General features: G+C 68.8%; 96 protein-coding genes, 1 tRNA gene and 2 pseudogenes (1 of these 99 cut by a window edge). 30 read left to right on the top strand and 69 right to left on the bottom strand.

The genetic code is table 11. From position 1 onward, the window contains the following. From gltX to OWC43_RS11515, 7 genes are all read right to left on the bottom strand, one after another. A protein-coding gene (gene gltX / locus OWC43_RS11545) for a glutamate--tRNA ligase (RefSeq protein ID WP_393956792.1) crosses the window boundary here: on the bottom strand, window positions 1-329 show its beginning. It extends 1,015 nt beyond the left edge of the window; 329 of the gene's 1,344 nt are visible here — the first part of the coding sequence; the start codon lies at window positions 327-329; its stop codon lies beyond the left edge, outside the window. Window positions 330-546: 217 nt separating this feature from the next. Continuing rightward, on the bottom strand, window positions 547-2,262 hold the full coding sequence (locus tag OWC43_RS11540; protein ID WP_393956791.1) for a methyl-accepting chemotaxis protein: 1,716 nt from the start codon (window positions 2,260-2,262) through the stop codon (window positions 547-549). A 185-nt stretch (window positions 2,263-2,447) separates the two neighbouring features. After that, the gene (locus OWC43_RS11535; RefSeq protein WP_393956790.1) at window positions 2,448-3,512 is read right to left on the bottom strand and encodes a biotin/lipoyl-binding protein; all 1,065 of its coding nucleotides are present in this window, start codon (window positions 3,510-3,512) and stop codon (window positions 2,448-2,450) included. Then, window positions 3,509-3,703, bottom strand: coding sequence for a DUF1656 domain-containing protein (locus OWC43_RS11530; protein ID WP_137827187.1), 195 nt, complete (start codon window positions 3,701-3,703; stop codon window positions 3,509-3,511). The genes OWC43_RS11535 and OWC43_RS11530 overlap by 4 nt, the downstream gene beginning before the upstream one ends. An 87-nt stretch (window positions 3,704-3,790) precedes the next feature. After that, window positions 3,791-5,815, bottom strand: a complete 2,025-nt coding sequence (locus OWC43_RS11525; protein ID WP_393956789.1) for an FUSC family protein — start codon at window positions 5,813-5,815, stop codon at window positions 3,791-3,793. Continuing rightward, the gene (locus tag OWC43_RS11520; protein ID WP_393956788.1) at window positions 5,812-6,234 is read right to left on the bottom strand and encodes a DUF4345 domain-containing protein; all 423 of its coding nucleotides are present in this window, start codon (window positions 6,232-6,234) and stop codon (window positions 5,812-5,814) included. Before OWC43_RS11520 ends, OWC43_RS11525 begins: the two co-directional genes overlap by 4 nt. 86 nt (window positions 6,235-6,320) lie before the next feature. After that, window positions 6,321-6,593 (bottom strand): hypothetical protein, encoded by a 273-nt coding sequence (locus OWC43_RS11515; protein WP_137827193.1) that lies wholly within the window; start codon window positions 6,591-6,593, stop codon window positions 6,321-6,323. Window positions 6,594-6,846: 253 nt separating this feature from the next. Here OWC43_RS11515 and OWC43_RS11510 point away from each other — a divergent pair, with 253 nt between their 5' ends. Both OWC43_RS11510 and OWC43_RS11505 read left to right on the top strand, forming a co-directional pair. Next, entirely contained in the window at window positions 6,847-7,482 is a 636-nt protein-coding gene (locus OWC43_RS11510; protein WP_393956787.1) for a glutathione S-transferase N-terminal domain-containing protein, read from the top strand. Window positions 7,483-7,817: 335 nt separating this feature from the next. Then, window positions 7,818-8,309 (top strand): DUF3280 domain-containing protein, encoded by a 492-nt coding sequence (locus tag OWC43_RS11505; protein WP_171015357.1) that lies wholly within the window; start codon window positions 7,818-7,820, stop codon window positions 8,307-8,309. 549 nt (window positions 8,310-8,858) lie between these two features. Here OWC43_RS11505 and tolB read toward each other — a convergent pair. The 8 genes from tolB to ruvB all read right to left on the bottom strand — a co-directional run bounded on the left by tolB (window position 8,859) and on the right by ruvB (window position 16,800). Beyond that, entirely contained in the window at window positions 8,859-10,199 is a 1,341-nt protein-coding gene (tolB, locus tag OWC43_RS11500) for a Tol-Pal system beta propeller repeat protein TolB (RefSeq protein ID WP_393956786.1), read from the bottom strand. Between the two features lie 52 nt (window positions 10,200-10,251). Next, entirely contained in the window at window positions 10,252-11,634 is a 1,383-nt protein-coding gene (tolA, locus tag OWC43_RS11495; protein ID WP_393956785.1) for a cell envelope integrity protein TolA, read from the bottom strand. Between the two features lie 16 nt (window positions 11,635-11,650). Further along, a complete protein-coding gene (locus OWC43_RS11490; RefSeq protein ID WP_393956784.1) occupies window positions 11,651-12,097 on the bottom strand; it encodes an ExbD/TolR family protein in 447 nt (148 codons plus the stop codon). Window positions 12,098-12,124: 27 nt separating this feature from the next. Further along, window positions 12,125-12,841: a protein TolQ gene (gene tolQ / locus OWC43_RS11485; protein ID WP_137827199.1), complete on the bottom strand. Its 717-nt coding sequence runs from the start codon at window positions 12,839-12,841 to the stop codon at window positions 12,125-12,127. A gap of 173 nt (window positions 12,842-13,014) precedes the next feature. Further along, the gene (ybgC, locus tag OWC43_RS11480) at window positions 13,015-13,461 is read right to left on the bottom strand and encodes a tol-pal system-associated acyl-CoA thioesterase (RefSeq protein WP_393958543.1); all 447 of its coding nucleotides are present in this window, start codon (window positions 13,459-13,461) and stop codon (window positions 13,015-13,017) included. Between the two features lie 322 nt (window positions 13,462-13,783). Continuing rightward, a complete protein-coding gene (locus OWC43_RS11475) occupies window positions 13,784-14,500 on the bottom strand; it encodes a DUF4142 domain-containing protein (RefSeq protein WP_393956783.1) in 717 nt (238 codons plus the stop codon). A gap of 301 nt (window positions 14,501-14,801) precedes the next feature. Beyond that, entirely contained in the window at window positions 14,802-15,758 is a 957-nt protein-coding gene (locus OWC43_RS11470) for a metallophosphoesterase (protein ID WP_393956782.1), read from the bottom strand. Next, complete coding sequence (ruvB, locus tag OWC43_RS11465; protein ID WP_137827202.1) at window positions 15,736-16,800, bottom strand: Holliday junction branch migration DNA helicase RuvB; 1,065 nt, start codon at window positions 16,798-16,800, stop codon at window positions 15,736-15,738. The genes OWC43_RS11470 and ruvB overlap by 23 nt, the downstream gene beginning before the upstream one ends. 190 nt (window positions 16,801-16,990) lie before the next feature. Here ruvB and OWC43_RS11460 point away from each other — a divergent pair, with 190 nt between their 5' ends. Together OWC43_RS11460 and OWC43_RS11455 are read left to right on the top strand one after the other, a co-directional pair. Next, on the top strand, window positions 16,991-18,751 hold the full coding sequence (locus tag OWC43_RS11460; RefSeq protein ID WP_393956781.1) for a murein L,D-transpeptidase: 1,761 nt from the start codon (window positions 16,991-16,993) through the stop codon (window positions 18,749-18,751). A gap of 153 nt (window positions 18,752-18,904) precedes the next feature. Further along, window positions 18,905-19,432 (top strand): Dps family protein, encoded by a 528-nt coding sequence (locus tag OWC43_RS11455; protein ID WP_393956780.1) that lies wholly within the window; start codon window positions 18,905-18,907, stop codon window positions 19,430-19,432. 374 nt (window positions 19,433-19,806) lie between these two features. On the opposite strand, the gene OWC43_RS11450 is transcribed toward OWC43_RS11455, so the two are convergent. Both OWC43_RS11450 and OWC43_RS11445 read right to left on the bottom strand, forming a co-directional pair. Then, window positions 19,807-22,518 (bottom strand): bifunctional acetate--CoA ligase family protein/GNAT family N-acetyltransferase, encoded by a 2,712-nt coding sequence (locus OWC43_RS11450; RefSeq protein ID WP_393956779.1) that lies wholly within the window; start codon window positions 22,516-22,518, stop codon window positions 19,807-19,809. Between the two features lie 87 nt (window positions 22,519-22,605). After that, the gene (locus OWC43_RS11445; RefSeq protein WP_281405151.1) at window positions 22,606-22,740 is read right to left on the bottom strand and encodes a hypothetical protein; all 135 of its coding nucleotides are present in this window, start codon (window positions 22,738-22,740) and stop codon (window positions 22,606-22,608) included. A gap of 142 nt (window positions 22,741-22,882) precedes the next feature. On the opposite strand from OWC43_RS11445, the gene OWC43_RS11440 reads away from it, so the two are divergent. The 3 genes from OWC43_RS11440 (at window position 22,883) to OWC43_RS11430 (ending at window position 25,722) form a co-directional block, all read left to right on the top strand. Continuing rightward, a complete protein-coding gene (locus tag OWC43_RS11440) occupies window positions 22,883-23,533 on the top strand; it encodes a class II aldolase/adducin family protein (protein ID WP_137827206.1) in 651 nt (216 codons plus the stop codon). 803 nt (window positions 23,534-24,336) lie between these two features. Then, window positions 24,337-24,789, top strand: a complete 453-nt coding sequence (locus tag OWC43_RS11435; protein ID WP_393956778.1) for a MucR family transcriptional regulator — start codon at window positions 24,337-24,339, stop codon at window positions 24,787-24,789. Window positions 24,790-24,933: 144 nt separating this feature from the next. After that, a complete protein-coding gene (locus OWC43_RS11430) occupies window positions 24,934-25,722 on the top strand; it encodes a restriction endonuclease (protein WP_393956776.1) in 789 nt (262 codons plus the stop codon). Between the two features lie 4 nt (window positions 25,723-25,726). Here the strand turns inward: OWC43_RS11430 and OWC43_RS11425 are convergent, their stop codons facing one another. Then, the gene (locus OWC43_RS11425; protein WP_393956775.1) at window positions 25,727-27,016 is read right to left on the bottom strand and encodes a PepSY-associated TM helix domain-containing protein; all 1,290 of its coding nucleotides are present in this window, start codon (window positions 27,014-27,016) and stop codon (window positions 25,727-25,729) included. A gap of 373 nt (window positions 27,017-27,389) precedes the next feature. Here OWC43_RS11425 and OWC43_RS11420 point away from each other — a divergent pair, with 373 nt between their 5' ends. Both OWC43_RS11420 and OWC43_RS11415 read left to right on the top strand, forming a co-directional pair. After that, window positions 27,390-29,582 (top strand): transglycosylase domain-containing protein, encoded by a 2,193-nt coding sequence (locus OWC43_RS11420; protein ID WP_393956774.1) that lies wholly within the window; start codon window positions 27,390-27,392, stop codon window positions 29,580-29,582. A gap of 271 nt (window positions 29,583-29,853) precedes the next feature. Continuing rightward, entirely contained in the window at window positions 29,854-30,927 is a 1,074-nt protein-coding gene (locus OWC43_RS11415; protein WP_393956773.1) for an adenylate/guanylate cyclase domain-containing protein, read from the top strand. A 129-nt stretch (window positions 30,928-31,056) separates the two neighbouring features. On the opposite strand, the gene OWC43_RS11410 is transcribed toward OWC43_RS11415, so the two are convergent. The 13 genes from OWC43_RS11410 to OWC43_RS11350 form a co-directional block, all read right to left on the bottom strand. Beyond that, a complete protein-coding gene (locus OWC43_RS11410; protein ID WP_393956772.1) occupies window positions 31,057-35,463 on the bottom strand; it encodes a translocation/assembly module TamB domain-containing protein in 4,407 nt (1,468 codons plus the stop codon). Next, a complete protein-coding gene (locus OWC43_RS11405; protein ID WP_393956771.1) occupies window positions 35,464-37,449 on the bottom strand; it encodes an autotransporter assembly complex family protein in 1,986 nt (661 codons plus the stop codon). A 153-nt stretch (window positions 37,450-37,602) separates the two neighbouring features. After that, window positions 37,603-38,295: an HWE histidine kinase domain-containing protein gene (locus tag OWC43_RS11400; RefSeq protein ID WP_393956770.1), complete on the bottom strand. Its 693-nt coding sequence runs from the start codon at window positions 38,293-38,295 to the stop codon at window positions 37,603-37,605. Window positions 38,296-38,344: 49 nt separating this feature from the next. Next, window positions 38,345-39,085, bottom strand: coding sequence for a Crp/Fnr family transcriptional regulator (locus tag OWC43_RS11395; protein ID WP_393956769.1), 741 nt, complete (start codon window positions 39,083-39,085; stop codon window positions 38,345-38,347). A gap of 174 nt (window positions 39,086-39,259) precedes the next feature. Next, a tRNA-Tyr gene (locus tag OWC43_RS11390) sits at window positions 39,260-39,343 on the bottom strand. Window positions 39,344-39,524: 181 nt separating this feature from the next. After that, window positions 39,525-41,348 (bottom strand): single-stranded-DNA-specific exonuclease RecJ, encoded by a 1,824-nt coding sequence (recJ, locus tag OWC43_RS11385; protein ID WP_393956768.1) that lies wholly within the window; start codon window positions 41,346-41,348, stop codon window positions 39,525-39,527. 96 nt (window positions 41,349-41,444) lie between these two features. Next, the gene (locus tag OWC43_RS11380) at window positions 41,445-42,845 is read right to left on the bottom strand and encodes an NAD(P)(+) transhydrogenase (Re/Si-specific) subunit beta (protein ID WP_137827217.1); all 1,401 of its coding nucleotides are present in this window, start codon (window positions 42,843-42,845) and stop codon (window positions 41,445-41,447) included. A 4-nt stretch (window positions 42,846-42,849) separates the two neighbouring features. Continuing rightward, window positions 42,850-43,296 carry a proton-translocating transhydrogenase family protein gene (locus tag OWC43_RS11375; RefSeq protein WP_137827218.1) on the bottom strand — a complete coding sequence of 149 codons (447 nt, stop codon included), beginning with the start codon at window positions 43,294-43,296 and terminating at the stop codon, window positions 42,850-42,852. Window positions 43,297-43,316: 20 nt separating this feature from the next. After that, window positions 43,317-44,456 (bottom strand): Re/Si-specific NAD(P)(+) transhydrogenase subunit alpha, encoded by a 1,140-nt coding sequence (locus OWC43_RS11370; RefSeq protein WP_137827219.1) that lies wholly within the window; start codon window positions 44,454-44,456, stop codon window positions 43,317-43,319. Window positions 44,457-44,574: 118 nt separating this feature from the next. Continuing rightward, window positions 44,575-44,868 carry an aa3-type cytochrome c oxidase subunit IV gene (locus OWC43_RS11365; protein WP_137827220.1) on the bottom strand — a complete coding sequence of 98 codons (294 nt, stop codon included), beginning with the start codon at window positions 44,866-44,868 and terminating at the stop codon, window positions 44,575-44,577. Window positions 44,869-44,989: 121 nt separating this feature from the next. After that, window positions 44,990-46,360 (bottom strand): ABC1 kinase family protein, encoded by a 1,371-nt coding sequence (locus OWC43_RS11360; protein WP_393956767.1) that lies wholly within the window; start codon window positions 46,358-46,360, stop codon window positions 44,990-44,992. 103 nt (window positions 46,361-46,463) lie between these two features. Continuing rightward, window positions 46,464-46,781, bottom strand: coding sequence for a hypothetical protein (locus OWC43_RS11355; protein ID WP_393956766.1), 318 nt, complete (start codon window positions 46,779-46,781; stop codon window positions 46,464-46,466). 47 nt (window positions 46,782-46,828) lie between these two features. Next, window positions 46,829-48,706, bottom strand: coding sequence for a M3 family oligoendopeptidase (locus tag OWC43_RS11350; protein ID WP_393956765.1), 1,878 nt, complete (start codon window positions 48,704-48,706; stop codon window positions 46,829-46,831). 321 nt (window positions 48,707-49,027) lie between these two features. Between OWC43_RS11350 and OWC43_RS11345 the strand changes: the two genes are divergently transcribed. From OWC43_RS11345 to OWC43_RS11335, 3 genes are all read left to right on the top strand, one after another. After that, the gene (locus tag OWC43_RS11345; protein WP_393956764.1) at window positions 49,028-50,518 is read left to right on the top strand and encodes a sigma-54-dependent transcriptional regulator; all 1,491 of its coding nucleotides are present in this window, start codon (window positions 49,028-49,030) and stop codon (window positions 50,516-50,518) included. Between the two features lie 268 nt (window positions 50,519-50,786). Beyond that, entirely contained in the window at window positions 50,787-52,787 is a 2,001-nt protein-coding gene (locus OWC43_RS11340; RefSeq protein ID WP_393956763.1) for a L,D-transpeptidase family protein, read from the top strand. Between the two features lie 290 nt (window positions 52,788-53,077). Continuing rightward, a complete protein-coding gene (locus OWC43_RS11335) occupies window positions 53,078-54,541 on the top strand; it encodes a DUF882 domain-containing protein (protein WP_393956762.1) in 1,464 nt (487 codons plus the stop codon). 15 nt (window positions 54,542-54,556) lie between these two features. Here the strand turns inward: OWC43_RS11335 and OWC43_RS11330 are convergent, their stop codons facing one another. The 4 genes from OWC43_RS11330 to OWC43_RS11315 all read right to left on the bottom strand — a co-directional run bounded on the left by OWC43_RS11330 (window position 54,557) and on the right by OWC43_RS11315 (window position 56,821). After that, entirely contained in the window at window positions 54,557-55,054 is a 498-nt protein-coding gene (locus OWC43_RS11330) for a lipocalin-like domain-containing protein (RefSeq protein WP_393956761.1), read from the bottom strand. Window positions 55,055-55,243: 189 nt separating this feature from the next. Continuing rightward, on the bottom strand, window positions 55,244-55,510 hold the full coding sequence (locus OWC43_RS11325; protein ID WP_003601858.1) for a DUF2312 domain-containing protein: 267 nt from the start codon (window positions 55,508-55,510) through the stop codon (window positions 55,244-55,246). Between the two features lie 170 nt (window positions 55,511-55,680). Continuing rightward, window positions 55,681-55,989, bottom strand: a complete 309-nt coding sequence (locus OWC43_RS11320; protein WP_137827228.1) for a DUF1244 domain-containing protein — start codon at window positions 55,987-55,989, stop codon at window positions 55,681-55,683. 58 nt (window positions 55,990-56,047) lie between these two features. Further along, window positions 56,048-56,821 carry an N-formylglutamate amidohydrolase gene (locus OWC43_RS11315; protein ID WP_393956760.1) on the bottom strand — a complete coding sequence of 258 codons (774 nt, stop codon included), beginning with the start codon at window positions 56,819-56,821 and terminating at the stop codon, window positions 56,048-56,050. A gap of 224 nt (window positions 56,822-57,045) precedes the next feature. Between OWC43_RS11315 and OWC43_RS11310 the strand changes: the two genes are divergently transcribed. Continuing rightward, entirely contained in the window at window positions 57,046-58,359 is a 1,314-nt protein-coding gene (locus OWC43_RS11310; RefSeq protein ID WP_393956759.1) for a glycerate kinase, read from the top strand. A 121-nt stretch (window positions 58,360-58,480) separates the two neighbouring features. After that, window positions 58,481-58,906 (top strand): DUF1036 domain-containing protein, encoded by a 426-nt coding sequence (locus OWC43_RS11305; RefSeq protein WP_238308205.1) that lies wholly within the window; start codon window positions 58,481-58,483, stop codon window positions 58,904-58,906. Window positions 58,907-59,035: 129 nt separating this feature from the next. Here the strand turns inward: OWC43_RS11305 and OWC43_RS11300 are convergent, their stop codons facing one another. Beyond that, window positions 59,036-59,587: a GcrA family cell cycle regulator gene (locus tag OWC43_RS11300; protein WP_393956758.1), complete on the bottom strand. Its 552-nt coding sequence runs from the start codon at window positions 59,585-59,587 to the stop codon at window positions 59,036-59,038. Window positions 59,588-60,054: 467 nt separating this feature from the next. Between OWC43_RS11300 and OWC43_RS11295 the strand changes: the two genes are divergently transcribed. Continuing rightward, complete coding sequence (locus OWC43_RS11295; RefSeq protein ID WP_393956757.1) at window positions 60,055-60,945, top strand: cell envelope integrity EipB family protein; 891 nt, start codon at window positions 60,055-60,057, stop codon at window positions 60,943-60,945. Between the two features lie 371 nt (window positions 60,946-61,316). Here OWC43_RS11295 and OWC43_RS11290 read toward each other — a convergent pair whose 3' ends face one another. After that, window positions 61,317-62,594, bottom strand: a complete 1,278-nt coding sequence (locus OWC43_RS11290) for a DNA polymerase IV (protein WP_393956756.1) — start codon at window positions 62,592-62,594, stop codon at window positions 61,317-61,319. Between the two features lie 47 nt (window positions 62,595-62,641). Between OWC43_RS11290 and OWC43_RS11285 the strand changes: the two genes are divergently transcribed. Further along, complete coding sequence (locus tag OWC43_RS11285; RefSeq protein WP_393956755.1) at window positions 62,642-63,436, top strand: cobalt-precorrin-6A reductase; 795 nt, start codon at window positions 62,642-62,644, stop codon at window positions 63,434-63,436. Between the two features lie 171 nt (window positions 63,437-63,607). Here the strand turns inward: OWC43_RS11285 and OWC43_RS11280 are convergent, their stop codons facing one another. Further along, a complete protein-coding gene (locus OWC43_RS11280; RefSeq protein ID WP_393956754.1) occupies window positions 63,608-65,077 on the bottom strand; it encodes a L,D-transpeptidase family protein in 1,470 nt (489 codons plus the stop codon). 506 nt (window positions 65,078-65,583) lie between these two features. Beyond that, entirely contained in the window at window positions 65,584-66,546 is a 963-nt protein-coding gene (locus OWC43_RS11275; RefSeq protein ID WP_137827237.1) for an acetyl-CoA carboxylase carboxyltransferase subunit alpha, read from the bottom strand. 193 nt (window positions 66,547-66,739) lie between these two features. On the opposite strand from OWC43_RS11275, the gene OWC43_RS11270 reads away from it, so the two are divergent. Continuing rightward, window positions 66,740-67,525, top strand: coding sequence for a 3-hydroxybutyrate dehydrogenase (locus OWC43_RS11270; protein WP_393956753.1), 786 nt, complete (start codon window positions 66,740-66,742; stop codon window positions 67,523-67,525). 52 nt (window positions 67,526-67,577) lie between these two features. Here the strand turns inward: OWC43_RS11270 and OWC43_RS11265 are convergent, their stop codons facing one another. Together OWC43_RS11265 and OWC43_RS11260 are read right to left on the bottom strand one after the other, a co-directional pair. Then, window positions 67,578-67,934 carry a CsbD family protein gene (locus OWC43_RS11265; protein WP_137827239.1) on the bottom strand — a complete coding sequence of 119 codons (357 nt, stop codon included), beginning with the start codon at window positions 67,932-67,934 and terminating at the stop codon, window positions 67,578-67,580. 145 nt (window positions 67,935-68,079) lie between these two features. Further along, a complete protein-coding gene (locus OWC43_RS11260) occupies window positions 68,080-69,489 on the bottom strand; it encodes a malonyl-CoA decarboxylase (RefSeq protein WP_393956752.1) in 1,410 nt (469 codons plus the stop codon). Window positions 69,490-69,867: 378 nt separating this feature from the next. On the opposite strand from OWC43_RS11260, the gene OWC43_RS11255 reads away from it, so the two are divergent. Genes OWC43_RS11255 through OWC43_RS11245 form a run of 3 tightly spaced genes read left to right on the top strand, consistent with a single transcriptional unit; the run spans window position 69,868 to window position 72,412 of the window. Beyond that, the gene (locus OWC43_RS11255) at window positions 69,868-71,181 is read left to right on the top strand and encodes a pilus assembly protein TadG-related protein (protein ID WP_393958542.1); all 1,314 of its coding nucleotides are present in this window, start codon (window positions 69,868-69,870) and stop codon (window positions 71,179-71,181) included. After that, on the top strand, window positions 71,178-71,783 hold the full coding sequence (locus OWC43_RS11250) for a TadE/TadG family type IV pilus assembly protein (RefSeq protein ID WP_393956751.1): 606 nt from the start codon (window positions 71,178-71,180) through the stop codon (window positions 71,781-71,783). The genes OWC43_RS11255 and OWC43_RS11250 overlap by 4 nt, the downstream gene beginning before the upstream one ends. Further along, window positions 71,783-72,412, top strand: coding sequence for a TadE/TadG family type IV pilus assembly protein (locus OWC43_RS11245; RefSeq protein ID WP_393956750.1), 630 nt, complete (start codon window positions 71,783-71,785; stop codon window positions 72,410-72,412). Before OWC43_RS11250 ends, OWC43_RS11245 begins: the two co-directional genes overlap by 1 nt. A gap of 32 nt (window positions 72,413-72,444) precedes the next feature. On the opposite strand, the gene OWC43_RS11240 is transcribed toward OWC43_RS11245, so the two are convergent. Next, window positions 72,445-72,645: a hypothetical protein gene (locus tag OWC43_RS11240; RefSeq protein WP_137827243.1), complete on the bottom strand. Its 201-nt coding sequence runs from the start codon at window positions 72,643-72,645 to the stop codon at window positions 72,445-72,447. Window positions 72,646-72,881: 236 nt separating this feature from the next. Between OWC43_RS11240 and OWC43_RS11235 the strand changes: the two genes are divergently transcribed. Beyond that, on the top strand, window positions 72,882-74,057 hold the full coding sequence (locus OWC43_RS11235; RefSeq protein WP_393956749.1) for an MFS transporter: 1,176 nt from the start codon (window positions 72,882-72,884) through the stop codon (window positions 74,055-74,057). A gap of 6 nt (window positions 74,058-74,063) precedes the next feature. Here the strand turns inward: OWC43_RS11235 and cobD are convergent, their stop codons facing one another. Then, the gene (gene cobD / locus OWC43_RS11230; protein WP_393956748.1) at window positions 74,064-75,041 is read right to left on the bottom strand and encodes a threonine-phosphate decarboxylase CobD; all 978 of its coding nucleotides are present in this window, start codon (window positions 75,039-75,041) and stop codon (window positions 74,064-74,066) included. Between the two features lie 29 nt (window positions 75,042-75,070). Between cobD and cbiB the strand changes: the two genes are divergently transcribed. After that, entirely contained in the window at window positions 75,071-76,066 is a 996-nt protein-coding gene (gene cbiB, locus OWC43_RS11225; RefSeq protein WP_393956747.1) for an adenosylcobinamide-phosphate synthase CbiB, read from the top strand. A gap of 72 nt (window positions 76,067-76,138) precedes the next feature. Next, entirely contained in the window at window positions 76,139-77,233 is a 1,095-nt protein-coding gene (locus tag OWC43_RS11220; RefSeq protein WP_393956746.1) for a DUF3616 domain-containing protein, read from the top strand. Here OWC43_RS11220 and OWC43_RS11215 read toward each other — a convergent pair. Then, complete coding sequence (locus OWC43_RS11215) at window positions 77,209-78,678, bottom strand: cobyric acid synthase (protein WP_393958541.1); 1,470 nt, start codon at window positions 78,676-78,678, stop codon at window positions 77,209-77,211. The genes OWC43_RS11220 and OWC43_RS11215 overlap by 25 nt on opposite strands. Window positions 78,679-78,913: 235 nt before the next feature. Here OWC43_RS11215 and ppk2 point away from each other — a divergent pair, with 235 nt between their 5' ends. Continuing rightward, window positions 78,914-79,828, top strand: a complete 915-nt coding sequence (ppk2, locus tag OWC43_RS11210; protein WP_393956745.1) for a polyphosphate kinase 2 — start codon at window positions 78,914-78,916, stop codon at window positions 79,826-79,828. Between the two features lie 150 nt (window positions 79,829-79,978). Then, window positions 79,979-81,463, top strand: a pseudogene (locus OWC43_RS11205) (ribonuclease R family protein); the annotation flags it as partial. Here OWC43_RS11205 and OWC43_RS11200 read toward each other — a convergent pair. From OWC43_RS11200 to urtA, 9 genes and pseudogenes are all read right to left on the bottom strand, one after another. Further along, window positions 81,462-81,800: pseudogene (locus OWC43_RS11200) on the bottom strand (porin); the annotation flags it as partial. The pseudogenes OWC43_RS11205 and OWC43_RS11200 overlap by 2 nt on opposite strands. Before the next feature lie 437 nt (window positions 81,801-82,237). Then, a complete protein-coding gene (locus tag OWC43_RS11195) occupies window positions 82,238-82,555 on the bottom strand; it encodes an FmdB family zinc ribbon protein (protein ID WP_393956744.1) in 318 nt (105 codons plus the stop codon). A 2-nt stretch (window positions 82,556-82,557) separates the two neighbouring features. After that, a complete protein-coding gene (gene fmdA / locus OWC43_RS11190; RefSeq protein ID WP_137831608.1) occupies window positions 82,558-83,787 on the bottom strand; it encodes a formamidase in 1,230 nt (409 codons plus the stop codon). Window positions 83,788-83,952: 165 nt separating this feature from the next. Further along, a complete protein-coding gene (locus tag OWC43_RS11185; RefSeq protein ID WP_393956743.1) occupies window positions 83,953-84,969 on the bottom strand; it encodes an alpha/beta fold hydrolase in 1,017 nt (338 codons plus the stop codon). Window positions 84,970-84,980: 11 nt separating this feature from the next. Further along, window positions 84,981-85,670: an urea ABC transporter ATP-binding subunit UrtE gene (gene urtE / locus OWC43_RS11180; RefSeq protein WP_171015605.1), complete on the bottom strand. Its 690-nt coding sequence runs from the start codon at window positions 85,668-85,670 to the stop codon at window positions 84,981-84,983. A gap of 171 nt (window positions 85,671-85,841) precedes the next feature. Further along, a complete protein-coding gene (urtD, locus tag OWC43_RS11175) occupies window positions 85,842-86,627 on the bottom strand; it encodes an urea ABC transporter ATP-binding protein UrtD (RefSeq protein ID WP_137831611.1) in 786 nt (261 codons plus the stop codon). 11 nt (window positions 86,628-86,638) lie between these two features. Then, window positions 86,639-87,835, bottom strand: coding sequence for an urea ABC transporter permease subunit UrtC (gene urtC, locus OWC43_RS11170; protein ID WP_393956742.1), 1,197 nt, complete (start codon window positions 87,833-87,835; stop codon window positions 86,639-86,641). Window positions 87,836-87,848: 13 nt separating this feature from the next. Next, window positions 87,849-88,775 (bottom strand): urea ABC transporter permease subunit UrtB, encoded by a 927-nt coding sequence (gene urtB, locus OWC43_RS11165; RefSeq protein ID WP_137831613.1) that lies wholly within the window; start codon window positions 88,773-88,775, stop codon window positions 87,849-87,851. A gap of 207 nt (window positions 88,776-88,982) precedes the next feature. Beyond that, on the bottom strand, window positions 88,983-90,248 hold the full coding sequence (urtA, locus tag OWC43_RS11160) for an urea ABC transporter substrate-binding protein (RefSeq protein WP_137831614.1): 1,266 nt from the start codon (window positions 90,246-90,248) through the stop codon (window positions 88,983-88,985). Window positions 90,249-90,590: 342 nt separating this feature from the next. Between urtA and OWC43_RS11155 the strand changes: the two genes are divergently transcribed. Together OWC43_RS11155 and OWC43_RS11150 are read left to right on the top strand one after the other, a co-directional pair. After that, window positions 90,591-94,103, top strand: coding sequence for an ATP-binding protein (locus OWC43_RS11155; protein ID WP_393956741.1), 3,513 nt, complete (start codon window positions 90,591-90,593; stop codon window positions 94,101-94,103). Beyond that, the gene (locus OWC43_RS11150) at window positions 94,096-95,013 is read left to right on the top strand and encodes a response regulator transcription factor (protein WP_137831120.1); all 918 of its coding nucleotides are present in this window, start codon (window positions 94,096-94,098) and stop codon (window positions 95,011-95,013) included. The genes OWC43_RS11155 and OWC43_RS11150 overlap by 8 nt, the downstream gene beginning before the upstream one ends. Window positions 95,014-95,058: 45 nt before the next feature. Here the strand turns inward: OWC43_RS11150 and OWC43_RS11145 are convergent, their stop codons facing one another. From OWC43_RS11145 to OWC43_RS11120, 6 genes are all read right to left on the bottom strand, one after another. Beyond that, entirely contained in the window at window positions 95,059-95,442 is a 384-nt protein-coding gene (locus tag OWC43_RS11145; RefSeq protein ID WP_238307754.1) for a hypothetical protein, read from the bottom strand. A 437-nt stretch (window positions 95,443-95,879) separates the two neighbouring features. Continuing rightward, window positions 95,880-97,637, bottom strand: a complete 1,758-nt coding sequence (locus tag OWC43_RS11140) for a gamma-glutamyltransferase family protein (protein ID WP_393956740.1) — start codon at window positions 97,635-97,637, stop codon at window positions 95,880-95,882. Between the two features lie 78 nt (window positions 97,638-97,715). Further along, window positions 97,716-98,615 (bottom strand): polysaccharide deacetylase family protein, encoded by a 900-nt coding sequence (locus OWC43_RS11135; RefSeq protein ID WP_393958540.1) that lies wholly within the window; start codon window positions 98,613-98,615, stop codon window positions 97,716-97,718. 73 nt (window positions 98,616-98,688) lie between these two features. After that, the gene (locus OWC43_RS11130; RefSeq protein WP_393956739.1) at window positions 98,689-101,172 is read right to left on the bottom strand and encodes an ATP-binding cassette domain-containing protein; all 2,484 of its coding nucleotides are present in this window, start codon (window positions 101,170-101,172) and stop codon (window positions 98,689-98,691) included. Window positions 101,173-101,176: 4 nt separating this feature from the next. Beyond that, on the bottom strand, window positions 101,177-102,046 hold the full coding sequence (locus OWC43_RS11125) for a branched-chain amino acid ABC transporter permease (RefSeq protein WP_393956738.1): 870 nt from the start codon (window positions 102,044-102,046) through the stop codon (window positions 101,177-101,179). A gap of 46 nt (window positions 102,047-102,092) precedes the next feature. Then, window positions 102,093-103,292: an ABC transporter substrate-binding protein gene (locus tag OWC43_RS11120; protein ID WP_393956737.1), complete on the bottom strand. Its 1,200-nt coding sequence runs from the start codon at window positions 103,290-103,292 to the stop codon at window positions 102,093-102,095. Between the two features lie 223 nt (window positions 103,293-103,515). Between OWC43_RS11120 and OWC43_RS11115 the strand changes: the two genes are divergently transcribed. After that, window positions 103,516-103,926, top strand: coding sequence for a nuclear transport factor 2 family protein (locus tag OWC43_RS11115; RefSeq protein WP_393956736.1), 411 nt, complete (start codon window positions 103,516-103,518; stop codon window positions 103,924-103,926). A 4-nt stretch (window positions 103,927-103,930) separates the two neighbouring features. On the opposite strand, the gene OWC43_RS11110 is transcribed toward OWC43_RS11115, so the two are convergent. The 5 genes from OWC43_RS11110 to OWC43_RS11090 form a co-directional block, all read right to left on the bottom strand. Next, window positions 103,931-104,632, bottom strand: coding sequence for a GntR family transcriptional regulator (locus OWC43_RS11110; protein ID WP_393956735.1), 702 nt, complete (start codon window positions 104,630-104,632; stop codon window positions 103,931-103,933). 220 nt (window positions 104,633-104,852) lie between these two features. Then, window positions 104,853-105,716: a VOC family protein gene (locus OWC43_RS11105; protein WP_393956734.1), complete on the bottom strand. Its 864-nt coding sequence runs from the start codon at window positions 105,714-105,716 to the stop codon at window positions 104,853-104,855. A 29-nt stretch (window positions 105,717-105,745) separates the two neighbouring features. After that, window positions 105,746-106,660 (bottom strand): SMP-30/gluconolactonase/LRE family protein, encoded by a 915-nt coding sequence (locus OWC43_RS11100; RefSeq protein WP_393956733.1) that lies wholly within the window; start codon window positions 106,658-106,660, stop codon window positions 105,746-105,748. Window positions 106,661-106,664: 4 nt separating this feature from the next. Further along, window positions 106,665-107,117: a cupin domain-containing protein gene (locus OWC43_RS11095; protein ID WP_137831111.1), complete on the bottom strand. Its 453-nt coding sequence runs from the start codon at window positions 107,115-107,117 to the stop codon at window positions 106,665-106,667. Then, on the bottom strand, window positions 107,114-107,596 hold the full coding sequence (locus OWC43_RS11090; protein ID WP_393956732.1) for a DoxX family protein: 483 nt from the start codon (window positions 107,594-107,596) through the stop codon (window positions 107,114-107,116). The genes OWC43_RS11095 and OWC43_RS11090 overlap by 4 nt, the downstream gene beginning before the upstream one ends. A 144-nt stretch (window positions 107,597-107,740) precedes the next feature. On the opposite strand from OWC43_RS11090, the gene OWC43_RS11085 reads away from it, so the two are divergent. Both OWC43_RS11085 and dinB read left to right on the top strand, forming a co-directional pair. Further along, complete coding sequence (locus OWC43_RS11085) at window positions 107,741-109,321, top strand: GMC oxidoreductase (protein ID WP_393956731.1); 1,581 nt, start codon at window positions 107,741-107,743, stop codon at window positions 109,319-109,321. A gap of 239 nt (window positions 109,322-109,560) precedes the next feature. Next, a complete protein-coding gene (dinB, locus tag OWC43_RS11080) occupies window positions 109,561-110,628 on the top strand; it encodes a DNA polymerase IV (protein ID WP_393956730.1) in 1,068 nt (355 codons plus the stop codon). A 158-nt stretch (window positions 110,629-110,786) separates the two neighbouring features. Here dinB and OWC43_RS11075 read toward each other — a convergent pair whose 3' ends face one another. The 5 genes from OWC43_RS11075 to OWC43_RS11055 all read right to left on the bottom strand — a co-directional run bounded on the left by OWC43_RS11075 (window position 110,787) and on the right by OWC43_RS11055 (window position 113,895). Next, window positions 110,787-111,194, bottom strand: coding sequence for a hypothetical protein (locus OWC43_RS11075; protein WP_393956729.1), 408 nt, complete (start codon window positions 111,192-111,194; stop codon window positions 110,787-110,789). 346 nt (window positions 111,195-111,540) lie between these two features. Next, on the bottom strand, window positions 111,541-112,404 hold the full coding sequence (locus OWC43_RS11070) for an SDR family NAD(P)-dependent oxidoreductase (protein ID WP_393956728.1): 864 nt from the start codon (window positions 112,402-112,404) through the stop codon (window positions 111,541-111,543). A 273-nt stretch (window positions 112,405-112,677) separates the two neighbouring features. Further along, window positions 112,678-112,923, bottom strand: coding sequence for a hypothetical protein (locus OWC43_RS11065; protein ID WP_137831105.1), 246 nt, complete (start codon window positions 112,921-112,923; stop codon window positions 112,678-112,680). Between the two features lie 207 nt (window positions 112,924-113,130). After that, a complete protein-coding gene (locus OWC43_RS11060) occupies window positions 113,131-113,556 on the bottom strand; it encodes a hypothetical protein (protein WP_393956727.1) in 426 nt (141 codons plus the stop codon). A 168-nt stretch (window positions 113,557-113,724) separates the two neighbouring features. After that, window positions 113,725-113,895, bottom strand: coding sequence for a hypothetical protein (locus OWC43_RS11055; protein WP_393956726.1), 171 nt, complete (start codon window positions 113,893-113,895; stop codon window positions 113,725-113,727). Window positions 113,896-114,144 lie beyond the last annotated feature (249 nt).

Here is a 114,144-nt window from a genome sequence, read left to right as displayed (position 1 = left end):
CGGCGGCGCTCCAACTCCTCGGGCGTCTCGTAGCAGGCATAGAGCCGGCCCGCCTGCTTCAGGCGCTCGGCGGCCGCGTCGTAGAGAGCGGTGCGGTCGCTCTGACGGAAAAACAGGTCTGGCACGATCCCGAGCCAGGCGAGATCCGTCTCGACGGCCTCCGCGAACTCCTGCTTCGAGCGCTCCCGGTCGGTGTCGTCGAGCCGCAGCAGGAACTTGCCGCCATGGCGCCGGGCGTAAAGAGCGTTCAGAAGCGCCGGACGGGCATTGCCGATATGCAGGAAGCCCGTCGGCGAGGGGGCGAAGCGGACGAGGGGAGCGGTGGCCATGCCGTCCGTCTACCCAAGTTTTTCGGGCGCTGCACCCGCCCTGCATCGGGGAGACGGTCGCTTCACGTGAATGGGCGTTGCAAACGATCCTGCTGCCTCAGTGTCCCCGACCCGGCACACCACCGATTGGCGCGTCGAGATCGCGGGCGCACCGAACGGCTCTCGTCGGGGCCACGAGGCATTGTCGGGTGTCTCGTGATGCGGTGACGCCCCCGCTTTACGCCGCCTGCCGGGTCGCCTGTCCGATAATTGGGAGCGGATCACGGCCGATCTCGGCCCGGTAGGTCGCGATCAGCTCCGCCGCACCGCGCAGGTGGCCCGGCTCGTCGCGGTAGCTGCCCGTGCCGGAAACCGGAGCGCCCTGCCAGCGGCGTTCGATGGCGGCGCGCTCCGGGGTCGCCATGAAGCCGTCGAGAAACGCATCGACCGCCATCAGCAGACGGCAGGATGACGGGTGGTCGGCGACGGCGGCGGCATAGGACCAGGGGGCCGGGGCGATGTTGCCGGGCACGATCTCGATCCGTCCGCGCCAGGGACTGTCCGGATGGGTCGACGCCCAGTGCATGATCGGGGCATCGACCGCGAAGGCATCGACGATGCCGTCGGCCAGCGCGTCGTGAATCCGTCCCTGATCGGTCATCGGCACGAGGCTCGCGAGCGTCGCCACCCGGCGCCCCTTGGCGGCGCATGTGTCGCCCCAGCGGATGCCGGCGGCGGTGAGCGTGGCGTAGGCGCTCGGATCGTTGATGACGCCGAGCGTCCGACCTTCGAGATCGGACAGGCTGCGGATGCGGGTATCGCATGCCCGTCGCGCCAGGACGTAGTGCAGGTAGGTGTAGGCCTTCGAATAGGCGACGCCCGGAAAGGCTTCGCTCGGCGGCAGGGCCGACCAGACGATGTCGGCCGGCGCCTCGTTCGGGCTCATCCCGGCTTCCAGCAACTCCGTGCACTGGTCCCACGGGCATTCGACGAAATCGACGGCGACGCCGAGATGGCGGGCAAAGGCCTGGACGTACTCGACATCGAGGCCGAGGAGCGGGCCGCCCTCGCGCTGGCGGAAGGACAGACCCTTGAAGGCCGGTTCGATGGCGACCCGCAGGCGCCCGCGGGCCCGCACCTCGTCGAGCCGGTCGAAGCCGGGCGTCAGGCGGGCCAGGCCGTGGCGTGTCACGTCCGGCGCCGATCCGCTGCCGGCGGCCTCCAACCCCTCGACCGAGAGGTCCAGAGCCCGCCGGACCTTGGTCTCCGTCCGCTCGATGGAGGTCTGCATCGCGCCGAGCGCCTCGCCGATCGAGGCGTTGCTGGCGCTGATCGCGGCGAGTTCGCCCCCGACCCCCCCGAGCAGGGTTTCGATCCGGTCGGCCGTGGCGCGCACGGCCGAGCCGAGGCCGTCGAGCGCCCGGTCGGTCGAGATGCGAAGCGCCTGCAACTCGGCACGGACATCGGTGAAATCGATGGTGGCGGCGACCTGTCGCGCGCTCTCGCGCGTCTGATCGGCGAGTTCGCGCACCTCCGCCGCGACCACGGCGAAGCCGCGCCCGTGCTCACCGGCACGCGCCGCTTCGATGGTGGCGTTGAGCGAGAGCATGCGGATCGTCGCGCCGATGCGGTCGATGGCAGCCGCCGCGCGGGCCGCTTCCGCCGCCTTGGCGTCGATCCGCTCACCGATCCGCCCGATCTCGGCGGTGACGGTGTGCATCGCTTCGGCCACCGCCCCGGTCAGCTCCTGGCGCAGGCGCTCGGCGGTGACGGCGGCGGTGTCGCGTCCGACATTGTCGCGCGTGGCGGCCAGCGACCGGTCGACGCCGTGGGTCTGGCGGCGAATCTCACGGGTAAAGTCTCCGGCCTGCCCGCTCGCCCGCAGGGCGTGGCGCAGCAAGAGGCCGACCCCCTCGAACGCTTCGGCGTCCGCCCCGGTCTCCACACTCCGCATCGTCGGCCGACCTCATCGGGGCGATGACTGCCCCGACAGCTATGGAAGCGCAGGCAAAGTTAAATTTCCGGAACCGACAGTAAGATTGATCGGGCATCTTTCGAAAATTCAGTCGAACACCGAGAGTTTGCAGGTAAATAGAGCATTATGCCGAAAAGCGAGGCAGCGGCGTCCGGTTGCGGCCGTCAGGGTTTCGGCACAGTCTCCGAATGCCCGTAGGCCAGCCCCAGGATCCGTTGACGCAGGGCTTCAGCCCAGACCGGGCGGCTGCCGGCGCCGTCCTCGATCACCACCGTCGCGGTCATTCCGGCCACCAGCGTGACCTCCGGCGGCACGCGGTCGATGCGGATGCGCACGGGTACGCGCTGCGCCAGCCGCACCCAGGTATAGACCGGATCGACATTCGGCAGTCCCTGCGTGCTCGGCGCGGCATTGGCCGTGGAGATGCCGAGGGTGAGGCTTTCCACGGTGCCGTGGAGGGGCACCGCATAGCCCATCAGAGCCATTTCGGCGGCGGCGCCGACGCGGATATGGGCCATCTTCGTCTCCTCGAAGTAGCCGTCGATCCAGAAGGAATCGGTGTCGATCACCCGGGCGTTGGCGGTCCCCATCGAGGCGAAGTCGCCGACCCGCAGGAGGAGGTTGGTGACGCGTCCGTTCACCGTCGAGCGGACCTGCGTGCGCTCGAGGTTCTTCTTGGCCTGGGCCAGCTGCGATTGCGCGGTCTCCAAAGCAGCCTCGGCGATCTTGGCGGTGCCGGCATATTGCTGCTTTTCCTCCACCGAGGTGGACACGGTGGAGAGCGCGGCCCGGCGGGCGGCCTGTGCCTGCTTAACCTGAAGATCGGCCTCCCGATTCTTGACCTCGGCTTCCGCCGAGGTGACCGAGACTTCGAAATCGAACGGATCGATGACGTAGAGTACGTCGCCGACCTTGACCTCCTGGTTGTCGACGACTTTCAGCGCGACGATCGACCCCGAAACCTGGGGCGCGATATTGGCCACCTGCACCCGCACCCGGCCGTCCCGCGTCCAGGGCGCGGTCACGTAGAATTGCCAGACCAGCCCGGCGGCGATCACAGCGAGGACGAGGATCGCGGCGGTGGCGGCGAGGCGCAGGACTTTGCCGAAGCGCCGACGCCGCCCGGCCCGCGGTTTCTCGGCCGAGCGCGCGGCCTCACGCGCGGCGCGGGGCTCGTCTTCGGGCGCCGCCTCCTCGACATCGGTCCGAGTCTGGTCATCGCTCTTCATAGCAGCACCACGACGAGGGCGAGGACGCACACATAGATACCGGCCTCCGCCAGCGGGGGATTGGCCACGAAACGCGCGAAGCGGATGCGGCGGAACAGGACGCGAAGCGCCACGAGAATCGCGAAGGCGACCAGCGCGTCGAGGACGAAGGGCGAGACCAGAATGCCGCCGATGGTCAAGTCGTGGTGCATCCGCACTCAAGTCTTTGTCGAGGCAGGGGTTGCCCGGGCGGGGACGAGAAAACGCTTCGAAGCCGTTAGGCCGGAACCGGTCATCACTCACGCGCTCGGCAGCGAGAGGCGCCTAAAGAAGCGCCCGTGGCGTCGGATCACGCGCGAGGCCATGGCGAGATCGGTGGCCGCGCGGGCCAGCATCAGGCGGACATCGCGGGATTGGCCGCTCGCGGCCCGGATCAGGCTCGTAGCGGCGCTGTCGAGCGCGTCGCAGCGACCGGTGGCGAGCGCTTCGCGGGCCCGGCCCACCCGTTCGGTTAAGTCGCCGACATGGCGCAACTGGCGGAGCTGCGCGTGCGCGCGGGCGGCGGCGGCCTCCAGCTGGGCCACGGCGAAGGCGTGATGCAGGCTTGCCCGGCGCACTGCGCCGCTGCCGGAGTTCCAGGCCGAGAACTGGAACAGCCGGTCGGCATTCAGGCTGGTGCGGGCGGTGGCGTCGCCCCCCTCCCCGGTCAGCGCCTCGGCGAGATCGCGCCGGGCCTCTTCGAGGGCGAAGGCCCGGTGTTGCGAGGCCGAGATCGGCAGGACGAGGCGCACCGTCAGGAACAGGATGATGGCCGCGATCACGACGAGCAGTGCATTCATCAGGAAGGTCTGCGGGTCGTAGCTCTGCGGGTTTTCCGGCGAGATCAGGACGGGGGTGAAGACCAGGGTGATGAAGCCCACCGTGAAGGTCGGCGGGTTGAGCGACAGGAAGCAGGCCAGGAACACCACCGGCGCCATGGCGATGGCGAGCAGCGGGAAGCCCTGGCTGCCGTTGAGGAAGACGAACAGGATCGTGCCGGCGCAGAGCGCGGCGAGCGGCATCCCGATCAGGACGCCGAGCGCGAATTTCCGCGGGTCGGGCGTCACCGAGGACAGCGCGCAGGTTGCCGCCACCTGCACCAGGGCGAAGGAGGTCTGGGGCAACCCGGCCAGAATGAAGAAGCCCGCCGTCACACCGAAGGCGATGGCGACGCGAAGGGCCGCGCGCAACGCCACCTGAAAGTCGCGATGCGTCGGCAGCGCCACGTTCCGCAGCGGCCGGTGCCCATCGCCGAGCGCCCGCAGGCCGTCTTCCGCGAAGGTCGCCGCGTTGGCGACATCGAGGGCCCGCTGCAGTGCCATCACCTCGTCGATGGGGCGCTCGCCGCTGCGGAGGCCTTCGTCGACGAGATCCCGCAGACGGTCGCCATCGCGTTCCAGATCGGCCGCCGAGCGTCCGTCCGAGACCGTGCGCAGGGCCAGTGCATGAGCCTCGCGCACGATCCCCTCCGGTTGCGGGATGCGGGCCATGGCGGCGGCCAGCGCTCGGCTCGCCGCTGCCAGCACGTAGAGCGCGGCGATGGCGCTGCGCGCCCCCGCCGCCCGGTTCACGCCGTCGTCGAGCTCGCCCGCGATGGCGCTGGCATCCGCCCGCATCGGCGCGATCCGGCCGATCAGTGCCGCCGTCCTCTCCGGCCCGGGATCGCCATGGGTCAGCGCCTCGCGGGCGAAGGCTCGGACCGTGGAGAAGGCCTCGGCCAAGCGGGGATTCAGGGCGTGCCACGTGCTCGGCGAGGCGAGGGCATCGTTGATGAATGTGATCGCCACGATCGCCACCGCGATGGCGGCGATGCGACCTACGGCGGCGTCGAAGGTGGTCTGCGGCGCATCGATATGGGCGATGGCGATGATCGCCACGGTATAGCCGGAGAGCATCGCCCCGTAGGCCCGGGTGTCCTGAAGGAACTGGGCGACGAAGACACAGAGCCCCAGCCACAGCGCGAACCCGACGAGAAGCAGCACCCGGTCCTGCGCGAAGAGGGACATCAGGACGATGGCGACCATGCCGCCGACGAGCGTGCCGAGGAAACGATAGAACGCCTTCGACAGGGCCTGTCCGCGCTTCGGCTGGGCCAGGATCGCCACGCCGACGGCGGCCGAGGACGCGCTGTCGAGCTGGAGCCAGAAGGCGGCGTAGAGCGCGAGCATCATGGCGATCCAGATGCGCAGCGCGAAGGCCCAGGCCGCCGGCTTCGGAACCCATCGGTCGAGCGCATCGACGAGACGCGCGCCGATGCCCGTCGCGCCGGCCTCCGCCCGACTCATGGTCGCGGTCCATTCAGGAGGGTGGCGTCGCGAGCGAGCCCGGCCACCCGTGTCTGCCAGAGGCAGAGCAACGGCGCGACGCCGAGCTCGAGGACCAGGGCCGCCAGCATCGTCACCGAAAGCAGTCCGGTCAGCGCAAGGCCGAGGAGCCGGGCGAGGCCGCCGAGAACGACGACCAGGGTCAGAAACCGGAACAGGGTGGTCTTGTCTTCGATCCCCGGCACACAGGTGAGGAACAGGAATCCGATGCCGGTGAGCAGGCCGGACAAATAGCGGAAATGGCTGTCCGCCGAGACGTTCACCGCCGGGTTGGTGCCGATGCCGTCGATCCCAAACAGCACACCGTAGAGTCCGGCGGCGATCGGCAGGATCGCGGCGAGCGCCACCGTGCGTTGGAGGGTGCGGCGCTCACGCTGCATGGTGTCGAGGCTCCCGGCTCGGACCGAACGGGCTCCCAACCCGGACGAATCGACTCCGGTTCACGCGCGACGGCCCCGCACGGGCGTCAGGCCGTCTTCTCCTTCAGGCGCTTGACGCACTTGCTGTAATATTGCGGCCATTTCGGCCCCTGTGCGGTCTTCTCGGCGGCCGTGAGGCCCCGCCACTCGGAGCCGCATTTCTTCTGGCGCTCGCGGGCGGCCGATTGTGCCACGCTCGGCTCCTTCGTCTCCTTCGCGGCCTCCTTGGCGGCCGAAGCGGCGGGCGCGGCCTGCGAAAGGACCGGCGTTAGCAGGAGCGGCGCGGCGAGCGCGACCGCGGCGAGGAGACGAAAGAGCATGGGGGACGACTCCGGTGGGCCGAGCCGGCGATCCCGCGGCCCGCGGGGCGCATCTCAGCCGTATTCAAGTTGAAAGAGCAAGCGCCCGCCCGGCTTGCTACGGCTCCATCGCTGCGCACTCGTTGCGTTAAGCGTGGCCGGAGCGCTTGAGCCCCGAGCCCGAACCGCGCTACGTCCTTCGGAATGGACGGGCATGGGCCCGTCGCGCGCCTCCCGACGCATCGGAAGGGAGGCCGCAATCCGGGATGCCAGCATGGCGGTGACGACGGCGCAGCCGATCGAGGTCCACACCTGGAGCACCCCGAACGGGTGGAAGATCCCGATCATGCTGGAGGAATGCGGCCTCCCCTACCGCATCGTGCCGGTCAATATCGGCAAGGGCGAGCAGATGGCGCCGGACTTTTTGTCCATCTCGCCCAACAACAAGATTCCCGCCATCGTCGATCCCGAAGGACCGGGCGGACAGCCGATCTCGGTCTTCGAATCCGGGGCGATTCTACAATATCTCGGGCGCAAGACCGGCTGCCTCTATCCCACCGATGAGCGGGCCCGCGTCGCTGTGGACGAATGGCTGTTCTGGCAGGTCGGCGGCCTCGGACCGATGCTGGGGCAGGCCCACCATTTCCGCATCTACGCGCAGGAGAAGATTCCCTACGCCGTCGATCGCTTCACCGAAGAATCGCGGCGCCTCTACGGCGTACTCGACCGGCGCCTCGCGGGTCGCGACTTTCTCGCCGACGCCTACTCGATCGCCGACATCGCCTGCCTGACTTGGGTGAAGTTCCACGAGAAGCAGGGTGTGGCGCTCGATACGTTGCCGAACGTCCGTCGTTGGCGCGATGCGTTGCTCAAGCGCCCGGCGGTGCAGCGGGGCTTCTCGGCAATTTGAAGCGCGATCCGCGAGAAGTGGGCGCCGGTTCAGCAAGTGAATGCGCGGCTCGGTGGACACGACAGCCGCCGGCCACGGATGCCATCGACCCGGATACCGAGTTCGGGCCGGCCGGTTTGGCGGTGCCGGCGGGCCGGCGCCTTTGCCGGGGGAAGACATCGCGCCGGCCCGTCGGCCTGCCCCGCCTTCGGGGGAGAGCAGCGGGGTCAGAGCGACATCCTGCGACGCAATTGATGCTGGAATGTTTCTCCTCTCCGAACGGTTGAGCAAAGTCCGGCGCTCGTCGGTTCCCTCCCCGTGTCTCGCTGAAGCGAGTACGCTTTCGGGAGGATATGATGCGCCGATCATCGACGTTGGTCGCGGCCGGCCTCATCGGCTTGACCCTCGGCCCCGCCTTTGCCGAGCCGGACAAGGCCGCGGTGTTCGACTTCCAGTTCGCCCGCAATAGCCCAACCGAGCCGGACGAAGCGGAGCGGGCACGCCTGCGCCGGACAAGCGACACCCTGCGCACGTTGCTCGCCGAAAGCGGACGTTACCGCATCGTCTCGACCGATCCGGTTCGTGAGGACGTCAAGAAGAGCTCCGACCTGCGCGCCTGCAATGGCTGCGCCGACGATTTCGCCCGGAAGCTCGGCGCGGACGCGGCCATCACCGGCGAAGTTCAGAAGGTCTCGAACCTGATCCTCAACATCAACGTCTACGTGAAGCCGCTGAAAGAGGGTGCGCCCGAGCAGGCCTATAGTGTCGATCTGCGCGGCAACACCGACGAGTCGTTCGACCGGGGCATTCGCTACCTCGTGAAGAACCGCATGCTCGACGGTCGCTAGCGCTTCCGCCGAGCCCCGTTGGCCGTTGGATGCCGCATAAAAAGTTCGGCCTCCTAAGTCGTTGCCGGATCGACCGTTTGATCGATCTGTATCTTAGGGAGCACAATCATAAGAGCTTGGCCGCGCTTTTTCCGTCTTGACGTGCGATCAATACGGTCGCAACCTTCTTAGGTGCTTCGCGACAGCAAGCATATCGGCCAAGAAACGGCGCTGTCCGCGCGCGGTTGCTTGGTAAAAGCTGGAGGAGACAGGGATGACTCCACCGCAGCAGGTAGCCGCTGTGACGGCCCGGGATTGAGTTCGGTCCCGGACTGAGCGGCCAACGACGAGCACCGGACGGAAGCGACTCCCTAGGGGCGCAGAAGCGGCCGACACGGCACGTCTTCGAACACGCATCAGCCCCACCTGCGGAGCGCTTCCGCCGCGGTTCGTCTTCAAATCGCGGTTTTCGTTTCGCCGTGCAGGCCCGAAGGGCCCGCGCGGTTCTCGTCGTGGAGAATGGCCCGACGGACTGTCCGCGCCGCGGGGCGCGGATCGCCGGGCCCGCGATCACCGTCCCGCCAGCAGCGGCGACCAAGTCGGGTCGGAGGCGTAGCTCGGAGTCGGCACCGGCTGCTCGACCTTGCCGGTGATGTCGACCATGTAGAGCTTGCCGCCGCCCTGGCCGCCGGGGTCGCGGAAGAACATCACGTATTGCCCGTTGGGCGCGAAGGTCGGGCTCTCGTTGTGGAAGCCTTCGGTGAGTACCCGCTCGCCCGACCCGTCGGGCTTCATCACGCAGATGGCGAAGCCGCCCTTGCGCTGGCGCGTGAAGGCGATGAGGTCGCCCCGCGGCGACCACGCCGGCTGCGAGGCCGAGCCCTCGCCGAACGAGATGCGGCGCGGATTCGAGCCGTCGGCGCCCATCACGTAGATCTGCTGCGAGCCGCCGCGATCCGATTCGAACACGATCTGGCTGCCGTCGGGCGAATAGGTGGGCGAGGTGTCGATGGCCAGCCCCTGCGTGATCGGCTTCTGCGCCTTCGAGGCCAGATCGACGGTGACGATGTCGGCATTGCCGCCCTGCTGCACGCTCATCACAAGGCGGCGCCCGTCCGGCGAGAAGCGCGGGCTGGCACTCATGGACGCGAAATTGCCGACCGTCTGGCGCTGGCCGGTTTCGAGGTCGATCATCTGCACCTTGGGCTGCTGGCCGGTCGCCTGGGTCATGAAGGCGATGTCCTGCCCGGCGGGCGAGTAGCGCGGCGCCACCACAGCGACATCGCCGCCACCGGTCAGCGCCCGGACATTGGCGCCGTCCTGGTCCATCACCATCAGCCGTTTGCGGCGGTTCTCCTTCGGCCCCGACTCGTCGACGAAGGCAACCCGGCTGTCGAACCAGGGGCCGAGGCCGGTGATCTTGGTGTAGACCGCGTCGGAGACGAGGTGACCGGTGCGGCGCGCATTGGCGACGTCGGTCCCGTATTGCTGGCCGGCCATCTGCTGGCCCGAGGCCACGTCCCAGAGACGGAAGGCGACGGTGAGTCGTCCCGAACCGTCGCGCCCGACCCGACCGGTGACCAGCGCCTGGACCCCGGCGCCCTTCCAGGCCTCGAAGTTCGGGGCGGCGTCGAAGCTCGGCGATTCGGGGAAACGGGCTTTCTCCAACGGTGTGAAATAGCCCGAGCGGCGCAGGTTGTTCGTGATGACGCTCGCCACCAGCGTGCCGAGGCTCGCGTCGCCCGCGAAATCCGCCACCGCGATCGGCATCGGCTGAAAGGCGCCGCTGCCGATGCGGAGCTGGAGCTGGGCATGAGCCGGCGGCGCAGCGGGCAGCGCCAGGGCGAGAACGCCGAGGGCCGCCGAGAGCGCCGGCAGGAGGGCGCGCCGGGTGAAGGCTGTTCCAGGCATGGGAAGTCGTCCGGAGGCTCGCTGGGAAACGGAAGGCGCCGAACCCGTCGGATCAGACGGGGGAGAACTCGAACTCGGCGTTGATGGCTTTCCAGTCGTTGTAATAGGGCGCGTACTGGGCCGGGATCTTGTAGGGCGCGCAACGCCGCACCGCGCGCAACGCGGCCTGGGCGATCGACTGGTCGACGGCGTTGGCGCCGCCGCGCATGATCCGCGGCTCGTTGGTGAGCGAGCCATCGGGGTTCAGGCGGATGTCGAGCATCGGCAGCACCACGCCCTGCGCCGCGCCGGGCGGCGCCGAGTAGCACCGCTCGATCTGCTGCTGCAGCATGCCGACGAGGGCATCGCGCAGCGACGGCGACAGCTTCTGCGAGGTGCCGCTCGCCGCGCCCAACGAGGCGGTGCGCTGCACTTCGCGACCGGTCGAGCCGGTCGATTGCGAGGCCGCGTGCGATGCCAGCGTCTGGCGAATGTCGCCCGCATTGAACTTGTTGGCGAGTTCGGCCTGCTGGCGCGCCTTGGCCTCCGCGTCGGCCTTGGCCTTCGCGTCCGCCACCGCTTTCGCCCTGGCTTTCGCCGCCGCCTCGGCCTTGGCCTTGGCGTCAGCCTCCGCCTTCGCCGCGGCGTCCGCCTTAGCCTTGGCATCGGCGAGCTGCTTCTGATGCTCGGCCTCGCGGGCCTTGGCTTCCGCCTCGGCCTTCGCCTGCGCTTCGGCTTTGGCCTGGGCTTCGGCCTTCGCTTCGGCCCTGGCCTTCGCGTCGGCCTTGGCCTTGGCCTCGGCCTTCGCTTCAGCCTTGGCTTTCGCTTCCGCCTTCGCGGCGGCTTCCGCCTTCGCGGCGGCTTCCGCCTCGGCCTGCTCGCGCTCGATCAACTTCTGCAATTCCTCGCGCTTCTCGGCCTCGGCCTTGGCGGCGGCCTTGGCCGCTTCCGCCTTGGCCGCTGCGTCGGCCTTGGCGCGAGCCTCCGCCTTGGCCTTCGCCTCCGCCGCCTTAGCGGCTTCGGCTTTGGCCGCCTCGGCCTTGGCGGCGGCGGCCTTGGCGGCGGCCGCTTCGGCCTCCTCCTTCACCGGATCGGCGGTGTCGGCACGCAGGGGAATCGCATCGACGGAGGCGACCTTCATGTCCGCGGTCCGGGTCGGCGCGGCGGGCGCATCGACCTTCGCGTTCTCCGGTTCGCGCTCCTCGATCTTCTCCGAGACCCGCTCGGCGCGGTTGGGCGTGTTCTCCGGCTTCTCGGCGTCGCGCTGCCCGCGCGTCATCTGCGAGAATTCCTGCTCGGTCATCACCTCGACCGGCACGCCTTCCTGGGCGTCGGGCAGGGCCGGGGCGGCCACCGCGAACAGGGCGACGCCCAGCACCGCGGCATGGGCGGCGGCGGAGATCCAGACGCCCGGTTCCTTCCGGTCGAAGTCTTTCAGGGGCCAGCGCAGAGCCACGGGTCCGCGAACTCCCTTAATTGTCGGGCTCGGTGACGAGGGCGACCTTCTTGAAGCCGCCGCCGGTCACGATCGCCATCACCTGCGCGACGCGGCCGTAATCGACCCGCTTGTCGCCGCGCACGAACACGCGGTCCTCGGTGCCGGATTTCGCCGATTGCATCAGCTGGGGCACGATATCGTCGTCGCGCAGCTCCGCCTCGCCGAGATAGACTTCGCCGGTGCGGCGGATCGAGAGAGTGATCGGCTTGACGTCGGAATTGAGGGGGCTCGCCTTCGATTGCGGCAGATCGAGGGGAACCCCGACGGTCATCATCGGCGCGGCCACCATGAAGACGATGAGCAGCACCAGCACGACGTCGATGAACGGCGTCATGTTGATCTCGTTGATGGCGCCGGCTCCGCGCCGTCCGCGACGGCGGCGCTTGCCGCCACCCTTTGCCGCGCCGTGCGTCATGGACATGGGATCGGTTCCTGTCGTCGGACGAGATCAGGCGGCGAGCGACATGCGCTCGTCGATCTGGCGGGACAGGATCGCCGAGAACTCGTCGGCGAAGCCCTCGAGCCGCGACTGCGACTTGGCGACCGAGGCCTGGAGCTTGTTGTAGGCGAGCACCGCCGGGATCGCCGCGAACAGCCCGATGGCGGTGGCGAACAGCGCCTCGGCAATGCCCGGCGCCACGACGGCGAGCGAGGTGTTCTTGGAGGCCGCGATCGAGGTGAAGGCCGTCATGATGCCCCACACCGTTCCGAACAGGCCGATATACGGGCCGGCCGAACCGATCGAGGCGAGGAACAGCAGCCGCGAATCGAGCCGCTCGACTTCGCGCTGGATCGTCACGTCGAGCACCTTGTCGATTCGCTGGGACAAGGAATGGATCTGGCGGCCCGATCCTTCGAAGGAGCGTTTCCATTCCCGCATCGCGGCCACGAACAGGGCACCGAGGCCGGTCGGCTGGCGATCGTTGAACGAGCGGTAGAGTTCCTCCAGCGAGCGGCCGGACCAGAACGCCTCCTCGAAGGCGTCCATCTCGGCCTCGACCCGACGGAACAGCAGCGTCTTGTCGACGATGATCGACCAGCACCAGATCGAGGCGCCGAGCAGCCCCACCATCACGATCTTGACGACGAAATGGGCCTGCCAGAACAGGCCGAACAGGCTCATATCCACGGCGGGGGCGGCCTGCATGGCATCGGCTGGAGTCATGAGATCCCTCGCGTCGTCAGGGCTGCGCCGCTGCGCGCCGATGAGCCCGACCGATCCGTTAAGCGATGATGATTGAGATCACTCGTGAATCTGTCGAAAGTAAGGGTTGCGTCGCGCCCCGATCAGGGTTCGACGGCTCCCCTTCGCAAGGGACGTTTAAGCACCCGTCAGGGTTAACGATCGGTTGCGATGGTGCGGTGCGTTCGCGAAAGCGCAGCGCGCAACCCGTCCGGCAGGCGGATCGCCCGGCCGTCGCGGACGCAGGCGACGACGACCTCGGCGCGCACCAGCACCTCCTCGCCGCGGCGTACCTCCTGCGCGAGATGCATGGAGGCTCCGCGCAGTTCGCTCGACCACGTCACCACGTCGATCAGGTCGTCCATCCGGGCGGGCTTGAGGAAGTCGAGGCTCATCTTGCGCACGACGAAGACGATCCCGGCGCCCTCCTGATGCATCGCCGACTGGTCACCGGCGAGGCTGCGCAGGAGTTCGGTGCGTCCGCGCTCCATGAAGCGCAGGTAGCTCGCATGGTAGACGAAACCGGAGAAGTCGGTGTCCTCGTAATAGACGCGTAAGGGCAGCCGGTGGGCGCCGTCCGCGAAAGTGCCGGTCACGGTCATAGTCACGCTAGGGGTTTCCGCGGTTCGGGGTGCCGCGTCTCGGATGGCGATGAAGCCCTCTTTAGATCAAGAACCGATCGTACGCCGCTCGACCCCATCCCCCTCATCCTGAGGTGCGGCGCAGCCGCCTCGAAGGAGGGCTCCAGATGTCGCGTGATCCCTGGAGCCCTCCTTCGAGGCTTCGCTTCGCTCGCACCTCAGGATGAGGGGGTGGGTGGGATGATAGGTCTTGGTTGGATCTTCTATCGCTTCGGCCAAATTCAAAAAATGCGAAGGCCGCCCCCGAGGGGCGGCCCTGCCGTCATCCGCATGTGTAAAGAAATCAGCCGCCGATGCGGCCGGCCAGCGAGGCGGACTGGGCGTGCTCGTTGGCGATGTAGGGCAGCGCCTCGTTGGCGAAGGTGCGGCCGGCGGCGCTGTCACCGTTGCGGGCATAGCTGTCGTACAGGGCGAGCGTCCGGGCGTCCGAGCGGGCCTGCTGCTCGACATAGGTGCGATCGAACTCGCGGGCAGTGCGGGCGGCCTTCAGGCGCTCCAGACGATTCTGGCCGTTCGGGCCGATGGCGACGCGGCGGCCGGGCTCGGCCGGGCTGTTGTCGATGAGGCCGACGCCGCCCAGGACACCGCCGACGATGCCGGTGCCGATATTGGCCGCAATCGTCACCGGGGCGAGGACGAGGCCGACCGGGTTGTCGAGGCGGGTCTGGATCCCCTGGTTGTCCGGTACGACGCGGCCGGTGGCGCTCAGCGAGGTCCCCTCGGGCAGGAGCGCCTTGGTGGTGGCCTCACGCTCCGTCAGCACCCGGTTGGCATAGTTGCGCACGCGCGGATTGCGGGAACGCTCGAGGGCGATGCGGCTGGCCTCGATGCTGGTCGCGTCCGAGCGCAAGGCTTCGGCGCGAAATTCCGGGGTCGAGGTAGCGGCAGATCCGATCGGCGCGTCCGTGCCGATGCGCAGCGGCAGGGCATCCTGCGCCAGGGCGGGCGTGGCGAGGGCGGCGACGGACAGACCGAGTGCGGCCAGGACGGTCGTTTTCATGGCGGTGTCTTCCTTCGAAGATTGTTGTTCGATGGTCGTTTGCCGGCGCTCTCGAAGGAGCGTGGTCGCGCCGAGAACAGCCGTGAATCCTGCGTGTTCCGCATGCGCACGAACCTGTGAACACAGGATCATCGGATCACAGGATCGGTAATGTCACGCGTCTATGTGCATAAAAATTGTTGTTGGTCAGTGATTTATTGGCGCTTACGGGAAGGATGCGAAAACCGAACACTGTTGGATGCCGTTGTTCCGGTTGTTCTCGACTCCCATGAGCATTGCGTATGATGCATGGCTTGCTGGGTCATTCCGCTCCGAGATCGACGACGACGATCTCCGGAGGCACACCGAGCCGAACGGGGGCGATACTCATGCCGAGGCCGCCGGAGACGATGAGATCGGCCTGCTCGCGCACATGCCCGTAGGCGAATCGCGCGCCGTATCGGGACGGCACGATCGGGGACCGACCGAACAGGCGCATCTGCCCGCCATGGGTATGACCTGAGAGGGTGAGCGCGATCCGCGGTGGCACCTGCGGAAAGATGTCGGGCTCGTGCGCCAGCAGGATTGCGGGCGCTCCGTCCGGTATCTGCGCCAGGGTCGCAGGGAGATCGTCGTGGCCGATGCGGGCATGTTTGAAGCGCTTGCGCCCGGGCAAGAGCGCCAGCTGATCGCCCAAACCCGCAAGCCAGACCGTGTGGCCGCGCAGGGAGAGCGGCAAGACCTCGTTCTCCAGAACGCTGATGCCGTTCTGGGTCAGGGCGGTGCCCGCGATCGTCGGACCGCCCCCACGGCGTTGGGCCGTGCGATCCTCCCACCAATCGTGGTTGCCGAGGATCGCGTAGGTGCCGAGCGGCGCCGAGAGCCTCCCGAGGGCGGGCGCCCATTCGGCTGCATCCACGTAGCGGGTGACCAGATTCATGCCCGACACGTAATCGCCGAGCAGCACGATGACGTCGCCGCCGAGGGCGTTCGCCGTGGCGACGATCCCCTCGATCCGCGAGACCGGCATCCACGGCTCGCAGGCATGGAGATCGGCCAGGGCGACGATGCGGAGAGACAAACCCGAGGGCCAGGGGCCGAGCGGGCGCAGCCGGTAGTGCGTCACGACGAGGCGCGCCGGTTCGATGCCGATTCCGTAGGCGGCAGTTCCGAGACCCGCGAGCGTGACGCCGCCGAGGCCGGTCAGCACCCTGCGCCGGGTGACGTGAACCGCCGCGCCGGTGGAGACGGCCGGGTCAGGCGTCCGGGTCGTCGTCACCGGCAAACAGGCCGAACTGCGTGCTCGGGTCGCGCCGGGGTTCGGCGAAGCCCATGTGGCGGAAGGCATGCGGCGTCAGCACCCGCCCCCGCGGAGTCCGCTGCACGAAGCCCTTCTGGATCAGGTAGGGCTCGATGATGTCCTCGATGGCATCCCGCGGCTCCGAGAGCGCCGCCGCGATGGTTTCGATCCCCACCGGACCGCCACCGAACGAGGCGGCGATCAGGGTCAGGTACTTGCGGTCCATCACGTCGAGGCCGACGGGATCGACGTCCAGCATCTGCAGGGCCCGGTCGGCGATCTCGCGGGTCACCGTCGGCGCGTCCTCGACGATGGCGAAGTCGCGCACCCGACGCAGCAGGCGCCCGGCGATGCGCGGCGTGCCCCGCGCCCGCTTGGCGATCTCGTTGGCTCCCGCCTCCGACATGCCGAGGCCGAGCACCCGCGCCCCGCGGCGCACGATCAGCTCCAATTCATCGATCTCGTAGAATTCGAGCCGGATCGGGATGCCGAAACGGTCGCGCAACGGCGTCGTCAGTAGGCCGGCGCGGGTGGTGGCGCCGACGAGCGTGAACTTCGGCAGCTCGATCTTGACGGAGCGGGCGGCCGGGCCCTCGCCGATGATGAGATCGAGCTGGTAATCCTCCATCGCCGGATAGAGGATCTCCTCCACCGCCGGGTTGAGGCGGTGGATCTCGTCGATGAAGAGCACGTCGCGCTCTTCGAGGTTCGTCAGCTGCGCGGCGAGGTCACCGGCCTTGGCGATGACCGGCCCTGAGGTCGAGCGGAAGTTCACGCCGAGTTCGCGCGCGACGATCTGGGCGAGCGTGGTCTTGCCCAGCCCCGGCGGGCCGACGAACAGCACGTGGTCGAGGGCCTGACCCGTCTTCTTCGCGGCTTCGATGAAGATCTGCATGTTGGCGCGCGCCGCCCGCTGTCCGATGAACTCGGACAGGCTCAAGGGACGGATCGACTGGTCGACATCGTCCGGCCGGCGCTCCGGCGTCAGCAGGGTTTTCTCGGAAGGTCGGGCTTTGCTCACGGGGGTCTCGCGGGGCGGCCGGCCCCTGCGGTTTTGCATATCCCGCGCCCAGGCACCACCGCGGCGCGACCGCTCAGGAGCAGGAGCCCCGGATCGACGGAGCGTCTCGGCACAATCCGCTCCGCGACCGGGCAGGGAGATGGTAACCATCGCCGCGGACAATCGGCGCGTGACCCCGACGAGATCCGCGATGCCGCACGTTCCCTCCGCCCCGCGCGGCCCGTCCGCCCCGCGGGGTTCGTCCTGCGCGCCGCAAGGCCGCCGCCGCGCCCGCCTGCTCGGCAGCACCGGCGCCGCCCTGGCCCTGATCCTCGCCACCCCGCTGCGGGCGGAGCCCGTCGCCGAACGCCCGGATGCCCGGATCAACCTGCGCATCGAGCCGCGGGTCGAGGGCAAGGCCGAGGCGAAGCCGGAACTCAAGGCAGATTCCAAGGCGGAGACCCATGCGGACTCGAAGCCCGAGCCGAAAGCGGAACTGAAGCCGGACCCGAAGCCCACCACCGACAAGGCGGAAGTTGGAGCCGCCGAGGCCGCACCGACGCCCGCGAAGAAAGTGTCGCGGGAGCTGCCGCCCACCGTCTATGCCCGCGTCTCGGAGGATCCGCTGCCGACCTACACGGCGCAGACCTTCATGGACACGATGCGCGCCGCCGAGCGCTACCAGATCTACGCCGAAGCGGGCGGCTGGAAGACGCTGCCGGGCGATTTCGCGCCGAAGCCCGGTGACAGCCACGCGGCAATCCCCTCCTTGCGCCATCATCTGACGCTGACCGGCGATCTGCCCGCCGATGCCCCGCCCTCCGACCGCTACGACCCGCCGCTGGTGGCCGCGGTGAAGGCGTTCCAGGCCCGCCACGGCCTGCCGGATTCCGGCATCCTCGGGCGTTTGACCCTCAACGCGCTGAACGTGCCGGCCGATATCCGCCAGCGGCAGCTGCGAGCCTCGGCGCAGCGGCTAATGGGCTCGACCTTCCCGTTCGGCGAACGCTACGTGGCGGTCAACATCCCCTCGGCCGCCGTCGAGGCGGTGGAGAATGGGAGCGTGACGCGCCGCTACGTCGCGGTGGTCGGCAAGACCGACAAGCAGACGCCCACCGTCGAGACCCGCATCACCGACGTGAACCTCAACCCGACCTGGACGCTGCCGATCTCGGTGATCAAGAACGAGATCATCCCGACGATGCGCAAGAATCCGGGATATCTCGCCAAGAACCGCATCCGCATCCTCGGCCCAGGCGGCGTCGAGGTCGATCCGACGAAGATCGATTGGTCGACCGAGAAGGCCGCCAATTACACGCTGCGCCAGGATTCCGGCCTGGATAATTCCCTCGGCCAAGTCCGGATCGACATGCCGAACCGCTACGCGGTCTACATGCACGACACCCCGTCGAAATCGCTGTTCGCGGGCTCGGGGCGGTTCCACTCGCATGGCTGCGTGCGGGTCGGGCAGGTGAAGGAATTCGCCGCTTGGCTGCTCCAGGGTACGGAAGGGCCGAACGGGCCGGGCTCGGTCTGGGGGCCGATCGAGATCGAGACCGGCATCGCCCTCGGGGAACGCCGGGACATCAAGCTTGTGAAGCCGACGCCGGTCGCCTTCGTCTACCTGACCGGCTACGCCACGTCGGACGGGCGGGTGCATTTCCGCGACGACATCTACGGGTTGGACACGCCCGCCGCGCCCGGTGCCGCGGTGCCCGACGTTGCCACCACCGGCTCGCTGTCGCCGCGCGCGACCCCGGTTCCGCGCAAGCCCGAGACCGCCGCACCGCGCCCCGCACCCGTGACCGCCAAGCCGGAAACAGCGCGACCGGCCCCGTCGCCCGCTACGGCAGCGCCGGCCCCGGTCGGTTCCGCCCCGAAGCCGCAGGCGCGCCGGAGCGCGCCCCCGGTGGAGCGGGCGCCCACCGAGCCCGGATTGCTGCCGCCGGGCCTCGTCGGAGGGCGGACCTGATCGATGCCTTTCGCGTCTGCGACGCGGCGTCCCGCCCACAGCGAAGCTGCCATGCGTGCCGGAACAATTGGCCTAAATCCTCATTCTGCCCGATAAGCGTCGGCGCCCTTCATTGCCGGACGCATTTTTGTAAGCAGTCTAAGGATTTTACCAATGGCTAAAGCCAAGATTCGCGTTGCCAGCGATCGGCTCAATACGCCGACCGACCTCAACCCCGAGGACGTGACGAAGATTTCCCACGGCCTGACCGTGCTGCTGTCCGATCTCTTCGCGCTCTACATCAAGACCAAGAACTTCCACTGGCACGTCAGCGGCCCGAATTTCCGGGACTACCACCTGCTCCTCGACGAGCAGTCTCAGCAGATTTTCGCGATCATCGATGCGGTCGGTGAGCGGGCCCGCAAGATCGGCGGCACCACCCTGCGTTCCCTCGGCCAGGCCGAACTGCTGAAGCGCGTCACCGACAACAACGCCGAGTATGTCAGCCCGCTGGAGATGCTCAAGGAGCTGCGCGACGACAACAAGGCGCTGACCGCCAACATGCGCGAACTGCACAGCGTCACGGACGAGGCCAACGACGTCTCGACCACGAGCCTGCTGGAGGAGTGGATCGACCAGTCCGAGGAGCGGACGTGGTTCCTCTACGAGTCGACCCGCGAGGCGACCGAGAGCGGTCACTGAACGCTCAGGCGGCCTTCCTGTATCGTCCTCGCGGTAGCGCGGGGGATGCGCGCCAACTGGTAGGCAGAATCGTCGGATCGGGTTCGTTCAGAGCCCGGCCGGATGATCAGAGGATGGAAGGTGCCCGCTAGGCTGCGGTGCCGCAGGCCGCATGGGCTTGCCGGGTTCTCGCTGTCAGCCGACCTATACCGCCGACGATTCGCAAGGATCGGCGGCTTTTTCGTCGAAAACGTCCGACAGGGTCATGCGAACGGACCAGCGGCCGAGCGTCGGTCGGGACCTGTCGTCTTCAGGTTGAAGGCTCGGCACCGTCCGTCCGTCGAAACAGGTCCTGCACAATTGCATGTGGCCCAGTTCGCGTGCCGGCGAGCCCGTCAGGATCCACTGATCTCGCCCACCCGCAGCCTCACCTTGATGAGGCCCGGCTCGTCCGGCGCCGGATGCTCCTCGAATCCGAGATGCTGGCAGACCGCGCGCATGGCCTTGTTCTCGGAGAGAACGTCGCCCTCGACGCAGGCGATGCCCTCCGCACCGGCCCAGTCGATCATCATCCGCATCAGGGCGATGCCGAGCCCGGTGCCCTTGATGTCGGAGCGCACGAGGATCGCGAACTCGCCCGTATCGTGATTGGCATTGGCATGCAGACGAACCGCCCCGAGCATGCGCCGGGATTCGTCCGCCCCCTCCTCCGTCGCCACGAAGGCGATGGCGCGCGAATAGTCGAGCTGGGTCAGCCGGGCGAGGAAGACGTGGCTGAAATCGCGCACGGGGGCGAAGAAGCGTAGGCGCACATCCTCCGGATCGACCTGTTCGAAGAAGGCGCGGAACATGTCCTCGTCCTCCGGTCGCACCGGGCGAACCAAGATGCGGCGATCACCCGCCATCATCCGCCGCTCCCACTCGGCCGGATAGGGGCGGATCGCGAAGCGCGGATGCCAGTTGCCGCGGCGGCGATCGGGTCCGGTCTCGACCTCGACCCGCACCCGCGCGTCGAGGGCGACGACGCCGTCGGCATCCGCGAGCAGGGGATTGATATCGAGCTCGCGCACCGCCGGCAGATCGGCGGCAAGCTGAGCCAGCTTGACGAGGGTCAGCGCGATGGCATCGGTGTCGGCCGCCGGCACATCGCGATAGGCGACGAGGCGACGGGCGACGCGGGTGCGGCCGATGAGTTCGCCCGCGAGGGCGAGGTCCAGGGGCGGCAGGGCAAGCGCCCGATCGTCGATGACCTCGACGGCCGTTCCGCCGCGCCCGAACACCACGACCGGACCGAAGACCGGATCCTCCGCGAGCCCGGCGATGAGCTCGCGTGCCTGGGCCCGGCGCACCGTCGGCTGCACGGCGAAACCGGCGATGCGCGCGTCGGGCCGCATCACCCGCACGCGGGCGATCATCGCGGCGGCGGCCTCGCGCACATCGGCCTCCGAGGTCAGGCCGAGCCGCACGCCCCCGACCTCCGACTTATGGACCACGTCCGGCGAGACCAGCTTGAGCGCCACGGTGCTGCCGGCGGCGATGAGCGGCCACGCCGCCGCGGCCGCCCCATCGGGATCGGGGGCCAGGGTGCTCGGCACCGATTCGATGCGATAGGCGGCGAGCAGCGCCGCCACGGCGTTGGGATCGAGCCAGCTTCGGCCCTCGGCAAGGGCTTGCTCCACCACGGCGCGGGCGGTCGCCACATCCGGGGAGAAGTCCCGCGGCAGCGAATCGGGCGTACGCATCAGGTCGTCCTGCGCCTCGCGATAGCGCACGAGATGCAGGAAGCCGTCGACCGCGTCGGCATCGGTGGCGAAGAGCGGGATCTTGGCCCTGCCGTAGATCGCGCGGATCTCCTCGTCCTCGCCGATCGAGACGGCGAAGACCGGTTTACGCCGCCCGGCCGCCCGCCCCATGGCGACCGTATCGGTCACGGCCTTGGCGACGTCGCGGGCGCCGGCCCGAGCGGTCGGGACGTGGATCGCCAGCAGGGCGTCGCTGCCCCGGTCCGCGAGCAGCGGTTCGAGGGCGCGGGCGAAGTCGCGCGGCACCGCATCGATACCGAGATCGAGCGGGTTCGCTTGCCCGCCATGCCGCACCGGCTCCAGCGCGGCGAGGGTTTCGTCGGACGGCGCGCACAGGGCGCCGCCGCGATCGGCGAGACCGTCGGCGGCGAGCGCCCCGATGCCGCGCCCGTTCGAGACGATCATCAGGCGTTGCCCCGGAAACGGGCGCTGGCGCCCCAGCGTCTCGACCGCCGAGAACATGGCGTCGAGCCCGTCGACGGTGAGGATGCCGGCCCGGCGGAACGCGGCCTCGTAGACGGCGCCGGGCCGTGCCAGCGCGCCGGTATGGGTCTTGGGGGCGTGGTCGAGCCCGTCGTGTCGGCCCGTGCGCAGGACCACGACGGGCTTGGCCCGGGCGGCCGCGCGGGCGGCGCTCAGGAATTTCCGCGCATCGGCGACGTGGTGGAGGGACAGAATGATCGCCCGGGTGCGGTAGTCCTCGGCGAAATGGTCGAGACAATCGGCGACGTCGACATCGGCGGACCGCCCGAGGGTCATCACCGCCGAGAAGCCGACGCCGCGCCGGCCGGCCCATTCGGCGATGGCCGAGGCGACGGTGCCGGATTGCGAGATCAGAGCCAGGTCGCCGGGGGCCGGCGGGCGGGCCAGGAGGGTGGCGTTGAGGTGGTGTGCCGGGACGCTCAGACCCACGCTGTCCGGCCCGATCAGCCGCAACCCGTGGCGCCGGGCGGAGGCGCGGGCGGCGCCCAGCGGTGCCGCTTCGCCATGGCCGAGATGGGCCGAGAGCACCACCGCCGCCGCCGCACCCGCGCGGCCCGCCTCCTCGACGATGTCCGGCACCGCCCAGGGGGGCGTGGCGATCATCACGAGGTCGGGGGGCGTTGGCAGGTCGGCGATCCGGGAGACGCAAGCGAGCCCGTCGACGCTGGCCTCGCGGGGATGGACCGGAACGATCTCGCCCGAGAAACCGCCGGCCCGCAGGCCGTCGATGATGGCGCGGCCGACCGAGCCGGGCCGGTCTCCGGCGCCCACGACGGCGATCCGGCGCGGGGCGAGCAAGGCGTCGAATCGATAGGTGCTCATCGCTCGCCGGAAAGATGCCTCAGTCGGTCAGGCGTTACACCATCCGGCCGGGCCTGGGCACCGGGCCCGGCTCGTGACCTGCCAGCGTCAGACCGCGTGGCGGGGCGGCAGCACAAGGGTGTCATGGCGCTTGAACACTTTGGGCCAACGCTCGCGATCGGCCAGGGCGCGCGCCTCCTGCAAAGAGATTCCCCGCGCTTCGGCCAAGTCCGACAGGCTCATCCATGCGTTTTGCATCGACACGCAACCCTGAATATTTGTTATGCGGGAGGCTATCCATGGCCGACCTAACGGCACCTGAATGGCGTGAGCCCGGTGAGGGGCGGTTCCCGGCACCGTTAACCGCGAGCAAAAGGAATCGTTCGTGGCCCCCTTCGCGACCCGCCAAGCCATCGTCGAGGCCATGCGCAGCCTTCTCAGCCTCGGTCTCAGCCAGGGCACGTCCGGCAACGTTTCGGTCCGCTGGGGCGATGGGTTGCTCGTGACCCCATCCGGCATCCCGGCCGAGCAGTTGAGCCCCGATGACCTCGTCGAGATGGATATGGACGGGCATTACGATCACCCGCTCGCCCCCTCCTCCGAATGGCGCTTTCACCGCGACATCCTCGCGGCCCGGCCGGAGATCGGCGCGGTGGTGCATGCTCACCCACCCTACGCCACGGCTTTCGCGATCTGCGGGCGCGAGATTCCGGCGGTGCACTACATGATCGCCATGGCGGGCGGGCCGAACATCCGCTGCGCCCCCTACGCACCCTACGGCACCCAGGCTCTCTCGGAACACGCGCTCCGGGCCCTCGATCGGCGCAGCGCCTGCCTGCTCGCCAACCATGGCATGATCGCCACCGGGCCGAACCTCGCCAAGGCCCTGTGGCTCGCGGTCGAGGTCGAGGCTCTGTGTCGCCAATACGCTCTGGCGTTGCAGGTCGGCACCCCGGTGGTGCTTCCGGATGCCGAAGTCACCGAGACCGTCGAGCGCTTCAAATCCTACGGACCGCGCGACAAGGCGGGCCATTAGCGCGTCGCCGACAACGAAGCGCGAGCAGGACCGGCGGTGCGAGGGCAATTTCTGACGCACCGAATCCGCTTACGGACACTGTTTCCGCCGACGCATGCATCATGACACCCATAGCGGTCGCAGCCGTGAGGCGTGTCAGACTACCTCAGGTAGTTTGACTTTCCCGATCCGTCCCTGGTCTCCACGCGGCGAAACACGACTTCCTTCTGCTCCGGAAAGCACCGTCGCGTGACATCCCCCGCGTTGGACACCGCCTCGGGATAGGCTTCGCCTTGTCCGAACCGCCGGATCCGCCGGAGCGCGACCGAAACCAGTGTCATGTCGCCCGACGTTGGCCGCGCCGGACGAGGCTGCGTCATGAACGCTGATCGCTCCACTCGGCCAGGCGTCCGAGCCATGCCGGGCGCTCCACAGCTGAGCTGTTCGCGACGCAACGCAGCGCCCCCAAAACCGATACGCCAGTTCTTGCCTAGCTGGGGCGCATCATCTTTGTTTCTCCGACGATGCCTCCTCGCCCCGAGATCCGCTCGCGATCCGCTTCTTCGTACCGAGCTGGCCAGATTACAACTGTTGTAAACTAAGTGGCCATTCTCTGAGGCTTGTCAGAGAGACCGTAGATTGTGCGGATGGGCACGCTGCACCCGGTTTGTAACAAATGATAGAAATCGGTCTTGCGCATTTTCCAGCGTAGCGTTAAATCCCTCTCGGTTCACTGTAGTGACTTCGCTTCGGTCTCAGGTCGTTTCGTCATGATGACGGCGGCCGGTGACTGTCTTCGTCCGTATCGTAGGAGGTTGTTTAGAATGTCTCTCGAAGAAGCCGTTGGCGAGGGTTACATTCCACTGACCGTCGACATCGTTTCGGCGTTCGTTGGGCATAATTCCCTGGCAGCCGGGGAGCTTCCCGGACTGATCGCTGCGGTCCACGGCACGCTCTCCGGCCTGACCAGCCGCGCCGCCGAGCCGAAGGTGCAGCCGCTGACTCCGGCCGTGCCGATCAAGCGCTCGATCCAGCCCGACTTCCTCGTCTGCCTGGAGGACGGCAAGAAGTTCAAATCGCTGAAGCGCCACCTGCGCACGCGCTACAATCTCTCGCCGGACGAGTATCGCGCCCGCTGGAACCTGCCCGACGACTATCCGATGGTCGCGCCGAGCTACGCGCAGACCCGGTCCGAATTGGCCCGGACCATGGGGCTCGGCCAGCAGCGCCGCAAATGGCCGGCGAAGAACAAGTCGGAAGCCGTGGCCGCGGTCTGAGCCGCGCCCGCGGGGATTGTCCACAGGGGATCGGGCTGCGCGCAGCCCGCCCCCACGCACCTGCCCGACCCGTTAGAGGTCGGGCAACGCCTGCCTGGAACAGTCGCGACCCCTGCCGGTATCCCCGGCCCTCGAGGAGTTGCAATGTCCGGCCGGTCGCCCACCGCCGTTCGCCTATTCTGGACGTTCGTCGCCGGCTCTACGGTTGCCTTCTGGTACGGGCCTCCCGCCCTCGCTGCGACAGGCGCGGCCTCACTGGCGATCCTGCTGCATCGCCTGGACCGCCCAAGGCGGTTTCGCACCTTCGTGCGCCGTGTCAGCCAGCGTCATGCCGAGACCCTGGCTCTGCGCCGGCGCCAGGAATGCTTCGTCGACGCTTACGGCAACACCATCGAGGATGGTTGGCTTCGGGAGCGTGAATACTTCATCGAGCGCACCCTTCTCCCGCAGATCGAGACCCGCGGCTTCGCCGAGGATGCCGAAACCCGCTACGAGGTGATGGCCGAGATCGTCGAGCGCGTCGCCCGCCGATACGCCCTTCCCGACGATGATGGCAGCCCCGAGGACGGCATCGCCTACGAACGATTCTGTGCCCGTTTGTTGCAAGAATCGGGATGGCGCGCACGCCCGACGCAGGCGAGCGGTGATCAGGGCTGCGATGTGATCGCCGAGCGCGACGGACTGCGCCTCGTAGTCCAGTGCAAGCGCTACGGCCGCCCCGTGGGCAACGCCGCGGTGCAGGAAATTGCCGCCGCCGCTCTGCATTGGTCCGCCGATTGGGCGGCGGTGGTCTCGAATGCCGGGTTCACACCGGCCGCGCGCAAGCTCGCCGGCACGACGGGTGTGCTCCTGCTCCACCACGACGACCTCCCCGATCTCGCGACGCAGCTCCCGCGGGAGGGCCGGCGCCTCCTGCCCGTCGGTGGACGGTGAGGTGCTACTCGGCGGGGATGGGCCGCGCGGATGGCCGCGGGGCCGCCTTGCGGCGCACCGAGACGCGGGCGGCCCGCTTGCGCCACCAGATCACGACGCCGGTCACCGAGAGCATCGCCACTACGAGCCCCATCAGCGAGATCAGGATGCGTCCGGGCAGGCCGAGGATGCGGCCGGAATGGACCGGGAACTGCGCCTGCACGAAGAGATCGGCGGCCGTGCCGATCCAGGGCTGACGGTCGCCGATCACCTTGGCGTCGGCCCCGTCGAAATAGACCGCCGCCGGTCCGACGCCGGCGGCACCATGATCGTCGCCGGGCTGGAAGTAGCGCGCGGTGTAGAAGCCCTGGAACGGATTGTAGGCCAGCGCTCCGACCGGCTCGGACCAGCCCCGACGCTGCCCCTCCGCCTGGGCCGCCTCGAGAATGTCGGCGAACGAGGCGCTCGGTTCGATCGGCTTCAGCGGCGAAACCATCGGTCGGGTAAAGGAGGGGTCCGGCGTCACCCGCGAGATGCTCGACATCAGCGGCAGGAACACCTCGCGATAGAGGTTGAGCGAGAATGCTGTGAAGGCGAGCAGGAACAGCAGGGCGAAGGTCCACAGGCTCGCGGCCCGATGGAGATCGAAGTTGATCCGGTAGGCGCTGCCCGAGGTCTTGACCTTCCAGGCGGGCTTCCACCGCTTCCACCAATCCCGGCCGGATGGGCGAGGGCTCGCCGGACGGTCCGGTTTGGCGGCCTTGCGCACCGGCAGCGTCAGATAGAAGCCGACGAAACCATCGATCATCCAGACGATGGCGACGATTCCCATCAGCCAGACGCCCCAGCGGTCCTCGCCCCACATCGCGGGCAGGTGCAGAGAGTAATGCAGCTTGTACAGGAACGAGATCAGGGTCTCACGGGTGATCGGCCAGACCTGGCCCCATTCCCGCCGGCCGGTTTCGGCGCCGCTCACCGGATCGAGGAAGATCTGATTGTAGCCGAGGACGGCCAATTGACCGGTCGCGGGATCGACCCGCGGCATCACGAACAGATTCAGCGCTTCGCCCGGTTCGGCCGCCGTGTTGAAGTAGACCACCCTCGCTCTGGTTTCCCGCGCCTCGAACTGTCGGACAAGGTCGAGCGAGGAGATCGCGGTCCCACGGCTCGCGACTTCGTGCAGATGCGGATTCAGCCAATCGTCGAGTTCGTGGTCCCACGAGATCACCGCGCCGGTGAGGCCCGCGACGAAAAGAAAGGCCGCCACCGTCAGGCCGGCCCATCGGTGAAGCAGGACGAAAACCGAACGCGCCATCGATCCCCGAAATCCGATCCTAATAGGACCTTCCGTCAACCATGTGCCCCTGTCCCGGGCACCTCCCCTGAACGAAGGAGTTGCAGAAGCCTTGCTCCCTCGTCCACACGTTGGACGAATCGGGAGCGCCGAGATTTAGCGTGGCCGGCGCCGTCACGGAAGCCGGTTCGGGATCAGCGTCCGATTCGATCGTCCGTGAAGATCCAGTAAAGGCCGGGCACGGGTGCAGCCAGTGACTTAACACCCCCTTAAACCCGCCGCATTTAGGCTGCCGAACGGAGGCGGAACCGATGCGCCGCGAGGCGCGACGGCGGCCGAGATGGAACGGAAGCGGGTGGCGGTCCTGCGGGATTGCCGGCCCCACATGGATCGCATGGCGAAGACAGCCGGACGCAGACCGCGCAGCGAACCGAGCTTCGACATCCCGGAGGGGAGCGATCCCGCACGCCTCGATGTGCGCCTGTCGCGCGGGGACCGCTCGGCGGGCGGCGCGGCACAGCGAGGCGGCGCGAAGGCGGCGCCCCGCGGGGCCTCACGGAAACGCGCCTCGGGCGGCGGCGGCAAGCCACCCCGGCGGCGGCGATCCTGGCTCGGCCGAATCGTTCACGGCGTCGTCGTGCTCGGCATCTGGGGCGTGATCGCACTGGCCGGCCTCATCGCCTACCACGCCTCGCAGCTTCCCCCGATCGACCAGTTGGCGGTGCCGAAGCGCCCGCCCAACATCGCGATCCTGGCGAGCGACGGCTCCCTGCTCGCCAATCGCGGCGAGACCGGTGGGCGCGTCGTCTCAATCAAGGAATTGCCGCCCTACCTGCCGCGCGCCTTCGTGGCGATCGAGGACCGGCGTTTCTACGACCATTTCGGCGTCGATCCGGTCGGCATCGCCCGCGCCGTTGCCCAGAACCTGACCCGGCGCGGCCTCGCGCAGGGCGGCTCGACGCTGACCCAGCAGCTCGCCAAGAACCTGTTCCTCACGCCGGAGCGGTCGGCCTCGCGAAAGATCCAGGAGGCGATCCTCGCACTGTGGCTGGAGCACAAATACACGAAGGACGAGATCCTCGAACTCTACCTGAACCGTGTCTATTTCGGCGCCGGCGCCTACGGCGTCGAGGCGGCGGCGCAGCGCTATTTCGGCAAGCCTGCCAAGAACGTGACGCTGGCGGAGGCCGCCATGCTCGGCGGACTCGTCCAGGCACCCTCGCGGCTCGCCCCGAACCGCAATCTCAAGGCGGCGCAGGCGCGGGCGGCCCATGTCCTCGCCGCGATGGAGGATCTCGGTTTCGCGAAGGCCCCCGACGCGAAGGTGGCCCTGGCCCAGCCGGCGCGGCCCGCCTCGACCCGGGGCGGCGGATCGCCGAACTACGTCGCCGACCTCGTCATGGACGTCCTCGACGACTTCCTTCCGAAATTCGACGACGACATCGTCGTCTCCACCACGGTGGATGCCGGCCTCCAGAGCGTGGGCGAGCGTGCGCTGACCGACGAGCTGAACGCCAAGGGCGCTCGCTACAACGTTGCGCAGGGCGCGCTCGTCTCGATGCGGCCGGACGGCGCGATCCGCGCGCTGATCGGCGGCCGCGACTATGCCCAGAGCCAGTTCAACCGCGCCACGACCGCCAAGCGGCAGCCCGGCTCGTCGTTCAAGCCCTTCGTCTACCTGGCGGCGATCGAGCGCGGGCTGACGCCCGACACCGTGCGCGACGACGCGCCGATCCGCATCGGCAACTGGGCGCCGGAGAACTACTCGCACAGCTATAGCGGCGCGGTGACCCTGCGGGAGGCGCTGGCGCAATCCCTCAACACCGTCGCCGTCCGGCTCGGCCAGGAAGTCGGCCCGAAGGCGGTGGTGCAGACCGCGCAGCGCCTCGGCATCGCCTCGCCGCTCCAAGCCAATGGGTCGATCGCGCTCGGCACCTCGGAAGTCACGCCGTTGGAAATGGTCGGCGCCTATTGCGCCTTCGCCAATGGCGGCACCGGTGTGATTCCCTACGTCATCGCCAGCATCAAGTCGGCGAACGGCAAGGTGCTGTACAAGCGGGGCGAAGGCGGCCTCGGCCGGGTCATCGATCCCAACGCCGTCGGCATGATGAACGCCATGATGCACGACGTCTTCGCCATCGGCACGGCCAAGAAAGCCGACATTCCGGGCTGGGAACTCGCCGGCAAGACCGGCACCAGCCAGGATTTCCGCGATGCGTGGTTCATCGGTTACTCGGCCACTCTCGTGACCGGTGTCTGGCTCGGCAACGATGACGGCGAGCCGACCAAGAAGGCCTCCGGCGGCAGCCTGCCCGCCGAGATCTGGAAGACCTACATGACGACGGCGCTGAAGGCCGACAAGCCGGTGGGGCTGCCCGGTCTCAATCGCTGGCGCGCTCGGCCTCAGGTGGCGAATGCGGGCGAGCGCGAGGGCGGTCCCGGCGGGCTGATCGGCGCCCTCCTCGGAGAGCCGGACCGCACCGCTTCCGTGCCGCCGCCGCCGCGTTCCGTGCCCGGCGGTCGTGGGCAGGGTCCGAGCCAGGACGATCGCAACTTCCTCGAGAAGCTGTTCGGGCTCGGCGAGTAGACGCCGATCGTCCGAAACCTCCCGGTCGGGCGGGACATTCATTCCCGTACCACGCCATCGCGGGGCTCGGTTCGCGGGGGCGCGGTGGCTTGCCACATTCGCGCCATGTTGCGGGCATGAGCCTTGGATGAGACGGGAGCGCGCGCCGCCGCCTCCCAGCTCGTGAAGGAGCCCCCGTGTCCTCCCCCTTGCCCGACCGTCGTGCCGCTGGCCCCTGGGCCGGTGCGTACAGGCCGGGCGTGCCCCTCGCCGGACGCCGGAGCCGCCCCTGATGCTGCCGCACCATCGCTGGTTCTGGTTCCTGATCCTGCTCGCCACCGGCGGGGCGGGTCTTCTCTACAACGTGATTTTCGCGGGGGGCGCGAGCCCGGCGGCGGGCTTCACCTACGGTCTCTGCGTCGGCATCGCCGCCCTGGCCTTCGATCGCGGGGTGCTGCTCGCGGGCTTGCAGGCGCGCATCCGCCGCCTGCCCGCCGGGTTCTACGTGGTGGCGGCCGAGCTGTCCTACGTGGCGATGATCGTGGCCGGCAACGCGCTCGGCGGTCTCGTCGTCTGGTTGCTCGGGCTCACCCAGGATCCGCTGGTGGAGGCGGTGCGCACGACCCCGCGGGTGCTCGCCTACGCGCTGGCCGTCTCGGCGCTTCTCGTCTTCGTCATCCGCATGCGCGACCTCATCGGCGGCGAGGTCTTCATCAACTTCCTCGTCGGCCGCTATCACCGCCCGGTGGAGGAGGAGCGCATCTTCCTGTTCCTCGACGTCGTCGGCTCCACCGCCTTCGCCGAGACCCACGGTGACCTGCGGGCACAGGAATATCTCAGCGCGGTCTTCGCCACCCTCGCCGAACCGGTGCGCCGCTTCCACGGGTCGGTCGACGATTACATCGGCGACCTCGCCATGATCACGTGGCCGATGGAGCGGGGGCTGAAGGATGCGCGCTGCGTCGCCTGCCTGTTCGCCGTGCGCGACCGCATCGAGGCCGACGCCGCCGCCTGGGAGGCCCGCTTCGGCACCGTGCCGCGGCTGCGCGCGGGGCTCCATGGCGGCCCGGTGGTGACGGCGGAAGTCGGGGTCGACCGGCACAAGATCGCCTATTTCGGGGATGCCGTGAACGTCGTCGCCCGAACCGAATCCCTGTGTCGCCCCCTCGGCGTCGACACGCTGATCTCCGAGGATCTGCTCGCGCGGCTGCCGCGCCTGCCCAAGGACATCACCGCCCGGGGTCTCGGCAGCCATGCCCTGCGGGGGCGAGGCCGGCGCCTTTCGGTCGCGACCCTGGAACGGGCGGTTGCCCTGCCCCCTCAAGACACGCGCGCCCTCGCCCGGCCCCGCGAGGCCGCCGGCTGAACGAGCTCTTCTGCCGGTCGATCGATCGGTCGAGGCCGGATCGTTCGGAATGGCGGCCAGGCGCGGCGATCCGGTCTCCCACCGGCCGAAATCCCTTTCGACCGATACGGCGAGTGCCTCAGGCCGCCCCTACCATTCCCATTCGGCGCCGACCCCCACCGCCGTCCGCCCATCGCTCCCGGCCTCGCCGTTGAGCTTGATCCGGCGGGTGACGTCGTAGTTGATCGTCGCGGCGGTGTCGGCGGGCTTGGCACCGGCCTTCACGCCGACGCTGATGCGGTCGTTGATGTAGCGCGAGGCGCCGACCGCCGGTCCGCCGCTCGCCCCCGTCGAGACATCGAGACTGTCGAGCCCCAGGCTCTTTCGGGCGGATTCGAACACGTCCGGCCCGCCCGCACCGCCGGAGAGCTGCGCCACGGCCTGGGCCAGCTGCAGAGCCTGGAACGGAGAGAGTCCGCCCGCCGCCTTCTTGAACAGGATGCGCGAGAGCACCTCGTCCTGAGGCAGGCTCGGATCCGAGGAGAGGGCGAAGACCGGCTGTGAGGCCGGGCCGTTCACCGCCACGCGGGCGGTGACGTCGCCGGCCTTGGTCTCGGCGATGAAGTCCAGATCGGGTTGCGCGAGATCGCCCGCAAAGGTGATCCGGCCGCGAGTGAAGTCGAGCCGCTGGCCGATCAGGCTCAGGCGTCCGCGACGCATCTCGAAATCGCCGTCGGCGCGCGGAGCGCGGGAGGAGCCGATGACGCGCAGTTCGCCGCCGAGTTCGGCGTCGATGCCGCGTCCGCGGACGAAGATGCGGTTCGGCGCATTCACGGTCACGTCCAGGCTGGCATCGAAGGGCGCGGTCGTCTTCTTGCGGCTGAGGGCCGCGATCTGTGCCTTGCGCTCGCCGCGCTGCGCGAGGCGCTCACGCACCGCCGGCGGGGTGTTGACGTGCCGGATGCCGGGCAGAGGCTGCACGGTGGCGGGAAGGCGATCGGGCACGGACACGTCGATCGAGACGACGTCGACCCGTCCCGAAATCTTCGGTGTCCGGGCGAGCGGGCCGGACAGCGCGAGGTTGAGGCTCGTCACCGCCGTCATCAGGGGGCTCGACACCAGTTCGGCCCGGTCCGCCGTGATCCGGAGCGCGCCGGGGAAGCCGGAGGCGGGCTCGACCGCGACCCGGCCGTCGATGGCGATGCGCCCGCCATTGCGGGTGGCGGCGGTGAGCCGCTCGATCTGGATCGCGTCGCCGCGACCGGTGAGGCGGCCCTGGATGTCGGTGAGGCGGATGCCGTTCAGCGGATCGGTCAGGCTGCCGCCCGACAAGGTCGCCGAACCCTCGACACGGGGCGCCGCGAGGGAGCCGGTGACGCCCGCATCCAAGGCCACACGGCCAGCCACGCGCTGGCCGCCGGTGCTGAGAAGAGAATTCGCGAGGGCAGCGTCGAGGGTGCCGCGCGCCTTCAGATTGAGTGCGCCGCCCGCCTCCACGGGGATCGCGCCGGCCACGGTGACCTCGGCGCCACGGCCGGCGGAGATGCGCCCGTCGATGCTGGCAGCGCCGTCGGACAGCGTCCCGCTCGCCCGCGCATCGATCGGTGGCAGGCCGGCCCTGCGGGTCTCCGGCGTCACGAGCTTCGCGACGCTGAGAGCGTAGCGGCCCTCGGGGCGGGAAGCGGTGCCCTGCAGATCCGCCTCACCGTCCACCGTGCCGGACAAGGCTAGGCTCGGGGAGGCGATGCGGGCGAGCGCGAGTGGAAGGGCGCGAATGCCGATCTTGAGATCGAGGGATTCGCCGGCCCGTCCCTGGACACTGACCCGGCCGGAGCCGGCGGCGATCACGAGATTCTCGATCAGCGCCGAGCCGTCGTCGAGGGTGATCGCGGCGGGACCGGCCAAAGCAAGGCGGTCGCTGCCGCGCTGGGCCGAGAAGCGGACGATCTCGACGCGGGTGCGCTCCGCCGGAATAAGTCGGGCCGCTCCGTCGAGGGCGAAGCCGCGGGCCTGGGCGGTGAGGACGAGGTCGCTTGCCTGGCTCGTGCCGGTGGCGGTGAGCCGCACCGTGTCGATCGTCTGCCCAGCGGCGACGACCCGGTCGAGGCTCGCCCGGCCGTCGAGGGCGGGATGCGCCCGCAGATCGCGTCCGACCAGATCGGCATCGAGCTTCGCGAGGCCGAAACGGTCGTAGCGGAGATGCGCGCCGGTCGCCCGGATCGTGGCGTCCTGCCTTCCGCCATCGCGGGTCAGCGTCACCGCGGCATCGAGCGACCCGCCCATCTGCCCGAGCGCCACCGCCGAGAGATCGGCGAGGTCGCCCGCTCGGACGGTCAGGGCGCCCTCACTGAGCAGGGAGTGGGGATCCACCACCGCGCGGCCGTCGATGGCCACCGAGCCGAGGGCGAAGGCAAGACGGTCGAGGGCGTAATCGGTCTTCGAGGGGCGCGCGACATGCGCGTCGGCCTTGAGCGCCTTGCCGGCGACATCGCCGGTGAGACGCAGGGTGCCGTCGAGGGCGCCGGTCAGATCGGAGAGCGTCGCGTCGAGCCGGAGGTCCCGGATCGGCTTTCCGTCCGCGCGGGCATCGGGGGCACGGAGCGCGGCGGTGAGGTCGGGTCTCCGCAGCGAGCCGGTGAGACGGGCATCGGCACTCGCGGCGCCGGCCAAACGCTCGTCGAAGGCCGAGAGGTCTTTGAGGTCGAGGCGGCCGGTCACGTCGGCGCTTCGCGCGGTCGCCTGCCCCTGGAGCGTGGCGACGAGTTCTGCGCCCTCGAACAGCAGGCGGTCGAAGCCGTATCCGTCGTAGGTCTGAAAGACACGGCCCCTGAGTGTGGGCGTCCGTCCGACCAGGCGGTCCGCAATCTCGTGGCCGAGCACCAAGCCACCGCCGCGCAGGTCGAGATCGGCAGCGAGCGCCTTGCGGGCCGGATCGCCGCTCACCGTCGCCTTCGCCTCGAGATGCCCGGCCAGCGTCCGGCCGGCGACGCCGGAGAAGGCACCGATATCGGCAAGCGCCGCCTGCAGCGTGCCCGCCAGCGTGTTCTGCCCGACCTTGCCGGCATAGGAGAGGCGAGCGGTGTCGGCGTCGAGGGTGAGGTCGGCGACATCCACGACCCCGTCCGATCCCGCATCCGCCCGCAGCGTGAGCTTCGCCCGCTCGCCGATGGCCCGGCGCAGAGCCGGATCGGCCAGGGAGAGCCCCTCCATGGTGCCGTCGGCGCGGATCGCGAAGCGACGGGCCGCGGCGGTGCCGTTCGGCTCGACGGAGAGCAGGGCCTCGATGCGGTCGAGGGACGACGCGCTGGTACGCAGGCCCGATGCCTTCAGGGCCCCCTTCACCTGCGGCGCGGCGAGCGGCCCCTTCAGGCTGCCGTCGAAGATCAGCGTCCGCAACTCGGTCTCGGCCGCCTTGGTCACGCCGTCCTCGGTCGGCAATGCCCGGGCCTCGACGCGAAAATCGGCCACGCGGTCGGCGCCGAGACTGCCCCCGATGCCGAGGCGGGCGGTACGCGAGGTCAGATCCAGCCGGTCGATGCGGAAGGCGCCGGAATCGGAGAACGCCATGCCGCCGTCGAGCTTGGTCGTCCCGGAGAAGATCGCGGCCAGGGGGCCCGGCACGAGGCCCTCGATCCGTGAGGCGAGGTCGAGGCTCAGCCGCCGATCCGTGCCGATGCGCGAAAGCCGGGCTCCGCCCTTGGCACCGATGTCGGGGCCGGCGTCGAAGTCGAGCCTTGCATTGAAGGCGTCGAGCGTGCCGCGCCCTTCGAGGTTGAAGACGATGGGCGGCGTTCCGGGAAGGTTCGCAGCCTTGGACAAGAGCCCGCCTTCGGGTTCCGTCAGCGCCGCCTTCACTTCCAGCTTCTCGCCCTTCGGCACGAACAGAAGCCGGGCATCGAACAGGCCGGCGGCGTCGAGGCGCCGGGCCACCACGGCGAGGTCGAGGCCCTCGGACGGGTTGCCGAGCTTGACCTTGCCATCGGCCGAGAGCCGCGCGGGCTGCCCGGCGATGCCCTCGCCGAGAAGCAGTTCGGCGAGTTTGAACGCTTTGATCTCCACCTTGACCGGGAGATCGGGCAGCAGGGAGCCGTCCGGCGGCTCGGCCTCGGCGGGCGGCGGACCGGACACCGGCTTGCGCAGGATTTCGAGCCGGCCAATTTCGAGGCTGTCCACTTCCAGCCGTCCCGACAGGAGGGCGAGGCGGCGCCATGCGAGGCGTGCGCGGTCGAGCTTCATCCAGGGGCCGTCGGCATCGCTGATGACGACATCGCGGATGGTCGCATCCGAGGACAGAGCGCCATCGACGGCGCCGATCGAGACCTGGGAAGCGTCGCTCGACAGGGCCTTCGAGAGGATGCCGCCCAGGACGGTTTTCTCACCGTCGGCAGCGCTCAGGAAACCGGTTGGCGTCAGAGCGGCGGCAAGGAGCAGGATCAGCGCGGCGAGTGCCGCGAAGGCTCCTCGTTCCTTTCCGCCGAGGCTTCTGCTCAAGCCGCGGGCACCCTCCCCCGCAGATTGGGAAGAGTTCTGGCCGCATGCCCTGCCAAGAAATCCCATTCAGAAGGCCTGTCCGAGACTGATGTACAGGGCGACCGGACGCTCGTGGTATCCCTTGATCCGGTCGAGCGGGAAGGCGACGTCCACGCGGATCGGGCCGATGCCGGTATAGTACCGGAGCCCGAGGCCGACCGCCTTGCGGATACGCTCATCAAAATCCGGCAGGGTCGAGGCGAAGGCGGTCCCGGCATCGAAGAACGGGACGATGCCGATGGTATCGGTCACCTTGATGCGCGCTTCGATCGAGGCTTCCAACAGGCTGCGCCCGCCGATCGGCAGGTTGAACGGTCCGCGCGGCCCCAGGGTGCGGAAGGCGAAGCCGCGCACCGAGCCGCCGCCGCCCGCGAAGAAGCGGAAATTGTCGGGGATCTCGTCGAGGCGGGCGCCGGAGACCGAGCCGAAGCCGAGCCGTCCGGCCAGGATGTAATTCGCGTCCTCGTCGAGCGCGTAATAGGTCGAGCCCTGCGCCTTCGCAACGAAGATGCCCGGATCCGAGCCGAGGAAGCCTGGATAGGGCGCGGCCGAGGCTTGGAAGCGGAAACCCTGCGTCGGGTCGAGCAAGTTGTCGGTCGAATCGTAGGTGACCGAGACCGGCACGCCGATGAGCCGGTAATTCACGGTGCCGAGCGCGTCCTTCGAGCGGCCCACCTGCCCGTCGACCCCGATCTGCGCCGAGAACGTGTCGGAGAAGCGATGGCGGACGGCCACCGAGGCGCCCGCCGCGTCGACGAAATAGCTCTGCTGGACTTCGCGCGTTACGAAGGCATTGGCGAGCAGATCGTTGCGGCTGCCCCAGAGCGCCGGCTTGACGAACGTCGCCGAGAGGCGCCCGCCCAGGCCCGTGGTGTCGATGCCGGCCGCCTTGCGCTGCTGGGCGAACGGATCGTAGCCGAGGCCGAGATAATAGATATCGGCGTCGAGCCTCAGGGTCTCCGCGCCGCCGAAGAGGTTGCGGTTGGCGTAATAGGCGCGGATTCCCGGCCCATCGACGGTGGAGTAGCGGGCCGAGACCCCGATGAGATTCCGCTCGCGCTCGCTGACCTCGACGAAGATCGGCAGATTGCCCTGTGCGTCGAGAGTTTCGCCTTCACGCACGCGGATTGCGCCGAGCCCCTCAATGCGAGCCACCGAACGCCGGATGTCGGCCACGGCCTTCGGCGAGTAGGGATCGCCCGGCTCAGTATAGATGAAGGAGCGGATGACGGAGGGGTCGATCCCCTCCGGCGCGCTCACGGCCACCTCGCCGAGGCCCGCCTTCGGTCCCGGATCGATGGTGAAGGTCACGTCCATGACGTGGGCGGCGTCGTCCACCACCGGATCGCGGGAGACCGCTTTGGCGAAGGGATGGCCCAGCGCCCGGAAGCGGTCGACGATCCTGGCCTCGCGGGCCAGAACGGTGGCCGAGCGAGCCGGCACGTCGTCGCCGGGGCGAACGAAGCGCTCGGGCAGCAGTTCGGCCGGGAAGGGCCGCCCCCGTGGGTCGAGGGCGCGCACGGATCGTACGGTGTAGGCGGGGCCGAGGTCGACAGCGATCTTGACTGGCACCAATGCTCGGGCGCGCGAGCCCTCCGCGGCGCGGGCGGCGGCGGCCAGGGAGGCATCGCCCGTCACCGGGACGCCGTCGATCCGGATCGAGACGGTGCCCTGATAATAGCCGTATCCGGACAGGACGTCTGTCAGCCGCCGCAGGTCCGCTTCGGCCCGACGCACCAAGCCTTCCCCATCCGGCGGGGCTTCCTGGCGCAGACGGTACAGGGTCGAGGTGTCCTGCAGGGCGGTCAGGACATCGGAATCGTCGGTCCCGGTGATGCGCACGCTGTAGGGCAGTGCAGACGGTGTCGGTGTGGGCGGCTCCTCTTCCGAGCCGAACAGCCCGAACAGGTCGAACGCGGCGGCGGGCTGCGGCAAGCCTGCCGCCATCACGGCCGAGAGGAAGACGCCACCGATGACGGGTGAACGCAGCGAGCCATACTTCCGGACGGTCATACGATCGGGCGGGTCCGTGCTCACTGGCCGAAGGCGATGCCTCCATTCAAGCATCGAAGGGTAAACTACCTGTCGATGCCAGCCAGGGCTACCCGGTCACGCCGACCGTGCCGCTGCCTCAAGCAATGGTGAGTGCGCGGTCGACCTTGTCCCCTACTCGTCGTCCTCGATCAGGGTGATCTGGGGCGGCAGCGGCAGGGTGATCGTGCAGCGCAATCCGTTCCGCTCGTAGGCGAGGTCGGTCTCGGCCTTCAGCTCGTAGCGCAGGCTTCGCTCCAGCACCTCCGAACCGAACCCGCGCCGCGGCGGCTCCGCCGACAGGTTCTCCAGGCCGGTCTCGGTCCACACGAAGGTCAGACGCCCGCCCGGTGCGGGTGGAACCACCGACCATGAGATGGCGATGCGCCCCTGGGGCAGCATCAGGGCACCGTGCTCGATGGCGTTGACGGTCAACTCGTGGATCGCCAGCGCGACGATCTCGGCGGCACCGGCGCGTAGGCGCAGGTTAGGCCCGGAGATGACGACCTGATCGCCCTCGCGGGCCAGATGCGCCTGCAACTCGTCGGCAATCAACGTGTGCAGGGCCACGCCTTCGGCCACGCTTCGCATCAGCGCTCCGAGGACGCGGGCAATGGCGTCGAGCCGTCCATCGAGATGGGCCGCATAGGTCTCGACGCTGTCCGAGGTCTCGGCCGAGCGCCGGATGATGGCGCGCAGCATCGCCAAGGTGTTGCGCACCTGATGGCGCTGCTCGGCGGGCAGCCCCTTCTCGTCGAGAAAACGGCGCAGACGCCGGTTCTCGGCCTCGAGTTCCGCGATGCGGGCCTCAGGAGTGTCGTGATTCATCGCTTTGCCATCCACCTCGCCCGCATGTGGCTGGCGCTCCACCGCTGTTTCAATTGTCGCCGATTGCCGATGCGGACCTGTCGCGCTCGAAATGCAGGTAGGATGGATCGAAAAGGGATGCAGAGCACAGGGCCGGAAAATCCGGGATCGTGAGCTGGCGTCCGCGCAGGCGGATCAATCCGGCGGCCCGCAATTCCTTCAGGGTGCGATTGATATGCACGGTCGAGAGACCCATCGCATCGCCGAGATCGGCCTGAGTGATCGGGAACTCGCAGCTCGTGCCGTTGGTCAGGCCGACGGCGTCGAGCCGCATGAACAGCTCGCAGAACAGATGTCCGAGCCGCTCCGTCGCAAGACGCTGCCCAAGGCTGACGGTCCACTCGCGCTGGATTGCGGCCGAGACAAGCATCTCCCACCAGAAAGCCTCCTCGATCTTGCGGCTCTCCGCAGTGATCTCGCGGATCGACGGTTCCGATACCTCGGCGATCAGGCAGGATGTCAAAGTCCCCAACGAATGATCCATGTTCTTCAAGACGAAGACATGCGGATCGCACATGTCTCCGGGCAAGAAGATCGAGATCACCTGTCGCCGACCGTCCTCCAATTGCTTGTAACGGCAAGCCCAGCCTTCGAGAATCAAATTCACGTGTCGAGGCTGATCGCCATCGCGCACCACGTCCTCACGTGGGCCTAATCGGCGCGTGTTCTGAACGACACGATCCAGCGCCTGCCTTTCCTCCGAGGAAAGACGGACGAAATTCTCCAGCTTGCGGACGAGAGGATTGACCACGGAGCTTCCTTACGAATTCGCGGCAACCTAGCCGTCAACGGAGCCGTGGAAATTCAACAAAGTTAAATCGCAAGAGTTGCAAGACACGACCGCGCGATTGCACGGACCATTGGTCGCTGGACGAGTCTAGTCGCCCAGTCGTGGTGTCTCATGGTTACGAAGGACAGAAAGGTTTGGTGGGGGAAGTAGGACTCGAACCTACGAAGCTTACGCAGCGGATTTACAGTCCGCCCCCTTTGCCGCTCGGGACATTCCCCCAAACCGCTGTCACCGCGGGCCAGAGACTGGCGCTCCGCAGCGGGCGTCGTCCTTATGGTGAGGCGGCGGGCGGGTGTCAACCGATCCTTCGCGGCTTGCGTCCGTCATTCACGTCTCGCTCGCCCACATCCATAAAACGGCACGCCGGGGCGCCACGTTTCGTGCGGCCCCGAGAGAGCCGTCAGCCGCTGGGCGCGAGATCGCAGATCCGCAGCTGCGCCCGCTCGGCGCCGCGCCACCGGTCGCAGGACAGGGTACCGGCCGCGTGGAACGTCCGGCCGATGCCGCCGAGGAGGGCGATCCCGACAGGACCCTGCGCGGCCCGGAACGCAATGGCGCCGAGCGTCTGGCCGTCGCCGCTGGCGAAGCGCGCGCGGACATGGCCGTTGCCGACGATCGCCGCATCGACGAGGCGGTGACGTGGCAAGGCCATCATCGGTTCGGGCGCCCCTTGTCCGAACGGCCCCGCTCTCTGGATCGACCGGACGAGTTCGGCGGTGGCACCGCCCGCGCTCACCGTTCCGTCGATCAGAAGCGCCTCCGCTGCGCGGGCGCGGGCGACGGATTCGGACAATGCCCGGTCGAGCCCGGCGCCGAACGCTTCGAGTCGGTCCGGAGCTAGGGTCACGCCTGCCGCCATGGCATGTCCGCCGCCCTTGAGGGCGAGGCCGTCCTCGACCGCCGCGCGCACCGCCGCCCCGAGATCGGCGCCGGCCACCGATCGGCCCGACCCGACCGCCGTTCCGTCCGACTTGATCGCGAAGGCGAAGGCCGGACGACCGAAGCGCTCCTTGAGCCGAGCGGCGATCAACCCGACGATGCCGGGATGCCATTCGGGCGATGCGGCGATCAGCACCGGCCGATCGGGATCGGCGGAAAGGCGACGGTCCATGTCGGCCTCGGCCTCGGCGACGGCCTGGGCCTCGATCGCCTGACGCTCGCGGTTGAGCCGATCGAGCTCGGCGGCGATGCCCCGCGCTTCGAGGGGATCCGCGGTGGTGAGCAGGCGAGCACCGAGCCCGGAATCGCCGATGCGGCCCCCGGCATTGATGCGCGGTCCGAGCAGGAAGCCGAGATGCCACGCCTCCGGCGGTTCGGTGAGCCCCGCCGCATCGAGCAACGCCGCGAGGCCCGGGCGGCCGCGTCCGCGCATCACCGCGAGCCCCTGGACGACGAAGGCCCGGTTGAGGCCGATCAGGGGCACCACGTCGGCGACGGTGGCGAGCGCCACGAGATCGAGGGAATCGGTGAGCCGTGGCCCCTCACCGGCACCGAAGGCGCCCTCCCCCCGCAGCCGGCGCGCTAGGGCCACCAGCGTCATGAACACCACGCCGGCCGCGCAGAGATGGCCGAGTCCCGAGAGGTCGTCGAGGCGGTTCGGGTTCACCACCGCCCGCGCCGGCGGCAACGACTCGGGCGCGCCGTGATGGTCGAGGACGAGCACGTCGAGGCCGAGCTCCGCTGCCGCCGCCAGCGGCTCGTGGCCGGCGGTGCCGCAATCGACGCAAACGAGCAGCTTCGCCCCCTCCGCCGCGAGCGTTGTCACCGCGCCGATATTCGGGCCGTAGCCCTCGGTCAGCCGATCCGGAATGTGGATGCGCACCGGAACGTCGAGGGCGCGGAGATATTCGGCGAGCAGCGCCGCGCTCGCTGCCCCATCCACGTCGTAATCGCCGAAGATCGCCACCGGCTCGCGCTTGCTCACGGCGCGAGCCAGCCGCTCTACCGCCGCCTCCATGGCGATCAGGACGGACGGGTCCGGCATCAAGTCGCGCAGACGGGGCGAGAGATAGGCTTGCGCCTCCGCCGGTCGGACGCCGCGCCCAGCAAGGACCCGGGCGAGGAGATCCGGGAGGCCGTATCCCTGCGTCATGCTCGTGGCGAAGGCCTGGAGGCCGGGATCGGCGCAGCGTTCGCGCCAGGGGCGCCCCAAAACGGAGGCCGCCACGTCGAGGACGTTCTTTTCGGTGGGGATGAGATTTGAGGCGAGCACGGAGCGGAGCATAGCCGCTTCGCTCGCTTCTGGCTGCGCCCCGGAAACGACAACGGGGCGGGCGATCGTCTCGCCCGCCCCGCCGATGTCGTCCGCTCGTCGCGTCGCTCAGAGGTTCTTGAGGACCGAGTCCACGACCTTCTTGGCGTCGCCGAACAGCATCATGGTGTTGTCGCGGAAGAACACCTCGTTCTCCACGCCCGCGTAGCCCGAGCCCATGCCGCGCTTGATGAAGAGGACCGTCTTGGCCTTCTCCACGTCGAGGATCGGCATGCCGTAGATCGGCGAGGCCTTGTCGGTCTTGGCGGCCGGGTTGGTGACGTCGTTGGCGCCGATCACGAAGGCGACGTCCGCCTGCGGGAACTCGCCGTTGATGTCCTCCAACTCGAACACCTCGTCATAGGGGACGTTGGCCTCGGCCAGCAGCACGTTCATGTGGCCCGGCATGCGGCCCGCGACCGGGTGGATCGCGTACTTGACGTCCACGCCTTCCTTCTTGAGCAGGTCGGCCATCTCGCGGAGCGAATGCTGCGCCTGGGCGACCGCCATGCCGTAGCCGGGGACGATGATGACACGCTCGGCGTTCTTCATGATGTAGGCCGCGTCGTCCGGCGAGCCCTGCTTCACGGGGCGCGTCTCGACCTGGCCGCCACCCGCCGCCGCCGCGGCATCACCGCCGAAGCCGCCGAGGATGACCGAGATGAACGAGCGGTTCATCGCCTTACACATGATGTAGGACAGGATCGCACCCGACGAGCCGACCAGCGAGCCGGTGATGATGAGCGCGAGGTTGCCCAGGGTGAAGCCGATGCCGGCCGCCGCCCAGCCCGAGTAGGAGTTGAGCATCGACACGACGACGGGCATGTCGGCCCCGCCGATCGGGATGATGAGCAGACCGCCGAGCGCGAACGACAGCAGCACGATGAGCCAGAAGATCAGCTTGCTCTCGTTGCCGATGAAGATCGCGATCAGCACCACCAGTGCGATGCCCAGGCCGATATTGATGGCATGCCGCTGCGGCAGCATGATCGGCTTGCCCGACATGCGTCCGTCGAGCTTGGCGAAGGCGATGACCGACCCGGTGAAGGTGATCGCGCCGATCGCCGCGCCCAGCGCCATCTCGAACAGCGACTGCTTGTGGATGTGGCCGTTCTCGAGGATGCCGACCGCCTGGGGGGCGTAGAGGGTCGCCGCCGCGCCCGCCACGGCGGCGAGGCCGACGAGCGAGTGGAAGGCCGCGACCAGCTGCGGCATCGCCGTCATCGGCACGCGCTTGGCGATCACCGCGCCGGCGCCACCGCCGATGCCGAGACCGAGCAACACCAGGATCCAGGCGCCGAAGCCCGCCGGCGGATGGCCGATGAGCGTGGTGAGCACGGCCAGCGCCATGCCGATCATGCCGTACAGGTTGCCCTGCCGCGACGTGGTGGGATGCGAGAGCCCCCGCAGCGCCATGATGAACAGGACGCCGGCGACGATGTAGAGAAGGGAAGAGACGTTTTCCGACATCGCCTCAGGCCTTCTTCTTGTACATGCCGAGCATGCGCTGCGTGACGAGGAAGCCGCCGAAGATGTTCACGGAGGCGAGCACGATACCGATGAAGCCGAAGAAGCGGGCCCAGCCGGTGCCCTTCTCGATGAGCGGCACGCCGGCGGCGAGCAGCGCGCCGACGATGATGACCGACGAGATCGCGTTGGTCACCGACATCAGCGGCGTATGGAGCGCGGGCGTCACCGACCAGACGACGTAGTAGCCGACGAAGATCGCAAGCACGAAGATCGCGAGCTGGAACACGGTGGGATCGACCGCGCCGTGGGTGGCGGCGGAGATGCCGTGCGCCAGGGAGTCGGCGATGGACTGGGCCTGAGCGGCGTTCTGTTGGGCCACTTCAGCCGCGGTGCGCGCGGCGGCCGCCGCGGCCTGGGCCTGCTCCGCGGCAGGGAGGGGTACGTTAGCCATGTCTGGATCCTCCGCGATCGTCAGGCTTTGGGCTGGAAGTTCGGGTGAACCACCTGACCGTCGCGGGTGAGGTTGGTCGCCTTGACGAGTTCATCGTCCCACTTGATCGCCAGCGCCTTCGACTCCTTGTCGACCAGGGTCTCGACGAAGGCATAGAGGTTGCGGGCGTAAAGGCTGGAGGCCGTGGCCGCGAGGCGGCCCGCCACGTTGGTATGACCGACGATCTTCACGCCATTGCCGACGGTGACGATCTCACCGGCCTTGGCGCCCGCGACATTGCCGCCGCGCTCGACCGCGAGATCGACCAGCACCGAGCCGGGCTTCATCGAGGCGACCATCTCCTCGGAGACGAGCTTCGGTGCCGGCCGGCCCGGGATGAGGGCCGTGGTGATGACGATGTCCTGCTTGGCGATGTGGCCCTTGACCAGTTCGGCCTGCTTCTTCTGATACTCGGCCGACATCTCCTTGGCGTAGCCGCCGGAGGTCTCGGCCGACTTGAACTCCTCGTCCTCGACGGCGACGAACTTGGCGCCGAGGGACTCGACCTGCTCCTTGGTGGCGGGACGCACGTCGGTGGCGGTCACGACGGCACCCATGCGCCGCGCGGTGGCGATGGCCTGAAGGCCCGCCACGCCGACGCCCATGATGAAGATGCGCGCGGCGGGCACGGTGCCGGCGGCGGTCATCATCATCGGCAGGGAGCGGCCGTACTCGGCGGCGCCATCGACCACGGCCCGGTAGCCGGCGAGGTTCGCCTGGGAGGAGAGGACGTCCATCACCTGCGCGCGGGTGATGCGGGGCATCAGCTCCATGGAGAAGGCGTTCACGCCCGCATCGGCCATGGCCTTCAGCTCGTCTTCGCGGCCGTAGGGATCCATGATGGCGATGACGGTCGCGCCCTTGGGCGTCTTGCCGAGTTCCTCGGCATTCGGTCGGCGGACCTTGAGGACGAGGTCGGCGCCGGACAGGGCCTCCTCGGCGGAGGACGCGATCTTCGCGCCGGCCGCCTCGTATTCGGCATCGGGAACGCCGGCCTTCTGGCCTGCCCCCGATTGAACCACGACCTCGCCGCCAAGGCCGACGAATTTTTTGACCGTTTCAGGGACGGTGGCGACCCGCGGTTCCGCGGGATCCGTCTCCGTCAAGACGGCGATGCGCATTCGGTTGCTCCCGTTCTTACAGCCGCCCATTCGGCGTGCCGGTATCCGAGCTATGTGGACGGCTAGATTGTCATGCGGCAAGACCGGCCCGTTTGACGGGCCGGTCTTTGCCGAAAACTCAGCTCAGAAAGAGGATGGCGAGGAGGACGAGGAAGAGGCCGGCCTGCGCCTTCCAGCCGATGGCTGGGACGAAAGCGCCGAGCGCGGCAAGACCCCAGGAGACCAGAACGCCGATGATCGCGGTGATCCACGCCTCGTGCACACCGCCGATCGCGAGCGCCGCCACCCAGCACAGAACGGTAACGGTACCGATCTCGACGAAGCGGACGAAGCCCCGATAGGTTTGCTCGTGGGTCTTCTCATCCATCGCCGGGCTGTAATTCAGGCCCGTGAGGGTCTTCGTGTCCGCCATTGCGCGCCCGTTCCCTGACTTCGTTTTGCTTGTCACGCGCGGATTTAGCGCAAGGCTTGGCGGGGAGCAATCAGCTTGACCGACTGGTTGATAATCGGATGACGGGTTTTCCGGTGAAGGTTCAGGCGGGGAGCGGCAATCCCGCCGCCATCAATGCCGTCTCCTGGCGCTCCGCGAGAGCATCGAGGGAAAACCGTTCGATTTCCGCTTCAAACAGTCGGTGGTAATTCAGTTCAGAGCGCAGGTGGAGGAACACCGCCCCGAGACCGACCGCCGCGCGGTCCATGAACACGAATTCTTGAGGGACCGTGACGGGACCACGCTCCTTCAGTGCCTGGTGAACCGAGAACGCCTCGCGTCGGCCATAGGCACCTGGCTCGATGCCGTCGGCGACGGTGCGGGTGCGATCCTCAAGGAGCGGCCCGTAGATGAAGCGCGCCCAGATATTGAGAATATCGACGGTCTCGCGGTCGAGCTTCTTGAACCCCCAGACTTCGTAGGCATGGACGATCCGGTCGCGGTCGTTTTCCAACAGGCCGCGATAGAGATCGACCACACCGCCGACGAAGCGCGGGTGGAAGATGCGCACGCAGCCGTAATCCAGCAGGTTGATGCCCTGCGGCTCCCCACCCTCGGAGAAGACGGTGTAATTGCCGAGATGCGGATCGCCGTGAATGACGGCGGCACGGCTGAACGGGTGCCACCAAGCCCTGAACATCGCCTGGGCGAGCCGGTTGCGGACTTCGATGGGTGATTGGGCGAAGGTCAGGATCTTCTCGCCGTCGAGCCATCCGAGCGTCAACAGGCGCTTGGTCGAGAGGTCCTTGTGCACCTGCGGCACACGGACCGAATCGATGTCCTTGAGGACATTGCCGTAGAGCGCGGCATGCTTGGCCTCGCGCTCGTAATCGAGTTCCTCGCGCACGCGGGCGCCGATCTCCTTGGCGATCTCCGTCGTATCGAGCCAGGAATTCATGCGGCGGTGGAGAGCGAAGGCGACCTGTAGCTGCTTGAGATCGGCCTCCACCGCCGACTGCATGTCCGGGTACTGGAGCTTGCAGGCGAGCGGCGCACCGTCGGGCGAGACGGCCCGATGGACTTGGCCCAGGGAGGCTGCCGCCGCCGGCTTGAGATCGAAGTGGGTGAAGCGGCTCTGCCAGTCGGCGCCGAGTTCGGCCATCATCCGCCGCTTGACGAAGGCGGCCCCCATGGGCGGCGCATCGGCCTGAAGCTTCTGCAGTTCGGCGGCATATTCGGGCGGGAGCAGGTCGGGCACGGTGGCGAGCAACTGCGCCACCTTCATGATCGGCCCCTTCAAGCCGCCGAGCGCCTGGGCCAGGGCGGCGGCGTTGCTCGGCGCGGCGCCGTCCTTGCCGCCGAACAGGCGGGCGGCGGCCATCCGGGCGGCCACGCCGCCGACATTGGCGCCGACGCTGGCGTAGCGGCTCGCGCGGGCGGAGAAGCGGTTGGCTTCGCGGTCGGTTTCGGCCATGGCCTGACGGATCGATCCTGATGAAGATGTGATCCGAAATAGGCGCGCGCCCTCCCCGCGCCCAGGGCGCTGGGACGGCGCGCCGCGGCACTTACCTTTGAGGTCAGTTGCTGCGAATTCGGCGGGGGCGGCCTGACCAGCCCGAGCGAAACCGTTCGCCCATTGCGTTGCACCCTCCCCGCGTCTTCCGCTCGGGCAGGGCGCCCCGGTCGGTGTCCATCGCTTTTTCGGCGACCTCAAGACCCTTCACGAAGGCTGGATCGTGCGACGAGAGGTTTAAGGTGCCGTCGATATTCACCGCCGAGTACAGCGATGCGCCCTGATCCAGCTTAGGCCTGCCGAAAAGGTCGTTCGGAAGGATGAGGCCGAGAGCATCGCCAACGCTTGAATTTTTGGCCCTCACGACGTTGGCTCCGTGCATGTTCGATCAACCAGAACATGCACGGAGTTGCCTTCTTTTAAGAGCGACTATGCGTCCTCCATCGCCTCAAGCTCAGCGATCATTCCCTCGATCATCCCGAGCCCGATCTGCCAGAAGCCGGGGTCGCGCGCATCCAGCCCGAACGGCTTCAGGAGTTCGCCGTACGGCTTCGAGCCGCCCGCCGAGAGAAGGGCGAAGTAGCGCTCGACGAAACCGGATTCGGCGCGGGCGTAGACGCCGTAGAGCGAGTTCACGAGGCAGTCGCCGAAAGCGTAGGCGTAGACGTAGAACGGCGAATGGATGAAGTGCGGGATGTAGGCCCAGAACGGCTCGTAGCCCTTGTCGAGGGTGATCGCCGGCCCGAGGCTCTCGGCCTGCACCGACATCCACAGGGCGTTGATCTCGTCGGCGGTCAGCTCCCCCTTCGTGCGGGCGAGATGCACCTTCCGCTCGAACGAGTAGAATGCGATCTGACGCACCACCGTGTTGATCATGTCCTCGACCTTGGCCGCGAGCATCGCGCGGCGCTGGGTCGGGTCGGTGGTCTCGGCCAGGAGCTTGCGGAAGGTCAGCATCTCGCCGAACACGCTCGCGGTTTCGGCGAGCGTCAGCGGCGTCGGCGCCATCAGGGCACCGTTGGGAGCCGCCAGCACCTGATGGACGCCGTGGCCGAGCTCGTGCGCCAGCGTCATCACGTCCCGCGGTTTCCCCTGGTAATTGACCAGCACGTAGGGATGGGCTGAGGGCACAGTCGGGTGGGCGAAGGCGCCCGGTGCCTTGCCCGGTCGGGTCGGCGCATCGATCCATCCGCCGTCGAAGAATCGCTTGGCGATCCCCGCCATGTCCGGTGAGAAGGCGTTGTAGGCGTCGAGGACGGTGTCGCGGGCCTCCGCCCAGGGAATTGTCCGCTGCTCGACCTTCGGCAGAGGCGCGTTCCGGTCCCAATAGGGCAGAGCCTCGACGCCGAACCACTTGGCCTTGAGCCGATAATAGCGGTGCGACAGGCGTGGATAAGCCGCGCGGACCGCCTCGACCATCGCGGCGACGACCTCCGGCTCGACGCGGTTCGAGAGGTGGCGTGCATCCGCCACGTCCTTGAAGCCGCGCCAGCGATCGGAGATCTCCTTGTCCTTGGCCAGTGTGTTGGTGATCAGCGCGAAGACGCGCAGGTTCGAGCGCAGGGTGTCGCCCAGGGCGAGGGCCGCCTCCTGGCGAACGGCGCCGTCGCGATCCTGAAGCTTGTTGAGGGTCGGCTCCAGGGTCAGCTGCTCGCCCTGAACCGAGAAGCGCAGCGAGGCGATGGTCTCGTTGAACAGCCGGTCCCAGGCGGCGTTCGAGGTGACCGACTTCTCGAGGAACAGCTTCTCGGTGCGATCATCGAGCTGGTAGGGTTTCTCCGCCCGGAGATCCTCGATCCAGGGGCGGTACTTGGCGAGCGCGCCTTGCGCCATGGCTCGATCCATGACCGCGTCCTCGACGCGGTTCAGCTCCAGCCCGAAGAACAGCAGATTGCCCGAGGCCGCGGTCAGCCGCTCGCGGGTGTCGCCGTAGAACTTGGCGCGGGTCTCGTCGGTCGTGTCGCCGGAATAGACGAGGCCGGCATAGGACATCAGCCGACCCATCAGATCCTCGATCTGTTCGAAGGCCGCAACCGCGCGTCCCAACTCCGACGAGGCGTCCGCGCTCAGCGCGATCTCGCCAATGCGACCGGAATAACGCTCCGCGAAGGTCTGTGCCTCGGCCTCGGCCCGCGCGAGGTCGTCACTGAAGGCCGGGGAATCGATGCCGGGATAGAGATCGCTTAGGTCCCATTCGGGCAGGGTGCCGAGATCCGCAGCCTGCGCCGCGCTGCGCAGGGCCGCGAGACCGTCCGGGATCCTCGCCATTTCCGGTGACAGGGCGGCGATGACGGCTCGGCTCGACATGATGTGCAGCTTCCTCGCGAAGAGACGGGTCAAGGCTCGGAAACCGGCCCGCGTTCCCGCCCCCTGATATCGAGCGGTCAAGGCCGCCGATCAACTCGGATCCGCCGCGCGGTCGCAACGGGCGACCCGGCACGAAAGGCGATCCCGGTCAGACTCCAAGCCCTTTTGCGCGGAAAGTGCCCGTGTCGTTAAGCGGCGCTTTACGCATCTGAGCGACCTTGTGCGCCGAAACGAAACAGCCCGCCCCACGCATGATCGGCCCCGCCCCGGCGGAAGCTGCGCGCGGACGGCCGGGGAAAAGCGGAAAGCGAGGCGCCCCGCATGTCCACCACCGTCCTGATCATCGACGACGATCCCGTTCAGCGCCGCCTCGCCGAGGCGATGGTGCGCCGCCTCGGCTTCGAGGCTCGGATCGCCGAGAACGGTCTCGACGGTCTCAACCTGCTGCGGGCGGGCGAAGGCATCGACGTGGTTCTCCTCGACCTCGTCATGCCCGGCGGCATGGATGGGCTGGCCGTCCTCGCCGAGATGCGGAAGAGCGGCATCGACACGCCGGTCATCGTCCAGACCTCGAACGGCTCCATCGACGCCGTCGTGAACGCCATGCGGGCCGGCGCCGTCGATTTCGTGGTCAAACCCGCCGGCGCCGAACGGCTGCAGGTTTCGATCAAGAACGCGCTCCGCGTCGATCAGCTCGAAGAGGAAGTGCGGCGGATGCGCCGCCGCGCCTCGGGATCGCTGGGTTTCAAGGATCTCGCCTCCAAGAGCCCGGACATGGATCGGGTGATCCGGCTCGCCGAGCGCTCGGCGAAGTCTAACATTCCCGTGCTGATCGAGGGCGAATCCGGTGTCGGCAAGGAGGTGCTGGCCCGGGCGATCCAGGGGTCGGGCGAGCGCCGCGGCAAGTCGTTCGTCACCGTGAATTGCGGCGCGATCCCCGACAATCTCGTGGAATCCACCCTGTTCGGCCACGAGAAGGGAGCCTTCACTGGCGCCACCGAGCGCCATGTCGGCAAGTTCGTCGAGGCATCGGGCGGCACCTTGTTCCTCGACGAGATCGGCGAGTTGCCCCTCGACGCGCAGGTGAAGCTCCTGCGCGCGCTTCAGGAAGGCGAAGTCGATCCCGTCGGCGGCAAGCGCGCGGTACGCGTCGATATCCGCCTGATCTCGGCGACGAACCGCTCGCTGCTCGACCTCGTCAAGCAGGGCAAGTTCCGCGAGGATCTCTATTACCGTCTCAACGTCTTCCCGATGACCCTGCCGCCCCTGCGAGCGCGCCGGGAGGACATTCCGGATCTCGTGCGCTCGTTCTGTGCCCGCTTCGCCGCGGAAGAAGGCAAGCGCCTGCGTGGCATCACTCCGGAGGCGATGGCGCTCCTGACCCGCTATCCGTGGCCGGGCAATGTCCGCCAGTTGGAGAACGCGTTGTTCCGTGCCGTGGTGCTCGCCGATGGCGACGAGTTGACCGTCGCCGAATTTCCCCAGATCGCCGCGCAGGTCGAAGGTTTCGACGTGCGCATCCCGCCGGCGCCGAATCAGTCGGCCCTGCCGGCCGGTGGCATGGAGCCGGTGCGCGAGATCGTGCGCGTCGAAGTGCGCGATCCTCACGCCATGTCCCTCGTGGTCGAGGACACCGGCGAGATGAAGACCATGGAAGCGATCGAGGCAGAGGCGATCCGCTTCGCCCTGCAATTCTACCGCGGCCGAATGTCCGAAGTGTCCCGCCGCCTCGGAATCGGCCGATCCACGCTCTATCGCAAGCTCAAGGAACTTGGGCTCGACGAGGACGAGCGCGCCGACGACGCAGCCTGATCGCGGTCGCCGCACGAATGACTTCGTTCCGTCTGCGTGCCGGGCGGAGCGTCTTCGACGATGGGCGGAAGGTGTTCGGGCCCGGAATGGACGCACAAAACTGGCAAAGTAGCCAGTGGTCCGCGTCGTGGCCGACGAGACAGCTGGGTCCTCGCCCAAAACAACGATCCGATACCGGGTGACCGTGCGGTTGCGCACGGTCAGGCTTGGAACGATGATCTTTAATGAAGGTTGCGGCAAACTCGGCCGTTTCCTGGGAGTTGCCGCCATGCACGCTGAAACCGGAGCCGGATCGAGCGTCCTGCGGACCCTGTCCGTCGCGTTCGCGGCCCTTCTCGCTCTGGCTCCGGCCGTGCGGGGCGAAGAGTTCGGCGCGGGCGACGCCACGATTCCCAGATCGGCCATCGAGAAAGCGGCGGTCGAGACGCCCGCCGATCCACCAGCCGTGACGAACCCGGCGGTGCCCGAGGCAGCTCCCGACCAGGGAACGCCCGCGCCGCCTTCGGTCCAGAGTTCCACGCCGCCGGACGCAGCGGCTCCCACTGCGGAAGCTCCAGCTGCCCCCGTGGCGCCGAGCGAGCCGTTGCCGGCCGCCGTCTTCGCTCGCCTCAACGATCCGGCTCCCCTGCTCCAACGGCTGACGGGCAAGGACCGGGAGGCCATGCAGGCCTTCTACGCCCTCGGCAATTTCAAGCCGGCCTGGGTCGAGAACGACAGCTTCACCGCGGCGGCCAACGCCGCCATCGGGCGCTTGCGCGCCGCAGAGGAGGATGGGCTCGATCCGAACGCCTACCCCGTGCCGGTACTGGGTAAGCTCAGCCGTCCCGATACCGATGCGGAGATCGCCGATGCCGACCTGAAACTCTCGGCGGCGATCGCCCTCTATGCCCGCGACGCCCGGGGCGGGCGCGTCAATCCCGCCTCGATCTCGAAGCTCGTCACGCCGAGCCTCGATCTGCCGACCGCCGACGCGACCCTGGCTCGCGTCGCCGGCGCCGGACCGAAGGCGGGTGAGATCCTGCAGGGCTACAATCCGCATCAGCCCGGTTATCTCGCACTCAAGGCGCGACTCGCCTCCCTGCGGGCAGGCCGCCCGCAGGGGACGCCGACCGTGCGATTGCCGGCGGGGCCTGTACTCAAGCTCGGCATGAGCGATCCGCGGGTGCCGCTGCTGCGCAGCCGGTTCGGTCTGGGGAGCGGCCCGACCGGGATGGGCGACACAGCCGCCGGTGAGACCGGAAAGCCGGCCGATGCCTACGACCGGGCGGTGGCGGACGCCGTCGCTAGCTTCCAGCGTAGCCGGGGTCTGCCCGCCAATGGTACGCTCACCCGCGCTACCGTCGCGGCCCTCGCCGATTCCAGTGTTCCCAAAAGCAGCGGTAGCGAGGCGGACCTCATCGTCAACATGGAGCGGTGGCGCTGGCTGCCCTCCGAACTCGGCTCGGACTACGTCTTCGTCAACGTGCCGGAGTTCAAGCTGCGGGTCTTCCGCAACGGCAGCCTGAAGGACGAGACGCGCGTCATCGTCGGCAAGCCCGAGAGCCCGACCCCGACCTTTTCGGGGTTGATGGAATACGCCGTCGTCAATCCGTCCTGGTACGTGCCGCCTTCGATCCTCAAGCAGATGCTGGCCTCCGGCCGCACCGCCGGGTTCGAGGTGGTCCGCCGGGGCGGTCAGATCTCGCTGCGCCAGCCGCCGGGTGAGCGCAACGCGCTCGGCTTCATCAAGTTCATGTTCCCGAACCAGCACGCGGTCTACCTGCACGACACGCCGAACCGGTCGCTGTTCTCGGCCTCGACCCGGGCCTTCAGCCATGGCTGCGTGCGTGTGGACGATCCCTTCCGCTTTGCCGACGCGGTGCTGCCCGACTGGACCGAGGAGCGGTTGAAGAAGCTGATCGGCAAGGGCGAGCGCACCCTTCGCCTGCCGGCGAAGCTCCCGGTGCACCTCGCCTATTTCACCGCCACCGTGGACGAGTTCGGGTCCTACCGTACCCTCACCGACCTGTATGGCTATGATGGTCCGATGAAGGTCGCCCTCGGCCTCGCCCCGCGCTCCGAGGCGGTGGCGCGTGCCCCGTCGGGCTCGGCCAAGCAGGTCACGGCCTCACGCGCCGCTCCGGTCGCCCACGATGTGCATCGTCCGGCTCCGCGCCCCGCGCCCGCGCCGCGTCAGGCCGTGCGGACGGAGCCCCGCCGCAACGTGGACATGTTCGGTGAGCCCTGGCCGCCCGAGCCGGTGCGCCGCGAATCCCGTAGCTTTTGGTAGACCGGCTTCATCGATTTTGGAGCTGCGCGTCCATCTCGTTCCTGACATGCCGTTGGTCTGGGCCGGAGGCGTGTCAGGATGAACCGCGCCCGGATCGAGCACGCTGAACTCCACCGTCCTCGCAATTCACAACGGTTTCGGCGTTCAGGTGCGCCGACGCTCTTGCGCGGCACGTTTCCGCCACGGTTGGCCCCCAGCATCGCCATGGTTGCCCCCTACCCGTCCTTCGGATGGTCGGTATGCGGCCCAACAGGCGGGCCTGTGAGACCTGCCCGGCGGAGGTGAGGACAATGCTGCAGATCCTTCTGCGGAACCGCGTGCCTGCCCCCTCTCCGGTCTCCGGCCGGCGGCGCCTCGTCACGGTCCTGGCTTCGGTCGCCGCGGTCCTGCTCGCCGGTACCGGCGGCACGCAGGACGCGGTCGCCAATGGCGACACCCGCCAGATTTCGATGGTCCATGAGCATACCGGCGAGAGCGTCACGGTCGTGTTCAAGCGTGACGGACGCTACGACCGATCCGCCCTCGATCAGCTCAACTGGCTCCTGCGCGACTGGCGCGAGAACGAAGCTACCAAGATGGATCCGCGTCTGTTCGACGTGATCTGGGAGGCGCAGCGCTCCATCGGATCGACAGCGCCCTTGCGCATCGTCTGCGGCTATCGCAGCTCGAAGACCAACGGGATGCTGCGCCGCCGCTCCTCCGGCGTCGCCGAGACCAGCCAGCACATGGCCGGCAAGGCCATCGATTTCTTCCTTCCCGATGCCAGCATCGACCAGATCCGCGCCGCCGGGATGCGGCTGCAGCGCGGCGGCGTCGGCTGGTATCCCCGGTCCGGTTCACCCTTCGTCCATCTCGATGTCGGCTCGGTGCGGTCCTGGCCACGGATGACGAGCGATCAGCTCGCCCGCCTGTTCCCCGACGGCAAGACCGTTCACCTCCCGGCCGATGGTAAGCCCCTGGCCCGCTACGAAGAGGCGCGCGCCGAGATCCTGGCCCGCGGCGGCACCGTGCTCGGCCAGACGATGGTCGCGAGCGCCGAGGAGATGGATGACGGTCCCGGCGTGAAGGGCTTCTTCGCCTCGCTGTTCGGCGGCGGCGCGAGCCCGTCGTCGACGACAACCGTCGCCAGCGCGCCGGCTCCGGCCAAGGGGCGGACGAAATCCAGCGTCGTGGTGGCGAGCGCCGATCCGTCCGACGGTACCGGCGCAGCCCAGGCCGCGACGCAAGCGACCGGCCAAGCGCTCGCCTATGCCGCTCCGAACGCCTCGGAAGCGTTGCGCAACGCGACCCTCAAGCAGGGTACGCCATCGGCAAAGGAACTTCTGACCGGGATGGCCGTGCCCGCCGGATCGATCGTCGCACCGTTGCCGCCGCGCCGTCCTACGGAACTCATCGCCGTGGCGGGACTGCACAACGTGCCGCTGCCGCCGCGCCGCCCGGTCCAACTCGCCTCGCTCGACGGTTCCGGGCTCGCCGGAATGGCCAATGTGGCCGTCGTGGAGGCAGCCGCCGAGCGCGAGACCGCCGAGCCCCCCGTCCCGCTGGTCCCGGCGGATGCCGACCCGCGCGAGCAGGTCCGCAGCCTGTTCGTGGCCACGGCGCAGGCTGTCGCGCGTCCGAGCGCGCCGGTGCGGGTCGCCCAGGTGCGTTTGATGCCCGATGCCACGCCTCCCGGGGCCTTCTGGATCTCGGCAGCCGTGTCCGCCGCTCGTGTCAGCGAGCAGACGATGCCCGCGATAGCCCTGCCCCGCTGAGGCGCGGCGCCGCGCTCAATCCTTCCCGCGCACGAACGTCACGATGCTGCGGGTCTCGCCCTTGTCGGCCCAGTTGGGCATGACCCGCCAGGGGGTCAGCACCCGCAGCCGCTCGCCGTCGAGAGAAAACATGCGGGTCTGCTCGGTGCCCACCCATTTCGGGTCCCAGGCCACGTCGAGCTTCGCCGTCCATTGGTCGCCTTCCGTGCGGAACGTGCCGCTATAGGAGACCAGGGTGCCCAAGAGGTCGGCGCGCTGCGCGTCGGTCTCGGCGGGCTTGCGGCCCTCGCCGGTCAACACGAAGAAAACCCGGTTTTCTGGGGTGAAATAGGCGTAGCCCGTGGGCCGCTCGCCCATCACCGGCATCTTGGTCCCGTCGGTGCGAACCTCGACCTCATAGGAGACGAGTTTCCACAATCCGGTCAGCCGCGGATCGGAGTCCGCCCGGGCTGCGAGCGGCGCGGCACCGGCGGCGAGGACGAGAAGGGTGGCGTAACGGCCCGATGTGCTCATGAGACAACCCCGTCCGGTGTGCGAAGCGCAGGTTAACACCGGGCGGGGCGGTTCGATGCGTCCGAACCGAAGGGTTCGACGGCTTCCGTCAACAGCCGAAGCGCGTCGCGACAGCGTGGGACCACGCCGCCGGCCGAAGGGACGTCGCGCTGGAAACGCGCGTGAGAGCCGAACGACTGGGCGACGCGCCTACGCCATGCCCAGCGCCTGGAGGTAGAGTTCGAGGATCGCCTCCTCTTCCTGGCGCTCGTCGTGGTCGCGCTTGCGCAGGGAGATGATCTTGCGCAGCACCTTCACGTCGAAGCCGTTGGCCTTGGCCTCGGCATAGACGTCCTTGATGTCGCCCGCGATGCCGGCCTTCTCCTCTTCGAGGCGTTCGATGCGCTCGATGATGCTCTTGAGCTGGTCGGCGGCGACCGAGGACGGGTCGACGGCGGGGGCAGGCGATGCGGCCATGGCGGCGCTCCTTCGTGCGGTGGCGGGCCGACCCCCACGGGCCGGCGCGCCGGATCGTCCGGGGGTAGCCCATCAACCTTACTCAGCGGTTGATGCCGCCTTCCTTGGCCGGGGCGCGGGTCGCCGGCAACCGCGTCGATCGCCCGCCGAAGGTCGCCCGGTGACGCCGTTCAGTGGCCTTTGGCCTGTGCCGTGTCGAAGCGGGCCTGCTGATCGGAGCTCGCCTCCGTCTGGTGCTGCCGCTTCCATTCCTCGTAGGGCATCCCGTAGACGTGCTCGCGGCTCTGATCCTTCGTGACGCCGAGGCCGCGCTCGTCGGCGGCGTCCTTGAGCCAGTTCGACAGGCAGTTCCGGCAGAAGCCGGCGAGGTTCATCAGGTCGATGTTCTGCACGTCGGTGCGGTTGCGCAGGTGCGACACGAGCCGACGGAACACCGCCGCCTCCAGTTCGGTCTGCGTGGCGGGATCGATGTCGTTCATCGGGGAGCATCCTGTCGGTGGGACTGTCGCCCTCAGGTCGTTCCCCGGCGGCGAGCCGTCAAGCCGGCGGCTTCAGCATCGGCCGGAGCAGCGCCGCGAAGCGCTGTGCCCATTCCTCCTGGCCCTCCGGCCCGCCGATCAGATCTTGGCGGATCTCGATCAGGGCGTTGGGCAGGCCGCGGGCGGTGGCGTGGCGGTCGATCGTGTCGCCCGGAAGGCCCCCGCCATAGGGCTGGTTGTCGCCGACGCAGAGACCGGCCGGATCGCGGATCAGGGCGTCGATGATCGGGCGGGCCATGCGGTCGTCGCGGTCGTAGAGAACGCCGACCTGCCACGGGCGGGCGATGGTGCGCCAGAACGGGGTGAAGCTGTGCATGGTCAGGATCATCGGCGGCGAGCCTTCGGCTTCGGCCCGGGCCACGCCGGCATCCACCGCCCGATCGAACGGCGCGTAGAAGCGACGGATCCGCTCGGCGATGCCCGCGGCATCGATGCGGGCGTTGCCCGGTACGATCGCCCCGTCCGACAGCCGCATCACCAAAGTCGGATCGCGTCGCCCCCGGTTCGGATCGATGATGAGGCGGGAAAAGCGCGTCAGCACGGCCGGCACGCCGAGCAGGGCCGCCAACCGGCGCGTCACCGCCGCCGCGCCGATGTCGTAGGCGATGTGGCGGGAAAATTCCCGCTCCGGCACGCCGAGGCGGTCGAGGTCGTCCGGCACGTGGTTGGAGGCGTGCTCGCACAGGATAAGCAAGCCGCGCCCCGGATCGCCCGCGATGGTCTCGACGGGTTCCTCGGGGCGAAGCGTGGTCGCGGGATCGGGACTGAACATGGCGTCTATCTGGGCAGGCCGGGCTTCTTCGACAGGGCCGACGGCCGAGCGGACGCCGCCATGCGGGATCGGTGCCGGAGCCGGTCCGGTCCGGCGACCGCCCCTACAAAAAGAATGCGGCGCCCTGCGAAAGTTTTGTGAAACGGCGGAGACTTGCCGTGCCGCCGGGGCTCGGGCAAGCACGAAGCCAAGCAAGACCTGAAGACGCTGCCGCGAGGACGCCCATGACCGCCCCTGCCCCGTCCGATCCGGCCATCCGGGAGCGGCGCGCCCTGCTGTCCGCCATCCTCGACGAGGCCATCGCTGCCGCGCACCCGCGCAAATGCCTCGTCGGCCATCTGCCGGCGCCGACGCCGGGTCGTCTCATCATCCTCGGTGCGGGCAAGGCCGGCGGCTCCATGGCCGCTGTGGCGAGCCGGTTCTATCGCCAGGAGCACGGCGTGCCGGAGGACCGCATCGTCGGCTTCGCCGTGGCGCGCCACGGCTACGGTGAGGACGCTCCGGGCATCCGCATGGTCGAGGCGGGCCATCCCGTGCCGGACGCCGCCGGCATCGAGGCCACCCGGGAAACGCTGGCCATCGCCGCGAGCGCCGGTCCTGAGGACGAGGTGCTGGTGCTGCTCTCCGGAGGCGGCTCCGCCAACTGGATCGCACCGGCCGGCAATCTGACGCTGGCGGAAAAGCAGGCGATCACGAAGGCTCTGCTGCGCTCGGGCGCGCCGATCAACGAGATCAACGCGGTGCGCAAGCACCTCTCGCGCATCAAGGGGGGCCGGCTCGCCGTTGCGGCGCGGAACGCCAAGTCGATCCTCACCCTGGCGATCTCGGACGTGCCGCACGACGATCCCTCGGTCATCGCCTCGGGCCCGACCGTGCCCGATCCCTCGACCCTGGCCGATGCCCGCGCGATCTGCGAGCGGCGCGGCATCACGCTGCCGGAATCCGCCCTGGCCCTCCTTAACGATCCGGCCAACGAGACCCCGAAGGCGGGCGATCCGGCTTTCGCGCGGGCCGAGTACCGCATCATCGCCCGCCCGATCGACGCTTTGGAAGCCGCGGCCGAGGCGGCGCGGCGGGCCGGTTATGAGCCGGTGATGCTGGGATCCGACCTCGAGGGCGAGGCCCGCGAGGTCGCCGCCGAGCATGCGCGTCTGGCCCTCGATGCCAAGGCGGCCGGGCGGCGGGTCGCGCTGATTTCCGGCGGCGAACTCACCGTCACAATCCGCGGCGAGGGTGACGGCGGGCCGAACCAGGAATATGCCCTCGCGCTCGCCCTCGCTCTGAATGGGGCCGAAGGCATCGCCGGGATCGCCGCCGACACCGACGGCACCGATGGCGGACGCGGCGCGGCCACCGATCCGGCCGGCGGTCTCGTCGACGCTTCGACGCTGGAGCGCGCCCGCGCCGCCGGCCTCGATCCGCAGGCGATGCTGACGGACAACGATTCGACGCGATTCTTCGCCACCATCGGCGATCTCGTACAGCCCGGTCCGACCCGCACGAATGTCAACGATTGCCGCGTCATCCTCGTCGGATAGTGTTTTGACCCAGGAAGGGGCGCTCGGACGAACCAGCGGTGCCCGGTGCCATCGCGGCCAGTGCCGCCCCGCCTCGACTCTCTCGAAGCCATTCGAGGAGCGGCGCGCGGGCGGTCGCTGGATTTCCCTGTTAGCCCTGTGTCTCGCGGCGGGGCTCACGCTCCTGCCCGGTTCGGCCCGCGCCGACCTGCGCCTGTGCAACCAGACCGCCAGCAAGGTCGGGGTGACGCTGGGCTACCGCGACGCCCAGGGTTGGGTGACGGAGGGCTGGTGGGATCTGAAGCCGCGCAGCTGCGAAACCCTGCAGAAGGGCGCCCTCGCAGCGCAGTTCTACTACGTCTATGCGGTGGATTACACGCGGGGCGGCGAATGGGGTGGGCGGGCGATGATGTGCACCCGCGATACCGCCTTCACGATCCGCGGCGTCGAGGATTGCCTCGCACGCGGCTTCGATCGCAACGGCTTCATCGAAGTCGACACCGGCCAGCAGAAGAACTGGACGATCCAACTCTCTGATCCGGGTCAGCCCGTCACGGGCGGTCCCTGACGGACGTTTGCACGCAAGCCAATCCCGATCCGATGGCTCACTGACCGTTGGCGCGAGCGCCAACGACAGGTGCGAACTGCGGCTCACTATGCGAGGGGAGCCCGGATTTTCGTCCGTGTTCTCTCGACCTCAGCGCATGCCCGCGACGCGACGGTCGCGCTTGCGCTCGGCGGCGGGCTGGTAGGCGATCTGGGCGTGTTGGCTGCAATAGGGCAGGCCGGTGATGGAGCGAGCGCCGCAGAAGCGGAAATCCGGCTTGGTCGGATCGCCCATCGGCCAGCGGCACATCGAGTCCCGCAGGTCCATGATGGTGACACGCTCGGACACCGCGAGGGCCACGGGCTGCGGCGCGGCGGAGGGTAGCGGGTTCAGCGGGAAATCGGCGGCGGGACGGTGCGTGACGATCGCGGGCGGCTCGGGAACGGTCGGTTCCTCGACGATCACGACGGTTTCGCTGGCCTCGATCTCCACCTCGTCGCCCTTGCGTCGCCCATTGGCGGCGACTTGCCCGAGCGGTTTCACCCGACCGGCCAGTCCGAGCCGGTGAACCTTGCCGATCACGGCGTTGCGGGAGACGCCGCCGATCTGCAGGGCGATCTGGCTGGCGCTGAGCCCGTCATCCCATAGGCGACGAAGCAGCTCCACGCGCTCATCCGTCCAGCTCGGGACCGCTTCCGTCATTGCCCCCTCCACAACGTTCCGGATCGCCATGGCCGGTAAAATCCCGCCGGCCCAAGCATCCGCCTACGGCGCAAAGCCGTTTTGTGCGAGCCGTCGACGCGGCCCTGCACAGATCGGTTAACACGGACCGAACATCCGCTCGGCGATCTGAGGCAGACTACAGGACAGCTCGACCGCGGAGCAAGCGCCGCGGCGACCCCGGCGGCGGTTTCCACCGCCAATCGTCCGATCGCCCGGCCGCTCCGCCCGAACCATCGCTTCGGCGCCGCAAGATCATTGATAAGATATTCTGAGATATCGATAATTTTACGGATCTCCCATCGAGGATCATGGCCCCGTTTCCCCGTGTGCCCGCTCCCGGCAAGCCGAGGACGAAGCGACAGACAGGGCTTGGATTTGCCTGTTCGGACGCTTCGACTATCTGTCGGGCACTCGGCCGCACGGCCGGTCCCAATTCCGGAGTTCGCATGCGTCTGCGCCTCGCACCGGCCCTCCTGATCGTCGCTTCCCTCTCGTCCGCTGCGACCGGCGCGGGAGCGGCGAGCCCCGCCGCTCCGGTTCCGAACGAGGCGGCGATCCATCTCGTCAATCACCGGGCGGTCTATGACCTGTCGCTCGCCCGGTCCGAGGGGACGCGTTCGGTGGAGAGCGTGCGCGGACGCATCGTCATCGATTTTTCCGGCGATGCCTGCCGCGGCTTCACCATGCAGACCCGGCAGGTGACGATGCTGGATTCCTCCGAATCCGGGAATCGCACCTCCGATCTGCGCAATTCCACCTTCGAGAGCGGCGACGGCGCCAGCTTCCGCTTCCGTACGGCCACCTTCCTCAACAACGTCCCGTCGGCCGCGATCGACGGCACTGCCGAGGCCGGGAGCGAGGCATTGAAGGTAAAGCTGAAGGAGCCGAAGCGCGCGGAGTTCCAGTCCGGCGGCGAGGTGATGTTCCCGGTCCGCCATATGCTGCGCCTGCTCAAGGCGGCGAAGGCCGGTGAGACGACCGTCTCGGCCAAGGTGTTCGACGGCTCCGATGACGGCCGCAAGGTCTACGACACCCTGGCGGTGATCGGACGGGCGAGCGCGGCGCCCGCCGCGGATACCGAGCGCGACAAGCCGCTGCGCGAGGGCGACCTCGCCGGGATGCGCCGCTGGCCGGTGACGCTCAGCTACTTCACCGCGGGCGAAGGCGAGCGCACGCCGATCTACACACTGACCTTCGACCTCTACGAGAACGGCGTCAGCGGCCGGCTGAATCTCGATTACGGCGACTTCGCCATCTCCGGGAACCTGACCCAGCTTGACCTGACGAAGGACAAGGGCAAGGGCGACGCCAAGTCGGACGCGGATTGTCGGCGCTGACTGCGCGCACAAGGGTCGTTTGCCAGCTGGGCGCGTTGGCCCCGGCAGCTCCCCAAGATGACCGCTGACGTGCTTCGCAACGCGGAGGCTACGATCAGAGCCGCTGTACGGGCGATTGCGAAGGGTGAAATCGCTGCGGGGACGACGGTGTCGATGATGTCCGGGCGCGTGAAGTCCAGCGATCGAGCGCAATGCCGGCGAGACGGGCGATCATGCGGCGGTGCGGGCGCTGCTCCCTAGCCTGCAGCCAGTTGGGAACAACCTGTCGCTGATCCGGACGAGGTGCGCGCACCGACGCGCACCTCGTCTGGTTCGCCGTCAATGCCGGGTTCAATTCGACATCAGACGCCGTGCGGATCTGATGGGCTGTCTCAGCCGCCGCGTCGCTCGCCCTCGCCGCTGAACACCAGCCCGCGCTGGATCGCCCCGTTGCCAAATTTCTCCCGCAGACGGTCCAGGGCGGCTTCGCGACGGGCTAGGCGCTCGATGCCCTGATCGGCCAGATCGCCCCGATCCGCATGGAGGCCGGCGCAGAGATCGCTGCCGCCGATGCCGATCAGGCGGAAGGCTGTGCCGTCACAGGCTGCCCGCAGCATCGGCTCACCGGCACGGAAGAGGCTCTCGGCAAGCTGGGTTGGCGGCAGCCCGCCGCGGGTCCGGGTGCGCAGGCGAAAACGGGCATCCTTGAGCTTCAGGGTGACGCTGCCGGCGGCGAGTTCGGCCCGCTTCAGCCGAGACGAGACCCGCTCGCACAACCCCCACAGGATCGGGCGCAATTCGTCGAAACGGGCAATGTCCGCCGTGAAGGTGGTTTCCGCCGAGACGCTCTTCACCTCCCGGGTCGGGCGCACGGGGCGGGTGTCCCGCCCTTCCGCCAACGCCAGCAGGCGAAGGGCGTCACGGCCGAGCGCTGCCTGCAACCGCTCACCGCCGACCCGCGTCAGATCGCCGACCCGATGCACGTTGAGACCGGCAAGGCGCGTCTTCGCGCTCTCGCCGATACCGGGCAGGATGCCGACCGGGCGGTCCGCCAGGAAGGCGGCCGCCTCCGCGCCGCCGATGATCGAGAAGCCCCGGGGCTTGTCGAGATCGGAGGCAATCTTGGCCAGAAACTTGTTCACGGAGAGCCCGACCGACACCGTGATGCCGATCTCGGCTTCCACCTGCGCGGCGAAGCGGGCGAGCGTCAGTGCCGGGCTCGTCCCGTGCAGGCGAGCGGTGCCGGAAAGATCGAGAAAGGCTTCGTCGATCGACACCGGTTCGACCAGAGGCGTCAGCGCGAGCATCGTCCCCCGCACCTCGCGGCCAACGCGGGCGTAATTCTCCATGTCGGGTCGGATCACGACCGCGTCGGGGCAGCGCTTCAACGCCTCGAACATCGGCATGGCGGAACGAACGCCGGAGATGCGGGCGAGGTAGCAGGCGGTGGCGACCACGCCGCGCTTGCCGCCGCCGACGATGAGCGGCCGGTCCCGCAGGGCGGGATCGTCGCGCTTCTCCACCGCAGCGTAGAACGCATCGCAATCGACATGCGCGATGGTCAGGCTGTCGCGCTCCGGATGATCGAGCAAACGGGGGGAACCGCAGGCGTGGCAGCGCCGGGCGTTCTGACTTTGCGACGTCAGGCAATCGCGGCAGAAGGGGGACATGGTACGCCTTCTCCGCCTCCGGAGGGCTTCTCTCCGGCAGTGTACGAATGACGAAGGCCACGGACCAGGGTCGGTCGGGGCTCGGCAGCGCCCGTCCTCTGAAAATTCTCATCCTGGGCGGCACCACGGAAGCCAGCGCCTTGGCGGCTCGTCTCGCCGGGCGACCGGACTTCGCGGTGACGCTGTCGCTCGCCGGACGAACAACCGCGCCCCGGCCGGAGCCGGTGCCCACCCGCATCGGCGGCTTCGGCGGGGCGGACGGACTCGCGCAATGGCTCGTCGTGCATGCGGTCGAGGCTGTGATCGACGCGACCCATCCCTTCGCGGCCCGCATCTCCGCCAACGCCGTCGCGGCCTGTCGTGCCCGTGCCGTGCCGTTCCTGGCCATCCGCCGTCCGTGCTGGAAGCAGCAGCCGGGCGACGACTGGACCGAGTCGGAGAGCGTCGCGGCCTGCGTCCCCTTGCTGGGGATCCGTCCGAAACGCGTGTTCCTGACGATCGGCCGTCAGGAGCTGAGCGTCTTCGCCTGCGCGCCGCAGCACGCCTATGTCGTGCGCACGATCGAGCCGGTCGGCGACGCGCTGCCGGTGCCGCGGGTGGAGGTGTTTCGCGCGCGCGGACCGTTCACCCTCGACGACGAGACGACGCTGATGCGCGAGGCCGGCATCGAGGTGCTGGTGACGAAGAATTCCGGGGGAGCTGCGACCTATCCGAAGATCGAGGCGGCGCGCCGGCTCGGGATTCCCGTCATCATCGTGCAGCCCCCGGCCCTCCCGGATGTTCCGTCGGTCCCGGACGCGGAAAGCGCGCTGCCGTGGCTCGAGAACGGATGCCGTTTCTGACCCAGGATCGGTGACGATCGGATCGGCAATTGACCGTCTCACCTGTCGAGCGATTGCCCTTCCGCCCGACCAGAAGGAGGACGATGGGCCGTTCGGCCGAGGCCGTCGTTTTTCGCCTGGCCGCAACCTTCGCGGAAGGAGAGCCGCAGCGAAGCCTGCGGCCAAGATGAATCAGTTCTTGAGCGAGCCCGTCGTCGTCACCGATGCCTGGGGCTTCGTCGACGGGGCCGCCTCTTTCGAGGATGCGGCGGGCTTCGGCTTCGCGTGCGGTGCCGGGGCGGCGGGCTTGCGCGTGGATGCCGCCGTCTCGGCGACCGCTGCGGTGGCAGCCGCTGCGACGACCGGAGCGGCCTCCTTACCCTTCTTGCCGGCCATATTGCCCATGAGCTTGTGATAGGCGCTGGTGTCACCATCGGCATCGGCCACGGTGATGCGCGCCGGCTTGGACGCTCCGGCCTTGCCATCCTCCGCCTTGGACGGCGCGTGCACGGCGACGACGGTCGTCGGCTTCTCGCTCGCCTTGCGGGCGGCGGCGGCCTTGGTCGGTCCCGGTGCGTCGGCGGGGGCCGCGGCGACGAGGATCGGCTTGCCCTTGGCGTCGATCTCGATTTCCTGCGGGCCGAGCGCGAGGCTTTCCGGCCGGCTGATCTCACCGAGGTGATGCCGGCCGTAATCCTTGGCCGTGTAGGCCAGTTCCTTGTCCTTATCCTTGTCGGACTCGGTCAGGCTCGCGAAGGTGGTGGTCGGCGCAGGCTGAGGGCGGAAGACCGGGTTCTGGCCGCCGTCTTCGTAGACCACGCGGGTCGCGGGCGTGCCCTTGGCGATCAGCTCCGCGACTTCGCGATTGTCGCGGTCGCGCTTCTCGGCCACCAGCGGATCGACGCGCGGGGTGCAGTTGCCCGCCGCCACCTCGGCACCGCCGAAGACGTATTTCGTTCCGCAGGCGGCCACGCGCGGCTCGTCCTTGAGGGCCTCGAAGTAATCCGAACCCTCCTTGAGATTCTTCCAGAACGGCGCGTTGGGATCGTTGCGGAACTTAGCGATGTTCGACGCCGTCATCCGGAACGGATAGGCCTGGAACTGGAAGGCCCGTTGCCCGCCGTTGAACGCCTCGCGGGCCAGGGCGTAGATCTCCGACATCGAGGCGTCGGTCATGGCGAAGCAGCCTGCCGACGAGCAGGTGCCGTGCACCATGATGTAATTGCCGGTGCCGCCCTTGGCCCGATCGACAGCGTTGGGATAGCCGACGTCGAAGGACAGGTAGTAGCTGGAGTTCGGGTTCATCTGACCCGGCGTGATCGTGTAGAAGCCTTCCGGCGCCTGCCGATCGCCCTGCTTGGTCTTGGGACCGAGCTGGCCCGACCAGCGGCAGATCGGGAAGGTCTTCAGAAGCGCGTACTGGCCCGTGGCGGTTCGCTTCCAAACCTCCATCTCCGCCTCTTTCTTGAAGGCGCGGACTAGGATCGGGTCGCCCTGGCTCATGCCCTTGGTTTGCATAAGCGAGAGGGTCTGAGTCGGAATCGGCGTCAGGCTGCGGGTGGACGCGCCGCCGAGCATGGCGCTGTCGTTACAGCCGCCGAGAGAGATCGCGAGGGTCGTCGCCAGAACGGCGGCAGCCGCCGCCAACGGACGCACAGCCATGGGGAATCCGTCCTCGAATACATTCGTCCGCCGGACTTCAGCCCGTTCGCGGACGCCACTCCCCTAACCCATAGCTCGGGTAAACTTACCCAGGTGTTACCACAAGGCGGTGCCGCATTTGGTCGACGTGTGTTGCCCGGCGGTTACGGTTCCCTGGCAAATGACCCTCAAGGGCCCTGGAGGCACTGAAAGCGGTATCGCCGATGAAAATAACACGGCGAAGGCGGCCTCTACGCCCTTCTGAGCGCGGCGGCGTTCCGCATCCGGCGCTGGATCACTGGCTCCGCATCGCTTCCATCCAGCCGTCGGGTGGCTTTGCGCACCTCGCGATGAAGACGGCTTGTGGATCGCGGGGAAAGCTCAAACCTCGGACTCGTCGCGAGGACGCAGGAAGCCGTCCTCAGGACAGGCTCTCCGCGCACGACACAGAATATCGCGTGATCGTCTTCTGAGCGCGAAAGCGCGAAGCCCCGGATCTTCCGCCGCTCGATCAGCGGCGCGCTGTTTCACAGCTTGCGGCCGATTTCCAGGAACTTCTGGGCGCGCCGGTCACGGATCTCGTCGCGGCTGAGGCCGTCGAACTCGGCGAGGGCGCGGGACAGGGCGTCGCTCGTGGCGGACAGCGCCGCCTGACGGTCGCGATGCGCGCCGCCGGTCGCCTCGGGGATCACGCCATCGATGATGCCGAGCCGCAGGAGGTCCTGGGCGGTGATCTTCATGGCGGTGGCGGCTTCGTGCGCCCGTCCTTGGTCCCGCCACAGGATCGAGGCGGCACCTTCCGGCGAGATGACGCTGTAGATCGCGTGCTCCAGCATCAGCACCGTGTTGGCGGTGGCGATGGCAATGGCTCCGCCCGATCCACCTTCACCGATGACGACAGCGACGTTCGGCACGCCGAGGGCGAGGCAGGCCTGCGTCGAGCGGGCGATGGCCTCCGCCTGCCCGCGCTCTTCCGCCTCGATGCCGGGGAAGGCGCCCGCAGTGTCGACGAAGGCGAGAACCGGCAGGCCGAAGCGGTCGGCGGTCTCCATCAGCCGCACCGCCTTGCGGTAGCCCTCGGGCCGGGCCATGCCGAAATTGTGGCGCAGACGCGCTTCGGTCGTCGCCCCCTTCTCCTGACCGAGCACCAGCACCGGCCGCCCCCGAAAGCGACCGAATCCGCCGATGATCGCCTCGTCCTCCCCGAAGCTGCGATCTCCGGCGAGGGGGGTGAACTCCTCGATCAACCCGGCGCAGTAATCGACGAAGTGCGGTCGCTGGGGATGGCGGGCCACCTGCGTCTTCTGCCAGGGGCTCAGCGTCGCGTAGATTTCCGCGAGCGCCTGGGCCGCCTTGGCTTCCAGGCGCCCGACCTCCTCGCTGATCGAGACGGCGCCGTCGCGCTGGCCGAGCGCCTTCAGCTCTTCGAGTTTCGCCTCGAGTTCGGCAACGGGCTTTTCGAAGTCGAGATAGGAGCGCGTCGCCGCCATCGAATGTCGGTCCAGTCCAATTCAGCTCTGCGGCCGCGCCCTGCGCGGTGGGGCGTGATGTCGGGAAAGCAGGCGCGGGTGTCAACCGCCGCCGACCGTCAGCGGCCGCCTGCGCCCTAAAGTCGACTTCGTGTGCGCCTTGAGGCATGTCCGAGCCGACTGCCCGCGCGGCGTGCATCGGGAGGGACGATCCATGAGCCTCACAGGGAAAACCGCCGTCGTTACCGGCTCCACCAGCGGCATCGGGCTCGCGATCGCCCGCGCTTTCGCAAAGGAGGGGTCGAACGTCGTCCTCAACGGGTTCGGCAAGCCGGAGGAGATCGAGGCGGCGCGCACAGGGATCGAGACCGAGTTCAATGTGAAGGCGGCCTATTCACCGGCCGACCTGACGAAGCCCGACGCGATCGGCGGCCTGATCGCGCTCGCCACCGACACGTTCGGCAGCGTCGACATCCTCGTCAACAATGCCGGCGTCCAGTTCGTCTCGCCGATCGAGGAGTTTCCGCTGGAGAAGTGGGACCAGATCATCGCGCTCAATCTGTCCTCGGCGTTCCACACGATGCGGGCGGCGATCCCCCACATGAAGGCCAAGGGTTGGGGCCGCATCATCAACACGGCCTCGGCGCATTCGCTGGTCGCCTCGCCCTACAAGTCGGCCTACGTGGCGGCCAAGCACGGGATCGCCGGTCTGACCAAGTCCGCGGCCCTCGAACTCGCCACCTTCGGCATCACGGTGAATTGCATCTCGCCGGGCTATGTCTGGACGCCTCTGGTCGAGAGCCAGATCCCCGACACGATGAAGGCGCGCGGGCTCACCAAGGAACAGGTGATCGAGGATGTGCTGCTGAAGGCGCAGCCGACGAAGGAATTCGTGACCGTTGATCAGGTCGCAGCCCTGGCAGTGTTTCTGTGCGGCGACGGTGCCAGCCAGATCACCGGCGCCAACCTCGCCATGGATGGCGGCTGGACGGCGCAGTAGCTCCGCCCTTCTTGCGCGACCGACGGGTCCGACCCGCCGGTCGCAATTCCTATCAACGTCGCGAATGCAGCAGCAGGGCGAGGCCGTAACCGACCGCGCCGGCGATCAGCAGGGCCACGAACGGGTTCTCGCCCACTTGGCTCTGAACGCGCTCGCGTCCGTCGCGCAGATAGGTGCCGCCGTTGCGGGCGACGCGGTCATAGGCGTCGCTGGCATAGTCGCCGACATCGTCGGCCACATCGCGCACGGTGTCCTTGGCCTGCCCGTAGAGACGCTGCGCCCGGCCCTCGGCTTCGCGGTAGCGTCCTTCCACGGAATCCCGGTCGGAGCCGACGGCATCGCCGACCGCTCCCTGTGCGCGTCCGCCGAGATCCTTGGCGGCCCCGACGATGCGATCCGTGTCAACCATGGTGCAACTCCTCGTGCTTCACGGGTCCGCCGCCGCGCGAGCGGACGGACCGGCATCGGAGAGGAGAACGTTCGGGGACAGGATCGGTCCCGCGTTGCAGCGTAAAAAGGCACGGATTGCCGGAAGGATGGGCTGTTGGACCGCCCTACCCCGCCTCCGCCAGCACCACGGCCCGCGGCGGCGGGAGGTTCGAGCGCAGCTCGCGGCTGACGGCCGAGGACGCCGCCACGGTGCCGAGATTGGCGTAGGTCTCGTGGTTCTTCTCGATCGCCGAGAGGTCGTAGAGGTAGTTGACCATCAGCCCGTAGGATTGGCGCATCCCCTTGCCCGAGACGTCGCCGAGGAAGTTCATCCGCTCCAACCTTGCCCCGTTGCCGAGATGGAACCGGGCGACCGGATCGAGCGGCCGTCCGCGCTCGTTCTTGGCGCGCAGGAAATAGGCCGCCGCCGCCGGAAGCATCGCCCGGCGCACCGCCTCGCAGGTCGCCTTGTCGTTGCGCCAAGCGTCGCCGTCGAGCAGGCGCAGGGTCTCGACATCCTCCCGCGTCAGCCCCTGCGGCGCATCGGCCCGCCGCTCGCGATCGAGCCACGTGCGGAAGCCCGGAACCGGCGAGAGAGTCACGAACGTCTTGAGCGAGGGGATCTCGCGGGCCAGATCCTCGACGACCTGCTTGATCAGGAAGTTGCCGAAGGTGACGCCGGCCAATCCCTTCTGGCAGTTCGAGATCGAGTAGAAGATCGCGGTCGTCGCCAGGCGCGCAGGCACCGACTCCCGCTCGTGGGCGAGGATCGGCTGGATCGCCGGCGCAATCCCGGACGTAAGCGCCACCTCGACGAAAATCAGCGGCTCGTCGAGCAAGGCGGGGTGGAAGAAGGCGAAGCAGCGCCGGTCCGGCGGCTCGATGCGGCGGCGCAGTTCGTCCCAGTCGGCAATCTCGTGCACCGCCTCGTAGCGGATGATCTTCTCCAGGATGTCGGCGGGCGTCGACCAGTCGATGGGCCGCAGCACGAGGAAGCCGCGGTTGAACCACGAGGCGAACAGGTGTTCGAAATCGCTGTCGAGACTGTCCGCGGCATCGCGCTGGTCGGGTGAGGCATCCCGGTCCTTGAGGCACTTGCGCAGCACGAACAGATCCTCGCGCATTCGGACCAACGCCAGCGTGCCGCCGCGGGCGAGGTTCAGACGTCGGATCAGTTCCTGAGAGCGCGGCTCGGCGGCCTCATGCAACACGCCGAGCCGGGCCCGGCTCGGTTCGTCGCGATAGGCCGCGATCGCTTCCTCCACCGCCGCATGGTCGGCGCCGAATTCCGCGGCGACGAGTTCGAGAAAGGCGAGCCGCTCGTCTTCGGGCAGCAGGGCGTAGCGATCGAGAATGAGTCGGGCCAGCGCCACGCCCGAAGCTTCACCGCGGCGCGAGATCAGATCCTCGCACAATTTGGCGAGGTCGGCCGCGCTCGCGGCGCGTGCAAGGTCGCTGCGGCCGAAGCTGATGAGGTCGCGACCGCGATCGCTGATGGTCTGGATGAGATCGCCGAGAAACGAGATCGCCGCCATGACCGACAGGCCCCTGAAAGCCCGGCCGGCGCCCCGGACGGGCGGCCAAGCCTCGTTTCCAAACTAGAGCCATGCCGAGCCGTGCGCCAGCGCCGACATGGGATCGACCCACACTTGAGCCGAGCGCATCGCTGGATCGAGAGATGCCAAAGGCTCCCCTTGGGCACAACGCCCGCTCTCTCAGCCAGCGGCAAAAGCCGGAGTGATCGCATCGATGCGTATCGAGCTCCGATTGCCACGTAGGATCACGGTAAACGTCGAGGAATCGACAGTAAAATCTTAGGGATGCCCCCGATTCTTGACTGACGACTTAAGCATTTTTCAATTGACCGAGATTACTTGGGACGCAACCAGTTGCTCCAATCCGCTGTGGCTCAGATGCTTAATTTTAAAAGAATCGCGCGGTTTACCCAAGACGACCGGGGGTCTATTCCAATTTTGCTCGCAGTCATGATGCTGCCGATGGCCGGTGTCGTCGGCGGCGCGGTCGATTACGGGCATGCCGTCGCGGAACGGACCCGCATCAACACGGCAATGGACGGCGCCGTGCTCGTAGCGGCCAAGGCAGCGCAGGATGCCGACAGCGCCGGCAAGTCGGACGCCGAAGTGCGCAGTGCGGCCGAGAAGGCGGGCGCCGACTATTTCGGTGCCATGAAGAATTTGCCCACCGGCACCGTCGGAAAGATCGAGGTCAAGCTCACCGACCGTGTCGCCAGCATCGGGGCGACCTACACCTCGTCGATGCCGACCACCATGCTGGGGGTGCTTGGATTCAAGTCGCTGCCGATCAGTGGAAACGCCTCGGCGAGCGTGAATCTGTCGCCCCTCGTGGATATCTACCTGCTCATCGACGTCTCGGGATCCATGGCGATCGGTGCGACCAGCGATGATATCGCCAAGCTTCAGAAGCGTTTCGGCTGTGCCTTCGCCTGCCACGACAACGAGCCGGTGACGGACACGGTCACGACCGGCACTGGTCGCAACCAGAGGACCACAAAAATTACTTATGCCGATTCTTTCGACTGGGCGCAGAAGAACAACGTCAACTTGCGCATCAACGAGATCAACAATGGTATTACCGACTTCGTCAATGATCTGATGCAGCAAGCCGCGGCCAGCAAGCGTCTGCGCATCTCGGTCCACTCATTCAGCAACGACTTGACACAGATCGTGCCGCTGACGTCGGTGTTGAACAACGCCCTGACCTCGCTCCCCAAAAGCCCGAACTCGTCGAGCGAGTACGAGGGTGCGACCCACTTCTCCGATGTCATGCCCGCCTTCGCCAAGGTCGTCGGCACGCCGGGCGACGGAAGTTCCTCTCCGCGGAAGCTGGTCATCATCGCCACCGATGGCGTGCAGGATCCCAACCGGACTTGGACCTGGAACACGCCGCTGCGCGCCGAGGTCCGGCCCTTCGCGCCGAGCGACTGCCGCAAGCTCGACCCGAACGTCTCGGTCGGCGTGCTCTACGCCCCCTATATCGACCTGTCGCCGGACTGGGGCTACCTCGCGACCTTGGGCCAGCCCAGCCAGGTCGGCGGCAAGGGCACGCGCTTCGACGACATCGTGCCTCAACTCAAAGCCTGCGCGAGCGCGCCGACCATGTACGTCAATGCCGCGACCACGGCATCGGTCGGCGACGCGTTCAAGGAGATCTACAAAAGATACAAGCTCGTGAGGTTGTCGAAGTGAGCCCGTCGCGCACGCCACGCGCGGGCCTCGCGCACCGTTTCATCGAAGACGAGAGCGGCGCTTACGTCATCGAATTTGCCTTTTTCGGCTCTCTCTTCGTCGCTGTGATCCTCATTTTGTTCCAGTACGCGTTCGTGCACCTCGCGCGCCAGAACCTGGACGCTTCGCTTCAAGTCGCGACACGCGCCCTGCTGACCGGATCGTTCCAGAGCTCAAACGGAGCGACGCTCACCCCCGAAAAGACCTTGCAAAACATGCGCGCCTTGATGTGCGGCGGAAGCAACGCACCGGTGGTGTTCTTCAATTGCGATAACCTCAAGGTCGACGTGCAAGTCTCTACGACCAGCTTCGATACGAATGCTTGGAGTGATTCCGCGGTCGATTCCAAGAGCGGAGGATGGTCGAAGAGTTTCGGTCAGAACTATCAATGTCCCGGCTCGCAGAGCATTGCCATCGTGCGTGCTGCGGTAAAGCTGCCGCTGATCGCTCCTCTTTTCCTGCAACTCGGAATGAGAAATTTCAGCGATGGTGCGGTGCTGCTGCAATCGGCCTCGGTCTTTCGGGTCGAGCCGTACGACAAGAGCCTGACCGGAGCTTGCTGATGCGTCGCTTCGTACCTGCCCCCCGCCTGCGGCGCTTCACTGACGACGAATCCGGCGTCGCGACGATCGAATTCGTGATCCTGTTTCCGATCCTGTTGATGCTGATCTACGGCGTCGCCGAATACGTGAACGCCAGCGATCATCGGAACAAGGTCAGCAAACTCGCCCGTACCTTGGCGGATCTGACCTCACAGCACAGCACGCAGCAGATCATGCCCGCTACGATGAATGACAACCTGCGGGCGGCCCGACCTGTCCTTGCCCCATTTGACGCGTCGCTTGCGACGATTCAGATCTCCGCAATCGGCGTCAACGCCAACAATGCGACCTTCATCTGCTCGACTTGGCCGACGAGCGGAGGCAGCCGCACCGTCGGCAAAGCCGCCGACCTCGATGTGCCGACGAATTTCCAGAGGAGTGGCGCGCGCTATATCCTCTCCGAAGTCAAGATGAGCTATCAGCCGCTGTTCGCCACGATTCTCGGTCGCTTGATGAAGACAGTGAATTTCAATTTTAACTGGTCGGAAACTGTCGCTTGGCCCGTTCGCGGTGGACAGAGCGAGGGAACGGGGCTCGACTCCGAAGTCATTCTGCCCAATGGCACGAAGTGCAACGCCAAGTTGACCTGACCTCGTCGACCCCCCACGACAACTCGCCGGCCTCACCCGCCCGATCGTTCGTCGGCGAGTGCGACGATGTCGGCGCGCTCGCGCCAATCCGTGATGCCGTGCGAGCGGGCAAAGCGGATCTCGGCGGCACGCAACGCCCGACCGGGATCGCGGGCCCGAACGATATCGACATGGCCCACGGTGAACGGAACGCCGAAAATCTCCTTCGCGAACTGAATGCGGTAGCTCGACATGCACGGCTCCATCGTGTCGTGATCGTGTCGCGCGCCTGCCCCGGATCAGTCAGTCGTTTCTCCCGAATCGACTGACACCGAGTGTCCTGCGCACGAAGTCACCGCTGTACCGGTGCTTTCCTGAACGCCGGACGAAGCAGCGCGACCCGAAACATATAGGCAACATCACAATCCATGCCAGCGTGGCCATGGGAGAGGCTGGCGCGTGGCCTTGCGTTCGGCGTAGACCGCCGGCCATGCAAACCAGCGCGCGCGACCTTTCCCGGCCGACCCGAATCGGGCTGACCCTGATCGCCGGCGGGGCGGTGGCGACCATCTACTACAATCAGCCGCTGCTGGCGGTGCTGGTCGCCGAGTTCGGCGAGCGGGCCGCTCTGCTTGTACCGACGGCGAGCCTCGTCGGCTACGGGCTTGGCATCCTGTTCCTAGTCCCGCTCGGGGATGCGCTGGCCCGGCGCGACCTCATCGTTCGCCAACTCCTCGGGCTCGCCGTCGCTCTCGTGGTCGCGGGCCTCGCCCCGAACCTCCCGGTGCTGACGCTCGCGAGCTTCGCCATCGGCGTCCTCGCCTGTGCCGCGCAGCAGGCGGTGCCCTTCGCGGCCGAACTCGCCCCCGACGAGAGCCGGGGCCGCATCGTCGGCGGGGTCATGACGGGTTTGTTGTCGGGCATTCTGCTGGCCAGGACCGCGAGCGGCCTCGTCGGCGCCCATTTCGGGTGGCGCAGCGTGTTCCTCGCAGCGGCCGTGGTCTCGGTCGCCCTCGCGATCCTCGCCCAGCGCACCCTGCCGCGGATCGTGCCGCGCCAGAAGCTGCGCTACCGAGCGCTGATGCTGTCCCTCGTCCATCTGGTGCGGACGCAGCCGGTCCTGCGCATGGCCAGCCTGACCCAGGCATTGCTGTTCGCGAGCTTCAACGCGTTCTGGGCCACCCTGGCGCTCCTCGTCGAGGCGCCGCCCTTCGGCCTCACCTCCGCCGGAGCCGGCTTGTTCGGCGTGATCGGCGTGGCGGGAGCGCTGATCGCGCCGCATTCCGGCCGCTACAGCGACCGGCGCGGCGCTCGGCCCGTCGTCATCGCCGGCAGCGTGTTCGTGGCGGCGGCCTTTGCCGTGCTCGCCTATGCCGGGCAGACCTCGCTGGTCGCCATCGCCATCGGCGTGCTCCTCATCGATATCGGCCTCAACGGCGCGCTGATCGCCAATCAGACCCGCGCCTACGCCCTCGTGCCCGGCGCGCGCGGTCGCATCAACACGGTGCTGTTCACGGCGATCTTCGTCGGCGGTGCGATCGGGGCCTTCTGCGGGTCGAGGGCCTTCCTCCATGCCGGCTGGCTGGGTGTCTGCGCCGTGGGTGGGGTTTGCGCCCTGGCGGCGCTCGGTGTCGCGCTGCTCGACCGGTCCAGAACCGTCGGCTGAGCCGACTCATCTGAGAACGCGGGAGAGCCGGCACCACGCGGTCTTGTCCGGTGGCAGACCGAAGCGAAGTTGATCCGGCCGTTCGGGAAAACGTCGGACATAGAGCCCCGCCTCGCCCAGGCGGCGGAACAGGCCGGGCGCGTCGTCGAAGGCGGCGGTGCGGAACAGCCGCGTTCCCCCGATGATCCGCCCGCCCGCACGATGGATCATGCGGTCGAGACGCGCCGCATCCCGGCCCCGCGCCGCGGCGGCGTCCCGGCGCCATGCTTCGTCGGCCAGGGCCGCGCAGCCCGCCGCGATGGCCGGGCCCGAGACCGCCCAGGGGCCGAGGGCCGCCTCCAGCCGACGCACCAGGGCGGGTTCGGCCAGGGCGAAGCCGAGCCGGAGTCCGGCGAGCCCGTAGGTCTTGCCGAACGAGCGCAGGATCACGAGGCCGGGACCGGGCGCGGCCTGTTCCGCGTCCTCGAGATCGACGAATGCCTGATCGAGCACGGCGAGCCCGTCCGACGCCACCGCCCGTCGCAGCGCCCGCGAATCGACGACCCGGCCATCCGGATTGTTGGGACTGACCGCGACCACGACCGTCGCGTCGGCCGCATCGGCTAGATCGGGCACGGCCTCGACCGCGTGGCCGCCCCGCGCCCAGGCTGCGGCGTGCTCGGCATAGGTCGGGCCGATCACTGCGACGCGGCTCCACGGCACGAGGCGCGGCAGGGTCTCGATCAGGATCTGCGTGCCGGGTGCCGCCGCAACGTGGTCCGGGCTCGGCGCGCCGTAGGCGACTGCGGCGATGCGCTTCAGGCCTGCGAGGTCGTCGGGGGATGGCAGGCGGTGAAGGGTGCTGGCTTCGAAGGGCGGCAGCGGGTAGGGCACCGGATTGATGCCGGTCGAGAGGTCGATCCACGGCTCGGGCGCATCCGGAAACGACCGGCGCGCCGCGCCGAGATCGCCGCCATGCGGGATCGCCTCCGCCTCGTCCGCCACGCCGTCTCCCCTACCGATCCGCACCGACGATGTCCTGGAACGCCCTGACTCATCCGCCCGACGCTCTCGCCATCCTCGCGCTCGCGCTGGCGATCGAGGCGGTCTGCGGCTACCCGGATCGCCTCTACAGGGCGCTCGGTCACCCTGTCACCTGGATCGGGGCGCTGATCGCCCGGCTCGAGGCAGGGCTGAACCGCGGCGCGTTCGCGGCGCGCCGCCGCGCCGGCGTGCTGGCCCTGGTTCTGCTGCTGGCGACGGTGGCCACGATCACGCTCGCGGTCAGCGTTCTTGCCGGCTTCGCGGGGGAAATCGTCGGCATCCTGATCCTGGCCTGTCTGGCAGCGAGCCTGCCGGCGCAGCGCAGCCTCTTCGTCCACGTGGCGCGCGTCGCCGCCGCCCTTCGGCACGAGGGGGTGGTGGGTGGGCGGCGCGCCGTCGCGATGATCGTGGGCCGCGATCCCGACAGCCTCGATGAGGCCGCCGTGTGCCGGGCCGCGATCGAGAGCCTAGCGGAGAACTTCTCCGACGGCGTCGTTGCTCCGGCCTTCTGGATCGGCGCCGGGGGGCTGACGGGCGGGGCGCTGTACAAGGCGATCAACACCGCCGACAGCATGATCGGCCATCGCACCCCGCGCCATGAGGCCTTCGGCTGGGCGTCCGCCCGGCTCGACGACCTCGTCAATCTCCCGGCCTCCCGCCTGACGGCGCTGCTCCTGATCGCCGCCGCGGCCCTCGATCGCGACGCCTCCGCCGCCGGTGCGTGGCGGGCTTTGCGCCGCGATGCGGGGCGCCATCGCTCGCCCAATGCCGGCTGGCCCGAGGCCGCCATGGCCGGGGCGCTGGGCCTGCGGCTCGCCGGGCCGCGGGTCTACGGCGCGACCCGCGTCGAGGATGCCTGGATGGGCGATGGCCGGGCCGAGGCCGGACCCGCCGATATCGACCGGGCGCTGCGGCTCTACCGCCGGGCCTGCGGGCTGATGTTCGCGGGGATCGTCGCGGCTGTGGGCATCGCTTTCGGATTGTGAGGGAAGCATGGCCGCGTTGACAGGTTGCCCGTCCTCCCCCGACACTTCGCTCAAGCCGATCGGACCAGCCCGTTGCATTCGCTTCCCTGCCTTGCGACCCTTCTGTCCGCCCTCCTCGCGGTGACGCCGACCATGGCCTCCGAGCCGATCCTGCAACCCGATCCCGAGCGCTACGAACTCGTCGACGACCTCTGGGCGCCGGGGCGTGACGAGGCGGGACGGAAGAACGTCGCGGAGGACATCAGCGGCATCGCCTGCATCGATCTGGGTGGCGGCCAGCGGCGCTGCCTGCTCGTCAACGACGAGGGCGGCAAGGCGCAGTTCGTGGCGATCGAGGGCAACCGCATCGCACCGAAGAAGCGGGTCGATCTCATCGGCGAAGGCCCGAACCCGGAGACGCTTGGCCGCCAGCCGAAGGGGCCGGGTTGTCCGGATGCTCGGCAGAAGTTCAAGGAACTCGACGGCGAGGGCGTCGCTTATGCCGCGCCTCACTTTTACGTCACCGGCTCGCATGGCTGCGGGCGGCGTTCGCAGGCCTTCACCCTCTCGGCGATGCTGCTCGCCCGTCTCCGTATGACCGCGGAGGGCAAGCCGGATGTGGGCGAGGGTGAGGCGCCGGAGGCGGCGGTCGAGACCACGTGGCGGTTGGGGGATGCCTTGGCGCGGGCTCCGATCGTCAGCGACCATTTTCTCAAGGATCTGACCACCGCGAACGGCCTCAACATCGAGGGCCTCGCCGTCATCGGTCCCGATCTCTACGCCGGTCTGCGGGCGCCCTCGCTCGGTGGGAAGGCGTTTCTCGTGGTGGTGCCCGTCGATGTTCTCTTCGCGGCGGGCCATGAACCCTATACCGGCACGCCGCGGGTGATCCCGATCGAGGTCGGCGAGGGGGCGGGTATTCGCGACCTGACGGTGCTCCCCGACGGGCATCTGCTCGTGCTGACCGGCCCGGCGCAATTTCAGGACGTGCCTTATCGCCTGTTCCGGTTCGATCCGAAGGGTACGGACGGCCCGGTCGCCCTGGGACGCCTCGCGCCGCTCGATGAATCTGAGAGCCGCGGCAAGCCCGAGGCGATCACGCTCGTCGGGCCGGATCGCGTGCTCGTCTTTTTCGACAGCCTGAAGAATGGCGCGCCGCGGCGCTACACCGTGCCCGGTCTGCGCTGAGGCTCCGCCAGGGCGAGCAGACGGTCGCAGTCGAGATGCGCTTCCAGATGGTCCGCGAAACGGTCGAGCACCTTTTCGATCCCGGCCTCGTAACTGTCCGATGAAGCGGACGCACCCAACCGCGCGAGCCAAGCGGCGCGCTGCCGGTCGTCGGAGAACAAGCCGTGCACGTAGGTGCCGGCCACGAGCCCGTCGGCCGAGACCGCCCCGTCCGGCCGCCCATCGGCAAAGCGCAGCAGGGGCTTTCGCGTGTCGGGGCCAGTCGTGTCGCCGACATGCATCTCGTAGCCTGAGAACGGCAATCCATCGCGAGAGGTCGCGCCCGTCACGGCGATGAGGCGCTTCTCGCCCCGCATCACCGTCTCGATGTCGAGGAGGCCCAGGCCGGGGAGCGTTCGGGGGGCGCCCTCGACGCCATCGGGATCGGCGATGGTGCGGCCGAGCATCTGGTAGCCGCCGCACAGCCCGAGCACCGGTCGCCCACGGCGGACATGGGCGCGGATGTCGATGTCCCAGCCCTGGGCCTGGACGAAGGCGAAGTCGTCGATGGTGGTCTTGGAGCCGGGCAGGACGATCAGCGCGGCGTCCGCCGGGATCGGTGAGCCCGGTCGCACGAAGGTGACCGCCACGCCCGGCTCCTGCCGCAACGGGTCGAGATCGTCGAAATTGGCGATGTGCGGCAGGACCGGGACCGCCACCAGGGGAACGCCCGCCGTCCGATGTGCATCGGGCGCGTCCAAAGCCAGCGCGTCCTCCGGCGGCAGGCGAGCGGCGTCGGGAAAGAACGGGACGAGGCCCAGAGATGCCCAGCCCGTCCGCTCGGCGATCAGCGCCATGCCGTCGGAGAACAGGCTCGGATCGCCGCGGAAGCGATTGACGATGAAGCCCCGGATCATCGCCGCGTCGTCGGCGTCGATCACCGCCTGCGTGCCGACGAGGCTGGCGATGACCCCGCCGCGGTCGATATCGCCGACGAGCACCACCGGCGTCCCGGTCGCGCGGGAGAAGCCCATATTGGCGATGTCGCCCCGGCGCAGGTTCACCTCCGCCGGCGAGCCGGCGCCCTCGACCAGCACGAGGTCGGCTTCCGCGGACAGGCGTCCGAAGCTGTCGAGCACCGAGGCCATCAGGCGGGGCTTCCACGATTGATATTCGCGGGCCTTGGCGGTGCCGATCATCCGCCCCTGCACCACCACCTGGGAGCCGACATCGCTCTGGGGTTTCAGGAGCACCGGGTTCATGTGGACCGAGGGCGGCACGCGAGCCGCGCGGGCCTGCAGTGCCTGGGCGCGGCCGATCTCGCCGCCATCGGCGGTGACGGCGGCGTTGTTCGACATGTTCTGCGGCTTGAATGGACGCACGGAGAGCCCTCGACGTGTGAAGGCGCGCGCCAAGCCGGCGACCAGCAATGATTTACCGACATCGGAGCCGGTGCCCTGGATCATCAGCGCGCGGGTCACAATGCGGGCCTCGTCGGGATCGGTCGGCGGTTCGGCATGCGCTCCGCATGGCACCGCGCGGGCGCGCGGTCGAGGGCTCCTTGGTCCGCTTGCCTGTCGCGCCGCGTCGCGTGCGCCAAACGTCGACAGATCGAAGGGGCAAAACCGGCTTCGCCGGCCTGTCATACGAGGGTGGTCTAAGCGGCGGGACGAACGACCCCTTTACGCAAAGACTTCGACGATGAGCCAGGACGGCAGCCGCTTCGGCGACGCGGAACTCGAAGCGATCCGCCGCGAGATCGCCGACAGCTACGACGAGGAATGGGAGCTGGAACTCGACGAGGCACGCCTCGACCGGCTCGGAGACGAGGCCGTCGGCGTCGGCCTCGACCGGCGAACCTATTTCCGCGAGCTGCTGCGCCTCCAGCACGAGCTGATCCGCCTCCAGGACTGGGTGAAGACCGAAGGTCTGCGCATCGTCGTCCTGTTCGAGGGGCGCGATTCGGCCGGCAAGGGCGGCGCCATCAAGCGCATCACCCAGCGGCTCAATCCCCGCATCTGTCGCGTTGCGGCGCTGCCTGCGCCGAGCGAGCGCGAGCGGACGCAATGGTACTTCCAGCGCTACGTTGCCCACCTCCCGGCCGCCGGCGAGATCGTGCTGTTCGACCGCTCCTGGTACAACCGTGCCGGGGTCGAGCGCGTGATGGGGTTCTGCTCCGAGGCCGAGGTGGAGGAATTCTTCCGCTCCGTCCCCGAATTCGAGCGCATGCTGGTGCGCTCCGGTATCGTGCTGGTGAAGTACTGGTTCTCGATCACCGATGCCGAGCAGGCCATGCGTTTCCGCATGCGCATTCACGACCCGCTCAAGCAGTGGAAGCTCTCGCCGATGGACGTCGAGTCGCGACGTCGTTGGGAGGATTACACCCGCGCCAAGGAGGATATGCTGGCCCGCACCCATATCCCCGAGGCGCCGTGGTGGGTGGTCGAGGCAGTGGACAAGAAGCGGGCGCGGCTCAACTGCATCAGCCACCTGCTCGATCAGGTTCCCTATGGAACGGTGGAGCATCCGCCTGTGGTCCTGCCGGATCGGGTGCGCCATGCAGACTATTTGCGACATCCGGTGCCGCCGGACATGTTCGTGCCTGCGCGGTATTGATCCGGGTTAAACTGTTGGCGGGATGGTGCCGGACGTTGTGGCGGGGCGCGGAAGAGCCCATGTTGGGCAGACATCACGGTTCCGAACCGTTCTCTTTCCTTCACAGTGACCGCGCTGCCTTGCTGAAGAGGCGCCGCGGCGGACCTTTCCTTGGCCAAACGCATCGACCCGCAGGGCAAGCGCCCTTCCCTCCCCAGCCGCGAGCAGATTCTCGCCTTCGTGGCGGAATCGCCCGGCCCCGCCGGCAAGCGCGAGATCGCCAAGGCGTTCGGCATCAAGGGAGCCGACAAGATCGGATTGAAGGCGATCCTCAAGGAGATCGAGGGCGACGGTAGCCTGGAGCGCAAGCGCGGCGGTTTTCGCGAGGGCGGCCGCCTGCCCGATGTCGTTGTCGCCGACATTTCCGCGCGCGACCGCGATGGCGATCTGGTCGCCCGGCCGGCCCAGTGGGAGGGCGAGGGCGAAGCGCCCAAGATCGTCGTCGAGATGCCGCGGGCGGATCGCAGGGGCAATCGCCCGGCACCCGGCCTCGGCGACCGCGCTCTGATCCGTGTCACGCCCGACGGGGAAGCGCCGGGCCGTTATACCGGCCGCATCATCAAGGTGATCGGCAAGAACCGCGCGGAGATCGTCGGCATCTATCGCGCCGGGCGCGACGGCGGACGGATCCTGCCGGTCGACAAGAAGTCGCAAGGGAAGGAGATCGCGATCCCGCCCGGCGAGGAGGGCGAGGCGCGCGACGGCGATCTCGTCAGCGTCGCGGTGGAGCGCGAGACCCGCTTCGGCCTGCCCCGCGGCCGGGTGCGCGAGCGGCTCGGTGCGCTCGGCTCCGAGAAGGCCGTGAGCCTCATCGCGCTCCACGTCCACAACATCCCCCACGTCTTTCCGGAGGCCGTGCTCGCGGAGGCCGATGCGGCCAAGCGTGCGACGAAGCGGGGGCGCGAGGATTGGCGCGAGGCGCCGCTCATCACGATCGATCCGCCCGACGCCAAGGACCACGACGACGCCGTGATGGCCGAGCCGGATCCCGATCCGGCCAATGCGGGCGGTTTCCTCGTCACCGTCGCCATCGCCGACGTGGCCGCCTACGTTCGACCGGGCTCGGCCCTCGACCGCGAGGCGCTGCTCCGGGGCAACTCGGTCTATTTCCCGGACCGCGTCGTGCCGATGCTGCCCGAGCGCATCTCCAACGACCTCTGTTCCCTGCGGGAGGGCGAGGACCGCCCGGCGATCGCCGTCCGCATGGTCATCGGCGCCGACGGGGTGAAGCGCACGCACAGCTTCCACCGCATCCTGATGCGCTCGCACGCCAAGCTCGCCTACGCTCAGGCCCAGGCCGCCATCGACGGACGGCCCGACGAGACGAGCGGGCCGATCCTGGAATCGGCGCTCCGCCCGCTCTACGCGGCCTACGAGGCGATGAAGCGGGCGCGCGACGCCCGCGGGCCGCTCTTCCTCGATCTCCCCGAACGCAAGGTGCTGCTGACACCGGAGGGCGGCGTCGATCGGGTGATCGTGCCGGAGCGCCTGGAAGCGCATCGCCTCATCGAAGAGTTCATGATCCAGGCCAACGTCGCCGCCGCCGAGACCCTGGAGGCGGCGAATTCTCCGCTGATCTATCGCGTCCACGACGAACGAAGTAGGCGGAGTTGGACTGCTCGCCGGGGCGCAGGCCCATGGTCGGGTTGGCCTGGTAGAAGTCGTAGATGTTGACGTCGAAGGTCAGGCCGCGGGCGGCCATGTCGGTGGCCCAGGGGGCGAGCGGACCGACGCGGACGGGGTCGGCGGGCTTGGCGGCGATGTTGGGGTCGGTGCGCGGCTGGGTCTGATCGTTGAGCTGGCCCACCGGCGAGGGCTGCTGCGCCTGCGCCGCCGTCCCGCCCAAGGCCAGACCCGCGGCCAGAAGCGCGGCGGCGCCGAGGCCGGTCCTTCCTCGGCGGGGTCTCTGTGTTCGTGTCGTCGCATGCTGCATCGTCAATCCCCAACCCATGGTCTGCGCCGGCTGTCCCACGGGCTGGGTGCCCGCTTGTCGCGTCGGCCGGCGGCTCCCTCGCGGAGCGGTTTCGTCTGCGAAAACATCCTCCCGGATGGCGCGCGTCGGCCCGTTCGGGCTCGTCCGCGGGAGGGGCCGGATCGCGCCGACCGCCCCAAGGCACTTTCCCCACACGCGCCCTCATCCTGAGGTGCTGAGCGTCAGCTCAGCCTCGAAGGAGGGCTCCAGAGATCGCGCGGCCGGCTGGAGCCCTCCTTCGAGGCTCCGCCTCCGGCTGCGCACCTCAGGATGAGGGGAGTCGGGGAGATCTCCGGTCCTAGAGCATCGTGTCGGATATCGGATCCGGCACGATGCTCTAGGTTATTGTGACGCATCGACTTTTTCCGAAAGCCGTCTCCCACCTTTCGGGCCGATGCTCAGTGGCTGATCATCCAGGGCCGCGCGTTCGGGAAGCTCTTGGCGGCGGCCGGTGCGGTCGCCGTCTTCTTGGGCGAGCAGCAGCCGCAGCCCGCCCCGTGGCTGCCGGAGCGCCGCGGCGCGTGGCGGCTGCGCTCGTTGGTGGCGTGCGCCGCCTTGAGCCCCGCATCCATGCCGGAGATCCGCGGGGCGGTGAGGAAGGCGCGCTGGCATTCCCCGCCGCAATCGGGGCAATCGTGCGGGTCCTTGAACTGCGCCATCGGGCGCAGCACCGTGAACGGTCCGCAGGATTCGCAGGAATAGTCGTAGACCGGCATGATCAGAGATCCGGCGACAGCGGCATCTGGACCGAACCGTCGAGGAACTTCGTCGGTCCCGCGGCGGAGGGGTTGATGTCGAAATCGAAGATGCCGGTCGGAATCCAGAGCGTCGCGCAGGCGTTCGGGATGTCGACGACGCCGGAGATGTGGCCCTGGACCGGGGCGGTGCCGAGGATCGAGTAGGCCTGCGCCCCCGAATACCCGAATTTCTTCAAGTACTCGATCGCATTGAGACAGGCCTGGCGATAGGCGACCGTCACGTCGAGGTAGTGCTGCTTGCCGTATTCATCGACGGAGACACCCTCGAAGATCAGGTGATCGTCGTATTTCGGGGTGACCGGCGACGGCTTGAAGATCGGGTTCTTGATCCCGTACTTCGCCATGCCGTCCTTGATCAGGCTGACCTTGAGGTGGACCCAGCCCGCCATCTCGATGGCGCCGCAGAAGGTGATCTCGCCGTCGCCCTGGCTGAAATGCAGGTCGCCCATCGAGAGGCCGGCCCCCGGCACGTAGACCGGGAAGTAGATCTTCGAGCCGCGCGAGAGATCCTTGATGTCGCAATTGCCGCCGTGCTCGCGCCCCGGCACCGTGCGGGCACCGGTCGCCGCCGCGTTGTCCTTCGCCTCGCCCTTGAGCCGGCCCATATGCGCGGTCGGGCCGAAGGGAAGCGTCGCCAGCGCCGGCACCCGCTCCGGATTGGTGTCGAACAGCGCCTTCTCGCGGGTGTTCCAGGTCTCCAGCATCTTCGGATCGGGCAGGCAGCCGATCAGGCCGGGATGGATCAGGCCGGGGAAGCGCACGCCGGGGACGTGGCGCGACTTGGTGAACATGCCCTCGAAGTCCCAGATCGATTTCTGGGCCTGGGGGAAGTGCTCGTCGAGGAAGCCGCCGCCGTTGTTCTTCGAGAAGAAGCCGTTGAAGCCCCACTGCGATTCGGGCTTGGCGCCGATATCGAGGAGATCGACCACCAGCAGGTCGCCGGGCTCGGCGCCCTCGACCCCGATCGGGCCCGACAGGAAGTGGACGATCGACAGGTCGATGTCGCGCACGTCGTCGGCGGAATCGTTGTTCTTGATGAAGCCGCCGGTCCAGTCATAGGTCTCGACGATGAAGTCGTCGCCGGGCTTGACGGTGGCGACCATCGGGATGTCGGGGTGCCAGCGATTGTGCACCATGTCGTTGTCGTAGGCCGATTGCGTGAGATCGACCTTGATCAGCGTCTCGGGCATGTCCTTCGCGCGCTCCTCTTGGATTTTGGCCAGCCGTCCCCGTTGCGTGTCCGGTGGTTGCCCGGCCGCCCCGGCGGATCGTCGATCGTTCGTTCTTCGTGCATCCGGCGCAGCGAGCGCCGGACCGGTGCGGGCGGGCCGCTGGGGGCGCCCCGCCGAGGGTGTTCAGCGCGCGAGCAGCTCCTTCAGGGCCGCGTCGAGCACCCGGATGTCGTCGGGCGAGGTTCCGGGGCCACCCGCGAAGTGGCCCCAATCGGTCTCGACCGTGCGCAGCTCGGCGTTCGGCATGTGCGAGACCTCGATGGCGCTGTCTTCCGGGGGGAAGTACAGGTCGGTCGAGGCCGGCATCACGATCGCCTTGGCCTTGATGGCCCCCAGCGCCTTGGCAAAATCGCCGCCGTAGAGCGCGTTGTTCGCGATGTCGCCGTTCTGCCAGGTCCAGAGCATGGCAAGCAGGTTGTTGGCATCCTTCGCCAGCAGCCAGCCTTCCCAGAAGCCGACGAGGAAATCCTCCAGCGAGGCGTAGCCCAGCCGCTTCAGGTCGCCCTCGGTCCGGTAGAAGGTCTGCGACAGGCCCCAGCCGGCATAGACCCGGGCGGCGGCGCGCAGGCCCTTCTGCGGCTGCGCCGTGTAGAAGCCGTCGGCGAAGGCGGCATCCGCCTGAAGCGCCGCCTTGACGCCCTCCAGGAACACGAAGTTGTGCCGCGAGCACTTGGCCGAACCCTGGAAGGGCAGGATGCGCTCGACCATGTCCGGGAACAGGGCGCCCCAGTGGAAGGTCTGGAGCGCGCCCATCGACCAGCCGGTCACCAGCCGGATCCGCTCGATGCCGAACATCTCCGTGACCAGCCGGTGCTGCTGCATGACGTTGTCGTAGGCCGTCACCTTGGGGAAGCGCGGTCCGTCGAAGGGCGCGGGCGTGTTGCTCGGCGACGAGGACAACCCGTTGCCGAACATGTTCGGCACGATGATGAAGTACTGCTCCGGGTCGAGCGCCCGGCCCGGCCCGATCAGCCACTCGTTCTCGGTGTGCTGACCCGAATACCAGGTCGGGTAGACGATGACGTTGTCCTTGGCGGCGTTGAGGGTGCCGTAGGTCTTGTAGGCGAGCTTCGCGTCGCGGATCGTCTGCCGGGATTGCAGGACGACGTCGCCGAGTTCGAAGATGTCGTAATCGGCCATTCCGATCCCCCTCACACCGACAGGAAGCGGGCGACCTGCGCCTCGTCGATGTCGGCCCGCAGGGATTCGTGGACGATCGAGCCGTTCTCGATGACGAGCACCCGGTCGGCCACGTCCATGGCGAAGCTCAACACCTGCTCGGACACGACGATGGAGAGGCCGCGCTCGTCGCGGATCTTCTTGAGCGTCCGGCCCATCTCGCGGATGATCGAGGGCTGGATGCCCTCGGTCGGCTCGTCGAGGAGGAGCACCTTGGGGTTGCTGGCCAGCGCCCGGGCGATGGCGAGCTGCTGCTGCTGGCCGCCCGAGAGGTTGCCGCCGCGCCGTCCCTTCATCTCCAGGAGCACCGGGAACATCGTGTAGAGGTCCTGCGGCACCTTGCGCGATCCGGTGACGGTGAGACCGGTCTCGATGTTCTCCTGCACCGTCATGGTCGAGAAGATCATCCGGCCCTGCGGCACGTAGGCGAGGCCGGCGGCAACGCGGGCATGGCTCTTCATCGCCGTCACGTCGGTGCCCTCGACGGTGATCCGGCCCGACTTCGTCGGCACGATGCCCATCAGGGTCTTCATGAGCGTCGATTTGCCCATGCCGTTGCGGCCCATCACGGCGACGATCTCGCCGGGAGCGACAGAGATGTCGATGCCGTGCAGCACCTCGCTCTGGCCATAGGCCGAATGAAGGTCGGAGATCGCCAGCATCGGGGCGGCGCCGGCCATGACCGGCGGCACGGAGGAAGTCTGGGGAACGGTCTGAAGCATGATTTGGCGGCCTTCTGAGTATCGGCCCGAAAGGTGGGAACCGGCTTTCGGAAAAAGCCGATGCGGCACAGGAACCTAGAGATCACCCTGGATCGTGATCCAGGGTGATCTCTAGTGACCGAGATAGACTTCGACGACCTTCGGGTCGGTCTTGACCCGCTCCATCGAGCCTTCCGAGAGCACCTTGCCCTGGTGGAGCACGGTGACCCGGTGGGCGATGTCCTCGACGAACTTCATGTCGTGCTCGATGACGAGCACCGAGCGGCCCTTGATGATCTGGTTGAGGAGCTCCGCCGTCTTGATGCGCTCGCCGACGCTCATGCCGGCGACCGGCTCGTCGAGCATGAGAAGCTCCGGGTCCTGGATCAGCAGCATGCCGATCTCCAGCCACTGCTTCTGGCCGTGGCTCAGGAATTCGGCGCGCTCGTCGAGCTGATCCTTCAGGAAGATCGTCTGCGCGATCTCGTGGATGCGGTCGCGCACCTCGGCGTCGCGCTTGAAGGTGAGCGCGCCGAAGACCGAGCGGCCGCGGGGGAAGGAGATCTCCAGGTTCTCGAAGACGGTCAGGTCGTCGTAGATCGAGGGCGTCTGGAACTTGCGCCCGACGCCCGCCTGGACGATGGCGCTCTCGGACAGTTTGGTGAGTTCCTGGCCCTTGTACTTGATCGAGCCGGAACTCGCCTTGGTGCGCCCGCAGATCAGGTCGAGCACCGTGGTCTTGCCGGCGCCGTTGGGGCCGATGATGACCCGGATCTCGTCCGGATCGACGTAGAACGACACGTCGTTGACCGCCTTGAAGCCGTCGAAGGAGACGGTGAGTCCCTCGACCGCCAGCAGGAAGTTCTTGTCGTCGGCCGGCGTGCCGATCGGCGCGGAAGGGAGAATGGCCGCGTTCATGGGTCTCGTCCTCACTCGGCGGGGGCGCCGTGGGCCGGCAGCACGGGGGTGGGGGTCGGCGCGAGGCCCTTGGCCTTGCGGAACAGGCGGGGCTCGACATGCTCGCGCCAGAGGCCGGCGAGACCGTTGGGGAAGGCGAGCACCACGGCGATGAACAGGGCGCCGAGGCCGAACAGCCAGAGATCGGGGAAGCTCTCGGAGAACGAGGTCTTGGCGAAGTTGACCAGCAGCGTGCCCCAGACGGCGCCGAACAGCGACATCCGCCCGCCGACCGCGGCGTAGATCACCATCTCGATCGAGGGCACGATGCCGACGAAGGAGGGCGACATGAACCCGACCTGGAGGGTGAACATCGCGCCGCCCACCGCCGCGAAGGCCGCGGCCAGGCAGAAGGCGAACACCTTGAAGCCGGCGACCGAGTAGCCCGAGAATCGGACCCGGTCCTCCTTCTCGCGCATGGCGACGAGGATGCGACCGAGCTTCGACTTCTTTACGTACTGCGCTATGAGGATGCAGCCGAGGAGGAGCCCGCCGTTGACGAAGTAGAGGATGACCTTCGCGCTGTCGGTGCGGATGTCCCAGCCGTGGAGGGTGCGCAGGTCGGTGATACCGTTGATGCCGCCGGTATAGCCCTGCTGGCCGACGATCAGGATCGTCAGGATTGCGGCGATCGCCTGGGTGATGATGGCGAAGTAGGTGCCGCCGACGCGCCGCTTGAACATCGCCACCGAGATGACGAAGGCGAAGGCCACCGGCACCGCGATCACGAGGAGAAGCGTCAGCGGCAGGGAGTGGAACGGCTGCCAGAACCAGGGGAGCGACGTGATCTGGTTCCAGTCCATGAAGTCGGGAATGCCCGGCGTCGACTGGATTTTCGTATTTTCGACACTTGAAGCTTCGAGCTTCAAGTACATCGCCATGCAATAGCCGCCGAGGCCGAAGAAGACGCCCTGTCCCAGCGACAGGATGCCGGCATAGCCCCAGCAGATCACGAGGCCGAGGGCGACGAAGGCGTAGGTGAGGTACTTGCCCACCAGGTTGAGGCGGAAGCCGTCGAGGACGAGCGGCAGGACCACCAGGATCACGCCGGCCAGGAGCAGCAGGCTCACCCACTCGATCGGCTTCATGAAGGGGTTGTCGTTGACGGTGACCGCCTTCGACAGGCTCTGCAGAGAGCTCTTCTCGGGGCTCGTTTTCGGGCTCGTCATCGGGGTGCGCTCCTCAGCGACGGACCTTGAGGGTGAAGAGGCCCTGCGGCCGCAGCATCAGGATCGCCACCACCGCGAGCAGGGTGAGCACCTTGGCCATCGAGCCGGAGAGGAAGAATTCGAGGGTCGACTGGGTCTGCGAGATCGAGAAGGCCGAGGCGATGGTGCCGAGCAGGCTCGCGGCGCCGCCGAAGACCACGATCAGGAAGGTGTCGACGATGTAGAGCTGGCCCGAGGTCGGCCCGGTGGAGCCGATCATGGTGAAGGCCGAGCCGGCGATGCCGGCGATGCCGCAGCCGAGGCCGAAGGTGTAGCGATCGACCTTCTCGGTATCGATGCCGACCGCGCCCGCCATCGAGCGGTTGCTCATCACCGCCCGGATCTGCGCGCCGAAGCGCGAGCGGTAGATCAGGACGGCGACGCCCAGCGTGATGACCGTGGTGACCGCGATCACGAACAGGCCGTTGATCTGCACCTCGATCGAATCGGTGACGGGGATCGAGCCCATCATCCAGGTCGGCAATTCCACGCCGACCTCGCGCGGGCCGATGATCGAGCGGTAGGCCTGCTGCAGGATCAGCGAGAGGCCCCAGGTGGCGAGCAGCGTGTCGAGGGGGCGTTTGTAGAGATGCCGGATCAGCGCCCACTCGACCAGCATGCCTAAGGCCCCGGAGGCCAGGAACGCCAGCGCCATCGCGACGAAGAAGTAGGCGGAGAACAGCGCCGGAAGGTGCTCCTGGAAGAAGGTCGAGCACAGATAGGTGACGTAGGCGCCCAGGATCATGAACTCGCCGTGGGCCATGTTGATGACGCCCATCTGGCCGAAGATGATCGCCAGCCCCAGCGCCATCAGCACGTAGACCGAGAACAGGATCAGGCCCGCGAAGCCCTGCATCACGAAGATCGAGCTGAGGTCTGCGAGCGAGTAATCGCCGAACATGATTGGATCTCCGATCCGGCTGGCAATGGCTGCGAGCCGATCATCCCATCCGATCCCTCATCCTGAGGTGCCGGAGCGAAGCGGAGGGCTTTGAGAGAGCCCTCCAGACGTCGTTGCGATCCCTGGGGCCCTCCTTCGAGGGCCGCTGACGCGGCCAGCTCAGGATGAGGGCGGTGGATGGGATGGGCTGTGCAAGTCGCGGGCCGACTACTGGTAGCCCTTCGGGAACGGGTTCGGCTCGATCAATTCGGGGCTCTCGTAGACGACCTCGAACTGACCCGTCGGCAGGGCCTTGGCGACCCGGGTCTTCGACCAGAGGTGATGGTTCTCGTGGACCTTCACGTAGCCTTCCGGCGCCTCCTTGAACTCGATGCCGGGGGAGGCCGCGACCACCTTGTCGACGTCGAAGGAACCGGCCTTCTCCACCGCCATCTTCCACAGGAACGGCCCGAGATAGCCGGCCTGGGTGACGTCGCCGAGCACGGTCTTCTCGCCCCACATCTTCTTGAAGGCGGCGACGAACTTCTCGTTGTTCGGGTTCTTGAGCGACTGGAAGTACTTCATGCAGGAATAGGCGCCGGCGATGTTGTCGCCGCCGATGCCGTCGATCTCGTCCTCGGTGACCGAGATCGTCAGCAGGGTCTGCTTCGACAGGTCGATGCCCGCCGCCTTGAGCTGCTTGTAGAACGCCACGTTCGAGCCGCCGACCACGTCGGCGAAGATCACGTCGGGCTTCTTGAGCTTGATCTTGTTGATGACCGAGTTGAACTGCGTGTGGCCGAGGGGATAATACTCCTCGCCGACCACAGTACCCTTGAGCACGTTCTCGATGTGCTTGCGGGCGATCTTGTTGGAGGTGCGCGGCCAGATGTAATCCGAGCCGATCATGAAGAAGCTCTTGGCGCCCTTCTCCTTGCTCACCCAGTCGAGCGAGGCCAGGATCTGCTGCGTCGCCTCCTGGCCGGTATAGATGACGTTCTTGGACTGCTCCAGGCCCTCGTAGAAGGTCGGGTAGTAGAGCAGCCCATTATACTGCTCGAACACCGGCAGCGCGGCCTTGCGCGAGGCGGAGGTCCAGCAGCCCATCACGGCGGCGCAATGGTCGTTGACGAGGAGCTTCTTGGCCTTCTCGGCGAAGGTCGGCCAGTCGGAGGCGCCGTCCTCCTGGATGATCTTGATCTTGCGCCCGAGCACGCCGCCCATCTCGTTGATCTGGGCGATGGCGAGCTTCTCGGCCTGGATCGTGCCGGTCTCGGAGATCGCCATCGTGCCGGTCGCCGAATGCAGGATGCCGACGGTGACCTCGGTGTCGGTGACCGCGAGACCGGTGGTGTTGACCGCCGAGGTCGGTGCGGCGGCGAATGTCGGCCGCGGCATCATCGCTAGGGCGGGCAGGCCGGCCATGCCCATCAGGAGCTTGCGCCGCAGCGGCGAGCGCAGGCCGTTCTCGGTGTCGGAAGTGTCCTTCGCCATTCTGCCAGCCCTGTGACCTCACGTCCGACGGCTCTTGGAACGGCCGCGGATCGACGAGGTGCAGGCTAGGCTGCTCGTTGCGTCGCAGCATATACGCTGTTCTGCGTATGGTCCGCGCGGGTCGGCGGAGGCACGATGGCCTACCTTCGACCCGAGGCGGGCGTGTCGTCCGGCGCGCGCCGCGCCACAGGCCTGTGTCTTGCTTGCTGCACTTGCACGCTGCTCCCGCAGGGTGTCCTTGCATGCGGAGCGCCAGGGGGACCATCCTGCCCCCGCGCCCGGCAGGGGCTCCGCCAGGGCTCGTCAGGCGGTCGCGTACGGGATCGACGACAGACGTCACGCATGAACGGCCGCCAGCACATCATCCCGATCCGGCGTGCCTACAACCGTCTCGTCGCCGACGAGACGCTGGAGGATTATGCCCTCCGCTTCACCGCCAAGAAGGCGCGGCGCTGGTCGGCGCTCGCGGTGGCCCAGACGGCGCTCGGCTCGATCTCGTTCCTGGCGCTGGAGGCCATCGGCGGCACGCTGGTGCTGGCGACGGGCTTCACCAACACGCTGGCCGCGGTGCTCCTCGTCGGCGTGCTGCTCTTCGCCACCGCCGTGCCGATCACCGTCTACGCCGCCCGTTACGGGATCGACCTCGACCTCCTCACCCGCGGTGCGGGCTTCGGCTATCTCGGCTCGACGGTGACCTCGCTGATCTATGCGAGCTTCACCTTCCTGTTCCTGGCCATCGAGGCCGCCATCATGGCGCTGGCCCTGCACCTCTGCTTCGGCCTGCCGCTCTGGCTCGGTTACATCCTCTGCGCCGGCCTCGTCATCCCCCTCGTGGTCTACGGCATCCGGCTGATCAGCCGGTTCCAGATCTGGTCGCAGCCGGTCTGGGTCCTGCTCAACCTCCTGCCGCTCGGCTTCCTCGCCGCGAGCCCGGACGCCGCGGCCACCCTCGGGCGGCTCGTCACCTTCCCCGGCCTCGATCCGGCGGCGGGAGCAGGGTTCGACCCTCTCCGGTTCGGGCTCGCCACCAGCGTGATGCTGGCGCTGCTCGCCCAGGTCGGCGAGCAGGTCGACTTCCTGCGCTTCGTCCCGCCGGCGAAGGGCCCGCGGGACGTCGCGTGGTGGTCGGCGGTGCTGGCGGGCGGAGCGGGCTGGATCGGGCCGGGCCTGCTCAAGGTGCTGCTCGGGGCCTTCCTCGCGGTGCTGGCCCTCGGCCACGGCATCCCGGCGCCGCAGGCCGCCGAGCCGACCCAGATGTACGCGGTCGCCTTCGGCTACGTGACGCCCTCGCGGGAGGGCGCGCTGCTGCTGATGGCCGGGTTCGTCGCGATCTCGCAGATCAAGATCAACCTCACCAACGCCTATGCCGGCTCGATCGCGTGGTCGAACTTCTTCTCGCGTCTCACCCACAGCCATCCCGGCCGGGTGGTGTGGCTCGTCTTCAACGTCGCCATCGCCCTGATGCTGATGGAGCTCGGCATCGACAAGACGATCGAGAGCACCCTCCCCCTCTACGCCGTGGTGGTCTCGGCCTGGGTCGGGGCGCTCGCCTCCGATCTCTCGGTCAACAAGCCGCTCGGCCTGTCGCCGCCGGGCATCGAGTTCAAGCGGGCCCATCTCTACGCGGTCAATCCGGTCGGCACCGGGGCCATGGCGCTGGGCCTGGCGCTGGGCTGGCTCGCCTATGCGGGCGCCTTCGGAACGCTCGCCGCCGCCTTCGGGCCGCTGCTGGCGCTCGCCGCCGCCTTCGTCGCCGCCCCGCTGATCGCCTGGGGCACCGGGGGGCGCTTCTACATCGCGCGGGTCCCGGAGCCCGTCGTGGCGGCGGGCGGCGAGAGGATCGGCGAGGAGATCGTCTGCCGGGTCTGCGAGCTGCCCTTCGAGGGCGAGGACATGGCGCATTGCCCCGCCTATGCCGGGCCGATCTGCTCGCTCTGCTGCTCCCTCGACGCCCGCTGCGGCGACCTCTGCAAGCCGCACGGTCGCCTCGACGCCCAGGCCCAGGCGAGCCTCGGGCGCTTCGTGCCGGCCCCCGTCGCCGCCTGGATCGGCGCGCCCCTCGGGCGCTACCTCGCGCTGATGCTCTGCCTCGTCGGGGTGATCGGGCTGATCCTCGGCATCGTCCATGCCGGCGCCAGCAGCGGGCATCCGGAGCATCGCGAGTTGCTGCGGGCGGCGCTCACCAGCGTGTTCTTCATCTTCGTGCTGATCCTCGGCATCGTCGCGTGGCTGTTCGTCCTCGCTCAGGAGAGCCGCCGCGTCGCCCAGGCCGAGACCGAGCGCCAGACCGCGCTCTACCAAGCGGAGATCGCCGCCCACAAGATCACCGATGCCAAGCTGCAGGAGGCCAAGGAGACGGCGGAGGCGGCCAACCTCGCCAAGAGCCGCTACGTCGTCGGCATCAGCCACGAGCTGCGCACGCCGCTCAACGCCGTGCTCGGCTACGCCCAGCTCCTCGAGGTCGATCCCGAGATCCCGGCGCAGCGGCGGCGGGGCCTGCAGGTGATCCGCCGCAGCGCCCAGCACCTGTCGGGCCTGATCGACGGGCTGCTCGACATCTCCCGCATGGAGGCCGGGCGCCTCCAGGTCCACCGCAACGAGATTCGGCTGTCGGATTTCCTCGACCAGATCGTCGACATGGTGCGGCTCCAGGCGGAGGCGGCGGGCCTGCACTTCCGCTTCACCCGCCCCGAGATCCTGCCCGCGGTCGTCGCCACCGACGAGAAGCGCCTGCGCCAGATCCTGCTCAATCTCCTGTCGAACGCGATCAAGTTCACGCCGTCGGGCGAGGTCGGGCTCGACGTGACCTATCGCAGCCAGGTCACGGTCTTCACCATCCGCGACACCGGGCTGGGCATCCGGCCGGACGATCTCGGGCGCATCTTCGAGCCGTTCGAGCGCGGCTCGATTCCCGCCGCCCGCAGCCAGCCGGGCACCGGCCTCGGGCTCACCATCGCCGGGCTGCTGGCGCAGGTCATGGGCGGCGAGATCACGGTCGAGAGCGAGGTCGGGCGCGGCACCCGCTTCCGGGTGCGGCTGATGCTGTCCTCGGTCAACCGCCCTGCCCCCACCCCCGCGGCCCCCGCCGTGCCGGCCCTCTCCGCCGCCCCGCGCCGCTACGCCGGCCGCCAGCGCCGCGTCCTCGTGGTCGATGACGATCCGGCCCACCGCACTCTGATGCGCGACATCCTCGAGCCCCTCGGGATCGAGGTCGCCGAGGCCTCCGACGGACCGGCCTGCCTCGCCCTGTGGGACCCGGCCGGGGCGAGCGCCGCGCCCGACCTCGTCCTCCTCGACATCGCCATGCCGGGCATGAGCGGCTGGACCGTCGCCGAGCGCCTGCGCGCCCTCGCGCCGGGTCTGCGCATCGCCATGATGTCGGCCAACGTCCACGAGATCAGCCCGACCCGGGGTATCGATGCCCGCCACGACGCGATCATCGCCAAGCCGTTCGACCTGCGCGACTTCCTCGATCAGGTCACCCGTCTGCTCGGTCTCGACTGGGTCGAGGGGACGCCGCCCGTGGCCAAAGCGGCGGAGGCCGGGCCGGGCGCGCCGCGCGTCCCCGCCCCCTCGTCCGCCCCGCGGGCGAAAGAAGGGGCGCCGCACCCCGTGACCGCCGCGCGCGGCGGCCTGCCCCTCCCCGTCCTCGAAGAGCTCCTCCGCCTCGGCCGCATCGGCCATGTCCGCGCCATCGAGGCCCGGCTCGCCGAGATCGCCGATGCCGAGCCGGCTGCCGCCGCCTTCGCGGAGCGCCTGCGGACCCTCGTCGTCGCCTTCGACCTGCCGACCTACATGCGCGTGCTCAAGGACGCCGCCGGCGAACAACCGGTCCGGGAAGCCACCGATGCCTGAGGCACCCGGTCAACGCGACATCGTCCTCGTGGTGGACGATTCCCCCGACACGCTGAGCTTCCTCACCGAGGCGATCGAGCGCTCCGGGGCCACGGTCCTCGTCGCGGTGGCGGGCGAGGCGGCGCTGGCCCTCGTCGACGAGATCACCCCCGACATCATCCTGCTGGACGCCATGATGCCGGGCATGGACGGGTTCGAGACCTGCCGCCGCCTCAAGGCGAAGCCCGCCGTGGCGACCGTGCCGGTCATCTTCATGACCGGGCTGTCGGAGACCGAGCACATCGTCCAGGGGCTGGAGGCCGGCGGCGTCGATTACGTGACCAAGCCGATCGCCCCCGACGAGATCCTGGCGCGCATCCGCGTCCACATGGCCGGGGCGCGGGCGGCGCAGAGCCTGCGGGCGGCGCTCGACACCACCGGGCGCACCCTGTTCGCGGTCGATGCCGCGGGAGCCGTGCTGTGGGCCACGCCGCAGGCCTCGCAGGTTCTGGCGGCCTGCGCCCCCCGGGCGGACGACGCCTACGGGCTGCCGCCCGCCGGACGGGCCTGGCTGCGCGGTTGCCTCGCCGGGGGGCAGACGGGAGCCTTCACCCTCACCGACCTGTCCGGCGCGGCCCATACGGTGAGCTTCGTCGGCCGCACCGGCAACGAGGTGCTGCTGCGTCTCTCCCGGGACGCGACCGCCGCCGGCATCGAGTTGCTGCGCACCCGCCTGCCGATCACCGCGCGCGAGGCGGATGTGCTGTTCTGGCTCGCCCGCGGCAAGTCGAACCGCGACATCGGCGAGATCCTCACCCTGAGCCCGCGCACCATCACCAAGCATCTCGAAGGCATCTACGCCAAGCTCGGGGTGGAGAACCGCACCGCCGCCTCGATCATCGCCGCGCGCCACCTGCAGGATCTCGGCTGAGCGTTGCTGGGCCTCCCGGCGGGCGGGGATGAGGCCGCCCGCGGATCAGCCGGTGCGCTGCGCGGTCCAGCGGCCGGTGCAGGCGGTCAGGCCGGCGAGGGACCATTCGCCCGACCCGCTCGCGCCGCGGAGCCGTCCGGTCACGGCGATGCGGGACAGGCCGGTGCGGATCGTGCCGCTGACGCGCCCGTCGGCGCGGGCCTGCCCGGTGGCATCGATGCCGTCGGTGCCCGCCTCCTTCAGCACCCCGTTGCGGATCGTGATGGGATAACGGTGCGGGCCGGCGCAGCGGCCGGTCACGGTCATGGCCTGGACCGACCATGCGCCGTCGAACGGCCCCGCCATCGCGGTGCCGGTGGAGAGCGGGAGGCCGAGGGTCAGGGCGAGCAGCGGGGCACCGAATCCGGTCAGCCGGCGTCGGGCGATCATGAAGGCAACTCCGTGAGAGTGAGGGGTCATCGGGGGCCGGCTCCCGCATCGGCCCCCGCGATCGGGTCGCGAAGGAACGACGCACCGGCCGGAGACGAGGCTGTGTCAGCGTCAGCACGAGATGGGACACCGGCAGCCGATGTCACTGATATCGATGCACTGGTATCGAGAATTTGAAGGATATCATCGCGGAAGGCTGGGATTTTCCGGGCGATGACAAATCACGCAAGAGCTCGTGCCCCGTTTCTGGAAGCCATAAAGCTAAGTTCGCGTTTCTGAATATTGCATGAAGCCTGTCCGGTGGGGCGCCGCATCGCGTCGGGCATCCTGGCCGGGAAGCGCCGGTTGGGGCGGGAGCGCGCCGCCCGACCTCGCCCGGCGAGGCTGTCGCGGCGCCGGTGGGGCGACCCCGCGGAGCCGATCGATCGTCGGTGACGTCAGAGGCCGAGGGCCAAGCCGTCGCTGCGGGGATCATGGGCGCCGACGAAGCCGCCGTCGGCCTCGATCCGGATCGCGCCCGGATGGCCGGCCAGCGGGCTCTGGGCCGGGATCGGGCTGATCTCGTGCCCCCGCCGCTTCAGCTCCGCGAAGACCTCCTGCCCCGCATCGAGTTCGAGCTTCAGGCTGTCGCGGCTGTCCGAGAACGTCTTCCCGAGGAGAAACCGGGGGCGCGCCAGGGCCGTCAGCGGGTCCATGCGGTAATCGATCAGGCGCGTCAGCACCGCCGCGAGCGTCTGCGGCTGCCCATCCGCTCCCTGCGTTCCGTAGAGCAGGCTCGGACGTCCGTTCGTGAAGTACATGCCGGGATTGAGGGTGTGGAACGGGCGTTTGCCCGGACGCGGCGCGTTGATGCTTCCGGCCTCCCCGCTGAAGGCGGCACCGCGGTTGTGCCAGAGGATGCCGGTCTCCCCCGCGACGACGCCGCTTCCCCAATCGAAATAGATCGTCTGCAGCAGGCTGACGCAGCGGCCCTCCCCGTCGGCGACCCCGATGAAGACGGTGTCACCGGTCTGGAAGACATGCGGCCAGGGTGCCGCCCGGTGCGGATCGATGCGGCGGGCCTGCGCATCGAGATGGGCGGCCGACAGCAGGCGGTCGACGGGAACATCGACGAAATCGGGATCGGCAATGTAGCGGTTGCGATCGATGAAGGCCGTTTTCACGGCCTCGACGAGCAGGTGGTAGTAATCGGCGCTGCCCTCGGGGATCGCGCCGAGGTCGAAGCGGTCGAGAACGCCCATGATCTCGAGGGTGGTCAGGCCCTGCGTCGGCGGACGCAGGCTGACGAGTTCCCCGCCCCGATAGGGAACCCGCAGCGCGCTCTCGTTGCGGGCGCGGCAGCGGGCGAGGTCGTCCGCCGTCAGGGGCGAACCCGCTGTCTGCAGGCCGCTGACGATCCGGCGGGCCAACTCGCCCTCGTAGAAGTCGCGGCCGCCATTCTCCGCCAGGGTCGTGAGCGAGCGGGCGAGGTCGGGCTGGCGGAAGGTCTCCCCGACATCCGGGATGCGGCCGTCGGCCGTGAACACGCGGACCACATCGGGCCATGTGCCGATCGCGTCGGCGCGGAAATTCGCCCAGAAGCGCTGCGACGGCGTCAGGGGAAAGCCCTCCGTCGCGCAGGCGATGGCCTGCCCGAACAACCCCTTCCAGGAGTGCCGCCCGCCCCAGGCCCGCTGGCTGAAGGTGAAGGCCTGCTCCCAGGTGTCGACGGCCGCCGCCGCCGTGATGGCCGATCCGGGGCCGCGCAGCGGGATCGGCCGACCCTCCTCCGGCAGGTTCGCCGCCGCCTGCCCGATGCCGGACAGGGTGAAGCTGGCACCGTCGCGGTCGCTGACGATCATGAACGCGTCGCCGCCGAGTCCGCAGAAATGCGGATAGGTGACGCAGAGCGTGGCATTGACCGCGATCGCCGCCTCGATGGCGTTGCCGCCCGCCCGCAGCACCTCCCGTCCCGCCTCGCTGGCGCGTTCGTGCGGGCTCGTCACCATGCCCCGGCGCGATCGGGCGAGGGCGCCGCGGGCGGCGCCCGGTTCGGTGACGGTGGCGGGTTCGGCGAAGGGACGGGTCGGCATGGTCGTCGCACCCAGGGCAGCCGCGGAGGTCAGGAGCAGCGCGCGCCGCGAGGGTGTGGGCGCGGCGGGTCGAGGCCGATCGCTTCGATGGCCTTCGCTGCGGTCGTCGTCGCTTCGATCCATCACGGCACCTCCGGGGGTTCGCTGAGGTCCGGCGCCGGGGCGGCGCCGAAACGGTCGGAGCGACGCGGACGACGCCCCTCAGGTCCGGCCGTTCGCGGGGCCGGGCGCCTCGATCCGGTCGGCGGCATGCGCCGCGATGGCGCCGGCGGTCGTGAGCCAGACCGTGTCCCGGTGCCGGGCGATGTGGTCGAGCGCCCGCCGCAGCGGGCGCAGCCGGTGCGGCTGGCCGACGATGTAGGGGTGCAGGGCGATGCCCATGACGAGCGGGGCGCGGCGCGACTGTTCCAGCATCTCGTCGAAGCCGTCGATGATCGCCTCGGCGAAGGCCCGCCCCGTCTCCTTGCGGGCGACGATGGCCGGGATGTCGTTCAGCTCCTGCGGATAGGGCACCGAGAGGATGCGGCCGCCGCCGCGGGTGGCGAACCAGGTCGGCTGGTCGTCGTGGCACCAATCGAGCAGGTAGCGGTAGCCCGCCTCCGCCAGCAGGTCCGGCGTGACCCGCGATTGCGAGATCCAGGGGCCGAGCCAGCCCGCCGGCGCCGTGCCCTCCTCCCGCGTCAGCACGGCGGTCGCCTCGGCGATCAGGGCCCGCTCCTCGGCCTCCGACAGCGTGCCCTGCCGCTCCGCGTTGCTGCGCCCGTGCCCGACGATCTCGTCGCCGCGGGCGCGGAAGGCCTCGATCAGGCCGGGGCAGTCCCGGTAGATCCGGCTGTTGACGAGGAGGCTCGCCGGCATCCGCAGGTCGTCCAGCATGTCGCGGATGCGCCACGCGCCGACCCGGTTGCCCCAGTCGCGCCAAGCGTAGTTGAGCACGTCCGGCTGCGGTCCGCCCGGCGCCAGCTCGGCGCCCAGGCCGTCACCGAACTCGAAGGTCTCGAGGTTCAGGGCGAGGTAGACGGCGAGGCGCTTGCCGTCCGGCCAGTCGTAGACCGGCCGGTCCGGCAGGGCGGAATAGGGGTAGCGGCCATGACGCGACAAGGTCGGCTCCGGATGGGTCACGGGAAGGGGCACGGGGAGGGTCTCGATCCTGTGTTCGGGAATGGGGTCGGCTTCAAGCGGCCCCGAGATAGGCGGCCTCGAGCGCCGTGTCCGCCCGGAGCTCCGCCGCCGTGCCCGCCGCCGCGACGCGTCCCTGTTCCAGGACGTAGCCCCGGTCCGCCACGGTCAGGGCGAGCGCGGCCATCTGATCGACGATCAGGATCGTCGTGCCCCCGTCGCGCAGGTCGGCGACGGTCGCGTAGAGGGCGTTGATGATCGCGGGCGCGAGCCCGAGGGAGGGTTCGTCGAGCAGGAGGATGCGCGGCCGCGCCATCATCCCCCGGGCGATCGCGAGCATCTGCTGCTCCCCGCCCGAGAGCAGGCCGGCGCGGCTGTCCGCCCGCTCCCGCAGGCGCGGAAAGCGGTCGAGCAGCGCCTCGACCTCCGCCGGGTCGATCCGGCCGCCGCGGCTGTCGGAGCGACTCCACGCGCCGAGGCGGATGTTCTCGACGACGGTGAGTTCGGGAAAGACCTGCCGGCCCTCCGGGACCAGGGCGAGGCCGAGGCGCGCGATCCGGTGCGCCGGCAGCGCCGCGATCGGCGCATCGGCCAGCACCACCGCGCCGTCGACCGGGCGCAGCAGGCCCGCCAGCGCCCGCATCGCCGTCGACTTGCCGGCGCCGTTGGAGCCGAGCAGCGCCACGGTCTCGCCGGGCCGTACCGCGAGGGAGATCCCGTCGAGGACGGGTGCGGCGCCGTAGCCGGCCCGCAGGCCGTGGGCGGCGAGGACCGGGTCGGCCGGGCCGTCCCAGGGGGCGGATCGCGGCCGGGCCGGGGTCTCGGCGGCGCCGAGATAGGCCCGCAGCACCGCGGGGTCGCGGCGCACCTCGGCGGGGGTGCCGCGGGCGATCGGGCGCCCGGCATCCATGACGAGGATGCGGTCGGACACGCTCATCACCAGCGGCATGTCGTGCTCGACGAGGATCACCGCGATGCCGCAGGCCGCGATCCGGCGCAGCAGGGCGCCGAGGCGGTCGGTCTCGGCGCGGGCGAGGCCGGCGGCCGGCTCGTCGAGGAGCAGCACCCGCGGCGTCCCGGCCAGCGCGCGGGCGATCTCCACCAGCCGCCGGTCGACATGGGGCAGTTCCGCCGCCGGCCGGTCGAGGGCGCCGTCATAGCCCACGAAGGCCAGCAGGGCCGCCGCCTCCTGCCGGTCCCGCGCCCCCGCCCGGCGCAGCAGGCGCCCGGGGGCGCGGGCGAGGATCACGTTCTCGGCCACGCTGAGCGACCCGAACAGGCGCGTCGTCTGGTAGGTGCGGGCGATGCCGGCGCGGGCGATCGCGTGGGCCGGCCGCCCGGCGAGCTCGCGCGCGCCCAGGCGGATCGTGCCGGCGCTCGGCCGGTAGAAGCCCGAGATCATGTTGAGAACGGTGGTCTTGCCGGCCCCGTTCGGGCCGATGACGCTGGTGATCGCGCCGGGCAGGGCCGCGAAGGCGACGCCGTCCGCCGCCCGGATCCCGCCGAAAGCGATGCCGAGCCCCTCGACGGTCAGCGGCTCGCCCTCCGTCCGGCGCAGGAAGTCCGGTGCCTCGGCCTGCGGGGCCGGGCGTGCCGCCCCGCCCCGCGGCAGCAGGCGCGCGAGGCTGCCGACGAGGCCCGCCGGCACCAGCCAGAGCACCACCAGGGTGGTCAGGCCGAAGAACAGCAGCCGGTACTCGGCGAGCCCCGCCAGCGCCTCCGGCAGCAGCACCGTCACCAGCGCGCCGAAGAGGGGCCCGAGCACGGTGCCGGCCCCGCCGACCACCACCGCCAGGACGAACAGGATCGACTGGGTGAACGGGAAGGAGCTCGGCGCGATGAACAGCATCAGTGGCGGCAATACTGCGCCCGCGAGCCCGGTGAGCGCCGCCGAGATCGCGAAGGCGGCGGTCTTCACCCGGACCGGATCGAAGCCCAAAGAGGCGGCGGCCACATCCGCGTCGCGCACCGCGCGCAGGGCCTGGCCGAGGCGGGCGTGACGGAGCCGGTGGAAGCCGTAGAGGCTGAGGCCCGCCGCGATCACCGCGAGGATCGCGAGGTCGCGCTCGCCGAGGGGCTGGCCGAACAGGCTCGGGCCGGTGGCGACGACGAGGCCGTTCTGCCCGCCGGTCAGCTCGCCGCCCTCGATCAGGGCGTGCTCGACGAGGAAGCCGAAGGCGATCGTCACCATGGCGAGGTAGGGCCCGCGCACCCGCATGGCGGGCACGGCCAGCGCCGCACCGACCAGGGCGGCGATGGCCGTCGCGGCGGGCAGCGCCAGCCAGAAGCTCACGCCCTTGAGCGTCAGGATCGCGCTGGCATAGGCGCCCAACGCGTAGAACCCGGCATGGCCGAAGGAGATGAGGCCGCCGAGCCCCAGCAGGACGTTGAGGCCGGTGCCGGCCAGCACCGTCAGCGCCACGAGGGCGATGACGAAGTGGCTGTAGCCGCTCGTCGCGGCCACGAGGCCGAGGCCCGCGAGCGTCAGGGCCAGGATGGCGAGCGGCATCGCGGCCGGCCCCCGGAGAAGCGCGCGCATGCTCTCAGACCTTGTTGACGGCGGCGCGGCCGAGCAGGCCGTTCGGGCGTAGAGCCAGGGCGAGGATGATGACCGAGAAGACCACGATCTGGGTCGCGCCGGAGCCCAGGGTCGCGGTGACGCCCGCCTCCACGAGGCCGTAGAGGAGCCCCGCCAGCACCACGCCGGTGGCCGAGCCGATCCCGCCGAGGATCGCCACCGCGAAGGCCTTGATCCCGAACAGCGCACCCATCTCGGCCGAGACGGAGAAGAGCGGCGCGATGAGCAGGCCCGCCGCGCCCGCCAGCACGGCCGAGAGCGCGAAGGCGCAGGCCACGGTGCGGGCGACGTCGATGCCCATCAGCCGCGCGGCCTCGGCGTTCTGCGCCACCGCCAGCAGCACCCGGCCGAGCTCCGTGCCGCGGAACACGGCGCGGATGGCCACGGCCGCCCCGATCCCCACCACGGGGATCAGGAGCTGGAGCGGGTAGATGCCCGCGCCCAGAACCTGGACGGGCGCCGAGACCAGGGCGGAGGGCAGGCTGCGCGGCTCCTTGCCGAAGGTGAACAGGAGGATGTTGTCGACGATGATGCCGCCGGCGACCGTCGCCAGGAGCCACGCATCGGAGCCGCGCACGACGAAGGGGCGCACCAGCAGGCGCTCGACGGCGAAGCCGAGGAGCGCGCAGCCCGTGAGGGCCGCCGCCGCTGCGAGCGGCATCAGCCAGCCGAGCTGGACCCCGAAGGCGTAGCCCAGCACCGCGCCCAGGGTGACGGCGCTGCCCTGCGCGAAGTTCACGGTGCCGGAGACCGCGAAGGTGATGTGGAAGCCGAGCGCCACCAGCCCGTACATGCTGCCCAGGCCGAGACCGCTGACGAGGGTTCCGGTCAGCATGCGGGCCTCCCCGCCGGGCGAGGGGCGTGGCGGCGCGAAGGACGGCTCACTTCGCCACCGCGACGATCTCGCCGTTGCGGAAGCTGGCGAAGATGTAATCGTCCGGCTTCAGGGCGTCGTGCCGGTCCGGGGCGAACGGCGCCTCGTAGGTCTTGATCAGGCCGGCATAGGCCGGGACCTTGTAGAACCCGTCGCGGACCTTCGGCCCGTCGGTGGCGCCGGCCGCCTGGATCGCCAGCGCGATCAGGTGCGTGGCGTCGTAGGCGTTGGCGATGCCCACGGCGGGCGTGACGTCGGCCATGGACTTGATCGCCGGGTACTTCGCCTTGAGGGCGTCGAGCACGGTCTTCGCCTTCGGGCTGTCGTTGCCCGCGAAGGTGAAGGTCTGGACGAAATGCACCCGCGCGGCGCCGGGTCCGGCGAGTTCGTCGAACCGCCCGCCCGCCGGGCCCCAATGGGAGATCACCGGCACGGTCCAGCCTATCCGGTCGAGGGATTTCACCACCTGGGCCGAGGGGCCGACATTGCCGACGAGGAAGAGGGCGTCGGCCCCCGCCTCCCGCAGGCGGGAGAGCTGCGGGACCATGTCGATGTCGTTGGCCTCGTATTTCTCGATGCCGGCGCTGGGGAGGTTCGCGGCCTTCAGCGCGGCGACGAGACCCTGCTGGTTCGACTCGCCCCAGGCGTTGTTGACGAGGATCGCGCCGGGCTTCTTGGCGCCGTAGGTCTTGACCGCGTAGGCGACGAGGGCCTCGTCGACGAGCGCGTCGACCGCCGAGACGCGGAACACGTAATTGTCGGCCGCCCCGTTGCGGGTGATGGCGGTGCCGGCGGCCCAGGGACCGACGAAGGGCACCTTCAGCTGGTTGGCGATGGGCACGATCGCCATCGAGACCGGCGTGTCGAGGCCGCCGATCAGGGCGACGACGCCGGCGCGCTGGATCAGTTCGCGGGCGGCGAGCACGCCCTTGGACGGATTGGCTTCGTCGTCGCGGGCGACGAGTTCGAGGGGCCGCCCGAGGACGCCGCCGTTGCGATTGATCTCCTCGATCGCCAGCCCGATCCCGCGCGAGATCGCCTCGCCCGACTTGGCCGATTGGCCGCTGAGGGCGGTGACGAGGCCGATCTTGACCGGTTCGGCGGCCCGGACCGGGCTCAGACCCGCGGACCCCGCGACGCCCGCCAGGAGGGCGCCGAGGGCGAGGCGGCGCGTCAGGGCGCGGGCATCAAGGGGGCGGCGAGGCATGGCGATCCGGTCCCGTCTGTGGTCGACCGATGACCGCAACAGCCATGCCAGTCGAAGGGTCGTTGAAAGTGCAGGGTTTTTCCAGGTCGAGGGCAGATTGCCCAGACATTGTGCACAAAACTGCGCCTAAGTGCATACACTTTCTGCATGCAAGAATGTGCCGCCTCCGGCATGCTGAATCCTGCGCGAGCGCGTAGGATGACGGGCCGAAGGAGGATTTCCGATGGACACGATGGAAGCGGGGCCCGCGCGCGACGCGGCGGCGGTGACCGCCTATCTGGAAGCCTCCATGGTGCCGGATCCCGAGACCGCCGCGCGCTACATGGCGCCGGGCATCGCGATCGTCTTCACCGGCGGCCGGGTGTTCCGGCATCCGCGGGAGGTCACGGCCTTCAACGCCGGGCGCTACGCCTGGGTCAAGAAGCGGATGGAGCGGCTCGACGTGGTGCCGGGCGAGGACGCGACCACCGTCTACAGCCTCGGAACGCTCTACGGCGCGTGGCCGGACGGCACGGCGTTCGAGGGCAACCGCTACGTCGACCGCTTCACCGTGCGGGACGGCCTGATCGTCTCCATGGAGGTGTGGAACGACAGCGCCGAGCGGCTGCTCGACCGGCAGGGCGTGCCGGCCTGACCGGTCAGGCCTCGACGTAGGGGGCGAGCAGGCGGATCAGGTCGCGCTCGCGCCGGGGCTCGTCGAGGATGCGGGCCCGCTCGGCCACGGCGTCGAGATGATGGTCCATCAGGGCGACCGCCTGGCCGGCATCGCCCGCCACGAGCGCCGCCACGATCTCCCGGTGTTCGCTCACCGCGCAGTCGGACGAGTGCGGCCGGCTGTAGAGCGACAGGATCAGGGCGCAGCGATAGCCCAGTTCGGCGACGTAACGGGCGAGCACCGGGCTGCCGGTCATCTCGGCGAGCAGCAGGTGGAACTCGGTCGCGAGCCGGATCGAGACCGCTTCCGGACCGCCGCCCGCCCGCTCCTCCCCCGCGATATGGGTTTCGAGCGCGGCGCGCTGCTCGGCGCTCAGCCGGCCGGCCAGCCGCTGGATCACGAGCCGCTCCAGGCTGATGCGCACGTCGAAGGTGTCGCGCGCCTCCTCCCAGCTCGGGCTGGCGACCACCGCGATGCGATTCCGGCGCAGCTCGACCAGCCCCTCCCCCGCGAGCTGGCCGAGCGCTTGGCGCGCGATGGTGCGGCTGACGCTGAACCGCTCGCCGAGGGCGTCCTCCGGCAGCCGGTCTCCCGGGGCCAGGGCCCGCTCGACGATGGCCCTCCGCAGGGATCGGCAGATCGTTCCGACGCGGTCGGTGGGGGGGCTCCTGTCGCCCTGTCTCATTGCAGACGCGCATCCTGTTGCAGAGTGGTGCGGGGCGAACCGCTCCCGGCCGGAACACGGAGCGTTTCCCGCGAACGCGCCGCCGCCGACGCACGGCAGATGCACGATTGGCGCCGATGCGTCTCGGTCTTCATCGCACCGCTCACGGGGAATTCGAGCCCGGCCGCGCTTGAGAGGATGGGACGCGGCGGCGCCCCCCTCGGATCCGAACCGCGTCCGATCAGGGCCGGTCCGCCGCGAGGACGAGCCGGTGGCCGTCCGGATCGGAGAGGAGGCCGGAGGCATCGCCGTCGCCGGTCAGGACGATCCGGGTGGCCAGGGGCGCGTCGTCGGCGCAGGCGCTCGGGATCGATCCCGGCGCGCGGTAGCAGAGAAGCTCCAGATGGGGCGGAGCCCCGCCCGGCGGCGCGAGGCCGGTGACCTCGACCACGGGGTCGTCGACGGCGTCCATGCGGGCCTGTTCCGGCCCCCGATTGACCCCTCGCTGCGTCACCCGGAACCCGAGGCCGGCGTAGAACGCCACCGCGCGCTCCGTATCGGTGACCGTGATCGCCGTATGGTCGATCCCGAGCACGAGGGGAGCGTCCTGGATCTCGGATCCGGGACGCTTCTCCAAGTTCGTCTGCCGCATCGGCTTGTCTCCGCAAGCCGGCACCCACCTTTCGGGCCGATGCGCTCGACCCGACCGCCCGCGCCAGACCGGCGGCACGGCGTCGGGCGGGAAGGCCAGGAATTCGAGCGGATGCCCGTCGGGATCGCGGAACTTGAAGGCGCGGACGCCGCCCGAGGCGGCGGGCAACCGCTCCGGCCCGGCCCGCGAGATCGGCGTCCAGCCGGGCACCCCGCGCAGATGCGCGTAGGCCGCGTCCATGTCCGGGACGATGAGGGCGCAGTGCTGGAAGCCGGTGCCGTTGGAGGGCGCGGGCGCGTCCCGGCGGTCCGAGCTGGGAGCGAGTTCGATCGTCTGCGCCCCGAGCGCGAGGCGGGCGCCGCCGGGGGCGATGACGGCGCCGAAGGCCGCCGCGTAGAAGGCGGCGGTCGCCGCCGGATCCGGACAGAGGAGGCGGATCGCGGCGATGCGCAAGCCCGTCCGAGGGGGCGTCCGAGGGGACATCATCGTCCGGCCCCCGGCAGCGGGGCGCCCCGGCGGTTGAGGAAGATCGAGAACAGGCGCTGCGAGGCGGCGATGAACAGGCGGTTCCGGTGCACCCCGCCCCAGGTCATGTTCGAGACGCGGTACGGCACCCGGACCTTGCCCAGGAGCCGGCCCTCCGGCGAGAGGCAGTGAACGCCGTCGGCGGCGCTGGACCAGACATTGCCGTCCTCGTCGACCTTCATGCCGTCGCAATAGCCGGGCGCGATGGTGTGGAAGATGTCGCCGCCCGTGAGCGTCCCGTCCGCGGCGACATCGAACACGCGGATGTACTGGCGCGGGTTCGGGTGGCTCTGGTCGCCGGTCTCGGAGACGTAGAGCCGCCGCTCGTCCGGGGAGAAGGCGAGGCCGTTCGGCCCGTCGAAATCGCCCGCCGCCACGCGGATCGAACCGGTCGCGGGGTCGAACCGGTAGAGGGCGGGCGGCTGTTCCGACGTCTGGCGACCGCCCTCGTAATCGTTGGCGATGCCGTAGACCGGGTCCGTGAACCAGATCGTGCCGTCGGATTTCACGACGACGTCGTTGGGCGCATTCAGCCGCCGGCCGGCATGGCTGTCGATGAGGCGCGTGACGCGCCCGTCATGCTCGGTCCGGGTGAGGCAGCGGCCGTGATGCGAGCAGGCGATCAGCCGCCCCTCGCGGTCGCGGGCCTGGCCGTTGCCGTAATCGGAGGGCGCGCGATAGACTGACAACCCCTCCGCCTCGCTCCAGCGCATGGTGCGGTCGCGCGGCAGATCCTGGAACAGCAGGCAGTTCCAGTCCCCCATCCAGACCGGGCCCTCGACCCAGCGGAAGCCGGCGGCGATCTCCTCCAATCCGGCATTGTCGAGCACGTAGTGGCGGAAGCGGGGATCGTAGATCTCGAACCCGTCCATCGCCTCACCCGAACCGGCAAGGCGTGGTCACCGCGCGCTTGGTGTCGAACTGCACCACCATCAGGACGGCGGGCGCGTCGCCGACCGTACCGGATTTGTGACCGGTCTTGCCGTCGAGCGTCCGGCAGCCCTGATCCTCGCCGAAGGAGATCTCGCCCGGGCCCATCTCCACCCGGGTGCCGTCCATCGACTCGACGTACCAGCGCCCGCTCAGGGGGATGATCCATTGCGGCGCCGGGTTCTCGTGCCACGTGCCCTCCCAGCCGACCGGCTGCACCGTGATCATCGTGGTCATGCCGTCGTGGTGCTTCTCCCCCTGCCATTGCGGCGAGGCCGGCGGCTTCATCGAGGCGAGGTGGAACGCGGTCATCGCGCAGCGGATCTGGCGGCTGATGCCGTCCGCGTCGGTGTAGAGGTGCCAGTAGGGGACGGACGGCGTATCGCCCTGCTCGCTCATCGGCCTGTCTCCGAAATTGGTGCTGTGTAAGGATGCGTCGATCCGAACGGGTCGTGCAGGAAGGCCGCGACGCCCTGCGCGCTCGGCCCGCTCCAGGCGATCGCGAGGAAGCCGCCGGCGACCGCGAAATTCTTGAGGAAGTCCCAGAACGTCTCACGGCCCTGGCTCGGGCCGCGCAGACGGAAATCCGGTTTGCGCCAGAACGGCTTCCAGAGAAGCGCGGTGACCGCGCAATAGCCCGCGAGGACGAAGGCGGCGAAGCGGTCGGCGATGCCGGTGAGCACGCCCGCCGACATCACGACCTCGACGAACAGCCCGGTGAGGATCAGCGCCGTCGCGAGCGGGCGCGAGTTCGCGGCTTGCCGCGCCTGCCCGACCGCCGCGGAAAAGTTCAGAACCTTGTCGAGGGCGCTGAACGGCAGGAACAGAAGCACCAGACTGGCTCGGGCCGCGAAGGCGGCGAGCACCTCGATGGTCATCCTCGGGCTCCGGAGGGCGTCTTCCGGCTGCCAACGTCGCCGGGACGATGCGGTTCGCGCATGGCTCGCAGAACCTCGCCGCTCCCGTCATCCGGAACGGGGCCGGTCGTGACCCGTTGCGCGTCGGGAGACGGAGCGAGGCGGATGCGCGACGATCGTTACGACGTGATCATCGTGGGCTCGGGGCCCGGCGGCGGCTCCGCGGCGTGGCGCCTCGCCCGGACCGGCAAGCGCGTCCTCGTGATCGAGCGGGGCGACTATCTCCCCCGCGAGCGCGAGAACTGGGACACCGACGCGGTCTTCCGCAAGGCCCGCTACCAAGCCGACGAGACCTGGACCTCCTCGAACGGCGACACGTTCAAGCCCGGCTTGCACTACTTCGTCGGCGGCAATTCGAAGGTCTATGGCGGCGTGCTGTTCCGCCTGCGCGAGAGCGATTTCGAGGCCCAGCGCCATCCGGACGGCATCTCGCCGGAATGGCCGCTGAAATACGACGTGTTCGCGCCCCATTACCAAGCGGCGGAGGAGCTGTTCCAGGTCCACGGCGCCCGCGGCGAGGATCCGACCGAGCCGCCCTCGCCGCATCCCTACCCGAAGCCCGCGATCAGCCACGAGCCCCGCATCCAGAAGCTCGCGGACGACCTCGCCCGCCACGGCCACCATCCGTTCCACCTGCCGATGGGCGCGCTGATGGAGGAGGACGGCAAGGGCGGGACCCTGCCGCACTCGCCGCTGCTGCGCTGCGATCCGTTCGACGGCTATCCGAGCCTGACCAACGGCAAGGCGGACGCGCAGATCATCGCCATCGACCCGACGCTCGCCGCGCATCCGAACGTCACGCTCCTGCGCAACGCCTATGCCGAGCGCCTGCTGACCGATGCGGGCGGAGGCCGCGTCACCGGCGTCGCTGTGATCCTCGAGGGGCGCCGTCACATCCTCACGGCCGACCTGTTCGTGGTGGCCTGCGGCGCGCTCTCCTCGGCGCTGCTGTTCCTGCGTTCCGGAAACGACGCGCATCCCGATGGATTGGCGAACCGCTCGGGCCAGGTCGGGCGCAACTACATGCGCCACAACAACACCACCGTGCTGGCGATCTCGAAGGACCCCAACCCGACCCAGTTCCAGAAGACGCTCGGCCTCAACGACTTCTATCACGGCCACGACCGCAGCCCGCTGAACGACTGGGAGTTCCCCCTCGGCCATATCCAGATGGTCGGCAAATCCGACGGGATGCAGATCGAGGCGGAGGGCTTGCCGGGCTTCCTGCAATGGCTGCCGACGCGACCGTTCGACTATATCGCCAAGCACTCGATCGATTTCTGGCTGACCTCCGAGGATCTGCCGCGGCCGGAGAACCGCATCTTCTACCGCGACGACCGGGTGCATCTCGACCTGACGGTGACGAATGGCGAAGCCCAGACCCGGCTGCGCGAGAAACTGCGCTCGATGTGCGACGGGCTCGACATCCACCCGCACCTGTTCGACCGAACGCTCTATCTCGGCAAGGACACGCCGATCGGCGGCACGGCGCATCAGGCCGGCACCCTGCGCTTCGGCCCCGATCCGGCGAATGCCGTCCTCGACCTCGAGTGCCGGGCGCACGGGATCGACAACCTCTACGTCACCGATGCGAGTTTCTTTCCCTCGATCGGCGCCGTGAACCCGACCCTGACCATCATCGCCAACGCCCTGCGGGTGGCCGACGGGATCGCCGCGCGCCTCTGAACGCGCCGAGCCCGGCGCGGCAGCCTTGCCGCCACCGGGGGATCGCGCGGTGGGGCCGGCACCCCGCGCTCCGGGCGTGCAGCCCGAACGACCGGGCGGGCTGGCCCCGTTCATTCGCCGTGGATGTCGCCGTGCGAAGCCTTGACCGAGGCGTCGTCATCGCGAACGAAAGATGAACAGAGGGCGGTGGTGCAGGGCGGGGCCGCCCGGCCCAGCGATGCAATCCCGGATCGACGCCGATGCGCAAGATCATCCACATCGACATGGATGCGTTCTACGCCTCCGTCGAGCAGCGCGACGATCCGAGCTTGCGGGATCGGCCGCTGGCGGTCGGCGGCTCGCGCGAGCGCGGCGTCGTGATGGCGGCGAGCTACGAGGCGAGGGCCTTCGGCGTGCGCTCGGCCATGCCGTCGGCCACCGCGCGCCGGCTCTGCCCCGATCTGGTGTTCGTGCGTCCGCGCTTCGAGGCTTACAAGACCGTCTCGTCCGAGATCCGAGCCGTGTTCGAGGAGCATACGCCCCTGATCGAGCCGGTGGCGCTCGACGAGGCCTATCTCGACGTCACCGACAATCTGAAGGGCCTGCCGACCGCGACCGAGGTCGCGAGGGACATCCGCGCCACGATCCTCGCCCGGACGGGGCTCGTCGCCTCGGCGGGGGTCTCCTACAACAAGTTCCTGGCCAAGGTGGCCTCCGACCACAGGAAGCCCGACGCGCTGTTCGTCATCACGCCGGCGATGGGACCGGGTTTCGTCGAGGCCCTGCCCATCGGGCAATTCCGCGGCGTGGGACCGGCGACCGAGGCGAAGATGCGGCGCCTGGGCATCCAGACCGGCGCCGATCTGAAGGCACGCTCCCTCGACGAATTGCGGGCGGCGTTCGGCAGCGCGGGCGAGTACTATCACCGAGTGGCGCGGGGGATCGACGATCGGCCGGTACGGGCGCATCGCGAGCGCAAGTCGATCGGCGCGGAGACGACGTTTTCCGAGGATACGAGCGAGTACGCGGTGCTGGCCCAGCGTCTGCAGCCGCTCCTCGACAAGGTCTGGGCGGTGGCCGCCGCGAAGGCGTTGGCGGCGCGCACCGTGACGCTGAAGCTGAAATTCTCGGACTTCGCCCAGATCACGCGGGCACGCTCCCTCACGCTGCCGCTGGCGGACCGCGCGATGCTGGAGCAGGTCAGTCTCGGATTGCTGCGGGACGCCTTTCCCCTGCGCCGGAGCGTGCGACTGATCGGGACGGCACTCTCATCGCTGCATCCCCGATCCGACGATGGCAGACCGCGGCAGCTGGATTTCGCCATGTGAAGGCCGTCGCCATGAAGGCTGTCGCCGTGACGACGTGGTCAGGTGGCAGCCCGATGGCCGACCCAACCGTGAGCGTCGCAGGCCTGTCCTCGAATCGTGACGAAGCAGGGTCACCCAGAGGGGACCCTGCTTGACTCTCATATGTCCGATCCGGACGGTTACCAGCCGTAGCCGTAGCCCGAACCGTAACCGTAGCCGCCGTAGTAGCCGACGGGGCGACCATAGCCGTAGCCCCCGTAATAGCCCACCGGCCGCCCGTAGCTGTACCCGTAGCCACGATAGGCGTTGCTCGCGATGGCTCCGGCCGCGAGGCCCGCGATCCCGAGGCCGATGGCTGCACCGGCACCGATGCCGCGGCGATGACCGTATCCACGATAGCCGTAGCCGCCGCGATAGCCGACGTTGCGATAGCCGTAGCCGCCGTAACCGCCACGGTATCCGCCGTAGCCATATCCGCCGTGACCGTATCCGCCACGCCAGCCGGCTTCCGCCGGCGCCGTCGACGCTGCCATCGTTCCGAGACCGAGCACGGCCGCGGCCGTGAGAGCGAGATGAGCCTTCCGCATGGGGTGCCTTTCGCGATTGCGATATCCCTCTCCAACGACGCTATGGCACGTCAGTTCCGATATTCGGGGGTCGCTCGATTTGTCACAGCGACCCGCATCGCAGCCGAGATCCAACGGCGACGCATGGTCGTCTTCGGTATACTTCGGGTTGCTCCGGTGGGTCCGCCCCTCATCGGGAACGGCGCGGGCGTCCGACCATCCGCCCCCGCGATGCCCCCGCTCCAGGAGGGTGTCCCGCCGTGATCGGAGACCGGACCGATCCCCGGCACGAGAGATCCAGGATGCGTCTCTCGGTTCTTGAGCTGCGTCGGCCCGAAATCCGGCATCCTCCCTTTCGGACCGATGCCTAGCGGTCGGTCCGCTGGGCGAAGGCGGCGAAGCGGTCGCGCCAATCCGGGTGCCAGCGCGACAGGGCCGGACGGTTCTCGATGATGTCGCCCGCCGCCCAGGCGATGCGCCACTCGTCCTGCGCGCGGGTGGTCTCGTTGTCGGGGCAGAGGATGTAGAAGTCGCCCGCCTCCAGGCGCTCCAGCATGAACGCCACGGTCTCCTCCGGCGTCCAGGCGCCCTCGGGCTTCTCCGTCATGCCGCGGGCCTTGGCCAGCCCGGTATAGACGAAGCCGGGGATGAACAGATGCGCGCTGACCGGGGCGCCGCTCTCGCGCAGCTCGTGCGCCAGCGCCTCGGTGGCGGCCTTCACGCCGGCTTTGGACACGTTGTAAGGCGCATTGCCCGGCGGCGTGGTGATGCCCTGCTTCGAGCCGGTGACGATGACCGCGCCCGGCTCCCCGCCCGCGACGAGGCGGGGCGCGAAGGCGCGGATGCCGTGGATCACGCCCCACAGGTTGGTGTCGAGGATGCGCCGCCACGTCGCCGCGTCGGAGAAGAGGCGCCCGCCCGCCTCGATGCCGGCATTCAGCATCACGATGGCGGGCGGCCCGTCCTGCGAGGCCGCCTCGGCCAGGGCCTCCATGGCGGCGCCGTCGCCGACATCGGTCGGCACCGCCCGCACCGCGGCACCCGTTGCGGCGAGATCGGCCGCGGCGCGCTCCAGGGCCTCGCCGGGCAAGTCGGCGAGGACGACCCGCAGGCCGCGCGCCGCGAAGACCTGTGCGGCGGCCAGCCCGATCCCGCTCGCCGCCCCGGTGACGATGGCGGTTCGCCCTGGCTCGAACGGGGAGGCGGGATTCGCGGGGGCCGGCTCTGCCATGAGGCGTGTCCTTCTCGGATTGCGGGTGATCGGGCACGGCAGGCGCCCGCCCCGGATGCGTAACTCTCAACCGCCATCGTCGTGAAAGCGCTGCCGCGGCAGAGTTGGCCAGCCCTGCGATCCATCATCGCGGATCCCCCGCGACGTCCTCCGGATCGTCGTGCAGGCGAACGGGACACGAGTTCGCGGATCTGGGCGAGGCCGGGCGTCCCTCGCGGCGTCGCGGCGCGGCCCGGGCCGTGTGCTCCGGGTCTTATGCTCCGGGTCTTGGGCTCACGATCCGCGGATGACCGGGAGGTCGCTCCGGATGATCGCGTTTCCGGCCATGCGTCGGACCGAGGCGATGACCCGGCACGAGGTCTCGGAGGCGCCACCGCTCTCGGCCTGCATCTCGAGCTCGATCAGGCGGCGGAAGATCTCCTCCTCCCGACGGGCGGGCGAGAGGGGCATCTTCTCGGCCAGGAGGCCGACCATCGCGTGGATGAAGCGGCACCGCAGCGGGGGCACTTCGACGGTCATACAAGGCGACTCCACGGGGCATGCGTCCCACATCATCCTTCGTGCGGAAGGGGGGCGCCGTAACAAGGATCAACGCCTGAGCCGATTCCGAAGCGTTGGCAGGGGGCTAGAGCATCGGCCCGAGAGGTGGGAGCCGGCTTTCGGAAAAAGCCGATGCATCACAATAACCGAGAGCATCGTGCCGGATCCGATATCCGACACGATGCTCTAGCGCGGCATGCCGGTGTTCGAGCCTGCTGGTCCGGTCGTCTCGGCGGGCGCGCGGGCCGGCGGCGCTATGGCGGTCGTGTCCCGTCCGCCATGGCTCATGTCCTGCGCGCCGGCGCCGGTCCCGGTCGCCGCGCCCGATCCGATTTGTCCGCCGGGCGGGCGATGTCCGGCACCGCCGCCACCCTGCGTCGCCGCGTCCGAGCCGCTCGGGGAAGGTCCGCCCCCGACGCCCGAGCCCGTCGCGCCGGGCGAATGCAACCCGGTCGAGCCTCCCACCCCGCCGCTGCCGCTCGACGACGAGCTGCCCCCGATCGGCGCCGCGCCGCTGCCGCTTCCCGATACGGAGTCGCCCTGAGCCCATCCGATCCCGGTGGATGCGACGAGGGCGGTGGTCACGGCTACGACGAGGGGGAAACGGATCATGTCTGCCCAACCGGGTGCGCCGGATCGCGTTCCGGGCTCGTGGGGCCGGGCTGGTATCCCGGGACCGTCGCAACCCGCGTCGGGCCTCGCTGTCCCCCCCTCGTCTTCCTGGAGCCGGACGCAAGAGTACGCTCGGGATCTCGCGCGTCCGGCCTCTCGGCCTCTGCTTCAGCGTCCGCCGCCCGATCCGGACGACGAGGTTCCACCCTCGCCCTTGAAGCCCGCCGCATTGGGCGAGCCCTGCATCCGGCCCTCGCCCTTCCCCGAGCTGTCGCCGGCCCACGCGGCGGTTCCCGTCGACAGCACGAGGGCTGCCATGAACAGGGTGGTCTTTCGCATCACTCTCTCCAGAAGCGTGTCCACGCCGCCGTCTTCGAGCGGCTTCGCGGTAACCTGAGACGGACGGATGATGTTCGGCGGGGTCGGTTCGCTCTGCTCCGAGGGCCGCTCACGAAACGAGCGTTTTCGAAGGAGGTGAGGCGGAGTTTTTCCGTGGGATCGACGCTGCCTCGTTCGAGGTCGAGAGCGCGCTGCGTCGCGATGACAGGGGGCGACAATCCATTCGCGCGCAAGACTTGCATGGTAGGG

The organism is Methylorubrum sp. POS3, assembly GCF_043352485.1.
GTDB classification, from domain to species: domain Bacteria; phylum Pseudomonadota; class Alphaproteobacteria; order Rhizobiales; family Beijerinckiaceae; genus Methylobacterium; species Methylobacterium suomiense.
This window is presented reverse-complemented; position numbering and strand designations above follow the sequence as displayed.

Bases quoted from the DNA above. Each gene is read 5' to 3' on its own strand.
- OWC43_RS11540 (WP_393956791.1), bottom strand. From the start codon at position 2,262: ATGCGGAGTGTGGAGACCGGGGCGGACGCCGAAGCGTTCGAGGGGGTC.
- OWC43_RS11535 (WP_393956790.1), bottom strand. From the start codon at position 3,512: ATGAAGAGCGATGACCAGACTCGGACCGATGTCGAGGAGGCGGCGCCC.
- OWC43_RS11530 (WP_137827187.1), bottom strand. From the start codon at position 3,703: ATGCACCACGACTTGACCATCGGCGGCATTCTGGTCTCGCCCTTCGTC.
- OWC43_RS11525 (WP_393956789.1), bottom strand. From the start codon at position 5,815: ATGAGTCGGGCGGAGGCCGGCGCGACGGGCATCGGCGCGCGTCTCGTC.
- OWC43_RS11520 (WP_393956788.1), bottom strand. From the start codon at position 6,234: ATGCAGCGTGAGCGCCGCACCCTCCAACGCACGGTGGCGCTCGCCGCG.
- OWC43_RS11515 (WP_137827193.1), bottom strand. From the start codon at position 6,593: ATGCTCTTTCGTCTCCTCGCCGCGGTCGCGCTCGCCGCGCCGCTCCTG.
- OWC43_RS11510 (WP_393956787.1), top strand. From the start codon at position 6,847: ATGGCGGTGACGACGGCGCAGCCGATCGAGGTCCACACCTGGAGCACC.
- OWC43_RS11505 (WP_171015357.1), top strand. From the start codon at position 7,818: ATGCGCCGATCATCGACGTTGGTCGCGGCCGGCCTCATCGGCTTGACC.
- tolB (WP_393956786.1), bottom strand. From the start codon at position 10,199: ATGCCTGGAACAGCCTTCACCCGGCGCGCCCTCCTGCCGGCGCTCTCG.
- OWC43_RS11490 (WP_393956784.1), bottom strand. From the start codon at position 12,097: ATGTCCATGACGCACGGCGCGGCAAAGGGTGGCGGCAAGCGCCGCCGT.
- tolQ (WP_137827199.1), bottom strand. From the start codon at position 12,841: ATGACTCCAGCCGATGCCATGCAGGCCGCCCCCGCCGTGGATATGAGC.
- ybgC (WP_393958543.1), bottom strand. From the start codon at position 13,461: ATGACCGTGACCGGCACTTTCGCGGACGGCGCCCACCGGCTGCCCTTA.
- OWC43_RS11475 (WP_393956783.1), bottom strand. From the start codon at position 14,500: ATGAAAACGACCGTCCTGGCCGCACTCGGTCTGTCCGTCGCCGCCCTC.
- OWC43_RS11460 (WP_393956781.1), top strand. From the start codon at position 16,991: ATGCCGCACGTTCCCTCCGCCCCGCGCGGCCCGTCCGCCCCGCGGGGT.
- OWC43_RS11455 (WP_393956780.1), top strand. From the start codon at position 18,905: ATGGCTAAAGCCAAGATTCGCGTTGCCAGCGATCGGCTCAATACGCCG.
- OWC43_RS11450 (WP_393956779.1), bottom strand. From the start codon at position 22,518: ATGAGCACCTATCGATTCGACGCCTTGCTCGCCCCGCGCCGGATCGCC.
- OWC43_RS11445 (WP_281405151.1), bottom strand. From the start codon at position 22,740: ATGAGCCTGTCGGACTTGGCCGAAGCGCGGGGAATCTCTTTGCAGGAG.
- OWC43_RS11435 (WP_393956778.1), top strand. From the start codon at position 24,337: ATGTCTCTCGAAGAAGCCGTTGGCGAGGGTTACATTCCACTGACCGTC.
- OWC43_RS11430 (WP_393956776.1), top strand. From the start codon at position 24,934: ATGTCCGGCCGGTCGCCCACCGCCGTTCGCCTATTCTGGACGTTCGTC.
- OWC43_RS11425 (WP_393956775.1), bottom strand. From the start codon at position 27,016: ATGGCGCGTTCGGTTTTCGTCCTGCTTCACCGATGGGCCGGCCTGACG.
- OWC43_RS11420 (WP_393956774.1), top strand. From the start codon at position 27,390: ATGGCGAAGACAGCCGGACGCAGACCGCGCAGCGAACCGAGCTTCGAC.
- OWC43_RS11415 (WP_393956773.1), top strand. From the start codon at position 29,854: ATGCTGCCGCACCATCGCTGGTTCTGGTTCCTGATCCTGCTCGCCACC.
- OWC43_RS11410 (WP_393956772.1), bottom strand. From the start codon at position 35,463: ATGGGATTTCTTGGCAGGGCATGCGGCCAGAACTCTTCCCAATCTGCG.
- OWC43_RS11405 (WP_393956771.1), bottom strand. From the start codon at position 37,449: ATGACCGTCCGGAAGTATGGCTCGCTGCGTTCACCCGTCATCGGTGGC.
- OWC43_RS11400 (WP_393956770.1), bottom strand. From the start codon at position 38,295: ATGAATCACGACACTCCTGAGGCCCGCATCGCGGAACTCGAGGCCGAG.
- recJ (WP_393956768.1), bottom strand. From the start codon at position 41,348: ATGCTCCGCTCCGTGCTCGCCTCAAATCTCATCCCCACCGAAAAGAAC.
- OWC43_RS11380 (WP_137827217.1), bottom strand. From the start codon at position 42,845: ATGTCGGAAAACGTCTCTTCCCTTCTCTACATCGTCGCCGGCGTCCTG.
- OWC43_RS11375 (WP_137827218.1), bottom strand. From the start codon at position 43,296: ATGGCTAACGTACCCCTCCCTGCCGCGGAGCAGGCCCAGGCCGCGGCG.
- OWC43_RS11370 (WP_137827219.1), bottom strand. From the start codon at position 44,456: ATGCGCATCGCCGTCTTGACGGAGACGGATCCCGCGGAACCGCGGGTC.
- OWC43_RS11365 (WP_137827220.1), bottom strand. From the start codon at position 44,868: ATGGCGGACACGAAGACCCTCACGGGCCTGAATTACAGCCCGGCGATG.
- OWC43_RS11360 (WP_393956767.1), bottom strand. From the start codon at position 46,360: ATGGCCGAAACCGACCGCGAAGCCAACCGCTTCTCCGCCCGCGCGAGC.
- OWC43_RS11355 (WP_393956766.1), bottom strand. From the start codon at position 46,781: ATGCACGGAGCCAACGTCGTGAGGGCCAAAAATTCAAGCGTTGGCGAT.
- OWC43_RS11350 (WP_393956765.1), bottom strand. From the start codon at position 48,706: ATGTCGAGCCGAGCCGTCATCGCCGCCCTGTCACCGGAAATGGCGAGG.
- OWC43_RS11345 (WP_393956764.1), top strand. From the start codon at position 49,028: ATGTCCACCACCGTCCTGATCATCGACGACGATCCCGTTCAGCGCCGC.
- OWC43_RS11340 (WP_393956763.1), top strand. From the start codon at position 50,787: ATGCACGCTGAAACCGGAGCCGGATCGAGCGTCCTGCGGACCCTGTCC.
- OWC43_RS11335 (WP_393956762.1), top strand. From the start codon at position 53,078: ATGCTGCAGATCCTTCTGCGGAACCGCGTGCCTGCCCCCTCTCCGGTC.
- OWC43_RS11330 (WP_393956761.1), bottom strand. From the start codon at position 55,054: ATGAGCACATCGGGCCGTTACGCCACCCTTCTCGTCCTCGCCGCCGGT.
- OWC43_RS11325 (WP_003601858.1), bottom strand. From the start codon at position 55,510: ATGGCCGCATCGCCTGCCCCCGCCGTCGACCCGTCCTCGGTCGCCGCC.
- OWC43_RS11320 (WP_137827228.1), bottom strand. From the start codon at position 55,989: ATGAACGACATCGATCCCGCCACGCAGACCGAACTGGAGGCGGCGGTG.
- OWC43_RS11315 (WP_393956760.1), bottom strand. From the start codon at position 56,821: ATGTTCAGTCCCGATCCCGCGACCACGCTTCGCCCCGAGGAACCCGTC.
- OWC43_RS11310 (WP_393956759.1), top strand. From the start codon at position 57,046: ATGACCGCCCCTGCCCCGTCCGATCCGGCCATCCGGGAGCGGCGCGCC.
- OWC43_RS11300 (WP_393956758.1), bottom strand. From the start codon at position 59,587: ATGACGGAAGCGGTCCCGAGCTGGACGGATGAGCGCGTGGAGCTGCTT.
- OWC43_RS11295 (WP_393956757.1), top strand. From the start codon at position 60,055: ATGCGTCTGCGCCTCGCACCGGCCCTCCTGATCGTCGCTTCCCTCTCG.
- OWC43_RS11290 (WP_393956756.1), bottom strand. From the start codon at position 62,594: ATGTCCCCCTTCTGCCGCGATTGCCTGACGTCGCAAAGTCAGAACGCC.
- OWC43_RS11285 (WP_393956755.1), top strand. From the start codon at position 62,642: ATGACGAAGGCCACGGACCAGGGTCGGTCGGGGCTCGGCAGCGCCCGT.
- OWC43_RS11280 (WP_393956754.1), bottom strand. From the start codon at position 65,077: ATGGCTGTGCGTCCGTTGGCGGCGGCTGCCGCCGTTCTGGCGACGACC.
- OWC43_RS11275 (WP_137827237.1), bottom strand. From the start codon at position 66,546: ATGGCGGCGACGCGCTCCTATCTCGACTTCGAAAAGCCCGTTGCCGAA.
- OWC43_RS11270 (WP_393956753.1), top strand. From the start codon at position 66,740: ATGAGCCTCACAGGGAAAACCGCCGTCGTTACCGGCTCCACCAGCGGC.
- OWC43_RS11265 (WP_137827239.1), bottom strand. From the start codon at position 67,934: ATGGTTGACACGGATCGCATCGTCGGGGCCGCCAAGGATCTCGGCGGA.
- OWC43_RS11260 (WP_393956752.1), bottom strand. From the start codon at position 69,489: ATGGCGGCGATCTCGTTTCTCGGCGATCTCATCCAGACCATCAGCGAT.
- OWC43_RS11255 (WP_393958542.1), top strand. From the start codon at position 69,868: ATGCTTAATTTTAAAAGAATCGCGCGGTTTACCCAAGACGACCGGGGG.
- OWC43_RS11245 (WP_393956750.1), top strand. From the start codon at position 71,783: ATGCGTCGCTTCGTACCTGCCCCCCGCCTGCGGCGCTTCACTGACGAC.
- OWC43_RS11240 (WP_137827243.1), bottom strand. From the start codon at position 72,645: ATGTCGAGCTACCGCATTCAGTTCGCGAAGGAGATTTTCGGCGTTCCG.
- OWC43_RS11235 (WP_393956749.1), top strand. From the start codon at position 72,882: ATGCAAACCAGCGCGCGCGACCTTTCCCGGCCGACCCGAATCGGGCTG.
- cbiB (WP_393956747.1), top strand. From the start codon at position 75,071: ATGTCCTGGAACGCCCTGACTCATCCGCCCGACGCTCTCGCCATCCTC.
- OWC43_RS11215 (WP_393958541.1), bottom strand. From the start codon at position 78,678: ATGATCCAGGGCACCGGCTCCGATGTCGGTAAATCATTGCTGGTCGCC.
- ppk2 (WP_393956745.1), top strand. From the start codon at position 78,914: ATGAGCCAGGACGGCAGCCGCTTCGGCGACGCGGAACTCGAAGCGATC.
- OWC43_RS11195 (WP_393956744.1), bottom strand. From the start codon at position 82,555: ATGCCGGTCTACGACTATTCCTGCGAATCCTGCGGACCGTTCACGGTG.
- fmdA (WP_137831608.1), bottom strand. From the start codon at position 83,787: ATGCCCGAGACGCTGATCAAGGTCGATCTCACGCAATCGGCCTACGAC.
- OWC43_RS11185 (WP_393956743.1), bottom strand. From the start codon at position 84,969: ATGGCCGATTACGACATCTTCGAACTCGGCGACGTCGTCCTGCAATCC.
- urtE (WP_171015605.1), bottom strand. From the start codon at position 85,670: ATGCTGGCGATCTCCGACCTTCATTCGGCCTATGGCCAGAGCGAGGTG.
- urtD (WP_137831611.1), bottom strand. From the start codon at position 86,627: ATGAACGCGGCCATTCTCCCTTCCGCGCCGATCGGCACGCCGGCCGAC.
- urtC (WP_393956742.1), bottom strand. From the start codon at position 87,835: ATGACGAGCCCGAAAACGAGCCCCGAGAAGAGCTCTCTGCAGAGCCTG.
- urtB (WP_137831613.1), bottom strand. From the start codon at position 88,775: ATGTTCGGCGATTACTCGCTCGCAGACCTCAGCTCGATCTTCGTGATG.
- urtA (WP_137831614.1), bottom strand. From the start codon at position 90,248: ATGGCGAAGGACACTTCCGACACCGAGAACGGCCTGCGCTCGCCGCTG.
- OWC43_RS11155 (WP_393956741.1), top strand. From the start codon at position 90,591: ATGAACGGCCGCCAGCACATCATCCCGATCCGGCGTGCCTACAACCGT.
- OWC43_RS11150 (WP_137831120.1), top strand. From the start codon at position 94,096: ATGCCTGAGGCACCCGGTCAACGCGACATCGTCCTCGTGGTGGACGAT.
- OWC43_RS11145 (WP_238307754.1), bottom strand. From the start codon at position 95,442: ATGATCGCCCGACGCCGGCTGACCGGATTCGGTGCCCCGCTGCTCGCC.
- OWC43_RS11140 (WP_393956740.1), bottom strand. From the start codon at position 97,637: ATGGATCGAAGCGACGACGACCGCAGCGAAGGCCATCGAAGCGATCGG.
- OWC43_RS11130 (WP_393956739.1), bottom strand. From the start codon at position 101,172: ATGCGCGCGCTTCTCCGGGGGCCGGCCGCGATGCCGCTCGCCATCCTG.
- OWC43_RS11125 (WP_393956738.1), bottom strand. From the start codon at position 102,046: ATGCTGACCGGAACCCTCGTCAGCGGTCTCGGCCTGGGCAGCATGTAC.
- OWC43_RS11120 (WP_393956737.1), bottom strand. From the start codon at position 103,292: ATGCCTCGCCGCCCCCTTGATGCCCGCGCCCTGACGCGCCGCCTCGCC.
- OWC43_RS11115 (WP_393956736.1), top strand. From the start codon at position 103,516: ATGGACACGATGGAAGCGGGGCCCGCGCGCGACGCGGCGGCGGTGACC.
- OWC43_RS11110 (WP_393956735.1), bottom strand. From the start codon at position 104,632: ATGAGACAGGGCGACAGGAGCCCCCCCACCGACCGCGTCGGAACGATC.
- OWC43_RS11100 (WP_393956733.1), bottom strand. From the start codon at position 106,660: ATGGACGGGTTCGAGATCTACGATCCCCGCTTCCGCCACTACGTGCTC.
- OWC43_RS11095 (WP_137831111.1), bottom strand. From the start codon at position 107,117: ATGAGCGAGCAGGGCGATACGCCGTCCGTCCCCTACTGGCACCTCTAC.
- OWC43_RS11090 (WP_393956732.1), bottom strand. From the start codon at position 107,596: ATGACCATCGAGGTGCTCGCCGCCTTCGCGGCCCGAGCCAGTCTGGTG.
- OWC43_RS11085 (WP_393956731.1), top strand. From the start codon at position 107,741: ATGCGCGACGATCGTTACGACGTGATCATCGTGGGCTCGGGGCCCGGC.
- dinB (WP_393956730.1), top strand. From the start codon at position 109,561: ATGCGCAAGATCATCCACATCGACATGGATGCGTTCTACGCCTCCGTC.
- OWC43_RS11075 (WP_393956729.1), bottom strand. From the start codon at position 111,194: ATGCGGAAGGCTCATCTCGCTCTCACGGCCGCGGCCGTGCTCGGTCTC.
- OWC43_RS11070 (WP_393956728.1), bottom strand. From the start codon at position 112,404: ATGGCAGAGCCGGCCCCCGCGAATCCCGCCTCCCCGTTCGAGCCAGGG.
- OWC43_RS11065 (WP_137831105.1), bottom strand. From the start codon at position 112,923: ATGACCGTCGAAGTGCCCCCGCTGCGGTGCCGCTTCATCCACGCGATG.
- OWC43_RS11060 (WP_393956727.1), bottom strand. From the start codon at position 113,556: ATGATCCGTTTCCCCCTCGTCGTAGCCGTGACCACCGCCCTCGTCGCA.
- OWC43_RS11055 (WP_393956726.1), bottom strand. From the start codon at position 113,895: ATGCGAAAGACCACCCTGTTCATGGCAGCCCTCGTGCTGTCGACGGGA.